This window comes from Micromonospora chokoriensis (genome assembly GCF_000718555.1).
Taxonomy (GTDB): domain Bacteria; phylum Actinomycetota; class Actinomycetes; order Mycobacteriales; family Micromonosporaceae; genus Micromonospora; species Micromonospora chokoriensis_B.
This window is the reverse complement of record NZ_JOAN01000007.1, coordinates 115,344-226,196: the sequence shown is the minus strand read 5'-3', so window position 1 is coordinate 226,196 and position 110,853 is coordinate 115,344. Positions and strand designations below refer to the sequence as shown.

The following is a 110,853-nucleotide window of genomic DNA, read 5'->3' as shown; positions in this document are numbered from 1 at the left end:
AACCACACACCGACCCAAAGCCCCACCACAGTGGAACCCCAACCCGGGGCATTTCCCGCTCCGCGACCAGCGCTTTCAGCGCCAGGCACTTTTACTACGTTACCCGCTCGTTTCCGCCGTGTCAAACCGGTGTTTCCCGGTTCGTCGTGCTTCACCCGATAATGCAGGCACCATGTCGTAACCGGCTTACGCCGCTCTCGTCATGGATTCGGCAGGCCGGCCGTCGCGATTTCCCGCGACCCGCCCGGTGCCCTGCCGGCTCGTAACCATACCCGGTCGGTTTCGCCGCACCAAATCCGCCTCGCGGCGTTTCTGGTGGCACCTCCCGGTTGGAGCTCCGATGGGCATGCCCACCCGACCCCCAGGCCGTTGGCCTGCGCTCCGGCCGTTTCGGCTTTCGCCTGTTTCGTCCGTTCCGCGCTGACAGAGAGAAAGTTACGCGTCCGGCGCGATGATCGTCAAATCTGCCGGACGCGTCCCCCGTCACATCGTCGACAGACGGCTATTCTGCCAGCTCAACGCCCGCGAACGAACGTTTTCCGCGGCGCAGCACCAGGTACCGCCCATGCAGCAGGTCGGCCGGTGACACCCCGGCGTCCACCTCGGTCACCCGGTTGTTGTTGACGTAGGCGCCGCCCTCGGCGATCACTCGCCGGGCCTCCTTGAGGCCGCTCACGAGCCCGGAGTCCCGCAGCAGACCCGCCACATCCGGCAATTCGCCGGCGAGGCGCACCAGACCCGCCTCGGTCAGGGCCGCACGCAGCGTCTCCGGTGCCAGGTCGTCCAACGAGCCACGGCCGAAGAGCGCCTGACTGGCGGCGACCGCCTGCCGGGTCTCGTCGGCACCGTGCACCAGGGTGGTCAACTCCTCGGCGAGCGCCCGCTGCGCCAAGCGGGCCGCCGGCCGCTCGGCGGTCGCCTTCGCCAGCTCTTCCAACTCGTCGCGGGTACGGAAGCTGAAGTACCGCAGGTAACGGTCGACCTCGCGGTCATCCACGTTGAGCCAGAACTGGTAGAAGGCGTACGGGCTGGTCATCGTGGGGTCGAGCCAGACGGCGCCGCCCTCGGTCTTGCCGAACTTCGTGCCGTCGGACTTGGTGACGAGCGGCGTGGTGAACGCCTGCACCGGCCCTGCGCCCCGCCGACGTACGTAGTCGACCCCGGCGGTGATGTTGCCCCACTGGTCGGACCCGCCGAACTGGAGCTGACAGCCGTGCCGGCGGTGCAGCTCGAAGAAGTCGTTGGCCTGCAACAGCTGGTAGCTGAACTCGGTGAAGCTGATGCCGGTCTCGAGCCGGGCCCGCACCACCTCCCGCGCCAGCATCTTGTTCACCGGGAAGTGCTTGCCCACGTCGCGGAGGAACTCGACCACCGACATCTCGCCGGTCCAGTCCAGGTTGTTGACCAGTTGCGCCGCGTTCTCGCCGGTGTACGACACGAAGGGGGCGAGCTGCTCGCGGATCCGCTCGACCCACCCGGCGATCACCTCGGGCGGGTTGAGGGTCCGTTCGGCGCTCTCCTTCGGGTCACCGATCTGCCCGGTCGCCCCGCCGACCAGCAGCAACGGGCGGTGGCCGGCGAGTTGCAGGCGACGAGCGGTGGTGACCTGCATGAGCGAGCCGACGTGCAGGCTCTGCGCGGTGGGGTCGAAGCCCACGTAATAGGTGGCGGCCGTCCCGCCGTCGAGCAGCTCACGCAGCTCGTCGAGGCCGGTCGAGTCCTGTATGAGGCCACGCCAGAGCAGGTCGTCGGTCAGGGAGTCCCGCCCGGACGGCGGGAGGCTGCTGTCGGTCACGGTCACCGATTCTCCCCCATCGCCGGCACCGACCCGTACCGGGTTTGGCGCAACCCGCCCCGGTTAGGCTTGCGCCCCGTTGATCGAGGAGGGCTTTGCGATGGAGATTCCGGATCTGACGGGCGGTTTCGTTGCCCTGCTCGGCCTCAAGTTCGAGGAGGCGAGCGGCGACCGGGTGGTGATCAGCTGGCAGGTCCGACCGGAGCTGCACCAGCCGTTCGGCATCCTGCACGGCGGGGTGTACTGCGCGGTCGTGGAGTCCGCGGCCAGCGTGGGTGGTGCCCTCTGGCTGGCCGACCGGGGCACGGTGGTCGGGGTGTCGAACCAGACCGACTTCCTGCGGGCCGTCCGGGACGGCGAGCTGACCGCGGTCGGCACCCCGGTGCACCGGGGTCGCAGCCAGCAGCTCTGGCAGGTGGAGATCAGCGATGCCGACGAGCGGCTGGTCGCCCGTGGTCAGGTCCGGCTGCAGAACCTCTCGCGCGACTGAGTCACGGCATCCGCCGCGCAGGTCAACTGCGGGCTTCGTCCAACACCGGCTCCGCGGCCTGGTCGGGGTCGGCATCGGTGTCGGCGTCATCGGGTACGCGGCTGAGCCGCACCTCGGTGATCGCCCGGTGGTCGATGCCGGCCACGACCAGCACCCAGCCGTCCTGCGTGACGTCCTCCCCGGCGACGGTGGGGATGTGCCCGAGCCGGGCCAACACCAGCCCGGCGACGGTGGTGTAGTCGCCGGCCGGACGCGACGGCAGCTCCACGCCGATGTCCGGCAGGTCGTGCACCGGGAAGGTGCCGGGCAGCAGCAGCGCGCCGTCAGGGTCGCGGCGTACCGAGCGCACATCCCGGTCGGTCTCGTCGTAGATCTCGCCGACGATCTCCTCCAGGATGTCCTCCAGCGTCACGATGCCGTCGACGGCGCCGCGCTCGTCCACGACGAGCGCGATGTGCTGACGCTCGGCCTTGAACTGACGCAGCGCGTCCACGACGGGCAGCGAGTCGGGCAGCAGCATCGGCGGCCGGGCGATCTCGTCGACCGGCCGGTCATCGGGCACGCCCACCAGGTCACGCAGGTGGATCACCCCGACCGTGTCGTCCAGGCCGCCGTGGCGCACGACCGGAGCACGGGAGTGACCGGTGGCGGCCAGCACGAGCCGCGCGGCCTCCGCGGTGGTCCCGCTGTCGAGCGTGAAGACCCGCAACCGGGGTACGAGGACAGCCCGCAACCGCCGGTCGGCGATCTCCACCGCCCCCGCGATGATTGTGCGCTGCTCCTTGGTGAAGCCGTGGTTGCCGGCGACGATGTCGCGCAGCTCGTCCGGGCCGATCTCCTCCGGCTGGTGTTTCGGGTTGAGCCCGACCAGGCGGACGACCACGTCGCTGGTGGCACCGAGCGCCCAGACGGCCGGCCGGGTGAGGCTGGCGAGCAGATCGAGTGGGCGGGCCACCAGCAGCGCCCACCGCTCGGCCGACTGCATGGCGATCCGCTTGGGTGCCAGCTCGCCGAAGACCAGGGTGACGAAGGTCAGCGCGAGGGTGACCACGACGATCGCCACCGTCTCGGCGGCGCCGCCGAACGCCCCGAGCAGAGGCACGAGGGGTTTGGCCAGCGAGACCGCCGCGGCGGCGGAAGCCAGGAAGCCGGCGAGGGTGATGCCGATCTGGATGGTGGCCAGGAAGCGGTTCGGGTCCTTGGCGAGCCGGGCCAGCACTCGCCCGGCCCGACTGGTGCGCTCCAGCCGCTGGATCTGGCTGTCTCGCAATGACACAAGCGCCATCTCGCTGCCGGCGAAGAGCGCGTTGATCACGACGAGGATCCCGACCAGGGCCAGTTGGCTCCCGTAGCTCTGCACGCCCGGTTCGCTCCCTCTCCGGTGGTGGCACCGGCCAGTACGCGCGGCGCCCGCCGGTCAGCGAGCCCGCCCGGCGTAGGCCTGTCTTTGCCCCGTCCGGCGCCGGCCGAATCCTGCTCCGGCGACGCTACGCCGAATCGGGCGTCGGTGACGCTAGGGCGAATCGGTGCTCACCGGCACGGGCAGGTCGAGCACGTACGAGTCGCCCTCTGGGCGGAAGCCGAGCCGGTGGTAGTAGGGGGCGACCATCCGGGGCGGGCTGACCACCCGGTGGAAACCTCGTTCGGTGAACAGGTGGCTGCGCCGGTAGACGAACTCGCCCGGGGTGAAGTCACGGAACTTCGGGGTCACGTAGTCCAGGTCGATCTGGGCGACGCCGGGCGCCTCGGCGTGCGACAGCACCACCCCGACCACCTCGTCGGCCGTGACCACCAGGAACGCGGAGCGCCCCGACGCACGCGGATCCCAGTGGAAGTCGGGGTTGAACCGGGCGATGTCGGTGGCGTGCACACGCAGCGTGTGCGCGAGGAACTGGTCGCCGACGCCGACCTCGACGACCTGGTAGGTCTTCTCGTCGTGCCGGGTGGCGAGCATCCCGCGCAGGTACCAGATGTTGATCACCGCGAGCACGACGTTGAGCCCGACCCCGGGCCAAACCTCGATCGCAGCGTTGTAGCCGATCAGCACGAAGCAGCCGATGAGGTTGAGCGCACGCAGCCGCAGGATGCGTGACTGCAGCAGCGACCAGACCAGCACCGCGGAGCCGGCCCAGCCGACGAGATCTAACCAGTTCACTCCGCGAGACTAGTGCCCGCCCAGGTCAGCGGCGTCGGCGGGCAGCTCCAGCAGCCACTCCTCGACGTCTTCGCCGCGGCCGTTGGCGTACCCCGAGTCTTCACCGACCACCACGAACCCGCACTTGCGCAGCACCGCGAGGGACGCGGCGTTGTCCTTGGCGGCGCGGGCGTGCACCGGTCGGGGCAGCTCGCGCAGCAGGGCGGCCAGCGCCGCCGTGGCATGACCCCGACCCCAGCGGGCCGGGTCGATCCAGTAGCTGACCTCGGTCTGGTCGTCGACCGGGAAGGCGCTGACGTAGCCGACCACTTCGCCGTCGACCTCGACGGTGCGGACCAGGTTCGCCGGGTTGGTGAGCACCCGGGCCCAGTGCTGGGCGAACTCGCGGTGGTCGGTCGGGTCCTTCGGGCCGAACGCGGCCATCCGGTTGGCCTCTGGGTCCTGCTGGTGCAGGAAGAACTCGACGAGGTCGTCCTCGAGGACCGGGCGCAGCAGCAGATCGGAGGTCATCCGCCGAGGGTACGCACGGGCTGTGACAGTGCGGGACCTCTGGCCCTCCGACCGTACCGTCCGGCCCTGCCGACAGCCCTCCCCACATTGGTACGAACAGATGGAGAGGTCCGTGCGGTGAACGGAAGTGGAGGCCGGAGCCATGCCCAAGTACGTCTACGACTTCATCGAGGGTGACCGGGGCAGGGCCGACCTGCTGGGCGGCAAGGGCGCGAACCTGAGCGAGATGACGAGGCTGGGGTTGCCGGTGCCGCCGGGGTTCACCATCAGCACCGACGCCTGCCGGGCGTACCTGGTGACCGGCGCACCGCCGGACGGGCTTTTCGCCGAGGTCAACGCGCATTTGCGGGATGTGGAGGCGCGACTGGACCGCCGGCTCGGCGACCCGCGCGACCCGCTGCTGCTGGCGGTCCGTTCCGGTGGGCGGTACTCGATGCCGGGGATGATGGACACGGTCCTGGACATCGGGCTCAACGACACCACGGTCGGCGGGCTCGCGGCGCACAGCGGTGACGCCCGGTTCGCCTGGGACTCGTACCGACGGTTGATCCAGATGTTCGGCCGAACGGTGCACGGGCTGCCAGCGGAGGAGTTCGAACGGGAGCTTGAGGCCCTGCGCGCGACGGCCGGGCCGGCCGGGCCCAACGCCGAGCAGTTGCGCGACCTGGTGGAGACGTACAAGAAGATCTTCGCCGCGTGGGTGGGGCACGACTTTCCGCAGGCCCCGCACGAGCAGCTCTACCTGGCCATCCGGTCGGTGTTCGAGTCGTGGAACTCCCAGCGGGCACGGTTGTACCGCCACCAGGAGCACATCCCGGACGACCTGGGCACGGCGGTCAACGTGATGGCAATGGTCTTCGGCAACCTCGGCCCGGACTCCGGCACCGGTGTGGCGTTCACCCGCGACCCGGCCACTGGCACGCCCGGCGTGTACGGCGACTACCTCGCCAACGCCCAGGGTGAGGACGTGGTGGCCGGCATCCGCAACACGGTCGGCCTACCCGAGCTGGCGCGCATCGACCCGGCGAGTTACCGCCGACTGCTCGAGATCATGGCGACGTTGGAGCGGCACTACCGGGACCTGTGCGATATCGAGTTCACCATCGAGCGGGGGCGGCTCTGGATGTTGCAGACCCGGGTGGGCAAGCGGACGGCAGCGGCGGCGTTCGTGATCGCCGCGCAGCTGGTCGACGAAGGGCTGATCACGCTGGACGAGGCGCTGCACCGGGTCACCGGCGCCCAGTTGGCCCAGCTGATGTTCCCCGCGTTCGACCTGGCCGGCGCGGCACGACCGTTGGCCGTCGGCCTCGGCGCCTCCCCCGGCGCCGCGGTGGGCCGCGTCGTCTTCGACTCGGCAGCCGCCGAGGCGGCGGACGGACCGGTGATCCTGGTCCGCCGGGAGACCAACCCGGACGACCTGCCCGGCATGATCGCCGCGGCGGGGGTGCTCACCTCGCGCGGCGGCAAGACCTCGCACGCCGCTGTGGTGGCCCGGGGCATGGGGCGTACCTGCGTCTGCGGCGCGGACGAGCTGCGCATCGACGCCGAGCGCGGCGAGTTCACCGTCGGCGACCGGGTCGTCCGGGCCGGCGAGGTGATCTCCATCGACGGGACCACCGGAAAGGTCTACCTCGGCGAGTTGCCGGTGCAGCCCTCCCCGGTCGCCCGCTACCTGGCCGGTGAACTGCAGCCGCAGGCCGACCCGCTGGTCGCGGCGGTGCACCGGCTGCTCGGGCACGCCGACGCGGTGCGCCGACTGGGCGTACGGGCCAACGCGGACACCGGGGCGGACGCCCGGCGGGCACGACGCCTCGGTGCCACCGGCGTCGGGCTGTGCCGCACCGAGCACATGTTCCTCGGCGAGCGTCGGGAGCTGATCGAACGGCTGATCCTGGCCGACGGGCCGGACGAGGTGAGCGCCGCGTTGGACGCGTTGTTGCCGTTGCAGCGGGCCGACTTCGTGGAGATCCTGACCGCGATGGACGGGCTACCGGTGACGATCCGCCTGATCGACCCCCCGCTGCACGAGTTTCTCCCCCCGTTGCACGAGCTGACCGCACGGGTGGCCCGCGCCGAGGCACTCGGCGAGGACCTGGGCCGGGACGGCCGGCTGCTGACGGCCGTACGCCGAATGCACGAGGCCAACCCGATGCTCGGGCTGCGCGGGGTGCGGCTCGGGCTGGTGATCCCGGGACTGTTCGCGATGCAGGTCAGGGCGATCGCCGAGGCCGCGGCGCAGCGGTTGGGCGACGGCGGCGACCCGCGTCCGGAGATCATGGTGCCGTTGGTCGGCGACGTGCGGGAACTCCGGGCGGTGCGCGCCGAGATCGAACCGGTCCTCGCCGGGGTGCCCGACGCGCCGGAGATCCCCCTCGGCACGATGATCGAGGTGCCGAGGGCGGCGCTGACCGCCGGGGAGATCGCCGGCGCGGCGCACTTCTTCTCCTTCGGCACCAATGACCTGACCCAGACCGCGTGGGCGTTCTCCCGCGACGACGTGGAGGGCTCGTTCTTCGACGCCTACCTGGAGCGGGGGATCTTCGAGCTGTCTCCGTTCGAGCGCATCGACCCCGTCGGCGTGGGCCGCCTGGTGCGGCTGGCCGTCGCCGAGGGTCGGGCGGCCCAACCGGAACTCACCATCGGGGTCTGCGGCGAGCACGGCGGCGACCCCGACTCGATCGCGTTCTTCGCCGACGCCGGCGTGGACTACGTCTCCTGCTCGCCGTACCGGGTGCCGATCGCCCGGTTGGCCGCCGGACAGGCCGCCGTGTACGCCACCACTGCTACGTCCGACTCCCGCTAGGAGGCAGCACCATGACCGCCATCCTCAACCCGACCAGCGCCGTACCGCTGAGCCCACCCACGCCCCGACGGGTGCCCGAACCGCCGACCGCGCCGATCACCGAGGGGCCGGTGGGCCCGGTGCTGGAACTGCCGGGAACACCGGCGGCCGCGCTGGTGCCGGTGGTCCGTGACGGCCGGGCGATAGGGGCTTACGTCCTCTCCGGCGGGCGGGTCCGCTACCGGCCGGTGACCGACCCGGACCGGTTGCTCGCCGCGGCGACCGGCGCGTTCGCGGTCGCGGTGCTCACCGCGGCCGTCGCCGTGGTCGGCCGCCGCAGGCCGCCGGCTATCGGCGCGGTGACGATGGGGCCGGGCGGCTGGGTCAGCCTGCGAGGCGTCCGCGCGCCAGCGCTACGCCCGGCGACACCGCGCCCGTGGTGGGCGCGGGCGCTGCGGGCCCGCCGACTGGTCGTCGAACGCTGAGCACGGGCCGCCGGGTTCGGCCAGCGACCCCGGCGGACCGTGCCTGGCTCAGTCGTTGACGGCCGACCGCCAGCGCGGCGGCGGGCGGTGCCGCGCAGGGAGAGGCCGCCAAATGAAGGTGAAGGCCACCGCCCCTTCCTGGTTGTCGCGCGCGGGTCGGGACCGACGGGTGTGGCTCAGCGGCCGCCGCGGTGAGGATGGCCAGCTCATATCCGTGACTTTGGTCCCGACCGATCGCGGTCTCGTGCCCCTGCCCCGGTCCGGCACCGCAGCCCAGGCTGGTCCTGGAAGCGAAGAAACGACACAGGAGGCCCCCGATGCGCGCAACAGTCGTCACTGCGTTCGACCGTCCACTGGAGCTGCTCGACCTGCCCGTGCCAGAACCCGGCCCCGGCGAGATGCTGGTCCGGATCGAGGCGAGTGGGCTGTGCCACACCGACATCCACGCCGCCCGCGGCGACTGGCCGGTCCGGCCGAACCCGCCGTTCGTGCCCGGCCACGAGGGCGTCGGCATCGTGGATCGGGTCGGCCCCGGCGTCACCGAACACGCCGTCGGCGACCGGGTGGCCCTGCCCTGGCTCGGCTGGGCCTGCGGCACCTGCTCCTACTGCGTGACCGGCTGGGAGACCCTCTGCGAGTCGCAGCGCAACACCGGCTACAGCATCGACGGCGCGCACGCGGAGTACGCCGTCACCGCCGCCCGTTACGCGGTACGCGTACCCGAGGGTGTCGATCCGTTCGAGGCAGCACCGTTGACCTGCGCCGGGGTCACCACGTACAAGGCCGTGAAGGTGGCCGGGGTACGCCCCGGCCACCGGGTGGCGATCTTCGGCATCGGCGGTCTCGGCCACCTCGCGCAGCAGTACGCGCAACTCTTCGGCGGCGAGACCATCGCCGTCGACGTCACCGCCGAGAAGCTCGCCCTGGCCACCGCGCTCGGCGCCACGCACACCGTGAACGCCGCCCAGGTCGACCCGGTCGAGGCGATCACCCGCCTCGGTGGCGCGGACGTGGCGATCGTCCTCGCCGCGAACCCCACCGTGATCGAGCAGGCGTACCGGTGCCTGCGTCGCGGCGGGCGCCTCGTGCTGGTATCGCTGCCCAAGGAGAACACGATCAACCTGCCGGTCTTCGAGACGGTGCTGAAGGGGATCACGGTGGTCGGCTCGATCGTCGGCACCCGCGCCGACCTCGCCGAGGTGTTCCGGCTGCACGCCGCCGGCCGCACCCGGGTCGCCTACGAGATCCGCAAGCTCGACGAGATCAACACGGCGGTCGAGGACGTCCTCGCCGGCCGGGTCACCGCCCGTCTGGTTCTCCAGCCATGACCGCCGTCCGACCATCACCCCCGAGCGCTCGCACCGGAGCAGCCATGTTAGACACCGCACCCCGCGCACCCTGGCGTGGTTTCACCCACGCGACGTGGCAGGACACCATCGACGTCGCCGACTTCATCCAGGCCAACCACGAGCCGTACACCGGCGACGGCGGCTTCCTCACCGGGCCGACCTGCCGCACCCTGGAGGTCTGGGGCAGGCTGGCGAAGCTCTTCGTCGAGGAGCGTCGACGCGGGGTCCTCGACGTCGACACCGCCACCCCGTCGACGATCACCGCGCACGCCCCCGGCTGGATCGACCGGGAGAAGGAGCTCATCGTCGGCCTGCAGACCGACGCGCCACTGCGCCGGGCCATCGTGCCGAACGGCGGCCTGCGGATGGTGGAGACCGCACTGCGGGCGTACGGGTACCAACCCGACCCGGGTGTGCACCAGATCTTCACCGAATACCGCAAGACACACAACGACGCGGTGTTCGACGCGTACCCGGCCGACGTGCTCGCCGCGCGGCGCTCGCACGTCATCACCGGTCTGCCCGACTCGTACGGCCGGGGTCGGATCATCGGCGACTACCGCCGGGTCTCGCTCTACGGCGTGGACCGGCTGGTCACCGAACGACGGGCGATCAAGGAGGCACTCGACGATCGTCCGTCGACCGACCACGTGATCCGCGACCGGGAGGAACTGGCCGAGCAGATCCGGGCCCTGGGCGAGCTGAAGCGGATGGCCGCGAGCTACGGCCACGACATCTCCGGACCGGCCACGACCGGCCGGGAGGCGATCCAGTGGTTGTACTTCGCGTACCTCGCCGCCACCAAGGAACAGAACGGCGCGGCGATGTCGCTCGGGCGCACCGCCACGTTCCTCGACGTCTACCTGCGGCGGGACCTCTCCGAGGGGCGGCTGACCGAGATGGAGGCCCAGGAGCTGATCGACGACTTCGTGATCAAGCTGCGGATCATCCGGTTCCTGCGCACCCCGGAGTACGACGAACTCTTCTCCGGCGACCCCACCTGGGTCACCGAGGCGCTCGGCGGGATGGGCGCGGACGGGCGTCCGCTGGTCACCCGCACCAGCTTCCGCTACCTACAGACCCTCTACAACCTGGGTCCGGCCCCGGAGCCCAACCTGACCGTGCTCTGGTCGCCGCGGCTGCCCGCCGGCTTCAAGCGGTTCTGCGCGCAGGTGTCGCTGGACACCAGCGCCATCCAGTACGAGAACGACGAGCTGATCCGCCCGGCGTACGACGACGACACGGCCATCGCCTGCTGCGTGTCGGCCCTGCGGGTCGGCCGGGACATGCAGTTCTTCGGAGCACGGGCGAACCTGGCGAAGGCGCTGCTCTACGCGATCAACGGCGGTCGCGACGAGCTGACCGGCGAACAGATCGCCCCGGCCACACCACCAGTGGACGGCGAGGTCCTCGACTACGACACCGTGCTGGCCGCGTACGACCGGACGCTGGACTGGCTCGCCGAGACGTACGTCGACGCCCTGAACGTGATCCACCACCAGCACGACCGGTACGCGTACGAACGGCTGGAGATGGCGCTGCACGACCACCCGGTGCGCCGGTTCATGGCCACCGGCATCGCCGGCCTGTCGGTGGCGGTGGACAGCCTCGCCGCGATCCGCCACGGCCGGGTCACGGTGCTGCGCGACGCCACCGGCCTCGCGGTCGACTACGTCCTGGAGGGTGCGCCCCCCACGTACGGCAACAACGACGACCGGGCCGACGCCATCGCCGTGTGGCTGACCGAAGCGTTTGCGGCGAAGTTGCGCCGGCAGCGCACCTACCGCGACGCCGAGCTGACCATGTCGGTGCTCACCATCACCTCGAACGTGGTGTACGGCAAGCACACCGGCAACACCCCGGACGGCCGGCGCGCTGGCGAGCCCTTCGCCCCCGGGGCGAACCCGATGAACGGGCGAGACACCCACGGCCTGGTCGCGGCGGCGCTGTCGGTGGCGAAGCTGCCCTACGACGCCGCCCGGGACGGAATCTCGCTGACCGGCACGGTCACCCCCGACGGGTTGGGACGTACCCGCCAGGAGCGCATCGACAACCTAGCCGGGGTGCTCGACGGGTACACCGACGCGGGCGGCTTCCACCTCAACGTCAACGTCCTGGACCGGGCCACCCTCGTCGACGCGATGGCGCACCCGGAGCGCTACCCGCAGCTGACCGTGCGGGTCTCCGGATACGCGGTGAACTTCGTCCGGCTCACGCCCGAGCAACAACGCGACGTGGTGTCGCGTACCTTCCACGGTTCGCTGTGACCATGCGGCCGGCGCCGCCGCCCGGGCACCGGCCCGGGCGGACCGACGCGCCAACCGTCGGGAGCGTGCACTCGTGGGACATCTCCGTGGGGGTGGACGGGCCGGGGGTCCGCTTCGTGGCGTTCCTCGCCGGCTGCCCACTGCGCTGCCGCTACTGCCACAGCCCGGACACCTGGTATCGGCGCAGTGGTCGAACCCGCACCGTGGACGAACTGATGGCGGACATCGAGCGGTACCAACGGTTCATCACCGTCGCCGGTGGCGGGGTGACCCTCAGCGGCGGCGAGCCGCTGCAGCAACCCCACTTCACCCGCGAGGTGCTGCGTCGCTGCCACGACCTCGGTCTGCACACCGCGCTGGACACGTCCGGCTTCCTCGGGGTGCGCGCCGACGACGACATGCTCGACGCCACCGACCTGGTGCTGCTGGACGTGAAGTCGTGGGACCCGGCAACGTACCGGCAGATCACCCGGACGGGGTCGGTCAGCCCGACCCTGCGCTTCGGCCGCCGGCTGGCGCAGCGGGGCACGCCGATCTGGATTCGGTTCGTGCTGGTGCCCGGCCTGACCGACGCGGTGCAGAACGTGGCGGGCGTCGCCGACTTCGCCGCCGGGCTGGCCACCGTGCAGCGGGTCGAGGTGCTGCCGTTCCACCGGCTCGGCGCACACAAGTACGCCGAACTGGGCCTCACCTTCCCACTGGCCAACACCGAGCCGCCCAACCCCGAGCTGCTGGCCCGGGTCCGCGGGCAGTTCGCCGAACGAGGGCTGGCCGTCTACTGACGCGGCAGCCGTACCGGTCGAGCAGCCGGCACCGCGATGTCTGGGAGACGGCCACGGCCATGAGCCGAAGCGTGCGCTGCCGCCCGGGTACCCGGCGCGAGGGCCGTTGGTCCCGGGCCGCACGGGCGCAACGCCTCTGCCCGACGCGATCGCACAGCCCGATGGTGGGAGGGGACGGCGTGCCGGCGACACGCCGCACAAGACGGGGAGGTCACGGGTGACGACGACCGGAGGACGAGGCGGGATCCTGGAGGACCCCGTCGACCTGGCCGTGCCGGTCGGGCTCGACGCGGCAGAGGCCGCCGCCCGGCTGCGCGCCACCGGCCCCAACACGGTCGCCCCGCCACCCCGCCACCACCTGGCCGTACGGGTCCTGCACCAGTTCACCGACCCGCTGGTGGCACTTCTACTTGCCGCGGCGGCCGTCACCACGGTGCTCGGCGACTACCCGGACACCGCGGTGATCGTCCTGGTCGTGCTGGTGAACACCGTCATCGGGGTGGTGCAGGAGGTACGCGCCGACCGCGCGATCGCCGCTCTGGACCGGCTCGCCGCGCCCGCCGCCCGGGTGGTGCGCGACGGCCAGGAACTGGCGGTGCCCGCCGCCGACCTCGTCCCCGGCGATTTGGTCCGCGTCGAGGCAGGCGACATCGTGCCGGCCGACCTGCTGCTGATCGAAGCGAGCCGGCTGCACCTGGACGAGTCCGCGCTGACCGGTGAGTCGGTGACGGTGGGGCGTATCCCCGGCGAGGAGGCGCTGGCCGGGACGGTCGTCACCACCGGACGGGCAGCCGGCACCGTGCTCCGCACGGGAGCAGGGAGCGCCCTGGGCCGGATCAGCGCACTGGTGGCGGGCACCCGTCCCACCACCACACCACTGCAGCGCCGGCTCTCTGCCCTGGGCCGGGTGCTCGGGTTGGTCGCGGTGGCCCTGTCCGGGCTGGTGTTCGCCATCGGCGTGGTCGGTGGCCGGCCGGTGGTGGACATGGCGATCACCGCGGTGAGCCTGGTGGTCGCGGCGGTGCCCGAGTCGCTGCCGGCCGTGGTGACCCTGGCCCTCGCGCTCGGCGCGCGCCGGATGGCCGCCGCGCACGCCATCCCGCGCCAACTGCACGCGGTCGAAACACTCGGCTCGGTGACGGTGATCGCCTCCGACAAGACCGGCACCCTCACCGAAGGCCGGATGGCGGTGCAGCAGGTGGTCACGTCCGACGGTGCCCGATATGGGATCACCGGCACCGGGTACGCCCCGTACGGCAGGGTGCACCGGGACGGCACGGCGGTGGCCGTACCGGAAGGGCTACGCCGACTGGCGCGCGCCGGGCTGCTCTGCAACGACGCCGCCCTGTCACCGCCGGACGACGAGCGATCCGACTGGGCTGCGGTCGGTGACCCCCTGGAAGCGGCCCTGGTCGCCTTCGCGGCCCGGTGCGGCCTCGACCCGCAGCCCACCCGCGCCGCTTGGCCCCGGGTCGCTGAGCACCCCTTCGACCAGGCACAACGCCGGATGATCACGGTGCACCGCTCCTGCGACAAGCGTTACCTGGTGGTCTGCAAGGGCGCACCCGAGAGCATCCTCGGCGCGCCGCTGGTCGACGCGACCGCCGAGGAGATCGACGAACTGACCACCACCGCGCGGCGGCTGGCGGCCGACGGGTTGCGGGTGCTCGCCGTCGCGGCCGCCCTGGTGGACCGGATGCCCAACCTCGCCGCACCCACCGGGCTGCGTCCGGTGGGGCTGGTCGCCGTCGGTGACCCCCTGCGCGTCGGCGCCCCGGAGATCGCCGACAGCTTCGACACCGCCGGCGTACGGCTGCTGCTGATCACCGGCGACCACCCGGCCACGGCCGCGGCGATCGGTGGTCAGCTCGGCCTCTGGCGGGTTGGCGACCCCCTCGCCAGCGGCGACGACGACCAGACGGCGCACCCGGACACCCGGGTCTTCGCCCGGACCCAGCCGGAACAGAAGCTCGACATCATCGCCGGCCTGCAGGCCCGTGGCGAGGTGGTGGCGATGACCGGTGACGGGGTGAACGACGCCCCGGCGCTTCGGCGCGCCGACATCGGGGTGGCGATGGGTAGTGGCACCGAGGTCGCCCGGCAGGCCGCTGACCTGGTGCTGGTCGACGACGAGCTGTCCACCGTGGCCACCGCGATCGGCGAGGGCCGCCGGATCTACGACAACATCCGCCGGTTCCTGCGGTACGCCCTCGCCGGTGGGGTGGCGGAGATCATGGTGATGCTGACCGGCCCGCTGTTCGGGTTGGCCGTACCGCTGCTGCCCGCCCAGATCCTCTGGGTCAACCTGCTGACCCACGGGGTGCCCGGCGTGGCGCTCGGTGCCGAGCCGGCCGAGCCCGGCACCCTGCGCCGCCCGCCGCGCTCGCCCCAGGAGTCGGTGCTCGGCGCTGGGCTGGGTCGGGACGTCCTGGTCACCGGCGCGCTGATCGCCGCCGTGGTACTCGGCGCCGGCGTGTTCGCCGCACATCGGGGCCTGCCGTGGCAGTCGGTGGTCTTCGTGGTGCTCGGGCTCGCCCAGCTCGGTGTGGCGCTGGCGGTCCGAGCGCCCCGGCTGCCCGGGGCCCGACACCGCAACCCCGGCCTCCTCGTCGCGGTGGCGGCGTCGGCGCTGCTCCAGGTCGGTGGGGTGCTGTTCGCTCCGCTGCGGGAGTTGCTCGGCACCGACCCGCTGGGGCCGAGTGTGCTGCTGGCCTGCGCGGCGGTCAGCGTCGTGCCCGGGCTGATGCTGCGGCTGGCCCGTCGCCGGCCGTCGCTGGCATCGCCCCGCCGGGACGCTGACGCGGCGTGACGAGGGACAGGACCAACGGCCCCCCGGTCCGTTGCCATATGCCCCTGACCGCCCGACCCACCTCGCACGAGGATGAAGACGGATGAAGGAGGACATGATGACCATCAGATCCGGTGCTCCCGTTGTGGTGGCGGTGGACGGCTCGACCTCGGCGCTGGAGGCGGTGCGGGTCGCCGCCCAGGAAGCGACGGTGCGGCAGCGCCCCCTGCGGGTGGTGCACGCGTTCATCTGGCCCCTCTACGACGTACCGCTGATTCCGGCGCCCGGCGCTCCCGTCGACGCCGGGCTTCGCCACCAGGCTGAGCTGACCGTCGCCGAGGCGGTGACCGAGGCCGGCAAGACCGCGCCGGAGCTCGTCGTCACCGGCGCGGTGATCGACGGCGCCGCCACGCCGGTGCTGCTGGGCGAATCCCGCGACGCGGCGCTGCTGGTGCTCGGCAGCCGGGGCCTGGGAGGTTTCGCCGAGTTGCTGATCGGCTCGGTGGCCGTGCAGGTCTCCGCCCGCGCCGAGTGCCCGGTGCTGGTGGTCAAGGGTGAGGCGCGCGCCGACGGCCCGGTGCTCGTCGGCGTCGACGGCTCGGCCCTGTCCACCGAGGCTCTGGCTTTCGCCTTCGAGGAGGCCGCGCTGCGCGGCACCGACCTGGTGGCCGTGCACGCCTGGCTCACCCCCACGCCGAGCGGCCCCGGCGACATCCTGCCGCTGGTGTACGACGTCGACGCGCTGGCCGCCGACGAGAAGCGGGTGCTCGCCGAATCCCTGGCCGGTTGGTCGCAGCGCTACCCCGAGGTGCCGGTACGCCAGTGTGTGGCGTACGGCGCGGCGGCGCGGGTGCTGGTGCAGCAGTCCGCCACCGCCCAGCTCACCGTGGTCGGAGCACACGGCCGGGGCGCCCTCGCCGGTGCTCTGCTCGGCTCGGTGAGCCACGCGGTGCTGCACCACTCGCACAGCCCGCTGGCGATCGTCCGGCACCGCCGAGACGCCTGAACGCCCGTCCGCGCCGGCCGCTCTCCTGGCCGGCGCGGACGGGGTGCGGCGCGTTCGGCGGCGCGGCGCGGGTGCGCGGTCGACAATGACCTGACCAACCCAGGGAGCCCCGATGAACCGACCTGTCGTGGTAGGTGTGGACGGATCGCCGTCCAGCCTCGTCGCCGCCGAGCACGCGGCCCGCGCCGCGCTGCTCCGGTCCCGGCCGCTGCACCTGGTGCACGGCTTCCTGCACCCGCTCGGCTACGGCGTGCCGCTCAACCCGTACGACCTCGGGGTGCCGGCTCCCTCCGAGGAGGCGCAGAAAATGTTGGAGCGTACGGCGGCCGAGCTGGCCGACCGGTGGCCCGGCCTGGTCGTCGAGGTCCGCCAGGTCGCCGGCGGTCCCGGCATCACCATGGTCGAGGAGTCCCGCCGGGCCGACCTCGTCGTGGTGGGCAGTCGAGGGCTGGGCGGGTTCGCCGGGCTGCTACTCGGCTCGGTCGGCGCGCAGGTGGCCGCGCACGCGCACTGCCCGGTGCTGGTGGTCCGCCCGGACGAGCAGCCGATCCCGGTGGACGGCCCGGTGCTCGTCGGCGTCGACGGGTCCGAGTCGTCCCGGCTCGCCGCAGGCTACGCCGCCGACGAGGCGGCGCTGCGGGATGTGCCGTTGGTGCTGGTGCACGTCGGCCCGCCGGACGGGGGCCGGACGGTGCCGGAGGAGATCGAGGAGTCGCAGGCCGCGTACCAGGCCGAGGCGGTGCGGCTACTGGCCGACGCCTCCGCCGTGGTGCGCGCGGAGCACCCGGACCTGGTGGTGCGAGAGCATCCGGTTTGGGCGGCCGGCGCGGCCCAAGGGCTCGTCGAGGCCAGCGGCACTGCGTCGTTGCTGGTCGTGGGCACCCGGGGCCGGGCCGGGTTCACCGGGATGCTGCTCGGGTCGGTCAGTCAGGCGGCGATCCAGCACGCGCACTGCCCGGTGCTGGTCGCCCACCCGGTCAGCTGACCGGCGCGTCGTTACCTCGGCCGAGCATCTGCAGGAAGTCGGTGGTGAGGGCGAACGGGTCGGCCGGCCCGGTGGCCGGTGGCCGGCGCTCGATCTGGTCAGCCAGCTCCCCGGCGGCGCGCCGGATCCGACCGCGAAGCGCGCCGTCGGCGCTGCCATCGGACCAGTCCTCCGGTGCGGCGAAGACCGCGGTCGGGACCACCACCGACCGCAGGTACGCGAACATCGGGCGGACCGCGTGCTCCAGCGCGAGGGAGTGCCGGGCGGTGCCGCCGGTGGCCCCGATCAGCACCGGCCGGTCGACAAGCGACTCCTTGTCCAACACGTCGAAGAAGGACTTGAAGAGCCCGTTGTACGAGGCGCTGAAGATCGGGGTGACGGCGATGAGCCCGTCCGCCCCGGTCACCATGTCGATGACCTGGCGCAGCGCCGCTGGCGCAAACCCGGTGAGCAGGTTGTTCACCACGTCGTGGGCGTACTCCCGCAGGTCGACGACGTGCAGCTCCACCTCGGAGCCGCGCCGGACCAACTCGTCGCGGGTTGCCGCGGCGAGCTGGTCGGCGAGCAGCCGGGTCGACGAGGGCTGGCTCAGCCCCGCCGAGACCACGGCCAGGGTGCGGTGGGTCATCGGGTCGCCCCCTCCGGTGCCTTGCCCGTCACGTCGTCGACGGCGTGCACGGTGCTGTCCTTGGCGCCGCCGGCGGCGGCGACCAGCGAGGCGTGCGTGGGCGCCTCCGGCACGTGCGCCGGACGCAGCGCGGCGAACTCCTTGCGCAGCACCGGCACGACCTCCTCGCCGAGCAGGTCGAGCTGCTCCAGCACCGTCTTCAGCGGCAAGCCCGCGTGGTCCATCAGGAACAGCTGCCGCTGGTAGTCACCGACGTACTCCCGGAAGCCCAGGGTGCGGTCGATGACCTGCTGCGGGCTGCCCACGGTCAGCGGGGTCTCCCGGGTGAACTCCTCCAGCGACGGCCCGTGCCCGTAGACCGGGGCGTTGTCGAAGTAGGGACGGAACTCCCGGACGGCGTCCTGCGAGTTGCGTCGCATGAACACCTGCCCGCCCAGACCGACGATGGCCTGGTCGGCGGTGCCGTGGCCGTAGTGGGCGTACCGCTGGCGGTAGAGCGCGACCATCCGCTGGGTGTGCTCCTTGGGCCAGAAGATGTGGTTGGCGAAGAAGCCGTCGCCGTAGTACGCGGCCTGCTCGGCGATCTCCGGGCTGCGGATCGAGCCGTGCCAGACGAACGGGGGCACCCCGTCGAGCGGACGCGGCGTCGAGGTGAACGACTGCAACGGAGTGCGGTACTTGCCCTTCCAGTCGACCACGTCCTCGCGCCACAGCCGGTGCAGCAGGTCGTAGTTCTCGATGGCGAGGGGGATGCCGGCCCGGATGTCCTTGCCGAACCACGGGTAGACCGGACCGGTGTTGCCGCGGCCCATCATGAGGTCTACCCGACCGTCGGACAGGTGCTGGAGCATCGCGTAGTCCTCGGCGATCTTCACCGGGTCGTTGGTGGTGATCAGCGTGGTGGCGGTGGAGAGCAGCAGACGCTCGGTACGCGCCGCGATGTGGCCCATCATGGTGGTCGGTGACGACGGCACGAAGGGCGGGTTGTGGTGCTCGCCGGTGGCGAAGACGTCCAGACCGACCTCTTCGGCCTTCAACGCGATCGCCACCATCGCCTTGATCCGCTCATGCTCGGTCGGCTCCCGGCCGGTGGTCGGGTCGACCGTGACGTCGCCGACGGTGAAGACTCCGAACTGCATGACCAGCTCCTCGCGTGTCAACCGGATGCCGCCGTGGTACCCGGACGCAGCTCACAACTTATTTGACGCGTCAACTATTCCGTCGGCGGGACGCCTCGAAGTGGCGCCGGTCACTGCTCAGCACGGCATTCGGTCGGACAAACCACCGACGCCCGGTGGCTCAACCGCCCGCCACCGAGGGCAACACCTGCACCTCGGCACCGTCGCTGACCGGGGTGGCCAGACCGCCGGAGTGCCGGCAGTCTTCCCCGTCGACGAAGACGTTGACGTAGCGGCGCAACTCGCCACGCTCGTCGCGGATGCGCCGGGCCAGCCGGGGGTGCGCGACGGCCATCTCGTCGAGGACCGCCCGGAGCGTGCCGATGGCGGCGACGCTCAGTCGACTGGCACCGCCGGCCTCGCCCCGCAGCGGACCGGGCAGCAGCACGGTGACCACGTCACACCGTCGCAGCGCGGACGCAGAGCACGTCGGGCAGGTGTGCCGCGACCGACGACCAGGAATCACCCTCGTCGCGGCTGGCGAAGACCGAGCCGGAGCGGGTGCCGAAGTAGACCCCACCCGGGGTGGAGTCGTCGGCGCACATCGCGTCCCGCAGCACCGCCGGGTAGAACGGGCCCTCGGGCAGCCCCACCGACAGCGGCTCCCACTTGCCGCCCGCGTCGTCGGAACGGAACACCCGGCAGCGGTGGTCGGTGGGGAACCGCTCGCTGTCGGCCACCAACGGGAAGGTCCACACCATGCCGCCGCGGCCGGGATGGGCCACCATCGGGAAGCCGAAGTCGCTGGGCAGCCCGTCGGCGATCGAGGACCAGGTGCGGCCATCGTCGTCGGAGCGGTAGACGCCGTGGTGATTCTGCGCGTAGAGCCGCTCGGGGTTGCCGGCGTCCCGGGCGACCTTGTGCACGCACTGGCCGAACTCCGGCCACTCGTCGGGCATGAAGTAGGCGCGGATGCCGGTGTTGCCCGGCGCCCAGGTGGCCCCCGCATCCTCCGAGCGGTAGACGCCGCCGGTGGACATGGCGACCAGCAGTCGGGCCGGGTCACGCGGGTGCGGCAGCACGGTGTGCACGGCCTGACCACCGAAGCCGGCCTCCCACTGCGGACGGTGCGGGTGGTCCCAGAGGGAACGGACCAGCTCGAAGCTGCGGCCACCGTCGGTGGACTTGAACAGCGCCGAGGGCTCGGTGCCGGCCCAGATGACGTCCGGCTCGTCGGGACCGGCCGGCATCAACTGCCAGACCCGCCCCAGGGAGACACCCGTGTCCGCCGGGAACGCGACCGGCGCCTGGTCGGGCTCGTCCCAGGACGCGCCGAGATCGTCGCTGGTCGCGACGCTGGGGCCAAAGTGTGAGCTGGTCATGCCGGCGAGCAGCCGGGGGGTGGGGCGACGGGTGTCGACCGCGACCGCGTAGACACCGGTCATCGGGAAGTGCGGACCGGTGATCTCCCAACTGCGCCGGTCGTCGGTGCTGGTGGCGAGAAACAATCCCTTTGCTGTGCCGATCGCGAGCAGCGTTGCCATGACGTCCTCCGAACCGTCGGTGAGCAGGTGCGGTGATTATGGCCACACCCTCCGACAGATTCGGCGAGGCACACGCCGCCCCCTGCGCGGACATCGCCCTCGCGCGTTCTCAGTGCTCGACGAGGCCGCCGACCGGGACGGGGCCGACGTGGCCCGTCGGTGGAAGCGTCCGCGCCAGGGCGAGGCCGATGTCGACCACCGCCGATCGGCGCAGGCCCACCACGTCCGGCAGCGGAGTCCAGACCGACTCGGCGGTCTCGCCGTTCGGCTCGGGCCGGAGCGTGCCGCCGACGACGCGGACCCGGTAGAAGATGCCGACATTCTGGTGCTCGACACCCCGCAGCGCCTCGGCAGCGGGAATCACCCGCGAATCCACGCCCAGCAGGCGCTCGACGACCGCCTCGTAACCGGTCTCCTCGGCGACCTCCCGGATCACCGCGTCGAACGGATCCTCCGCGTGCTCGACCTTGCCACCCGGCAGGGTCCAGTGCCTCTCGCCGGTCGGCCGCACGCAGTGGGCGAGCAGCACCCGCTCGTCCTTCATACACACGGCGTACGCCGCCAGCCGGAAACTCACCCCGCACCTCCCGGCGGACCCTATCCCGACAATGGTGGAGACGGGGTCCTCGACCGGGTTAGCCCCCGGAGGCCCTCGCGGCCCGCCGGCGGGGAGTGTGCCGCCGGTAGCTGCTCACGGTGGCGTCGCCGGTGATCCAGAAGCGCCACGGAACGTCGTGCGCGGCGGCAACTCCGACTCGCGGCCCGGCGGAGATGGCCGATCTCTCAACCGGGCGGGTCGGCGGCGTCAACAACAGCGGCCCCGCGCCGTCGAGCAGGGACGTGCCGTTGGCCGACGCGGTGATCCCCAGCGCGACCACCAGCCGCGCGGGCCCGCGGGCGAGATCACGATCGGGCACCTGCTCCCCCCGACGCCTCCGGGCGATGTCCAGGCCGTCAACGACCTCGCCGGCGCGCAGCAGGACGGCGGACGCCTCCCCCTCGGGTCCGCACACGATGTTCAGACACCAGTGCACGCCGAACACGAAGTAGGTGTAGGCGTGCCCGGCCGGGCCGAACATCACCTGGGTACGGGGCGTGGGGCCCCGATGAGCATGCGAGGCCGGATCCTCCCCCGTGCCCGCGTACGCCTCGACCTCGGTCAGCCTGATCCGCACCCCACCGGCCGTGATCTCCCAGCCCAGCAGCCGCTGCGCCGTCTCGGCCACCTGACCGGCGGGCGCGTTCAGCCACGAGTAATCCACCGGTCCAGGAAACGTCAGGGAACGGGAATCGACAAGCTGTTTTATCAACGATCTGTTGACAACAACTCGTTGATGGTGTGTGCTCGGGGTATGACGACGGACGAGCCGTTCACCGCGCCGCACCCGGCCCAGGCCCGCGCACACCGCACCCACGAGGCGCTCCAGCGCATCAGCGAGCGGCACGCCGGCACCGGGCGCCAGCGGGGCCGCTGGGCCCACCCGTACGTGCTGGACCCGTGGGAGGCGGTGGCCCTGGTCACCGCGCTCGCCGCTGGCGGGGCCGAGCGCGAGCCCACGGAGGAGCCGATCGACGCCGCCGACCTCACCGCCGCGCTGACCCTGCTGCCACACGTCCGCGCCGAGCTGGACGCCCTGGAGGCCGGGCTGTTGACGCTGGCCCGCGACCGAGGGCTGACCTGGCAGGCGATCGCGTACGGGCTGGGGCTGGGCAGCGCGCAGGCGGCTCGGCAGCGCTACGAGCGGGTCGCCGCCCGCTCGTCCGAGCAGACCCACTGACGACCGCGCTCGTACCGGAAAGATCATGCGCGAACGTGGAAGTAGTGGCCTCAGCTCTGACGGAGGCCACTAGATCGTGGATCGAGCACGATCTTGCGGGGGCGAGGCAGGACGGGGCGATCCGGCGCGCGCCGGATCGGGCACGCCGCGCGTACGACGGCGGCTGGGCGGGCACACTGTGCGCACGACGAGGAGGTGCCCATGAAGCGCGCGGAGATGCTGGCGTACTGCCTGGCCAAGCCGGGAGCGTGGCTGGACCGGCCATGGGAGGGCGACGATGTGGTGAAGGTCGGCAGCCGGATCTTCGCATTCCTTGGAAGCGACGAGGGCAAGCCGACGGTCGGCATCAAGTGCGGGCAGACCCGGGAGGTGGCCGACGAGTGGCTGCACCGGTACCCCGCCGACGCCAGCGTGATGGCCTACATCGGCCGGTCCGGGTGGAACACGCTGCGCCTGAACGGCGGGATCGACGACGAGGAGCTGACCGAGGCGGTCGACTCGTCGTACGACATGGTGGTGGCCAAGCTCCCGAAGCGGGAGCGCCCGACGGCCTGAACCGCCGCGGCGCCGGCGGCGAGCGCCGACGCCACGGCGCACCTCAGCGCGGAACGACCCGTTCGGTGGCCCACTCCCGCCAGCCGGCCAGCCGGTCCGCGGCGGCGGCGAGCTGGTCTGCGACGGGGCCGGGGCCGGTGGAACCGGGGGTGGTCCGGGCCGCGAGAGCCGAACGGACCGAGAGCACATCGCGCACCGACGGGTCGAGGTGCTCGCTGACCATGGCCAGGTCCTCGTCGGAGACGTCCTCCAGCTCGCACTCCCGAGCGGCGCAGAGCGCCACCAGCCGGCCGGTGATCTCGTGCGCGTCGCGGAACGGCACGTGACGTCGGACCAGCCAGTCGGCGACCTCGGTGGCGAGGGAGAAGCCGACCGGGGCGGCGGCGACGAGGCGATCCACCCGGACCGTCATCGTGGAGATCATTCCCGCCAGGGCCGGGAGTAACAGCTCCAGGGTGTCGACCGCGTCGAAGGCCGGCTCCTTGTCCTCCTGCATGTCCCGGTCGTAGGTCATCGGCAGGCCCTTGAGCATGGTGAGCACGGTCATCAGGCCGCCGACCAGACGCCCGGACTTGCCCCGGGCCAGCTCGGCGATGTCCGCGTTCTTCTTCTGCGGCATGATCGACGAGCCGGTGGCGAACGAGTCGTCCAGCTCCACCCAGCCGAACTCGTGCGAGGTCCAGAGCACCACCTCCTCGCCGAGCCGGGACAGGTGCACCCCGATCAGGGCGGTGGTGAAGAGGAACTCGGCCACGAAGTCCCGGTCGGCGACGGCGTCCATCGAGTTGGCGAACGACGTACGGAAGCCCAACTCCTTGGCCACCGCCACCGGGTCCAGCGGGAGCCCGGAACCGGCCAGTGCGCCTGCGCCGAGCGGGCTGATCGCCGCCCGGTAATCCCAGTCGCGCAGCCGCTCCAGGTCGCGCAGCAGCGGCTGCACGTGAGCCAGCAGCCAGTGCCCGAAGGTGACCGGCTGGGCGTGCTGGAGGTGGGTCATGCCGGGCGCGGCGGTGTCGATGTGCCGTTCGGCCTGCTCGACCAGCGCCTCCGCCAGCTCAACCAGGCGGCTGGCCACGCCCCGGGCGTGGTCGCGCAGGTAGAGCCGCAGGTCGGTGGCGACCTGGTCGTTGCGGGACCGGCCGGCGCGCAGCTTGCCACCGAGGGTGCCGAGGCGCTCCAGCAGGCCACGCTCCAGCGCGGTGTGCACGTCCTCGTCGTCGATGGTGGGGCGGAACGCCCCGGAGGCGCAGGCGGCCTCCAGGTCGTCCAGCGCGGCCAGCATCCGACCCAGTTCCTCGGGATCGAGCAGGCCGGCACCGGCGAGGACCCGGGCGTGCGCCCGGGAACCGGCGAGGTCGTACGGGGCCAGGCGCCAGTCGAACTGCACACTCACCGACAGTCGGGCGAGCGCCTCGGCGGGGCCGCCCGCGAACCGACCACCCCAGAGGCTCGTCCGGTTGGTGGCGGCGCTGTTCTCGGTCAGGCTCTTGTCGTCCACGTCGCCCATCATTGCTCTGCTTGCCTTTCGCTCGCGACTGCGGGGTGCCCGTCGACGGTGTCTTCCCGGCGGGCCCAGCCGGCGAGCTTGTCTCCGAGGGCGGCCCCGCCGACGGCCTCACGGGCCACGACGAGGATGGTGTCGTCGCCGGCGATGGTGCCGACGATCTCGGGCAGTCCCGCTCGGTCCAACGCGCTGGCCAGGTACTGGGCTGCGCCCGGCGGTGTCCGCAGCACCGCGATGTTGCCGCTGGAGTCGACCCCGTTGAGCAGTTCGCGCAGCAGTCGCACCAGCCGGGCCGGCGCGGCCTCGGCGTCGCGCAACGGTCGCTGGCCGTCCTCGGGGATCAGGTAGACGGCCGGGCCGTCACCGCCGCGCACCTTGACCGCGCCCAACTCTTCCAGGTCCCGGGAGAGGGTGGCCTGGGTGACGGCGACACTGTCGGCGGCGAGCAGATCGGCCAGCTCGGTCTGCGACCGGATCGCCTTGTCGCGGATCAGCTCCACGATCCGGGCGTGCCGGGCCGCACGAGTCAACGGCGCGGTCATTGCAGCTCCCCGGTGGTGGCGTCAAGCAGGAACATCAACAGCGCCTTCTGTACGTGCAGTCGGTTCTCCGCCTGGTCGAAGACCGCGCTCTGCGGGCCGTCGAGCACCTCGTCGGTGATCTCCTCGCCGCGGTGTGCGGGCAGGCAGTGCAGCACGATGGCGTCCGGTGCGGCCTGGCCGAGCAACTCCTTGTTGACCTGGTACGGCAGGAACGGGGTGATCCGGTCCAACCCGTCGGACTCCTGCCCCATCGACGTCCAGGTGTCGGTCGCCACCACGTCGGCGTCGCGTACCGCCTGGGCCGGGTCGGTCAGCACCCGCACCGACCCGCCGGTCTCCGCGGCGATCTGGGCCGCCCGGGCCACCACGGCCTCGTCAGGCGCGAAACCCGCCGGGCCGGCGATCCGGACGTGCATCCCGGCCGTCGCCCCGGCCAGCAGGTACGACTGCGCCATGTTGTTCGCGCCGTCCCCCACGTACGCCAGGGTGCGGCCGGCCGTGCCGCCACACCGCTCCCGGATGGTGAGCAGGTCGGCCAGCAGCTGGCACGGGTGGAAGCCGTCGGTGAGCGCATTGATCACGGGCACACTGGCGCCCGCCGCCACCTCGGCGATCCGCTCGTCGCCGTGGGTTCGCAGCACGATGGCCGCGACGTAGCGGGACAGCACGCGCCCCGCGTCCGCCAGGGACTCACCCCGGCCGAAGTGGGTGACCTGCGTGTCCACGACGAGGGGGTGCCCGCCCAACTCGGCGATCCCGGCGTCGAACGAGATCCTGGTGCGCAGGCTCTGCTTGTCGAAGAGGACCGCCACCGAGCGGGGGCCGACCAGCGGCCGGTGGCCGAACCGGTCCGCCTTCATCCGGGCGGCCAGGTCGAGGACCGCCGACTGTTCGGCGGGCGAAAGGTCGTCGTCGCGCAGGAAGTGCCGAGTCATCGAGTCGTCCCCGTCGTGGTGGTCAGGGTGGTTGGGGCGATCCCCGCGCCGGCGGCGGCCGGGGCGGTCGCGTCCAGTGCGGCGGGCAGCGCCGCGAGGAAGGTGTCCGCCTGGGCGGCGGTGAGGATCAGCGGCGGAGCCAGCCGGACCACCCCCGGCTGCACCGGGTTGACCAGGAAGCCGGCTTCCCGCAGCGCGTCGGCCAGCACCGACGCCACCGGCGCGGTGAGCGCCACGCCGAGCAGCAGACCGGCACCGCGTACGCCGGCGATCAGCGGGTGACCCAACGCCTCGATGCCGTGACGCAGCCGCTCACCGACCCGCTTGACGTTGTCGAGCAGGCCCTCGTTGGCGATGGTCGCCACCACGGCGAGCGCCGCCGCGCAGCTGATCGGGTTGCCGCCGAAGGTGGTGCCGTGCGAGCCGGGGGTGAGCAGGTCAGCGGCGGGGCCGAAGGCCAGCGTGGCGCCGATGGGCAGCCCGCCACCGAGGCCCTTGGCGAGGGTGACCACGTCCGGCTCCACGCCCTCGGCCTGGTGCGCGAACCAGTGCCCGGTGCGCCCGATGCCGGTCTGCACCTCGTCGAGGACCAGCAGCGCGCCGTGCCGGGCGGTGATCCGCCGGGCCGCGGCGAGATAGCCGGCCGGCGGGACGAGCACGCCGTTCTCACCCTGGATGGGTTCCAGGATCACCATGGCGGTGGCGTCGGAGACCGCCGCTTCCAGGGCGGCCAGGTCGCCGTAGTCGACGTGGGTCACCTCGCCGGGCAGCGGCCGGAACGGATCGGCCTTGGCCGGTTGGCCGGTCAGCGCGAGGGCGCCCATGGTGCGGCCGTGGAAGCCGCCCCGGGTGGCCACCACGTGGGTGCGGCCGGTACGCCGGGAGAGCTTGAACGCGGCCTCGTTCGCCTCCGCGCCGGAGTTGGCGAAGAACACCCGACCGGGTCGACCGGCGAGCGCCAACAGCAGCTCGGCCAGGGCGACCGGCGGCTCGGCCACATAGAGGTTGGAGACGTGCCCGAGGGTCGCGACCTGCTTCGACACCGCCGCCACCACGGCCGGGTGGGCGTGACCGAGGGCGTTGACAGCGATGCCACCCACCAGGTCGAGGTATTCCCGGCCGGCGTCGTCGACCACGACGGCACCGGCGCCGGAGACCAACGCCAGCGGCGGCGTGCCGTAGTTGTCCATCATGGACTGCTGCCAACGCTGCGCCAACGTGCTCATGTCGCGACCGTCCCGTCTCCCGGCACCACCATCGTTCCGAACCCTTCCGAGGTGAACACCTCGAGCAACGTGGAGTGCGCCACCCGACCGTCGACGACGTGCGCGGCGGGTACTCCCCCACGCACCGCCCGCAGGCAGGCCTCCATCTTCGGCACCATCCCCGACTCGAGGCCGGGCAGCAGCTTGGCCAGGTCGTCCGCGGTGATCTCGGAGACCAGGCTTGTGGTGTCCGGCCAGTCCGCGTACAGGCCGGCCACGTCGGTGAGCACGACCAGCTTGCGCGCCTGCAACGCGATGGCCAGCGCCGCGGCGGCGGTGTCCGCGTTGAGGTTGTGCAGCACCCCCTCCGCGTCCGGGGCCACCGTGGAGATCACCGGAATCCGACCGGCCTCGATCAGGTCGGTCACCGCGGACACGTCGACCGACTCGACGTCCCCGACCTGACCGACGTCGACCGGCAGCCCGTCCACGTACGCCGGGCGGCGCACCGCGGTGAACAGCCGGGCGTCCTCGCCGGAGAGGCCCACGGCGTACGGACCATGCGAGTTGATCAGCCCGACCAGCTCCCGGCCCACCTGCCCGACCAGCACCATCCGGACCACGTCCATCGCCTCGGCGGTGGTCACCCGCAGGCCACCCCGGAACTCGCTGGCGATGCCGAGGCGACCCAGCATGGCGGAGATCTGCGGACCACCGCCATGCACCACCACGGGCTTCAGGCCGGCGTAGCGCAGGAAGACCATGTCGGCCGCGAACGCCCGCTGCAACTCGGGGTCGGTCATGGCGTTGCCGCCGTACTTGACCACGACCGTCGAACCGGAGAAACGAGCCAGCCAGGGCAGCGCCTCGATCAGCGTCTCCGCCTTGACCTGGGCACGCGAAAGATCGGAGCTGAGACTCATGACGAGTAGGCCGAGTTCTCGTGGACGTACGCGTGCGACAGATCGTTGGTCCAGATCGTCGCGGCCGACGTGCCCGCGTGCAGGTCGATCCGGATGGTCACGTCCCGCCCGGTCAGGTCGACCTTCGAGCGGTCCTCGGCGGCGGCACCGCCCCGGCACACCCACACCCCGTTGACCGCCACGTCCACCTCGTCCGGGTCGAACGCCGCGGCCGTCGTGCCGACGGCGGCGAGGATCCGACCCCAGTTGGGGTCGTTGCCGAACAGCGCCGTCTTGACCAGGTTGTTGCGGGCCACCGTACGGCCCACCTCGACCGCCTCGTCCTCGTCCGCCGCGCCGACCACGTCGATGGCGATCTGCTTCGTGGCGCCCTCGGCGTCGGCCACCAACTGCTGGGCCAGGTCGTGACAGGCCGCGGTAACGGCGGCGGCCAACTCGGCCGGCGTCGGCTCGATGCCGCTCGCGCCGCTGGCCAGCAACAGCACGGTGTCGTTTGTGGACATGCAGCCGTCGGAGTCGACTCGGTCGAAGCTGACCCGGGTCGCCGCCCGCAACGCCTCGTCAAGCATCTCCGGCCCGGCCACCGCGTCGGTGGTCAACACGCAGAGCATGGTCGCCATCCCCGGCGCGAGCATTCCGGCGCCCTTGGCCATGCCGCCGACCGTCCAACCGCTGCCCCGGGCCACCGTGGTCTTCGGCCGGGTGTCCGTGGTCATGATCGCCTCGGCGGCGGCCAGACCGCCGTCGCGGGACAGCCCTTTGATCGCCGAGCGGACGCCGGGCAGCAGCTTCGGCATCGGCAGCCGCTCACCGATCAGCCCGGTGGAGCAGACCGCGACCTCACCGGCACCGAGGATCAGCCGTGGGCTGACCGAGGTCAGCGTGGCGGCGGTGTGCTCGGCGGTGGCGTGGGTGTCCTGGAAGCCAGCCGGGCCGGTGCAGGCGTTGGCGCCACCGGAGTTGAGCACCACGGCACGGACCACACCGCCCTGCACGACCTGCTGGGTCCAGAGCACCGGCGCGGCCTTGACCCGGTTGGTGGTGAAGACACCGGCCACACCGGCGTCGGGGCCGTCGTTGACCACCAGGGCGACGTCCGCGTTGCCGCTGGCCTTGAGGCCGGCGGCCACTCCGGCCGCCCGGAACCCCCGGGGGGTGGTGACGCTCACGACGCCTGCCTTTCGTTCGCGACTGCGGGGCTCCGCTGCGCTGCACTCCTCGCGCTCACGGGGTGACTCCCCAGGTCGACAGGCCCGTCGTCTCCGGCAGGCCGAGCATCAGGTTGGCGTTCTGCACGGCCTGACCGGCAGCGCCCTTGCCCAGGTTGTCCAACGCGCTGAGCACGATCAGACGACCCGAGTCGACGTCGACGGTGGCCTGCAGGTGACACGAGTTGGAGCCCAGCGTGGCGGCGGTGTGCGGCCAGCGGCCCTCCGGCAGCACGTGCACGAACGGCGCGTCCGCGTACGCCCGCGCAAGCACTTCCTGCGGGTCGACGCCGCGCGCCGGCACCGCGGTGACCGTGGCCAGGATGCCGCGCGGCATCGGCGCCAGCACCGGCGTGAACGACAGGCCGGTCGCGCCGGTGGCCTGCTTGATCTCCGGTACGTGCTGGTGGGTGCCCACCCGATACGGCGACAGGTCGCCCAGCACCTCGCTGGCCAGCAGGTGCGGCTTGGCCGCCCGGCCGGCGCCGGAGGTGCCGGAGGCGGCGACCACCACCACGTCAGCGGGGTTGGCCGCGCCGGCGGCGATCAGCGGCGCGAGCGCCAGGGTGATCGCGGCGGCGTAGCAGCCGGTGTTCGCCACCCGGGTGGAGCCGGCGATCAACTCCCGCTGGCCGGGCAGCTCGGGCAGACCGTAGGTCCACGACCCGGCGTGCGTGCCGCCGTAGTACTGCGCCCAGGCGTACGGGTCGGTAAGCCGGTGGTCGGCGCCCAGGTCGACGATGCGCACCTCGGCCGGGAGCTGCGCCGCGAGGGCCGCCGACTCACCGTGCGGCAGGGCCAGGAAGACCAGGTCCGCGTCGGCCAGGGCCGTCGGGTTGGTCTCGCCGAGCACCAGGTCGAGCCCGGTGAGCTGCGGGTGCACCACGTCGACGCGATGCCCGGCCTGGCTGTGCGCGGTGGCGGCGACCAGGTCGAGCTCCGGGTGCCCGGCGATCAGGCGCAGCAGCTCACCCCCGGCGTACCCACTCGCTCCGGCGACCGCGACTCGGATCCCCATACCCACCTCCGCATGACTATGCAGCGAAGATTAACAAGGACGACTCACGAGTGCAAGTTCATGCAGCGCAGTGCATGGTAATTAATAGATCGACTGCGTGGTGTTGTGTCCCCAATCCCGACGGTTTGACCTTCGGCAGGAGAGGAAGAGGGGGTCGGTGCTGCTGGCGTTGTCGGTCACCACAGCACCGCCGGAGCGGGAAGGGCCAGTGCGAGGCGTCCCGGCGCCGACCCTGCCGTGCTCGCATTGGCCGATGTCATCCGGACCCTGGTCGCTGAACGAACCCGTCCGACCGGCCGCAGCATTATCGGACGCGGAGCCCAGCATCCCTGGCTCTTCCCAGAAGGGCATGCGGGGTGCCACATCAGTGCCGCCCGCACGGGCATCCGACTGACCGATCTCGGCTTCTTCACCCACGCTGGCCGCGCCACGCAGCGACATCTAGACGACGCAGCAAATGACCACGACACTTCGAGTTCGCCAGCGGCAACCTCACCGAACACCGAGCCGATAGGCTCCCCGCCGTGCCGCTTGCCCCGCACGACATCCTGACCGAGCAGGCCGCGATACGCCTCGCCGGCGACGACACCGTCGTCTGCGAGACAGACGGCGCGTCCATCTTTCTCGGCAACGACGCCATGGTGATCATCGCCGAGCGGGGAAACGGTCTGGATGTCAGCGGCGTATGGAACAGTCGACGGTTCCATCTGCACGGGCCACTCGTCGAGGCAGTCGGAGTCCGGCTGTTCGGACACCCGCCAACCTCGCCGCAATGGAGCTGGGCGGGACGACGCGACGTCCGGCCAATCCACCTGCTGACCCGCCTTCCCGCGGGCTGCCTCTACCTCGGGCTCGGCAAGCACGAACAGAGCCACCACAGCAACGGGGTCATGATCAGTGCCGAGCTGACAATCACCCCAGAATTGACCGGCGACCTCTTGGACCGCGTCCGGCCGCCGACCGAACCCGACACTTTGCCTGACCAGACCTGGCTCGCCAACATCCAGGCCAGCCCGACCACTGCACTCAAGCAATTCGTCGAAGGCTGGGTCCCCGAAACCGACGAGGACCTCGGCGAGTTCTCCTCGAGTGGCTGGACTCTGCCCGAACCACTGACCGCCTTCTACCGGCTGGCCCGGCGTCGGCCAGCCCTCCTCGGCCAGCAAAACTTCCTGAGACGCCCGGAGAAGTGGGAGCTGGCACACGATGGCCTCATCGAATTCGGACACGAAAACCAGGGAGGCTTCATCTGGCTCTTCGACCCTTCGGACGCCGACCCCGTGGTGTGGATCGACCAAGACGACTACGGGCTGCGACCTGAGCACGAGCGGATGAGCGGCTTCCTTCTCAAGTTCGCCGTATACGAGACGATGATGAACGCCCATTACAAGGCCCTGAGCAACGAGCTCGAAGCCGAGCACGTTGAGACAGTCACCGCAAGATTGACACCGCTGCCGTGGAAGCCATGGCGCTGGCCGAATGACTCGACGCGCTTCTTCGTTGCGCCCGGCATGATCGCCGAAGTGACCGACTCCGGGAACGGGAAGATCTCGATGTGGATCGGCGCGTCGCACCGTAGCGTGCTACGCCCACTGCGTGATCTCGAGATCCCGTGGACGGGGTTCGACGGCTGAGCCAGCATCACGATGGCCGCCAATTGACCCTGGCATTCCGCACGTTCTGATTTCCGAACCCGCCAGTATCCGGGCTGCCAGTGGGTTCGGCGAGCACGATGCCTCCTCGGCTTCAGTCGGTGCGTACGGTGAGCTTGAGGGCGGCCACGGTCAGCTGAGTGAGGTCAGGAAGCTGGTCCTCGCCGAGGGTCACGCCGCGCAGGTTGTCCAGCGGCGTCTTGATTCCCTGGAGCCGGCTGCCGCGCAGGTCGGTGCCGTCGAGGTGGCAGGAGTCCAATTCCAGTCCGGCGAGGTCACATGACCGCAGCGCGATGCGAGGTAGTCGACAGGAGGACCACGCGCCGTTGGTGAAGGTGCAGTCGGTGAAGGCGACCGAGCCGGCGGCGGTAACGCGTTGGAAGGTGGCGTAGTCGAAGCGGCAGCCGTCGAACAGGACGTCCTTGAGGCGTACGTCGTTGAGTCTGGTGCCGGTGAACCGGGAGCCGGTGATGGCGCAGCGTTCGATGGTCATGCCGGTCAGGGTCGCGCCGGAGAAGTCGGTGCGGGTGATCTCGCAGCCGTAGAGGCTGCCGGCCTCCCAGGTGCTCTCGCTCAGGTCCACGCCGGTGATCAGACTGCTGCGGATGCGGTGATCCTCCAGCGGCACACCGCGCCACGACACGCCCTCGACGAAAGCCTCCGTGAGGCCATCAGCCAGGTCGGTCACGCGGTCGAGGCCCGCCGGGTCGAGGTCCGGTAGCAGGATCTTCACATCGCCGACTGTCGTGGTACGCACGTGTCCTCAACCTCTCATGGAGGGAAAGGGCTCGCCACCGCGCGTCGGTACAAGGGGGTGCGACGTCGCCGCTCCCGCCGGCAATGTCGAGCGGGAAGCCTCTCACGCTTCTGACTCCTCGGGCCGCGGAGAGTCGATCTCTGTGATCCGGTAGGAGCGGGTGTGTCGGGCGGGCCAGCCAAGGAACCGATCGAACATGTCACTGGCGCAACCCGTGGTGGTGGGGTTGAGCTTGTGCAGGTCGTCGATGGCGTCATGGAGCAGACTGGCCAGGTAGAGGAACAGGCTGACCGGGTTGCCGTCGTACTCGGTGACGAGCGCGAGCTTCGCCCGCCCACAGGGCCAGGGTTGGCCGCAGGCACGGCAGAGCCAGATCGGGCGCAGCGGGGTGTGTTCTCTGGGTTTGGAGTCGAGGCGCTGGGCTTGCGTAAGGCGCGCGGTCTCTCCGTGGGTCTGGGCGGCAGAAGACGCTCCGGTGGCATCAAGCCGGTCCCGCTCCTGATCGCTCACTTCTTTCCCCACTCACCCGTTTCGGCCATGCGTCTACACAAGCCCCGGCGGTCGCTGGTGCCCAGCGCGGCAACGACGCAGAACTGATGCATCCCCATTGCGCGACAGGGTGTGAGCTGGATGAATGGACAGTGACGGATGGCGGCGATGGGAGTCGGTACGTGGCGGATAGGCGTCGGCACCGGCTCGCCCAACGCCGCAAGACGATCGGCCTGAGCCAGGAACGCCTCGCCGAAGCCCTCGGCGTCGATCGCTCCACCATCGTGCGGTGGGAACGGGCGGAGACTGACCCGCAGCCCTGGCACCGGCCGCGTCCCGCTGCGGCCCTCAAGCTATCGATCGAGGAACTGGCCGACCTCCTGGCCGACGTCGGCCAGGCACCGTCGCCGCCCGACCAGCGTCTCGGCTACGTGCTGCGCAACCCCGGCCGCGTCGACCTGATCGCCGTGGCGCACCTGAGGGAGCGCGTACGGCGCCTCGACGAGCGCTACGACCAGACGCCCTCGACGCTCCTAATCGCCGAGGCCGGACAACTTCACGGTCAGGCAGTCTTCCTTCGCCAGCACGCCAGCAACGGGCCGGTCCAGCGCGAACTGGCGGCAGCAGTCGCCGAGTCCGCGACGTTGATGGGTCAGCTCGTCTGGGACGCCTCGCAGCGACGCGACCATGTCGCCAGCGCCGCCTACTTCGACCAAGCGATCAGCGCAGCCCAGGAAACGCGAGACCCAGTCACCGAGGCCAACGCTTTGCTCCGCAAGAGCTACCTCGCCCTCTACGGCACCAAGCAACCCAACGCCGGTCTTGTCCTGACGACCCGCGCCGCCGCCGTCAGCCACAGCGACAGTCACGTCATCGCCGGCCTCGCCCAGCTGCATCGGGCCGAGGCACATGCGATGCTCGGCCAGGCCGGGGACTGCTCCAACGCTCTCGGTATCGCTGAAGCTCACTTCGCCGCCGTCGACGCCAGAGACCCCGCCACCGACATCTTCTGCCCCAGCCACTACACGAGGCTCGCGGGCTCCTGCTGGCTCTCGCTCAACAAGCCAGACCAAGCCGTGCCAGCGTTAGAGAATGCCCGACAACTGATCGCCGCACGCCGCAAATCCACCACTGTCATCCTCGGCAATCTCGCCCTCGCCAGCATCCTGCAACGCGACGTCGACGCCGCAACGTCCTACCTGCATCAGGCCATCGACGTCATCGAGCGGACACGTGCCGGCGGCGGACTCAACCTCGCCTTCGCCGCCGCCCGGCAGCTACGCCCCTGGCGCAACGAGCCCTCGGTTCAAGACGTGAACGACCGACTCCTCACCCTCATGAGCCCGTAGGAGCACCCACGTGACCAACATCGACCGCGCCAAACACGCCGTTCGGCAACACGTATGGGACCTCCTCGAACGTCAAGGTGCCGTCCCACCCGGCGTACAGGGTCACATCCCTGACTTCGTCGGCAAGGAAGAAGCCGCAGCCCACCTCGCGGTGCTGGACGTCTGGAAGAACGCCCGAGTGATCAAGTGCAACCCGGACCGGGCACAGCTTCCCGTCCGGGTACGAGCCCTGCAGGAAGGCAAGCTGCTCTACATGGCGGTACCGAGACTCGCTACCCCCAAGCCCTTCTATCTGCTTGACCCCGCCAGCCTCACCGCACCAATCGAGACCGCAGTTACAAGTAGCGGTGCGCCGCAGGTCGCTCCCACGGTGGGGCCCGCCGAGATGCGTCCGGTGGACCTCATCGTCTGTGGCAGCGTCGCTGTCAGCCGCGCAAGCGGCGTAAGGGTCGGCAAGGGCGCCGGCTACTCCGACCTGGAGATCGCCCTCCTCACCGAGGCCGGCCTCGTCACCACCGAGACCACCATCGCCACCACGATCCACCAGACCCAACTCCTCGATGAGGTACTGCCCGACGCCGACCATGATTTCAGCGTCGACTTCGCGATCACGCCGAACGAGGTGGTTGCTTGCCGACCCGAGCGGGGACGCCCGTCCGGCATCATCGGATCAAACCTCCGCCAAGATCAGCTCGACAGTATCCCCATACTGCGCGCCTGAAGGACGGCAGGGCACCTGGCTCGGGCGGCTAAAGCTCCTCAGTCACGGTTCAACCACCGGTGCCATGAAACTGGGAACGGGCGTCGATGCGGCGTCACTTGTCCAGGGTCACCCGAACACATTCCAACCAGTCCGTCCATGCGGCTGGATCAGTAGGGTTCCCATCCGCCTCGAGGGAGATATCGCCCAACAGCGTAAGGAGATCATCCCCCGCTCGATTTGCGAATTGCCAGATGAACCTTGACATCGCCTCAAATGCCTCACGCTCATCCATTGAGTAGCTACCCACGATAAATCGCCCTCCAATCCACCGTTATTAAGGCTCTGGCCAGGTGAGAAATCACCTGGCCAGAGCCTTAATCGCAGGTGCGCCGCGAGCGACTCCATCCCCGAACCCGCGGATTGAAGAAGTCGCAAGCCGGGGACGGGCCGGTTATGCGCCGCGCAGGGTGGCGCCGAGACGCTCGGCCGCTACCGCGACCGCCGCATCCCGGGCCGCGACCGCCTCCTCTACGGTCAGCGTCCGGTCCGGCGCCCGGAAGGTGAGCTTGTACGCCAGCGACCGACGGCCCTCGCCGAGCTGCGCGCCCGCGTACACGTCGAAGAGCCGCACATCCTCCAGCAGCTCACCGGCGCCCGCCTCCAGCGCCCGGCGCACCTGCTCCGCCGGCACCGAGTCGTCCACCACCAGCGCCACGTCGATCAGCGCCGGCGGGAAGCCGGAGACCGTCGGCGCGGGCGTCACCGGGGTCGGCGGCAGCGCGTCGAGGTCCAACTCCATCGCGCTGGTGCGGCGGGGCAGCTCCAACGCCGCGGCCACCACCGGGTGCAGCTCGCCGGCGTGACCGACGACCGAGCCGTCGACCCGCAGCTCGGCGCAGCGGCCCGGGTGCCACGGGGCGTACTCGGCGGCGCGCACCTCGACCCGCTCGTCGGGGATCCCGGCGGCGGCCAGCACGTCACGGGCCGCCTCGATCGCGTCCGCCCAGCCGGCCGGTCGACCCGCACCCCACCAGCCGGCCGGGTCCAGGTCGCCGGAGAGCACCACCGCGACGTGCACGGGCTGCGCCGGCACCACCGCGTCGGCGGCCGCGAACTCCGCGTCGGTGGGGCGCCGGTCCACGCCCATCGCCGGCGGGCTGCCGGCGCCGAGACGCGGGTGGAAGACCGCACCGATCTCGTAGAGGGCGAGGTCGCGGTGACCCCGGCCGAGGTTGCGCTTGAGGATCCCGAGCAGCGGGCCGAGCAGCGTGGTGCGCAGCAGCGGCTCCTCCTCGGACAGCGGGTTGGCCACCCGCACCGCGGGTCGGCGCGGGTCGTCGGCCGGCAGGCCGAGCTGGTCGGCCAACTCCGGTGACACGAACGGGTGCGCGAGCACCTCCACGTACCCCCGCTCGGCCAGCGACCCGGCGACCGCCCGGCGGCGACGCTGGCGCGGGGTCAGACCGCGGCCCGCAGGCGCGGTCGGCAACACCGACGGCACCCGGTCGTACCCGTCGAGGCGGACCACCTCCTCGACCAGGTCGGCCGGGTCGGTCAGGTCGGGCCGCCAGGTCGGCGGGGTGACACTCAGCACCGCCCCGACGCCGCTGGCCACGCCGACCGTGCCCGGGTCCTCGGACAACCGGTCCGTGCCCTGCGCGACAGTGCAGCCGACCCGCTCCAGCAGGGCGACCACCCGCGCCGGCGGGTACTCGACGCCGACCCGCCGGGTCGGCAGGTCCGCCGGAAGGCTGATCGGGGTACGCGGCCGGACGTGGTCGATGTCCAGGATCTCCGCGCTCGGGGTGCCGCCGCCGTGCTCGGTGAGCAGTCGCACGGCGCGCTCCAGCGCGACAAGCGCCACGGCCGGGTCGACGCCCCGCTCCCAGCGCTTCGCGGCCTCGCTGAACAGCTTGTGCCGGCGGGCCGTGCGCCCGACCATCGCCGGGTCCCAGTGCGCCGCCTCGAAGAGCACGGTGGTGGTGCCGGCGACGACCTCGCTGGTCTCGCCGCCCATCACCGCGGCGAGCGAGATCGGACCAGTGTCGTCACAGATCACCATGTCGTCGGCGGTGAGCACCCGGCTGACCCCGTCGAGCGTGGTCAGCTTCTCCCCCGCCTCGGCGCGACGGACCACCAGCGGCCCGGCGATCCGGTCGGCGTCGAAGGCGTGCATCGGCTGGCCCAGCTCCAACATCACGTAGTTGGTGATGTCGACGGGCAGCGAGATGCTGCGGATGCCGGCGGTGACGAGCCGCTGGGCCATCCAGGACGGCGTGGGCGCGGTCGGGTCGACGCCCCGCACCAGGCGGGCCGTGAACCGGTCACAGCCGACCGTGTCGCGGACCTCCACCGGGTACGCCGGCGTCTCGGTGCCGCCCGGAGCCGGCATCAGGGCCGGGTCGCGCAGCGGCACGTCGAACGCGTGCGACAGCTCCCGGGCCAGGCCGCGCAGGCTCAGCGCGTACCCCCGGTCGGGGGTGATCTCCAGATCGAACACGACGTCGTCGAGGCCGACCAGCGGGCGGGCGTCGTCGCCCGGCTTCGCCGTCACGTCCGGCCCCAGCACGATGATGCCGGAGTGGTCGTCGCCCAGGCCCAGCTCCTTGGCCGAGCAGATCATGCCCGCGGAGTTGTGCCCGTACGTCTTGCGGGCGCCGATGGCGAAGCCGCCGGGCAGCACGCCACCGGGCAGGATCACCACGACCCGGTCGCCCGGGGCGAAGTTACGGGCCCCGCAGACGATCTCCTGCGGCTCACCGGTGCCGTTGGCGGCACCGACGTCGACCCGGCAGAACCGGATCGGCTTCTTGAAGCCGGTGAGCTCCTCGATCTCGCGCACCTCACCGACGACGAGCTGACCGGTGACGGTCGCGGCCAGGTCCACCACGGACTCGACCTCGATGCCGAGGTCGACCAGGGCCTGCTCCAGGTCACCGGTGGGCAGGTCGGCGGGGAGGTCGACGTACTCCCGCAGCCAACTGACAGAAACTCGCATGACTTCAGACCACCGTTCCCGTGTCTCGTACCCGCATCGCCTACGCCCCGGTCCCGAGCGCGCGGCTGAACCGCACGTCGCCCTCGAAGAGATGGCGGATGTCGCTGACCCCGTGCCGGATCATCAGGGTCCGGTCGATGCCCATGCCGAAGGCGAATCCGGAGTAGACCTCCGGGTCGACGCCGCAGGCGCGCAGCACCCGCGGGTTGACCATGCCGCAGCCACCCCACTCGACCCACTGCGGGCCGTCGCGGTGCTCCGGGAACCACACGTCGAACTCCGCCGACGGCTCGGTGAACGGGAAGTAGTGCGGCCGCCACCGCGTCTTCGCCTCGGGGCCGAACATCGCCCGGGCGAAGTGGTCGAGGGTGCCCCGCAGGTGCGCCATCGTGATGCCCTTGTCGACCACCAGACCCTCGGCCTGGTGGAACACCGGGCTGTGGGTGGCGTCGATCTCGTCGGTGCGGTAGACGCGACCCGGCACGATCACGTAGATCGGCGGCTTGCGACTGAGCATCGTCCGGGTCTGCACCGTCGAGGTGTGCGTGCGTAGAACAAGGCCCGAGCCCGCGGAGCCATCGGAGGATGCGATGTGGAAGGTGTCCATCAACCCGCGCGCCGGATGGTCGGCGGGGATGTTCAACGCGTCGAAGTTGACCCACTCCAGGTCGACCTCGGGCCCCTCGGCCACCTCGTAGCCCATCCCGACGAAGAGGTCGCTGATCGACTCCATCAGGGTGCTCAACGGGTGCCGGGCACCGCGTGGACGCCGGTCGTAGGGCAGGGTGACGTCCACCCGCTCCTCGACCAGCACCCGCTCGGCCTGCTCGCGCTCCACCACCTCGGCACGCTCGGCGTACGCGGACTCGATCGCCCGGCGGGCTTCGTTAACCCGCTTGCCGGCGTCGGACTTCGCAGCCGGCGGCAACGCGCCGATCTCCCGGCGGGCCAGCGAGATCGGTGACCGGTCACCCAGGTGCACCGAGCGCAGCGCGGTCAGCGCGTCCGGGTCGGCGGCAGCCTCGAACGCCTTCGTGGCGTCCGCGACGGCCTCGGCCAGGGCAGCGGGGTCGAGCAGGGCGACCTGCTTCGGGTCATACGGATCGTTGCGATAGCTCATGGCGTACGGGCACTCCCTCACGGCGGCGCCAGCCCTCACCGGGGCGGCTAGGCGAGTCTACGGACGCGCGGCTGTGCCGCAGCCCGCCGGTAGGAGTTGCGCAGGGAGCAGGTCAGGCCCGCCGCCCGCCGACACCGGCGGGCTGGCTAAACGAACGCCGTGTCGCGTTCATGGGCGGATGCTCTCCCCTGCTGTCAGTCGCGCTTTCAGACGCGCCGGAGGCGGTCACCCCTCAGCGCTGCGCTCTCGCTGAAGCGTACAGGCAGACCGCGGCGGCCGCAGCCAGGTTGAGGCTCTCCGCGCGCCCGTACAGCGGCACCCGCACCGTGGTGTCGGCGGCGGCGGTCAACTCCTCGGGCAGCCCGTGCGCCTCGGAGCCGAACAGCCAGGCGGTGGGCCCGACGAGCCGGCCGTAGTCGGTCAGGTCGTCCAGGTCGTTGTCGCCGTACCCGGTGGTGGCGAAGATCGACAGCCCGGCGGCGCGCAGCGCGTCGACCACCGCGACCGGGTCGGGAGCGCGCACCACGTCGACATGGAAGAGGCTGCCGGCCGAGGCCCGCACACACTTACCGTTGTACGGGTCGACGGCGTCGCCGGCGAAGATCACCGCACCCGCACCGGCCGCGTCGGCGGTGCGCAGCACGGTGCCGGCGTTGCCCGGGTCACGGATCTCGGCGAGCACCGCCACCAGCCGGGGCGCACCCGCGAGGGCCTGCTCCAGTGAGACGTCCAGGTGCCGGCAGACGGCGACCAACCCCTGTGGGGCGACGGTCTCGGTCAGCGCCGCGAGGGCATCGTCGGTCACCTCGGAGACCGGCACGTCGGCGCGGGCCGCCGTGGCGGCCAACTCCGGATACCGGTCGAGCGCGGTGGGCGTACCGAACAACTCGGTGACCACCTCCGGCCGCGCGAGGGCCTCGCGGACCGCCTGCGGGCCCTCGGCCAGGAATTGGGCAGTGGCGTCGCGGTCCCGGCGGCGTTGCAGGCGGCGGGCGGCGACAACCCTGGGTGTACGCGGGGTGAAGGCCATGATGTGCGTTCCTCCGACACGATTGAGGCGCCCCCCGGACGGCGGTGCCGACACGGGAGACGCCTCGCTCTGGTGCGTGGGGATCAGGCGGCCTGAGCCGCCGCGCCGCCGGTGCCCTCGGCCGTGACCGCGGCCCGGGCCAGCTCGACGATCGCCGCGAACGAGGCGGCGTCGTTGACAGCCATGTCGGCCAGGATCTTGCGGTCGACCTCGATGCCGGCCAGACGCAGGCCCTGGATCAGACGGTTGTAGGTCATCCCGTTGGCCCGGGCGCCCGCGTTGATCCGCTGAATCCACAGCTGCCGGAAGTCGCCCTTGCGGTCGCGACGGTCCCGGTAGGCGTACTGCATCGAGTGCAGCACCTGCTCCTTGGCCTTGCGGTACAGGCGGGAGCGCTGACCGCGGTAACCACTCGCGGACTCCAGCAGGGTACGACGCTTCTTCTGGGCGTTTACAGCCCGCTTGACGCGTGCCATCTCAACTCCTAATTACGTAAAGGTGGCGCGCGTCAGCGGCCGAGCAGCTTCTTGATGCGCTTGACGTCGGCCTTGGCCAGCACGACCGTGCCGGTCAGCCGGCGGGTCTGGGTGGAGGGCTTCTTCTCCAGGTTGTGGCGCAGGCCGGCCTGCTGGGCAACGATCTTGCCCTTGCCGGTCACCCTGACCCGCTTACCCATACCCGTGTGGCTCTTCATCTTCGGCATGTGGAACGTCTTCTCCCCTGTTACTCGCTGCTGGTGTCGGCGGCGAGGCCGGTGTCACCGGCTGCTGCGGTCTCGCTGACCGCCGCGGTCTCATCGGCTTCCGGAGCGGCGGACTCGTCCGCTGCCCGGTCCCGAGGTCCGCCGCGAGACGCCGTGGCGGCGACCGCGGAGGCCTTGACGGCCCGATGCGGGGCGAGAACCATGATCATGTTCCGGCCGTCCTGCTTCGGAGCGGCCTCGACGTATCCCAGTTCCGTGATCTCGGACTCGAGCCGGCGCAGGAGCCGGTAACCCAGCTCCGGACGACTCTGCTCGCGACCGCGGAACATGATCGTCACCTTGACCTTGTCGCCCGCCTTGAGGAACCGCACCACGTGACCCTTTTTGGTCTCGTAGTCGTGCGGGTCGATCTTCGGCCGAAGCTTCATTTCCTTGATGACGGTCTGCTGCTGATTACGCCGCGCTTCGCGCGCCTTCAGTGCGCTCTCATACTTGAACTTGCCGAAGTCCATGAGCTTGCACACCGGCGGGCGCGCCATCGGCGCAACCTCGACCAGGTCCAGATCGACGTCCGCGGCCAGCTGAAGAGCGCGCTCCAGCGGGACGATGCCCACCTGCTCACCCTCTGGGCCGACCAGTCGGACCTCACGTGCCCGGATCTGCTCGTTCACGCGTGGTTCGACGCTGATGGGGCCTCCTCGAGTCGTTTCTGCTCTGTCGCCGACCCCTGCGGCTCCCAGGAGGGAACCGACCCGAAAAGCAGAAGGCCCCGGCATATGCCAGGGCCCGCTCGACCGGTCAGCACGATCACAGGATCGCGCATCCAGCACCGGGACATGCCCGGAACCGGTGACCGGACCCGGACACCGTAGCGGTGACTCGGGTGGGAGCAGGCGCCCCACTTTCAAGGCTGTCTGCTCGCACGCGGAGACAGCCTGGTCGACTTGATTACACTACACCGACGCCCCGGCCACTCCCAAACCGGGCACGACCTGGTGTTCAGAGACGCCGAGGTCGGCGGGGTCTGCGGGTCAGCCGCAGGTCAGCGGGTCAGCGGCGCTGGGTCAGCGGCCGACGGCGCGCTCGGCGAGGCGGGCCTGGTGGGCTTCATGCAGCCGGCGCAGCGCGCGGACCCCGTCGACGGCCAACTCCTTGTCGGCGGCCTGCAAGGCGACCATCGGCAGCAGGTCGTCATCGTGCAGCTCCAGGCTGGCCCACGGGGCACCCCGGTCGAAGCGGACACCCCGGACAACCTCCCAGGGCAGCTCGTAAGAGCTGATCACGTTACGCACCCGAATGCTGCGCGCGTCCGCCTCCACCCGCGGGCGGGTGAACAGCAGGAAACCCAGCGCGCCGAAGATGCCCAGGCCGATCATGGCGATCTGGTCGCCGCGCTGGAAGCTGCCGTAACCGTCGCCGGTCGGCCCGCTCAGCGACGTGGCGACCAGAGCGAAGACCACCACCAGGGCAGCCGCCGCCGACCAGCAGACCACGCGAATGCGGCGGGGCTTCAGGCGGACCAGCTCGGTTTCACTCACCCCACCAGTCTGCCACTCGCACTCGCCCATCAGTCGCACCACCCGCCGACCCACCACCCCGAGCCCACCCCGCCACCCGGCGCCCCACCGCCGGCCACCGGCCACGGCGGCAAGATCGTGCTCGATCCATGATCTAGTGGCCTCGGTCGAGCCCGAGGCCACTACTTCAATGATCGAGCGCGATCTTGCCGGTTCTAGCCCGCCTCAGAGGCGGCAGGCGTGGATGTTGGTGACGAGGATGGCGCGAGCGCCCAGCTCGTACAGCTCGTCCATGATGCGGTGGACGTCGTCGCGGAGCACCATCGCCTGCACCGCCACCCAGCCCTCGCGGTGCAGCGGTGACACGGTGGGCGATTCGATGCCCGGGGTGAGGCCGCTGGCCCGGTCCAGCAGACCGGCCGGCACGTCGTAGGCGAGCATCACGTAGCGGCGGGCCACCAGCACGCCGTGCAGGCGGCGCAGCAACTGCTCGGCCTGCGGTTGTGCGGGCGCGCCGGCCCGACGGACCAGCACCGCCGACGAGCGCAGCAGCGGCTCGCCGAAGACCACCAGGCCCGCCTGGCGCAGGGTCGCTCCGGTCTCCACCACGTCCGCGATCACGTCGGCGACACCGAGGCGTACGGCGTTCTCCACCGCGCCGTCGAGGCGGATCACGTCGGCCTTGACCCCCACCTCGCCGAGGTGCCGCTCGACCAGCCCCGGGTACGCGGTGGCGATCCGGTGACCGCCCAACTCCTGCACGGAGGCGATGTCGTCGGGGCGGGCGGCGAAGCGGAAGGTGGCCCGACCGAAGGCGAGGTCGACGACCTCCTCGGCCGGCGCCGCCGAGTCGATCAGCAGGTCTCGACCGGTGATCCCGAGGTCGAGGTCACCGGAGCCGACGTAGGTGGCGATGTCCTTCGGGCGCAGGTAGAAGAATTCGACGTCGTTGGCCTCGTCTCGGCAGACGAGGTCCTTGGGGTCGGTGCGCTGGCGGTAGCCCGCCTCGCGCAGCATCTGGGCGGCCGGTTCGGCCAGGGTGCCCTTGTTGGGAATGGCGACACGCAGCATGACGGAGTGCTCCTTCGATCCGGATCCGGATGGCGATCAACGGGGTGGGGCACTCACAGATGTCGGTAGACGTCCTTGAGTTCGAGACCACTGGCGAGCATCAGCACCTGGACCTGGTAGAGAAGCTGGGAGATCTCCTCGGCGGTGCGCTCCGGCCCTTCGTGCTCGGCGGCCATCCACGACTCGGCCGCCTCCTCGACGACCTTCTTGCCGATGAAGTGCACGCCCTTGTCCAGAGCGGCGACGGTGCCCGAGCCCGGGGTGCCGGCGGCGGCCTTGGCCTGCAGCTCGGCGAACAACTCCTCGAACGTCTTCACGAGCAACGATTCTTCCAGCCACCCGTCCGACGCCCCGCGTCCGGGTCCGCCGGAATCCAGCAAGCGGACAATTCCCTATCAACATGGTGGGACAATTGCCGATCGATCCCCATCAAGCTCTACGCTGTCCGCCATGGCCAGCAGCTCACGTCTCCTCGCGCTCACCCTCGCCGGTGCCGCCGTCGTAGCCACCGCCGGATGCGCGCCACAAAAGGAGCTACCGACCCCCGTCGTCACCTCGGCGCTGTCGTGCGCCAAGGACAGCCTGCCCACCCGTACGCCGGGCAAGCTGACCATCGCGACCGACCAGCCCGCGTACGAGCCGTGGTTCTCCGACGACAAGCCGGACAACGGCGAGGGCTTCGAGTCCGCCGTCGCGTACGCGGTGGCCGAGAAGCTCGGGTACGCCCGCACCGATGTCACCTGGACCCGGGTCAAGTTCGACACCGCGATCGCCCCGGGGCCCAAGGAGTTCGACTTCGACATCAACCAGTTCTCCATCACCGAGGAACGCAAGCAGGCGGTCGACTTCTCCGCGCCGTACTACCTGGTGCGGCAGACCGTCATCGCGTTGAAGTCCTCGAAGATCGCTGGCAAGAAGTCGCTGGCCGACCTGCGCGACGCGCGGCTGGGCGCCCAGGTCGGCACCACCAGCTACCAGGCGATCACCGAAGTGCTCAAGCCGACCGTCGAGCCGCAGGTCTACAACAGCAACGACGACGCCAAGAAGGCCCTGCAGAACGGGCAGCTCGACGGTCTCGTGGTGGACCTGCCGACCGCCTTCTACATCACCGGGGCGGAGATCACCGACGCGACGATCGTCGGGCAGGTGCCGCAGGTCGGTACGCCCGAGGCGTTCGGGTTGCTGCTGGACAAGAACTCCCCGCTGACCAAATGCGTGACCGGCGCGGTCGGTCAGCTCACCACGGCGGGCACGCTGAAGCAACTGGAGCAGAAGTGGCTCGCGCAGGTGGCGGGGGCGGCCGAGCTGCGGTGACACTTCTGGATCATGTTCCGTCCGAGGCGCAGCTGCGGCGCTCGGCGTACCGGCGGCGGCAGACCGTCTACAGCGTGTTCGTCGCGGCGTCCTCCACGGCGGCGCTCGGCACGTTGCTGGTGATCGCGGTTACCGGTGCGCCGGGCTGGGATCGGGTGCGGCAGTCGTTCCTGGATCCGGAGATCGCCCGGGACGCGTTGCCGGCGGTGCTGACCGGGCTCTGGCTCAACGTACGACTGCTGGTGTGCTGTGCCGTCGGCGCGCTGCTGCTCGGGCTGGTGATCGCCGTGCTGCGGACGCTGCGCGGCCCGGTCTTCTTCCCGGTTCGCGCGCTGGCCGCCGGCTACACCTACACCTTCCGCGGCCTACCGCTGATCATCGTGCTCTACCTGCTCACCCTCGGCGTGCCGGGGCTGCGACTGCAGGGCATGCCGCCGGTGCTGGTGCTCGGTGGGATCGCGTTGGTCCTCACCTACGGCGGCTATCTCGCCGAGGTGTTCCGGGCCGGCATCGAGTCGGTGCATCCCAGCCAGCTCGCCGCGGCCCGCTCGTTGGGCCTGACCTATCGGCAGACGATGCGGCACGTGGTCCTGCCGCAGGCCGTCCGCCGGGTGGCGCCACCCCTGCTCAACGATGTGGTGGCGTTGCAGAAGGACGTGGGGCTGGTCTCGCTCGCCGGGCCGATCGACGCGGTCCGCGCCGCCCAGATCGCCACCGCCCAGTCGTTCAACTACACGCCGTACATCGTGGCGGGGGTGCTCTTCGTGCTCCTCGCGATCCCGCTGATCGCGGTCACCGACTGGGTGACGCTGCGCGCGGCCCGCCGACAGTCGGGAGGCTGACCATGGCACTGCTGCGCTGTCGGGGTCTGCGCAAGGAGTTCGGCGGGCACGCCGTGCTCGACCAACTTGACCTGACCGTCACCGAGCACCGGGTGGTGGCCCTGATCGGCGCGTCCGGCTCCGGCAAGTCGACCCTGCTGCGGTGTGTGAACCTGCTGGAGGAGATCGACGACGGCACCATCGAGTTGGACGGGGAGGACATCTCCGATCCCCGGGTGGACCCGGACCGGGTCCGGCGGCGGATCGGCATGGTGTTCCAGGCGTACAACCTCTTCCCGCACCTGAGCGTGTTGGACAACATCACTCTCGCGCCGCGCCGCGTACACCGGCGGGGTCGGGCGGAGGCCGAGGCGCAGGCCCGGGACCTGCTCGACCGGGTGGGGCTCGGCGCCAAGGCCGACGCCTACCCGGACCGTCTCTCCGGCGGGCAGCAGCAGCGGGTGGCGATCGTCCGGGCGCTGGCGAACTCACCTCGACTGATGCTGCTCGACGAGGTCACCTCCGCGCTGGACCCGGAGCTCGTCGGTGAGGTGCTGGCGATGATCCGCGACCTGAAGGCCGACGGCATGACAATGGTGCTGGCCACCCACGAGATGGGCTTCGCCCGGGAGGTCGCCGACGAGGTCTGCTTCCTCGACGCCGGGCGGGTCGTCGAGAGCGGCCCACCCGAGCAGGTGCTCGGCGAGCCGACGCAGCCCCGGACCCGGCAGTTCCTGCACCGGATCATCGAGGCCGGCCGGCTCTGAGGGCGGGCCTTCAGAGCCGGCCGAGGCGTCAGAGGCGTCAGAGGCGTCAGCCGCCGAAGCCGACCCGCTGGGCGTTGCCCGCCGCCACGGTCCGTACGGCCAGCGCCGCGTCGAGCGCCGCGACGGTGGCGGCCCAGCCCTTGTCCTCCGCCGAGCCGGGCAGACCGGCGCGGTCCCGGGCCTGCTCGATGGTCTCCACGGTCAACACCCCGTGCGCCACCGGCTTGCCCTCGTCCAGCGCCACCCGGGTCAGCCCGTCGGTGACCGAGCGGCAGACGTAGTCGAAGTGGGCGGTGGAGCCGCGGACGACCACGCCGATGGCGACCACCACGTCGCAGCGGCGGGCGAGGGCCTGCGCGACCACCGGCAGCTCGACCGACCCGGCGACCCGGGCGACCACGGAGCGAGCCCCGCACGCCTCGGCGGCGGCCACCGCACGCTCCACCATGTGATCGGTCAGCTCGCCGTGCCAACGGGCGGCAACGACCCCGACGGTCAGCCCTGCGGCGTCCACCGCCTCGACTCCCGGCTCACCGAAACCCGCCATCGTCATGCTCCGATCTCGTCGTTGGCGACCGGACGCCCCAGCGGCGCCTCGGACACCTCGTCCAACTCGTCCAGCAGGTGACCCATCCGGTCCCGCTTGGTGCGCAGGTAGCGCAGGTTCTCCGGGTGCGCGCTGATCGGGAGCCCCTCGCGGCCGGTGATGGTCAACCCGTACCCCTCCAGCCCGGCCCGCTTGGCCGGGTTGTTGGTGAGCAGCCGCATCGAGCGCACGCCCAGGTCGTAGAGGATCTGCGCGCCGGTGCCGTAGTCGCGGGCGTCGGCCGGCAGGCCCAGGTCGAGGTTGGCGTCGACGGTGTCGCGGCCCAGGTCCTGCAACTGGTACGCCTGCAGCTTGTGCAACAGCCCGATGCCGCGACCCTCGTGTCCGCGGACGTAGAGCACCACGCCCCGGCCCTCCCGCGCGACCCGGGCCAGTGCGGCGTCCAGCTGCGGCCCGCAGTCGCAGCGCAGCGAGCCGAACACGTCCCCGGTCAGGCACTCGGAGTGCACCCGGACCAGCACGTCCTGGCCGTCGCCGAGGTCACCCAGCACCATGGCGACGTGTTCGGCCGGGTCGTGCTCGGCGCGGTAGCCGAGCGCCCGGAACACCCCGTGCCGCGTCGGCATCCGGGCGTCGGCGACCAGCTCGACCTGCTTCTCGGTGCGCCGCCGGTAGGCGATCAGGTCGGCGATGGTGATCAGCGTGAGGCCGTGCTCGGCGCAGAACTTCTCCAGGTCCGGCACCCGCATCATGGTGCCGTCGTCGTTGACCAGCTCGCATAGCCCACCGGCCGGCCGCAGCCCCGCCAGTCGGGTCAGGTCGACGGCCGCCTCGGTGTGCCCCGGACGGCGCAACACACCGCCCTCCTTGGCGCGCAGCGGCAGGACGTGGCCCGGGCGGACCAGGTCGGCCGGACCGGCGGCGGGGTCGCCCAGCAGTCGGGTGGTGTGCGCGCGGTCGGCGGCCGAGATGCCGGTGGTGACGCCCTCCCGGGCGTCCACGGTGACGGTGTACGCGGTGCCGGTCCAGTCCTGGTTCTGGTGCACCATCTGCGGCAGCGCGAGCCGATCACAGTCAGCGCCGGTCAGCGCGACGCAGAGGTAGCCCGACGTGTATCTGATCGTGAACGCCAGCAGCTCCGGCGTGGCCAACTCGGCCGCGAAGATCAGGTCGCCCTCGTTCTCCCGGTCCGCGTCGTCGACCACGACGACCGGCCGGCCGGCGGCGATGTCCGCGATCGCCTGCTCGATGCTTCCGAAGCTGCTCACGCCACGGCCTCCCGGTAGTTGGGCGTAGGGGCGGCCGCCGTGGCGCGCGAGGTGCGCCACCAGGCGGCGAAGCCCCAGGCGCAGAGTGCGCCGTAGATCAGGTACATGACCGCCGACGGGTAGAAGCCGCCGCGCAGCAGCAACGGCACGCCGACCGCGTCCACCGCGATCCAGAGCAGCCAGAACTCCACCCAGCCGCGGGCCATGCCGTAGGTGGCCAGCAGGCTGCCGGTGAGGATCCAGGCGTCGGGCAGCGGGCCCCACGAGCCCAGCGCCTTGAGCACCGGGTACGCCGCGGCGGTGCCGATCACGGCGGCCACCAGCAGCATCAGTCGCTCCCGTCCGGTGGCCCAGCGCGGGGTAACCGCAGCCTGCCCGGCGTCGGCGCGACGGTTGCGCTGCCAACGCCACCAGCCGTAGACGCTTACCGCGAAGAAGAACACCTGACGACCGGCCTGCCCGTACAGGTCGTGCTCCTGCGGGGTGGCGAACACCCCACCGAGGAAGACGGTGAGCAGCAGCGCGTTACCGATCATGCCGACCGGCCACGCCCAGACCAGCCGACGCAGCCCGAGCAGCGCCGAGACCAGCCCGAACACGTTGCCGACGATCTCCCGGGCCAGCACCGGCGAGCCGGCGACCTGCACCTGGGCGTCGAGCAGCCAGCTGAGCGGGCCCATCAGGCCACCCCGCGAGTGTCGGCGTTGTTGAGCCGGTCGCCGAGCAGCCGCTCGACGTACTTGGCCAGCACGTCGACCTCCAGGTTGACCGGGTCGCCGACGCCCTTCGCGCCGAGCGTGGTCAGCTTGAGCGTGGTCGGGATCAGCCCGACGGCGAACTCGTCCGCGCCGACGGTGGCCACGGTCAACGAGACGCCGTCGATGGTGATCGAGCCCTTCTCCACCACGTACCGGGAGAGGCCGGCGGGCAGTCGGAACCGGACCGTCTCCCACTGCTCGGCCGGCTCCCGGGAGATCAGTTCACCGACCCCGTCGACGTGGCCCTGCACGAGGTGCCCGCCGAGCCGGCTGCCGAGCGCGGCGGCCCGCTCCAGGTTGACCGGGTCGCCGGGGCGCAGCGCACCCAGCGCGGAGCGGCGCAGCGTCTCCCCCATCACGTCGGCGGTGAAGACCCCGTCGGCCACCTCCACGACGGTCAGGCAGACACCGTTGACGGCGATGGAGTCGCCGTGGCGGGCGTCGGAGGTGACCAGCGGACCGCGTACGCCGAGCAGCGCCGAATCGCTCGCCGTTGGCGCGACCCGGACGATCTCGCCCAATTCCTCGATGATGCCGGTGAACATGTCAGACCTCCCGTTTACGGGGCAAAGCGGTGATCCGAAGATCCGGACCGATCTGCGTAACGTCGACCAACTCCAGATCGATGGCCTCAGCGATGGTGGTCACTCCCGCGTCGACCAGGGCGGTCGGGCCAGCGCCGAGCAACCGCGGCGCGACGTACCCGACGATCTTGTCGACCAGGCCGGCCTTCAGGAACGCGCCGGCCAGCCGGGGGCCACCCTCCAGCAGCACCGCGCGGACCCCGCGCTGGTGCAGCGCCGCGAGCAGCGCCGCCAGGTCGACCCGGCCGTCCGGGTCGGCGCCGACCTCGTCGGCGGTCGCGATCCACGTCCGCGCGGCGCCGTCGCGGACCCGGGCGTCAGCCGGGGTACGCCCCGAGCTGTCCACCACCACCCGCAGCGGCTGCCGAATGGCCAGGCTGCCGTCGCGCAGGTTGCGGGCGGTCAACCGGGGGTCGTCGGCGAGCACGGTGCCCACCCCGGCGATGACCGCGTCGACAGTGCCGCGCAGCGCGTGCACGTCGATCCGGGCCGCCTCCGAGGTGATCCACATGCTGGTGCCGTCCGCCGCGGCGGAGCGCCCGTCGAGCGTGGCGGCGTACTTCCAGATCACGTACGGCCAGCCCCGGCGCATCGAGGTCAGCCACGCGACGTTGCCGGCCTCGGCCTCCTCACCGCGTACCCCCAGATCGACCCGGACCCCGGCGGCGCGCAAGGTGGCGGCGCCACCGGAAGCGACCGGGTTGGGATCGGGTACGGCGATGACCACCCGCCCCACGCCCGCCTGGACGAGCGCGGAGCTACAGGGGCCGGTGCGGCCGGTGTGATCGCAGGGTTCCAGAGTGACGATCGCGGTGCCGCCCTTGGCCCGCCGTCCGGCCTGCGCCAGGGCGACGATCTCGGCGTGCGGCCCCCCGGCGTACGCGTGGAAGCCCTCCCCCACGACCTGGCCGTCCTCGTCGAGCAGCACGCACCCGACCACCGGGTTGGGGCTTGTGGTGCCGAGCCCGCGGGCGGCTAACTCGATCGCACGCCGCATCGCCTCGTCAACGGAGACGCTGGCCATCGCCCTGACCTGCCCTCTCACTCGCCGGTCCGCGCGCGGGCGGTCAGGGAGGCGGTGGCCATGGGGCCACGGGCAGGCGGTGGCGGATTCCGGGAACGGCACAGCCGCCCCCGGAGGGTCGAAACGGCACGCTGAAGCCAGCGGCCGGCTCGGACCCGTCCGTCCCGCGCGCTGTCTCCCATCCGGACTGTCTGGGAGCGGACGAACCGCCCCCAACCGTCGGCCCCGGATTTTCACCAGGTCCACCGGACGGCAGAGCCGTCCGGGTCGCGGGCTGACCACGGTTGGACCGTGGATCACCGCCGGTTCGGAATTTCACCGAGTCCCGCCAGCGCGTGGTGGGTACACCGGAAGTCTTACACGCCGATCCGGCTCTGCCGCCACCTAGGCGAGCTACTTCACAGCCGTATCACGCTCAGGTGACGCCGCGACGCCGGTCCACCGCCACGTAGGAGCCCGGTTGGCTCTTGGCGACCGTCTTCATCTCCGAGGCCATCGCGATCGCTTCGAGAGGGTCGGAGAACCGCTTGCCGGCATCGGAGAGGGACACCCCGATGGAGAGCGTGACCAGGGCCGCGCGCCGGATGTTGCCCCGTCGGTCCTTCAACTCGACGAAGCCGCGCTCACGGTCGGTCGGGTCGTAGAGCGTGTCGGCGGCGTTTTCGAAGTCGACCACCGCCTGGGACGTCAGCGGGCGCACCTGGTCCGGGGCGCAGACGATGACGAAGTCGTCGCCGCCGACGTGGCCGAGGAAGGCCGGCGGCAGCCCGACGCCCACCACCGCCCGGTGCAGGCTGCGGGCCAGCGCGGAGATGAAGTCATCGCCACGAACGAAGCCGTACCGGTCGTTGACGCTCTTGAACCGGTCGATGTCGACGTAGCCGACCGCGTAGTCCACGCCCTGCCGGACCCGGTCGCTGATCTCCCGACGGATCCGGCTGTTGCCGGGCAGCCCGGTCAGCGGGGAGACCTCCCGGAACTCCTTGTTGCGGCGCAGCGTGGACGAGACCCGGGCCACCAACTCGGCGGTGTCGAACGGCTTGACCAGGTAGTCGTCCGCGCCGGCGCTGAGCCCGTGCACCTTGTCGACGGTCATCCCCTTGGCCGTCAGCATGATCACCGGAAGGGCGGAGGTCATCGGGTCGGCGCGCAGCCGCCGGGTCAGCTCCAACCCGTCGATCCGGGGCATCATGAGGTCGACCACCGCCAGGTCCGGTCGCTGGCGCTCGATGACCTCCAGGGCCTCCTGGCCGTCGCTGGCGTGGATCACCTCGAAGCCGTGCAGCCGCAGGTTGAACTCGACGAAACGAGCGATGTCCGCGTCGTCGTCCACGACGAGGATGATGTCCTTGCGGTCGGCCTCGGGCTCCACCTCAAGCCCCGGGAGCCGCGCGTTCCGCCAGTGCCCGAAGGTGCCGTACCGCCTCCGCCGGGTCGGCCGCGCCGTACACGGCGGTGCCGGCCACGAACGCGTCCGCGCCGGCGGCGGCCGCCTGTTCGATGGTGTCGGCGGCGATCCCGCCGTCCACCTCGATACGCAGCTCCAGGTGCCCCGCCGACACGTGCCGCCGGGCGGTGCGCACCTTCTCCAGCAGCTGCGGAAGAAAGCGCTGCCCACCGAAGCCCGCCTTGATCGTCATGATCAGCAGGGTGTCGAAGCTGGGCAGCAGGTCCAGGTACGGCTCGATCGGGGTGTCCCGGTCGATGGCCAGACCCGCCTTCGCGCCAGCCGAGCGCAGGTCCTTGGCGAGCGCCACCGGGTCGTCGGCCGCCTCCGCGTGGAAGGTGACGTTGTACGCCCCGGCGTCGGCGTACCCGGGAGCCCACCGGCGCGGGTCCTCGATCATCAGGTGCACGTCGAAGGGCATCGCCGTGACAGCCCGCAGGCTCTGCACCACGGGCAGCCCAATTGTCAGGTTCGGCACGAAGTGGTTGTCCATCACATCGACGTGCAACCAGTCCGCGGCGTCCTCGACGGCACGGACCTCTTCGGCGAGACGGGCGAAATCGGCGGCCAGGATGCTCGGCGCGACGATCGGCGGCGGTACGGTCACGGGGCCAGTGTACGAACGTGGCCGCCCGCGACCCGCATCGCGCCACCATCGGGGACGCGCTGTGACCCAGTAGTGACCAGTGGTGCAGAATTAGTCGCTCCGGACCCCCGAATCCGGACGAACAGACATGAGTGGCTGGCCGATCGACGGAAACGCGACGACACTCCAACCGGGACGGTGCCGTAGGCTGCACGCCCGCCGGGGTCTCGCCGCGGGGCGCGGCGACCGGCCGCCAGCTCCCGAAAGGGCGGACGATGCGACGGTGGTTTCCAGCGCTGGTGCTGGCCGGCGTCACGACGATGCTGCTGGCCGGCTGTGCGCCGGCGCGCGGCGCGGACGGTGATCTCACCGACGACTGGCCGGCGCTGCGGGTGCCGAAACCGTTCACCCCCGCCACCGACACCTGCCTGCCACGGATCGCCACGGTCGTGCAGGCCAGCACGTACGAGACGGTGGACTGCGCGCGTAACCACCTGGCCGAGACCATCCACGTCGGCACCTTCGTCGGGCCCGACGCGTTGACCGAGGCCCGACCTGAACCCGGCTCGTCGGCGCTGCGCACGGCCCGCGCCGAGTGCGATCAGCGGGCCCGGCAGGTGCTCGGCGGCGACTGGCACACGGCCCGACTCGCGCTGTCCCTCGCGCTGCCCTCCGCGCCGGCCTGGGCCGGCGGCGCACGCTGGTTCCGCTGCGATCTCAGCGAGACCGGCAGCATCGACAACACCCGCCCGGTGAACCGCACCGGCAGCCTGCGCGGCGCGTTGATCGGCGACACACCCCTGACGCACCGCTGCTTCGACCCCAAGCTGATCGGCGACAACCTCAACTACATGGCGCCGGTGCTCTGCACCGAGCCGCACCGCGCCGAGTTCGTGGGCGTCTACGAGGAACAGGACATGAGCTGGGCGGAGTTCACCAAGTCCGCCGAGCGGGCGCACAAGCGCTGCATGGCGCTGATCGCCGAGTACGCGGCGGTGCCGAACAACAGCGATCTGCCGTACCGGGCCGGGTCCATCTACTACCCACCGTCGCAGCGGGAGTGGGAGGAGGGTGACCGTGGAGTGCGCTGTTTCCTGTGGAGCGACGACCGCAAACTCACCCGCTCGATGCGCGGCGCCGGCCCCGAGGGACTGCCCGCGATCTGAGTATCGGTGCCGTATGCTGCTGCGCCGTGGGGCTACCGACCGGCGGGGTTCGGCGGAGGCCACCAGCGGCGGGAGGTCGGGATGCGACGGTGGTTGGCGGCGTTCGCCGGGGGTGGGGCGTTGGCCCTGGCGCTGGCCGGGTGCGGCGCACCCGCCGGAGTCGACCGTGACCTCATCGACGACTGGCCGGCGCCCGTCGCGGCGCAGCAGTTCGTCCCCGCCGCCGACGTCTGCCACCACAGCTCCCAGCAGGTCGGTTTCCTGACCGGCTACAACCCGATGGCGTGCACCGAGGGGCACCGGGTGGAGACCATGCACGTCGGCACCTTCACCGGCCCGGACGCTCAGGGCGGCACGCCGCCGCAGCCCGGCTCGAAGGGCATGCGAGCCGCGCACGCCGCGTGCGACACGGTGGTCAACAAGGCGTTGGGCGCCGACTGGCGTTCCGGGCGGCTCGGCCTGACCGTCGTGCTGCCGTCGGTGCCGGCCTGGTCGGGCGGGGCCCGTTGGTACCGCTGCGACGTCACCGAGATCGCCAGCATCGACAGCACCGCGGTCGACCTGCGTACCGGCAGCCTCCGGGGTGCGCTCTCCGGCGCGGCGCCGCTGGCGTACCGCTGCTTCAACCCGAAGCTGCTCAAGGACGAGATCGAAGAGATGGTGCCGGTCTCCTGCACCGCCAAGCACCACGCCGAGTTCGTCGGGGTCTGGCAGGCCCCGGATACCAGCTACGCCGATTTCACCCGCGGCGTCAAGCGGACCCACCAGGCCTGCCAGACGATGATCGCCAAGTTCGCCAAGGTCCCGGACAACTCCCAGCTCGACTTCCGCGCCGGAACGATCTACTACCAGCCGTACGAGGAGGAGTGGCGCAACGGTAACCGTGGCGTGCAGTGCTTCCTCTGGATCTCCGACCGGGACCTGACCCGCTCGATGAAGAACGCCGGCACGAAGGGCCTTCCGGTCACCTGAGCACGCCACGTCCGGCCGACCGGGTGACCGATCGGCCGGACGCGGGGTCGGGTCAGCCTCGGCGCAGGACGGCGAGGAACATCGCGTCGGTGCCGTGGCGGTGTGGCCAGAGCTGCACGGTCGGCCCGTCGCCGAGACCGGGCATGCCGGCCGGCAGCAGCGGCCGGGCGTCCACGAAGTCCACTGCAACCCCGCTGCGGCGGGCCGCCTCGGTCACCGTCACGTGCGTCTCGACCGTGTGCGGCGAGCAGGTGACGTAGGCGACCAGGCCACCCGGGCGGACCGCCCGCAACGCCGCGCCGAGCAACTCGCGTTGCAGCCGGGTCAGCGGCGGCAGGTCCGACGGCTGGCGTCGCCAGCGCGACTCCGGCCGGCGACGAAGCGAGCCCAGCCCCGTGCACGGTGCGTCCACCAGCACCCGGTCGAAGTGCTGCTCCGGCAGCTTCGGGTCAGCGCCGACCTCACGGCCGTCCATGGTCAGCACGGCCACCGGCAGGTCCCGGGTCGCCAACGAGACCAGTCGGGCCCGGTGCTCGGCAACCTCCACCGCGGTCACCCGGGCACCCCGCTGCGCGGCCAGAGCGCCGAGCAGCCCGGCCTTGCCACCCGGCCCGGCGCACAGATCCAGCCAACGACCGTCCGGGCCGTCCAACGGCGCGTCGGCAAGCGCGGTGGCCACCAGTTGGGAGCCCTCGTCCTGGACGTGGGCACGGCCGTCGACCACCGCCGGGATTTCGCCCGGCGCACCGCCGGGCAGATAGACGGCGTACGGCGAGAAGGCACCGGGCGCACCGCCGACCTGGTCGGCCAGCTCGACCGGGTCGATCAACCCGGGCCGGGCGCACAGGTGCACCGGCGGACGCTCGTTGTCCTCGATCAGGAGGCGCTCCGTCTCGCCCAGATCGCCGCCGAGCGCCTCGGAGAAGGCCCGCACGATCCACTGCGGATGGCTGTACGCCAAGGAGAGGTGCCCGACCGGGTCGGTCTCCATCGGCGGGGCCAGCTTCGTCACCCAGGCGTCCGCGTCCCGGCTGGACACCTCGCGCAACACCGCGTTGGCGAAGCCGGTGGCGCCCGGCGCGACCGAGCGGACCAGGTCCACCGTCGAGGAGACCGCGGCGTGCGCCGGCACCCGGGTGTGCAACAGCTGGTACGCCCCGAGGCGCAGCGCGTCGCGCACCGGCGGGTCGATCCGAGCCACGTCCCGGCCGGCCGCGGCGGTCAGGATCGCGTCCAACGTGCCCAGGTGACGCAGGGTGCCGTAGGTCAGCTCGGTGGCGAAGGCCGCGTCCCGACCGAACAGCCCCTCCTCCCGCAGGATGATGGGCAGCACCAGGTTGGCGAACGCGTCGTCGCGGTGCACCGCCGCCACCGCCTCGTACGCGGCGCGGCGCGGCCGGTCCAGTGGTGGCCGGACCGGACGGCGATCCCCGCCACGGCCGGTCGACGGGCCGGAGCGCGTCGGTCGGGTTCCCTCCGGTGCCGTCACGCGAATTCCTCTCCAGTGCCGACCCGGACGCCGCGCGCCCAGTCGGTAGCGCCCATGGCCCGCTTGCCCGCGGCGCGGACCTCACCGAGACGCACCGGCACGGTCGCCGTGCCAGTCAGCACCCGGGACTTCTCCACCAACAACTCCCCCGGCTTCAGCGCAGGGCCGTCGGGCACCGGAACGACCGGCCCCAGCTTCACCCGCTCGTCGCGGAACGTCGTCCAGCCGCCCGGCGCGGGCGTGCAGGCCCGGATCCGCCGGTCCACGGCGAAGGCCGGGTCGCTCCAACGCACCCGGGCGTCGTCCACGGTCAGCTTCGGCGCCAGCGACACCCCGTCGGCCGGCTGCGGCTCGGCCCGGGCGGTGCCGTCGGCGATCGCGTCGAGGACCGCCACCAGCAGCCCGGCACCGGAATCGGCGAGCCGCTCCAGCAGATCACCCGAGGTGTCGGCGGGGCGGATCTCGTCGGTCAGGGTGCCGTAGACCGGGCCGGTGTCCAGGCCCTCCTCCAGTTGGAAGACGCTGGCACCGGTCAGCTCGTCGCCGTGCAGCACGGCGTGCTGCACGGGCGCGGCGCCACGCCACGCGGGCAGCAGCGAGAAGTGCAGGTTGATCCAGCCGTACCGGGGGATCTCCAGCGCCGCCGGCGGCACCAGCGCGCCGTAGGCGACCACCGGCACGCAGTCCGGCGCCAACTCGCGCAACCGGTCGAGGAACTCCGGGTCGCGGGGACGGGCCGGCGTGAGCACCTCGACGCCGTGCTCGTCGGCCCACGCACCGACCGGAGAGCGGGACAGGCCCCGCCCACGCCCAGCGGGCGCGTCGGGCCGGGTGACCACGGCGACCAGCTCGTGGCGGGAGGCGGCGACGGCGGCCAGGGCGGGAAGAGCGACAGCCGGCGTACCGGCGAAGATCACGCGCATCCGGGTCAGCGCCCCAGACCGAAGGGGTCGCTGATGTGTGGGCTGAGCTTGACCGTGGGCGGGGCCGCCGCGTCGTACCACTCGGCCTGACGGATTGCCTTCATGGCTTCCTTGCGCCCCTCCTGGTCCAGTCGGTCCAGGAAGAGCACCCCATCGAGGTGGTCGGTCTCGTGCTGCACGCAACGCGCCATCAGACCGGTGCCGACGATCTGCATCGGGTCGCCGAACGAGCTGAAGCCCTTGGCGATGACGTTCTGCCGACGCTTGGTGTCGAAGTAGAGCCCGGGGATCGACAGGCAGCCCTCCGGGCCGTCCTGCTCCTCCTCGTCGGGAAACTCCAACACCGGGTTGATCAGGTGCCCGAGGACGTCGTCGACGTCGAAGGTGAAAACCCGCAGGCTCACACCGAGCTGCGGCGCGGCCAGGCCGGCGCCGTTCTGCTCACGCATCGTGTCGGTGAGGTCGGCGACGAGCCGACGTAGCTCGGCGTCGAAGTTGACCACCGGATCGGCCGGCGTGCGCAGCACCGGATCCCCAAACAGACGGATGGGCTGGACGGTCACGCGGGACGGCTCCTTCTTTCGGGTGGGACGAGCGGTGCCGTACCAGTCTACGGAGTGCCCGGCCGCGCGCCGGCCGGCGTACCTCGATCGACTGCCGCCGGTGTGCCCAGCGCCACCGGGAGGCTTCGGCGCACGTCGGTGGCCGGGTCCGGCGCACGTACCCCGCGCGTCGGCCCCGCCCTTCGCCTGGGTTCAGACGCTGGCGCTCTGGTCCCCCGCGAGCACGGCGTCGCCACGGAGCAGCGCGGGCTCGGGCAGCGGCAGTTGGATCTTGTGAGCCGCCTCCCAGTCGTAGATCAGGCCGGGGCGCACCTGGGCGGCGAAGTAGTCGACGGCGGTCATCTGACCCACGACCGGCTCGTCGACCTCGGCGACCAACTGGGCGGGGACCAGCGAGAACCCGTTCTGCAGGGCTGCGCTGAGGCGACGGTGACCGTCGACGACGAAGAAGTACTCGCCGGTGAACCCGATCTTCAGCGGCTCTAGCGCCTCGTCGCCGGCCTCGGCGACGCCACCGACGAAGTCGGTGTCCCACAGACCCCGCAGGGTGGCGATGTCCTCGGTCGGGTAGACCCGGGCCGGGTCCAGCAGCAGCAGCGGCGGCGCGTCGCGCAGCACCTCGGCGCCGAGCTTGCCCTCGTACGCGGCCACGATGTGCTCGATCACCTCGGCGGCCGAGGCCCGGGTGGTGTCGCAGATCAGGTCGTAGTTGCGCAGCCGGGCCTTGTCCACCCCGTAGCGGATGATGAACCGGCTGCGCTCGCTCGCGCTGCGCTCACGGAGCTTGCTCTTGGCCTCCTCCAGGGAGGCGTAACTCTCCGCCGGCCCGGACGGTCGGGCCAGCACCCGGCGGGCCGCCTCGCCCGGCTCGGTGATCATGTGCACCTTGAGCGCATCGGTGAAGAAGTGCCAGGCCAGCCGGGAGTCCATGATCAGGCGCTCACCGGAGGCGGCGATGTCCCGCTGGAGTTGATCGACGTAGCCGTCGACGGCCTGGTCGAGCTCGGCGTGCAGGTTGAGCTGCAGGGCGGTCATCTGCCGCTGCTGCGCCATCTCCCGGTAGAGGTCCCCCACGCTGACCCGACGCATGCCGAGCCGCTTGGCGATCTCGACCGACACGGTGCTCTTGCCGCTGCCGAGGTCGCCGTTGAAGACGATCGATTGTCCAACGGTCACGACTGGTCCACCCCTGATCACCGGCTCACCTGGAGCCCGTCGTACGCCATGGCATGACGGGCGATGCTACCACTCGGACGCCACTGCCCTGCCGGACGCGGTGTGCGAGGACCACCACAGCGTGCGAGATCCATCACCCTCCGCACCTGCGGAAACACTCAGAACAGGCTCAGCGGATCGACCTGGAGACGAACCGGATCGACGGCCTTGCGGGCGGTCCGAACGCCGGCGGCCGAGTGCAGCGCCTCGGCGAGCGCGGCAGCCCGAGCCCGGGGCACCCGGACCAACATCCGCTCCCGCCCCTCCTCGGCCGGCACCGGCCCGAGCACCTCGGCGTCGTCCGGCAGCCGGGTCGCGGCGAGCAGGTCCGCCACCGCCTCGGCCGAGCCGGTGACGCTCGCCATCCGTACGGCCGGCGGGAAGCCCAGCTCCCGGCGCTCGGCCAGCTCCCGGCCGGCGAACCAGCCGGCGTCCCACCGCAGCAGCGCCTGCACCGGGGCGAGCGCGCCGTCGGCGACCACCACCACCCGGCCGGCCGGCGCCGGGCGGGCCAGGGCCGCCGCCGCCAGCCAGCGGCGCAGCGCCTCCTCGCCGGCGCGCAGGTCGGCCCGGGTCAGCAGGGCCCACGAGTCGAGCAGCAGCACCGCGCCGTAGCCGCCCTCAGCGACCGGCTCGGCCCCCGGAGTGGCCACCACCAGCGCCGCGCCGCCGGGCACGTCGGTCAGCACCTCCTCCCGGCCCGAGGTGCGCACCGAGACGCCGGGGAACGCCCGGCCCAACTCCTCGGCGGTCCGTCGAGCGCCGGTCACCGCGGCCCGCAGCCGCCGCCCACCGCACTGCGGGCAGGCGTACGCGGCCGCCACCCGGGCGCACCACCGGCAGGCCGGGATGCCGCCGGCCGACGGCAGCGCGAGCGGGCCGGCGCAGTGCTCGCAACGGGCCGGGGTGCGGCACTCGGCGCAGGAGATCGACGGCAGGTAGCCGCGGCGGGGCACCTGCACCAGCACCGGCAGGTCCTGCCGGATGGCGTCGCGGGCAGCCGTCCAGGCCAGGCTGGGCAGCCGGGCGGTGGCGGCCCCGGGGTCGCGGGCCAGTTGGGGGTCGTCGCCGGTCGGCGCGATGGCCGGGATCCGCGCCCGCACGGTGGTGCGATCGGCGACCACCTCCCGAGCCCAGCCGGTCTCCACCAGCAGCTGCGCCTCGGCGGTGCGGGCGTACCCGCCGACCAGCGCCCCGGCCTCGGCGAGGTGGACGCGGGTGAGCAGCACGTCGCGGGCGTGTGGGTACGGCGCCCGGGGCTCGGAGTGCAGGTCGTCGCCGTCGTCCCAGACGGCGACGAGGCCGAGCCGCTGCACCGGGGCGAACATCGCCGCCCGGGTGCCGATCACCACCGACACCTGTCCGCGGCGGGCGGCGAGGAACGCCCGGTAACGCCGCGCCGGCCCGAGCGCGGCGGAGAGGCTGACGTGCCGCCCCGGGCCGAGCACAGCGGTGAGTGCGGCGTCGAGGCGGTCGAGGTCGCGGGCGTCGGGCACCACGACCACCGCGCCACGCCCGCCGGCGACGGTGGCCGCCACCGCGTCGGCGTAGCGGGCCGCCCAGTCCTCGCCGGGCAGCGCCGACCAGACCGCGCGGGGCGCCCGGCCGTCGGTGAGCGCGCGCAGCAGGGCCGGGCCGGTCGGGTAGTCCCGCCACCCACGCGGGTCGACCGCCTCGCTGTGGGCCGCCGGGCGGGGCTGGTCCTCGCGGGGCTCCTTCTCCACCCGGGCGTGCCGGGGTGGCACGGCGAGCCGGAGCACGTCGGCGAGGCTGCCCGCGTACCGGTCGGCGACCGCCCGGGCCAGCCGAGCGATCTCGGGGGCCAGCACCGGCTCCGGCGAAACCACCTTCTCCAGGTACGCGAGGCGGCCGGTGTGCCCGGATTCGTCGGCACGCGACAGCAGCCACCCGTCGACGAGCTGCCCGGCGAAGCGCACCTTCACCCGCGTGCCGGGCACCGCCACCTCGTCCAGCTCCGCCGGCACCAGGTAGTCGAACGGCCGGTCCAGGTGCGCCAGGCCGACATCCACGCAGACGCGTGCGACCGGCGACCCATCTGCGGGTCGCCGGTCGCTGCGCGTGGTGGCGGTCAGGCTCCCGCGGCCGACTTGAGGTCGGCGGCCCGGTCGGTGCTCTCCCAGGTCAGGTCCGGCAGCTCCCGGCCGAAGTGGCCGTACGCGGCGGTCTGCTGGTAGATCGGACGGAGCAGGTTGAGGTCCCGGATGATCGCGGCCGGGCGCAGGTCGAACACCTCGGCGACGGCCTTCTCGATCGAGGACACGGGCACGGTCTCGGTGCCGAACGTCTCGATGAACAGGCTCACCGGGTGCGCCTTGCCGATGGCGTAGGCGACCTGCGCCTCGCACCGCTCGGCCAGGCCGGCGGCGACCACGTTCTTGGCCACCCAGCGCATCGCGTACGCGGCCGAGCGGTCCACCTTGGACGGGTCCTTGCCGGAGAACGCGCCGCCGCCGTGGCGGGCGTACCCGCCGTACGTGTCAACGATGATCTTGCGGCCGGTCAGCCCGGCGTCACCCATCGGGCCGCCGATCTCGAACCGCCCGGTCGGGTTGACCAGCAGCCGGTAGCCCTCGGTGTCCAGACCGAGGCCCTCCAGCTCCGGGGCGATCACGTGGTCACGCACGTCCGGGGTGAGCAGCGAGTCCAGCGAGATGTCGGCGGCGTGCTGGCTGGACACGACCACAGTGTTCAGCCGGACCGGGCGCAGCCCCTCGTACTCGATGGTGACCTGGGTCTTGCCGTCCGGCCGCAGGTACGGGATCGTGCCGTCCTTGCGCACCGCCGAGAGGCGGCGGGCCAGCCGGTGGGCGAGCGCGATCGGCAGCGGCATCAGCTCTGGCGTCTCGGAGCAGGCGAAGCCGAACATCATGCCCTGATCGCCGGCGCCCTGCGCGTCCAGCGCGCTCTCCGACGCCCCGGTCCGCAGCTCGAAGGCGTTGTCCACACCCTGCGCGATGTCCTCGGACTGCGCGCCGATGGAGACGCTGACCCCGCAGGAGGCCCCGTCGAAGCCCTTCTTCGACGAGTCGTAGCCGATATCGAGGATGGTCCGCCGGACGATCGTCGGGATATCGGCGTACGCCTTGGTGGTCACCTCACCGGCGATGTGCACCTGACCGGTGGTGATCATGGTCTCCACCGCCACACGGCTGTGCGGATCCTCGGTCAGCAACGCGTCGAGGATGCCATCACTGATCTGGTCGGCGATCTTGTCCGGGTGGCCTTCCGTGACCGATTCGGACGTAAAGAGGCGGCGTGTCACGGCACTCCTAAGCGTTAGAGGTCGTTCCGCGGCAGTGTAATCACCATTGCGGTCGGTGTCGGGATCGGTCACGACCTTTACCACCCGTCAGGAGTGCTCGGGCAGCCGCGCCACGACCAGATCCCATACGGTGTCGGCCACTGCCTCCTTGGCCTGCTCGGGCAGCCGGCTGACCGAGCCGTCCGCGCCGATGACCGTCACTGTGTTGGTGTCGGCGCCGAAGACCTTGTTCGGACCAACCTCGTTGACGACGATCAGATCGGCCCGCTTCCGGGCGAGTTTCGCTCGACCGTTGGCCTCGGCATCGCCGGTCTCGGCGGCGAACACCACAAGCACCTGCCCTGGTCGTTTGCGCTGGCCAAGCTCCGCCGCGATGTCCGGGTTGGTGACGAGCTCGATGGTGGGCGCCACCCCGTCGTCCGCCTTCTTGATTTTGCCAGGGGCGTAGGTCGCGGGCCGGAAATCGGCCGGAGCCGCCGCCATCACCACCGCGTCGGCCTCGACGGAGGCCTTAAGCGTCGCCTCCCGCAGCTCGGCAGTGGTGCCCACCCGGATCAGGTCGACGCCGGCCGGGTCGGCGAGGTCGACGTTGGCCGCGATCAGGGTGACCCGGGCACCCCGGGCGACCGCCGCGCGGGCGAACGCGTAACCCTGCTTGCCCGACGAGCGGTTGCCCAGGAAGCGGACCGGGTCCAGAGGCTCGCGGGTGCCGCCCGCGGTGACGACCACCCGGCGGCCGACCAGATCGGCGGAGTCGGAGCCCCGGGCCAGGAGCCGACGAGCGACGGCGAAGATCTCCGCCGGGTCGGGTAGCCGACCTTTGCCGGTGTCGGCGCCGGTGAGCCGGCCGACGGCCGGGTCGAGGACCCGCACACCCCGGGAGCGCAGCGTGGCGACGTTGGCCACGGTGGCGGGGTGCTCCCACATCTCGGTGTGCATGGCCGGGGCCAGCAGGACCGGGCAGCGGGCGGTCAGCAGGGTGTTGGTCAGCAGGTCGTCGGCGAGGCCGTGCGCGGCCTTGGCGAGCAGGTCGGTGGTGGTCGGCGCGACCACCACCAGGTCGGCCTGCTTGCCGAGCCGGACATGCGGCACCTCGTGGACGTCGGTCCAGACGTCGTCGGCGACCGGCTGGCCGGAGAGCGCGGCCCAGGTCGGCGCCCCCACGAAGCGGAGCGCCGACGCGGTCGGCACGACCCGAACCCGGTGACCCGATTCGGTGAAGAGTCGCAGCAGCTCACACGCCTTGTAGGCGGCGATGCCGCCGCCGACCCCGAGGACGATCGAGGCGGACATCGGCCAGCGAGGGCTTACGGCTGGTCGGTCGGCTCGGCGGTGAGCAGGCCCGAGTTGATCTCACGCATGGCGATCGAGAGGGGCTTCTCCTGCGGAGTGGTCTCGACGAGCGGGCCGACGTACTCCAGCAGACCCTCACCGAGCTGGCTGTAGTAGGCGTTGACCTGGCGCGCGCGCTTGGCGGCGAAGATGACCAGCGCGTACTTCGACGTCGTCTTCTCGAGGAGCTCGTCGATCGGCGGGTTGGTGATGCCTTCGGGGTTGGCGATTGATCCCACGAATTAACCTCTGCGTCTTTCGAGCCGCGCGGACGCGGTGCTGAGTCTCAACGGCGGCCGACCGTCAGCCACGCACGCGTGACCAGGCCGGATCCGGATAAGAAGAACCGAGTAAGCCTACCAGCTCGTTGACCACCCGTTCGGTGCGGTCGTGGGTCAGCGTGTGCGCGAAGGTGGCGGCCACCTCGGCGTCAGGCGCGTACCCGGGTGGGCTCAGCAGCACCAGCCGGGAAGCGGGCAGGCGCGCGCGGACCAGCAAGGCGCCGGGCAGGTCGAGCGAGAGCAGCACCGGCTGCCCGGCGTCGAGCCGGGCACGCAGCGGCGGGTACGGGGTGCCCCGGCGGTACAGACCGATTCGGGACCACTCCACCAGTTCGCCGTCGACGATCAGGCGATCGAACTCGGCGGGGGCGAGGAAGACGCGGTCCACCCCGTCGACCTCGGCCTCCCGGCGCGGCCTAGTGGTCGCCGCGACCGGGATCCACACGGACGGAGAACGCGCCCGGACGAGCTCGACGACACTCTCCCTGCCGGAACCCGAAGGTCCAGCCAGGACAGTGAGCCGAGCCGCCGGGCGCGTCTCGTCATCCGTGCTCACTGCTTGTTTCTACACGCTGCCAGGTTCAGTTGGCGGCGAACTCTCCAAGCAGTGCCTTGCGCTGCTGCTCGCCGAGGCCACGCAGGCGACGGCTGTCGGCGATCTTGAGCTTCTCCATGATCTGGGTAGCCCGGATCTTGCCGATGCCCGGCATCGCCTGCAGGACGGCAGACACCTTGAGCTTGCCTACGACGTCGTCGCTCTCGGCCCGCTCGAGGACAGCACCGAGGGTGGTCTTGCCCTGCTTGAGCTGCTCCTTCAGCTGAGCACGGGCCTTGCGGATCTCCGCGGCCTTCTCGAGCGCGGCAGCGCGTTGTTCGGGGGTCAGTGACGGGAGCGGCACCAGTTCTCCTCAGGTCCCTATCGCGGCGGGCGGGGCGCACCGCCGCATCTGTGAAACGTGGTGTCGCTGTGAACCAAGGGGTCCGTGGTTCCCAGCGCGGGGAAAACTAGCGGCCAACGGAGCTTTCGGCAACGTGGGGGCCGCATGATCACCGTAGAGTGACCGACCCGTCAGTCAGTCACCGGGCAGGCAGAACGGCCCGGCAGTCGACCAACACGCGGTCCGCGGCGGCCCGCAGGGCAGCGACATCAGGACCTGCCGAGAGCACCTCCCGGGAGTACGACGGGAGCACCGAGGCGAGGCTCGAACCGAAGACGGTACGCAGATCGGCCGCACCGGCACCCTGCGCGCCGAGCCCCGGAGCGAGCAACGGGCCCCCCACGCCGGAGAGGTCGTGACCGGTGTCGCCGATGGTCGCGCCGACCACCAGGCCGAAGCTCCCGAGCGGGGACGCACCCCTGTTGAGCTGGGAAATCTCGTCAATCACGGTCTGCGCCACGGTGCGACCATCAGCCGTGACGGCGCGCTGCACGGCCGCGCCCTCGGGGTTGGAGGTGAGGGCCAGCACGAACACCCCGCCGCCGTGCTCGGCTGCCAGCTCGAACATCGGCGCCAGCGAACCTACTCCCAGGTAGGGACTCGCGGTGACCGCGTCGACATACATCGGGCTGGATGGATCGAGGTACGCCGAGGCGTACGCGCTCACCGTCGAGCCGATGTCGCCGCGCTTGACGTCGAGCAGAACGAGCGAACCAGCATCCCGTAACTGTCGGATAGTTGACTCAAGAATCGCCACACCTCGGGATCCGAATCGCTCGAAAAAGGCCGACTGAGGCTTGACTACCGCAACCCGGTCACCGAGCGCTTCCACGACGGTTCGGCTGAACCGGTCGAGCCCCTGAACGTCGTTCGGGAGGCCCCACTGGGCCAGCAGACCGGGATGCGGGTCGATGCCCACACAGAGTGGGCCCCGCTCGGCGATTGCCCGGTGCAGCCGGGTACCGAAGCTCTCCATCGGAGTGTTCCCCTCTTCTCGTCCGGGCGGCTGCCCCGCCCGGGTAATCGTCGACCCGGCGACCGGGCCGACTCAGCCAGCCGCCACCGCCGCCGCCACCCCGGCCGCGATCCGGGCCAGGTCGACGTCGTCGGTGACGTACGGCGGCATCGTGTAGATCAGGTCGCGGAACGGGCGCAACCACACCCCCTGGTCGACCGCGGCCACGGTGGCCGCACCGAGGTCGACCTCGTGATCGAGTTGGACCACGCCGATCGCGCCGAGCACCCGTACGTCGGCCACGCCCGGCGTGCCACGCAGGGGCTCCAGACCGGCGCGCAGGCCGGCACCGACCCTGGCCACCTGCGCCGACCAGTCGCCAGCCCGCAGCAGCCCGATGGAGGCGTTCGCCACCGCGCAGGCCAGGGGGTTGCCCATGAACGTGGGCCCGTGCGCCAGCACGCCGGTCGCCGAGATGCCCCGGGCGACCTCCGGAGTGCACAGGGTCGCCGCGAGGGTCAGGTACCCGCCGGTGAGCGCCTTGCCCACGCACAGCACGTCTGGCGTCACCCCGGCGTGCTCGGCGGCGAACATCTCGCCGGTACGGCCGAACCCGGTGGCGATCTCATCGAAGATCAGCAGAATCCCGTGCGCGCGGGTCACCTCGCGCAGCACCCGTAGGTAACCCGGGTGGTGGAAGCGCATGCCGCCGGCGCCCTGGACGACGGGCTCGACGATCACGGCGGCCAGTTCGTCGGCGTACCGCTCGACCGTGTCCACCAACGCCGCCACGTACGCGTCGTCGGGCGGGTCCGTGAAGCCGCCCGGCGGGACCGGGGCGAACACCTGCCGGGGCAGCACGTCGCCCCACAGGTGGTGCATCCCGCCCTCCGGGTCGCAGACGCTCATCGGGTGGAACGTGTCGCCGTGGTAGCCGCCCCGCCAGGTCGCCAGCCGGCGCCGCTGGGGCCGCCCGATGGCCCGCTGGTATTGCAGGCACATCTTCACCGCGACCTCGACGCTGACCGAGCCGGAGTCGGCCAGGAACACGTGCTCCAAGCCATCCGGGGTCAGCTCGACAAGCGTCCGGGCGAGCTGCACGGCCGGCTCGTGGGTGAGCCCGCCGAACATCACGTGGCTCATCCGGCCGAGCTGGTCGGTCACCGCCGCGTCCAGGACGGGGTGTCGGTAGCCGTGGATCGCCGCCCACCAGGACGACATCCCGTCCACCAGCTCCCGCCCGTCGGCCAGGGTCAGCCGTACCCCCTCGGCGCTGCGCACGACGTACGGCGGGGTCGCCGGCGGCAGCGCGGCGTACGGATGCCAGACGTGCGCCCGGTCGGCGGCCAGGATCTCTTCGGGTGTCACGGGTGCTCCTTCCAGACACGGACGGGCCGCGCAGCGGATGTCCTGCGGCCGGATCGAACTCCTCCTTCTCCGCCTTTGCTCTGCACCCGCGGATGCGCCACCCGGTGGCAAACGCCGGTGGCGGACTCAGGTGCGACAGCCGGTGGCGAACGCCAAGTGGCGGACTCAGGTACACCACCCGGTGGCGAACGCCGGGTGGTGCACCCGCGGGTGCAGAGCAAAGGGGGCGGAAGTGGAGTTGGGCTCCTCGGCGCGGAGCGGGCTCGGCGTCCGGTTGGGCCGGGCCAGCACCGGGCCGGGGGCGGTCACCGGCCGGTGACCGCGTCCGGTGCCGCCGTTCTGGCCGCCGCCCGAGCGGCGGCGCGGACCAGGGCCGGGCCACGGTAGATGAAGCCGGTGTAGAGCTGCACCAGGGCCGCGCCGGCATCGAACATCCGGGCCGCGTCGTCCGGGTCCAGCACACCACCGACGCCGATGATCGGCAGCCGGCCGCCGGTCTCCCGGTGTACGAAGTCGACCACTTCCCGGGCCCGCCCGGTCAGCGGCCGACCGGACAGACCACCGGCCTGGGCGCCGCGCTCGGCGTCCACCGTGGCCAGCCCGGTACGGGCCAGCGTGGTGTTGGTGGCGATCACCCCGGCGGCGCCCCGGGCCAGGCAGACCTCCAGCAGTTCGGCGATCGCCGCCTCGGTCAGATCCGGTGCGATCTTGACCAGCACCGGCTTCTCCCCCACCAGCGCGCCGAGCAGCGCGTCCAGGTGGCCGCGGTCCTGCAACGACCGCAGGCCCGGGGTGTTCGGTGACGACACGTTCACCGCGAAGTAGTCGCCGTGCCCCCGCAACGCCCGGTACGAGGCGAGGTAGTCCTCGACCGCCTCGTCGAGCGGGGTCACCTTGGACTTGCCCAGCGAGATGCCCAGCGGCACCCCGAGCGGTCGCGGCAACGCCGTCAGCCGGGCGGCGAGCGCGGCGGCCCCGGCGTTGTTGAAGCCCATCCGGTTGACCACCGCCTCGCTGGCCGGCAGCCGGAACAGCCGGGGCCGGGGATTACCCGGCTGGGCGTGCGCGGTGACCGTGCCGACCTCCACGAAGCCGAAGCCGAGCGCCGGCCAGGCCGGCAGCGCCGCGCCGTCCTTGTCCATGCCCGCGGCCAACCCGACCGGATTGGGGAACCGCACACCGAACACCGTGCGCGGCGCGTCGACCGCGTACCGGGCCCGCAGCGCGGCGAGCGCGGCCGGCTGCCGCGACAGGGCCGTCAACCGCCGCAGCGTCCACTCGTGCGCCGCCTCGGCATCCCCGCCACCAAGCCGGAACAACCACGGCCGTACCGCCTGCTCGAACAGGGTCACTGGGCCGCCCGCAGGGTGGCGTGCAGGTCCTGCAGGGGGCGGACCTGCATGTCACCGCGGATTCGCGCCTCGATGCCCATGACCGCCGCCGCCGCGCCGGGGACCGTGGTGATGCAGGGGATGTCCGCGGTGACGGCCGCGCTGCGGATCTCGTAGCCGTCGGAGCGGGCGCTGGCACCCGAACCCTGCGGCGTGTTGATCACCAGCGCCACGTGGCCGCCACCGATCAGCGACACCGCGTCGTCGCCCTCACCAGCCTGGTAGTGCTTCCGGATCTGCTCGCAGGCGATGCCGTGCCGGCGCAACACCTCGGCCGTGCCGGCGGTGGCGACGATCTCGAAGCCCAGATCGGCCAGCCGCTTGATCGGGAAGATCATGCCGCGCTTGTCCCGGTTGGCCACCGAGACGAAGATCTTTCCGGCGGTCGGCAGCGACCCGTACGCGGCCGACTGGCTCTTGGCGAAGGCGTGCCCGAAGTTGGTGTCGATGCCCATCACCTCACCTGTCGACTTCATCTCCGGCCCGAGCAGCGAGTCGATCCCCTTGCCCGCACGGGTCCGGAAGCGCTTGAACGGCAGCACCGCTTCCTTGACCGCGACCGGCGCGTCGGCGGGCATCGTGCCCCCGTCCCCCGTCGCCGGCAGCAGGCCCTCGGCGCGCAGCTCGGCGATGCTCGCCCCGAGCGCGATCCGGGCCGCCGCCTTCGCCAGCGGCACCGCCGTCGCCTTGGAGACGAACGGAACGGTCCGCGACGCACGCGGGTTGGCCTCCAGCACGTAGAGCACGTCGTCCTTGAGGGCGTACTGCACGTTGAGCAGGCCGCGGACGCCGACGCCACGGGCGATGGCCTCGGTGTAGCGGCGGACCTCGACCAGGTGCGAGCCGGCGAGGGTGATCGGCGGGAGCGCGCAGGACGAGTCGCCGGAGTGGATGCCCGCCTCCTCGATGTGCTCCATCACGCCGCCGATGTAGACCTCGCCGTCGGCGTCGCACAGCGCGTCCACGTCGATCTCGATGGCGTCGTCGAGGAACCGGTCCACCAGCACCGGATGGTCCGGGGAGATGTCGGTGGCCCGGCCGATGTAGTCGCGCAGCGTCGGGTCGTCGTAGACGATCTCCATGCCCCGCCCACCGAGCACGTACGACGGACGGACCAGCACCGGGTAGCCGATCTCGTCGGCGATCGTCTTGGCCTCGTCGTACGAGGTGGCCATGCCGTGCGCTGGCGCGCGCAGCCCGGCCCGGGCCAGCACCGCGCCGAACGCGCCGCGCTCCTCGGCCAGGTGGATCGACTCCGGGGAGGTGCCGACGATCGGAACGCCCGCGTTCTTGAGCCGCTGCGCCAGCCCCAGCGGGGTCTGACCGCCGAGCTGCACGACCACCCCGACCACGCCCGGCCCGCCGGCCGCCCGGCCGGACGAGTCCTCGGCGTGCCAGACCTCCAGGACGTCCTCGAAGGTCAACGGCTCGAAGTAGAGCCGGTCGGCGGTGTCGTAGTCGGTCGACACCGTCTCCGGGTTGCAGTTGACCATGACGGTCTCGTAACCGGCCGACCGCAACGCCTGCACCGCGTGCACGCAGGAGTAGTCGAACTCGATGCCCTGACCGATCCGGTTCGGGCCGGAGCCCAGGATCAGCACCTTCGGCCGGTTCGACGGCACGACCTCGGTCTCCAGGTCGTACGTCGAGTAGTGGTACGGCGTGGTCGCCTCGAACTCGGCCGCGCAGGTGTCCACGGTCTTGTAGACCGGACGCACGTCGAGACGGTGCCGCAGGGTCCGTACGCCGTCCTCGGCGGCCAGCTCCGGGCGCAACGCGGCGAGCTGCCGGTCGGACAGCCCCGCCCGCTTCGCCACCCGCAACAGGTCGGCGTCGAGCACCGGCGCGTCCACGATCTCCGTACGCAGCTCGATCAGCGCGGCGATCTGGTCGAGGAACCACGGGTCGATCCCGCCGGAGGCCTCGGCGACCTCGGCGATCGACGCGCCGAGGCGCAGCGCTCGCTCGACGGTGTACAGCCGGCCGTCGTGCGGGATCCGCAGCGCGGCGAGAGTGTCCGCGAGCGTGACGCCGGCCGGGTCCGGCACGGTCCAGAAACCGGCCGCCTTGGTTTCCATCGAGCGCATCGCCTTGTTCAGCGCCTCGGTGAAGTTGCGCCCGAGGCTCATCGCCTCGCCCACCGACTTCATCGTGGTGGTCAGCTCCGGGTCCGCGCCGGGGAACTTCTCGAACGCGAACCGGGGGATCTTCACCACCACGTAGTCCAGGGACGGCTCGAACGCCGCCGGGGTCTTCAACGTGATGTCGTTGGGGATCTCGTCGAGGGTGTAACCGATGGCCAGCTTCGCGGCGATCTTCGCGATCGGGAAGCCGGTCGCTTTGGAGGCCAGCGCCGAGGACCGCGACACCCGGGGGTTCATCTCGATCACGACGATCCGGCCGTCGACCGGGTTGACCGCGAACTGGATGTTGCAGCCGCCGGTGTCCACCCCGACCTCGCGCAGCACGGCGATGCCCAGGTCACGCAGGTGCTGGTACTCCCGGTCGGTGAGCGTCATGGCCGGGGCCACGGTGACGCTGTCGCCGGTGTGCACACCCATCGGGTCGATGTTCTCGATCGAGCAGACCACCACCACGTTGTCGTGCCGGTCGCGCATCAGCTCGAGCTCGTACTCCTTCCAGCCGAGCACGCTCTCCTCGATGAGGACCTCGTGCACAGGGCTGGCGGACAGGCCGTCACCGGCGATGCGGGCCAGGTCCTCCGGCGTGTGCGCCATGCCGGAGCCCAGGCCGCCCATGGTGAACGACGGCCGGATCACCACCGGCAGGCCCAGCTCGGCGACGGTCGCCTCGACCTCGTCCATCGAGTGGCACACCCGCGAACGGGGCACCAGGGCGGTCGGGTCGTCGACGCCGAGGCGTACGCCGGCCTTCGCCACGATCTCCTTGAACAGCTGCCGGTCCTCGCCGCGGTTGATGGCGTCGATGTTCGCGCCGATCAGCTCCACGCCGTACTTCTCCAGGACGCCGCCCTCGTGCAGCGCGACGGCCGTGTTCAGCGCGGTCTGCCCGCCGAGGGTCGCGAGGATCGCATCCGGGCGCTCCTTGGCGATGACCAGCTCGACGAACTCCGGGGTGATCGGCTCGACGTAGGTCGCGTCGGCGAACTCCGGGTCCGTCATGATCGTCGCCGGGTTGGAGTTGACCAGGCTGACCCGGATCCCCTCGCTGCGCAGCACCCGGCACGCCTGGGTGCCGGAGTAGTCGAACTCGCAGGCCTGCCCAATGACGATCGGCCCTGAGCCGATCACGAGGATGTGCTTGAGATCGGTCCGCTTAGGCATTGCTGCGCCCCTTGCTGTGGTTCCGGCCCTCACTGGGCCGCTGGTCGAGGGCACGGCCCTCGATCAGCTCGGCGAATCGGTCGAAGAGGTAGTCCGCGTCGTGCGGACCGGCCGCCGCCTCCGGGTGGTACTGGACGGTGAAGGCGGGCACGTCCACGGCCCGCAGCCCCTCGACCACGTTGTCATTGAGGCAGACGTGCGACACCTGCACACGACCGAATTCGGTGTCGATCACCTGGTCGGGGACGACCGCGCCGCCAACCACGCCCGGCACCTGGACGGCGAAGCCGTGGTTGTGGCTGGTCACCTCGACCTTGCCGGTGACCCGGTCGAGCACCGGCTGGTTGATCCCCCGGTGGCCGTAGCCCAGCTTGTAGGTGCCGAAGCCGAGCGCGCGGCCGAGGATCTGGCTGCCGAAGCAGATGCCGAACAGCGGCACCTCCCGCCGCAGCGCCTCCCGCGCCAGCGCCACCGGGGCGTCGGCGGTGGCCGGGTCGCCGGGGCCAGGCGACAGGAAGATCGCGTCGGCGCCGGTGGCGAGCAGCTGGTCGATGCTCGACGAGGCCGGCAGCACGTGGGTGGTCACCCCGCGGGTGGCCAGCCGGCGCGGCACGTTGCGCTTGATGCCCAGGTCCAGGGCGGCCACCGTGAACCGGTGCTCACCCACGGCCTCGACGACGTACGGCTCGGCGGTGCTCACCTCGGCGGACAGGTCTGCGCCGACCATCTGCGGCGACTGGCGGACCCGGGTCAGCAGGCTCTGCGGATCGTTGTCGATGCTGGAGATGCCCACCCGCATGGCGCCCCGGTCGCGCAGGTGCCGGGTCAGCGCCCGGGTGTCCACCCCGCTGATGCCCACCACCCCCTCGGTGGCGAGACGGTCCTCAAGCCCACCGGTGGCGCGCCAGTTCGAGCCGAGCCGGGCCGGGTCGCGGACGACGTAGCCCGCCACCCAGATCCGACCGGACTCGTCGTCCTCGCCGTTGACGCCGGTGTTGCCGATGTGCGGCGCCGTCTGCACCACCACCTGACGGTGGTACGACGGGTCGGTGAGCGTCTCCTGGTAACCGGTCATGCCGGTGTTGAAGACCGCCTCGCCGAAGGTCTCCCCGACGCTGCCGTACGCCTCACCGGGGAACGTGCGCCCATCCTCGAGTACGAGGATCGCGGGCCTGCGCTTGACCATTACTTGACAGCCTTTCCGTCCAGGACCGTCGGCTCGCCACGCAGGAAGGTCGCCACGATGCGACCCGGCAGCGTCATGCGGGCGTACGGGGTGTTGCGACTGCGACTGGCCAGCTCCGCCGGCTCGATGGTGCGGCGGGCGGCCGGGTCGATCAGGGTCAGGTTGGCCGGCGCTCCCGGCGCCGGGTCGACGCCGTGCCCGGTGAGGCCGGCGATCCGTGCGGGCGTGCGCGACATCCGCTCGGCGATCAGATCCCACTCGGGGCCGAGCACGTCCAGCGCGATGGAGAGGGCCGTCTCCAGACCGAGCATCCCCGGCCGGGCGTACGCCCACTCGCACTCCTTGTCTTCCACGGCGTGCGGGGCGTGGTCGGTGGCGATCACGTCGATCACCCCGTCGGCGAGCGCGGAGCGCAGCGCGGCGACGTCCGTGGCGGTGCGCAGCGGCGGGTTCACCTTGAAGACCGGGTCGTAGCTCTCCGCACGCTCGTCGGTGAGCAGCAGGTGGTGCGGGGTCACCTCGGCGGTCACGCGTACCCCGCGGGCCTTCGCCTGGCGCAGCACCTCGACGCTGCCGGCGGTGGAGACGTGGCAGACGTGCAGTCGGCTGCCCACGTGCTCGGCGAGCAGCACGTCCCGGGCGATGATCGCCTCCTCGGCGACCGCCGGCCAGCCGATCAGGCCGAGCCGGGTGGAGACCTCACCCTCGTGCATCTGGGCGCCCTCGGTGAGCCGGGGCTCCTCGGCGTGCTGGGCGATGATCCCGTCGAACGCCTTGACGTACTCCAGGGCCCGGCGCATCAGCAACGGGTCGGCGACGCAGTGTCCGTCGTCGGAGAAGATTCGCACCCGGGCCGCCGAGTCGGCCATCGCGCCCAGCTCGGCGAGGCGCTCGCCGGCCAGCCCGATGGTGACCGCGCCGATCGGCTGCACGTCGACCAGGCTGGCCTCCCGGCCGAGCCGCCAGACCTGCTCGACCACGCCGGCGGTGTCCGCCACCGGAGAGGTGTTGGCCATCGCGCAGACCGCCGTGTAACCGCCCATCGCCGCCGCCCGGGAACCGGACTCGACGGTCTCGGCGTCCTCCCGACCGGGCTCGCGCAGGTGGGTGTGCAGGTCGACGAGGCCGGGCAGGGCGACCAGGCCGGTGCCGTCGATGACGGTGGCGTCCGGCGCCGACAGGCCGGTGCCGACCTCAGCCACCACGCCGTCGCGGATCAGCAGGTCGGTCGGCGCGGCGCCGACGACACTCACGCTGGTGATCAGGTACGCGGTCACCGGTTGTTCCCTCCGAGCAGCAGGTAAAGAACAGCCATCCGTACGGAGACCCCGTTGGTGACCTGTTCGACGATTGTGGAGCGGGGTGAGTCGGCGACCTCGGGGGTGATCTCCATCCCCCGGTTCATCGGCCCGGGGTGCATGACGATCGCGTGCTCGGGCAGCCGGCGCATCCGAGGGCCGTCCAGCCCGTAGCGGCGGGCGTACTCGCGCGCGGAGGGGAAGTAGGAGTCGTTCATCCGCTCCCGCTGCACGCGCAGCATCATCACCACGTCCACGTTGGGCAGGACGGAGTCGAGGTCGTAGGAGACGTCGGTGCCGGGGGCGAGGGCGCCCGCGATGTCGACCGGGATGAGGGTCGGCGGGCCGACCAGGGTGACCTTGGCGCCGAGGGTGGAGAGCAGCAGCACGTTGGAGCGGGCGACCCGGGAGTGCAGCACGTCCCCGACCACCGCGACCGACAGACCGGCGAGCCGACCCAGCCGGGCCCGCATGGTGTACGCGTCCAGCAGCGCCTGGGTTGGGTGCTCGTGGGTGCCGTCACCGGCGTTGACGACCGAGCCGTCCACCCAGTTGGCCAGGCGGTGCGGCGCACCGGAGGCGGGGTGTCGAACGACCACGGCGTCGGCGCCCATGGCCTGCAGGGTCAGCGCGGTGTCCTTCAGGCTCTCGCCCTTGGTGACGCTGGACCCCTTGGCGGAAAAGTTGATCACGTCGGCGCTGAGCCGCTTCGCCGCCGCCTCGAACGAGATCCGGGTACGCGTGGAGTCCTCGTAGAAGAGGTTCACCACGGTCCGGCCGCGCAGCGCAGGCAGCTTCTTGATCTCCCGGCCGGCGACGGTGGCCATCTCGGCGGCGGTGTCCAGGATCTCGGTGGCGGTGTCGGCGTCCAGGTCCCCGCCGGAGAGCAGATGCTTGATCATGAGAGGGCTCCCCCGTACAGCTTGACCTCGTCCGTCCCGTCGGTCTCGGCGAGCGTCACCTTGACGCTCTCGGTGAGCGCGGTCGGGATGTTCTTGCCGACGTAGTCGGCGCGGATCGGCAGCTCCCGGTGGCCCCGGTCGACCAGGACGGCGAGCTGCACCGACGCCGGACGGCCCACGTCGTTGAGCGCGTCGAGCGCGGCCCGGACGGTGCGGCCGGAGAAGAGCACGTCGTCGACGAGGATGACCCGCTTGCCGTCGATCCCGCCGGACGGCAGCTCGGTCGGACCCACCGCGCGGGTGGCGTGCCGACGGAGGTCGTCACGGTACAGCGTGATGTCGAGCACACCGACCGGAACGACGACGTCCTCGAAGGTGCTGATCCGGTCGGCGAGTCGCCGAGCCAGGGGGGTTCCCCGGGTCGGAATTCCCAGCAGCACCGTGTTGGCGGCACCCTGGGTCTTCTCCAGGATCTGGTGAGCGATGCGGTCGACCACGCGTTGCACGTCGGCGCTGGCGAGGATCACCTTCACCGAGGGTTGTCGCGGTGGTGACGGGCGGGCAGCCGGTGGGTATGCCACGGCGGACCTCCTTCCCCGCCTCACGGGACGGGTCGTTAAAGGATGTCGGGCACCTCCGGCCGGACCGCTCAAGCGGACCTGGTGCCGGGGCTTCCGCCACGTTACCAGTGGTCACCGGGCCGATGGACGGCGGCCGCTGACCACCGGATCAGGCGCCCGAAAAGGGGATAACTTCCCGGACGCTCCTCAACGGTAGTGTCGCGACCACTTGACCACGTGTCGCATTCCCCGTACCGTCACGCTCCGTAGCGATCGACGGGAGAACCCCGAGCAGCACTGGGAGTGTCCGAATGCCCTCTGAATACGCCAAGTCTCTGGGCGCCCGCCTGCGCTCCATCCGCCAGCAGCAGGGTCTCTCCCTGCAGGGTGTGGAGGAGAAGTCGAACGGGCGGTGGAAGGCCGTGGTGGTCGGCTCGTACGAGCGTGGCGACCGGGCCGTGACGGTGTCCCGTCTGGCCGAGTTGGCCGAGTTCTACCGTGTCCCCGTCTCGGAGCTGCTGCCTGACGGCAGTGGCGTCCGTCACGAGCCCACCAGCAAGATTGTCCTGGACCTGGAGCGGCTCTACGACGAGGCCTCCGAGGACCTGGCCTACGTTGCCCGCTACGCCCGCGCCATCCAGCAGCAGCGCGGCGACTACAACGGCCGGGTGCTCTCCATCCGCGCCGACGACCTGCGGGCGCTCGCGATCGTGTACGACGCCTCACCGTCGGGCCTGATCGAGCGGCTCACCGAGCACGGTGTGCTGGTGGCCGACCCCCGGGCGTTCTTCGCCTCCTGATCTACCGCTGCACCGAAGGGGCCCGTGCCGGATGGCACGGGCCCCTTCGTGTTGCGGCGTTCGGTGGCGCGGACGCTCAGCGGGTGGCGTACTCGGCGATCCGGCCGAGCACCCCGTTGAGGAAGCGCGGCGAATCGTCGGTCGACATCTGTCGGGCCAGCTCCACGGCCTCGCTGATCGCCACCGCGTCGTCGATCTCGTCGACGTAGAGCAACTCGTAGACGGCGATCCGGGCCAGATTACGGTCGACGACCGGCATCCGCTCCAGCGTCCAGCCCTCGGCGTAGCTGGCGATCAACTCGTCGATCCGGTTGAGGTGCTCGGCGACACCCTCGACCAGGCCCACCGCGTAGCCCAGGTGCTCCGGTCGGGGCTGCTCGATCCGCTGCACGTAGCCGGCGAGCACCTCCACCGGAGGCTTGTCCCGCAGGTCGGCCTCGTAAAGGACATCCAGCGCCCGCTTACGCGCCTTGCGGCGCGCCGGCATCTGCTGCTTGGAACCCTCAGCCATCAGGCGCGGCCGAGGTAACGGCCGTCGCGGGTGTCGACCTTGATCTTCTCGCCGGTGGTGATGAACAGCGGCACCGGCACGGTGGCGCCGGTCTCCACGGTCGCCGGCTTGGTGCCGCCGGTCGAGCGGTCGCCCTGCAGGCCCGGCTCGGTGTAGGTGACCTCCAGCACGACGCTGGTGGGCAGCTCGATGTAGAGCGGCACACCCTCGTGCTGGGCGACGGTCGCCTCCGCCTCGGGCAGCAGGTAGTTAGCTGCCTCACCGACGGTGCCGCCGGGCACGGTGATCTGGTCGAAGGTCTCCAGATCCATGAAGACGAAGTCCTCGCCGTCGGCGTACAGGTACTGCATCGTGCGCTTGTCAACGGTCGCGGTTTCGACCTTGGTGCCCGCGTTGAAGGTCTTGTCGACCACCTTCCCGGACAGCACGTTCTTCAGCGTGGTGCGCACGAAGGCACCACCCTTACCGGGCTTGACGTGCTGGAACTCGACGACAGCCCAGAGCTCGCCGTCCAGGTTGAGTACCAGGCCGTTTTTGAGGTCGTTGGTGGAGGCCATTTCCTGCCTTGATCATCAATTGGCGGACAGACCCTACGAGTCTACTAGCTGCGTCGAATCGCCCGGCCCCCGCTCGGGACAGCCCCTCAGCGGGCGGCCAGATGGTGCAGCGCGAGGCGATAGCCGTCGATGCCGAGACCGCAGATCACCCCGGTCGCCACCGCCGACACCACCGAATGGTGCCGGAACTCCTCGCGGGTGTGGATGTTGGAGATGTGCACCTCCACCAGCGGCCCCCGCAGCATGGCACAGGCGTCCCGCACCGCGTACGAGTAGTGCGACCAGGCGGCCGGATTGAGCACCACGGCGGCGCCCTCGTCGGCCGCGGTGTGTAGCCAGCCGAGCAGCTCGTGCTCCGCGTCGGTCTGCCGGACCGTCACCTCCAGCCCCAGCTCCCGACCGGTGGCCTCGCAGAGCGCCACCAGGTCGGCGTAGGTGGTAGCGCCGTACACGTCGGGCTCGCGGGTGCCCAGCCGACCCAGATTCGGCCCGTTCAAGACGTAGACCTTCACCGGCTGCTCACCTCGCGGTAGGCGGCCTCCAGCAGCGCGTCGTCCGGGCCTTCCAGCATGGCCGGGCGGGCCAGCCCGTCGAGCACCACGAAGCGCAACCGAGCGCCCCGGGCCTTCTTGTCCACCCGCATCGCGGCCAGCAGCTGCGGCCAGGCGTCGGCCGGGTAGCTCACCGGCAGGCCCAGCGCGCGCAACGTGACCCGGTGCCGATCGGCGGTCGGCGCGTCCAACCGCCCGGCGAGCCGAGCCAGCGTGGCCGCGTACACCAGACCGACGGCGACGGCGTGACCGTGCCGCCAGCGGTAGCCCTCGTTCTGCTCGATGGCGTGGGCCAGGGTGTGCCCGTAGTTGAGCACTTCCCGCACGCCGGACTCGCGCAGGTCGCCGGAGACCACGTCGGCCTTGACCCGGATGGCCCGCTCGATCAGCTCCCGACTTACGGGCCCACGAGGGTCGGTGGCCGCCGCCGGGTCACCCTCGACGAGGTCCAGGATCGTCGGGTCGGCGATGAACCCGCACTTGACCACCTCGGCCAGCCCGGCGGCCAGGTCGACCGCGGGCAGGCTGTCCAGCGTGGCCAGGTCGGCCAGCACCCCGACCGGCGGGTGGAAGGCGCCAACCAGGTTCTTGCCAGCGGCCGTGTTGATACCCGTCTTGCCACCCACCGCGGCGTCCACCATGCCCAGCAGCGAGGTCGCCACCGGCACCCAGCGCACCCCGCGCAGCCAGCAGGCCGCGACGAAGCCGGCCAGGTCGGTCACCGCGCCGCCGCCCACCCCGACCACCGCGTCGGTGCGGGTGAAGCCCGCCGCGCCGAGCCGATCCCAGCAGGCTGCGGCGACGTCGATGTGCTTGCCCGACTCAGCGTCGGGCACCTCGATCGGCAGTGGCTCGACGCCGGCAGCGCGCAGGCGCTCGCCGAGCGCGTCCGCGAGCGCCTTGAGCGGAGGCGCGTGCAGCACCGCCGCCCGGGTCGCGCCGGGCAGCAGGCCCGGCAGCGCACCCAGCAGGTCGCGTCCCACCAACACGTCGTACGGCCGCTCGCCGCCGACCGGAATCCGGGTCACCTCATCCATCGCCGGCAGCCTAGTCCAGCGAGCGGCGCGGCGAGGGCGGCTGTCCACCTGCTGGCCGGGCGAAGTCAGCGGGGTAGCAGGGCGGCGATCTCGGCGACGATCGTCGCCGGGGCTCGGCCGTCGGTGATCACCGTCTCGGTGGCCACCTCGATGTAGAGCGGCCGGCGCTGGTCCAACAGGTGCTTGAGGGTGGCCCGTGGGTTGATCGCCAGCAGCGGCCGGCCGGCACCGAGCCCGACCCGCCGCACCGCGTCCGGCAGCTCGACCGAGAGGTACACCACCCGGTGCCCGATCAGGGCGGCCCGGGTCTCCTCGGCCAGCACCGCGCCGCCGCCGAGGGCGAGCACGCCCGTGCCGGCGGCCAGCGCCGCGGCCACGGCGGCCCGTTCCAAGGTACGGAAGTGCGCCTCACCCTCGTCGATGAAGATCTCCGGGATCGGCTTGCCGGCCATCTGCTCGATGTCGGTGTCGGTGTCGCGGAACTCCACCCCGAGGGTGGCGGCGAGCGCCCGCCCGACGGTGGTCTTGCCGCAGCCGGGGGCACCGACCAGCACGACGACCGGCGCCATCAGCGGATGACCAGCGCGTCGAGGTAGCCGGCCAGGTTGCGGCGGATCTCGGCGATCGAGTCGCCGCCGAACTTCTCGGTGGCCGCCTCGGCGAGCACCAACGCCACCATCGCCTCGGCGACGACCGCCGCGGCGGGCACCGCGCAGACGTCGGAGCGCTGGTTGATCGCGGTGGCCGGCTCACCGGTGGTGACGTCCACGGTGGCCAGCGCCCGGTTCAGCGAGGAGATCGGCTTCATCGCGGCGCGGACGCGCAGCGGCTCACCGGTGGTGATGCCGCCCTCCAGCCCACCGGCCCGGTCGGTGACCCGGCGGACGCCGGTGGCCGACGGGATGATCTCGTCGTGCGCCTCCGAGCCACGGGATCGGGCCTGCTGCCAACCGTCGCCGATCTCCACGCCCTTGATCGCCTGAATGGACATCAGCGCGGTGGCCAGACGGGCGTCGAGCTTGCGGTCCCACTGCACGTGGCTGCCCAGCCCCGGCGGCACCCCGTACGCCAGCACCTCGACCACGCCACCGAGGGTGTCGGCGGCCTTCTTCGCGGCGTCGACCTCGGCGACCATCAGGGCGCTGGCCTCCGGGTCGAGGCAGCGCAGCGGGTCGGCATCGATCCGGGCGGCGTCGGACGGGGTGGGACGCAGACCGGGCTTCGCGGCCACCGGGCCCAGCTCAATGACGTGCGAGACGATCTCGACGCCGAGCGCCTGCCGGATCAGCGCCTTGGCAACTGTGCCGACGGCGACCCGGGCGGCGGTCTCCCGGGCGCTGGCGCGCTCCAGGATCGGCCGGGCGTCGGTGTGGCCGTACTTCTGCATGCCGGCCAGGTCGGCGTGGCCCGGCCGGGGCCGGGTCAGCGGGGCGTTGCGGGCCTGCCGGGCCAGCTCGTCGGGGTCGACCGGGTCGGCCGCCATCACGGTCTGCCACTTCGGCCACTCGGAGTTGCCGACCCGGATGGCTACCGGGCTGCCCAACGTCACCCCATGCCGCAGGCCGCCGAGCAACTCGACCTCGTCCCGCTCGAACGCCATCCGGGCGCCACGGCCGTAGCCCAGCCGCCGACGGGCCAGCTCGTCGGCGATCTCGGTGGTGGTCACCTCGATGCCGGCCGGCACCCCCTCCAACATCGCGACGAGGGCGGGACCGTGCGATTCACCTGCAGTCAGCCAACGCAACACAGCGGTCAGTCTGTCACGGCGGGCCACCGACGCGGCGCGCTCCCCGTGGCGTCCCGCCCTGCGGACGCCGCCACCCGCTGACCCGGGCGTCCTTCTGCTCTGCACCCGCCGACGCGACACCCGCCAGCGGCGGCTCAGATCCCCCGACCGCGCTTGTGCAGGGTGCGCAGCACCGCGTCGGCCCGGACCACCCGGCCGGCGACGGCGAGGGCCAGGTAGGCGCGCGGCTCACGGGGATTGCTCCGCAGGGTGCGGCGGGCCCAGCGCAGCGCGCCCCGGCGGTCGCCGGAGGCGGCCTGGGCGAACGCGATCTGCCCGGCCACCCGGGCCGCGCCGGCCGGCTGGCGGGCGAACTCCGGGTAGCGCCGCAGCAACCACTGCAACGCCTCGGAGATGGTGTCCCAGCGCTGCGCGAAGTACGAGCGCTTGTGCCAGCGCACCAGCACCGACGGCGTACGCAGGTTGAGCAGCGGCGCGCTGCGCGCGGCGCGGAGCAGGAACTCGTAGTCCTCCGCGTAGCTGCCCGGGATCTCCTCGTCGACCAGCCCGAACCCGTCACGCAACGCGCTCGCGCGAATCAGGAAGGTCGACGGGTGCAGCTCCGTCATCCGATCGCGCAGCAGGTCGTCCAGGGTGATCCGGTCCTTGTCGAGCACCCGGTCGACGGTGTGCCCGTCGTAGGTGACCCGGATGCCGCAGCAGACGAACTCGGCCGCCGGGTCACCGGCCAGCGCGTCGACCTGCGCGGCAAGTTTGCCGGGCAACCACTCGTCGTCGTCGTCGCAGAACGCGACAAGCTCACCCTCGGCCGCGAGGGTGCCGCTGTTGCGCGCACCGGCCAACCCGGGGGTACGGGCGTTGTGGATCACCCGTACCGCGCGGTGCGGGCCGCTTCTCAGCTCGGTCAGCGACTCGTCCGGCGCGGACTGGTCGAACACCACGACGGCCTCGATCGGGCCCGGGTAGTCCTGTGCCAGGATCGCGCGCACCGCGGCCCGCAGCAGCTCGGGGCGGTCCCGAGTGGGCACCACGACGCTGACGCTCGGCTGCTGGGTCATCGAATCTCCTCCGTACCCGGGCGCGGCCGGGACCAGACCCGCCACCGGGGTGGGCGCGGGGTCGAGCGGGCCACCAGGTCGTCGACGATCTGCCCGACCCGGGCCACCGCCGCCCGTCGCGCCTCGTGCGCACCCGGGTCGGCGGCCACCGCGTACCGGGATGGGTCGACCAACCCGGCCGCCAGCGCGTCGTGCAGCGCCTCCCGGGTCTCGCAGAGCGCCACCAGCCCGGCGGCGCCGAGCCGGCGAGCGAAGAGAAGCTGGTGGTTGTCGACGTGCTCGCCGCGGCTCGGGTCGCGGGGCACCACGATGGGCAGGTGGCCGTGCCGGCGGGCCTCCAGGATGGTCGCCGGCCCACCGTGGCAGACCACCAGGTCCGCATCCATCATCGCCTGCTGCAACGCGTCGTGGCCGAGGAACGGCACCGCGCCGGCCAGCTGCGGCGCGCTCGTGTGCCCGTGCTGCACGGTCAACCCGATCGGGCCGGTGGCCTGCGCGTGCCACTGCGCCAGCCAGTCGACGAGCCGGTCGAAGGGGTGCTTGTCGGTGCCGACCGCGACCAGCAGTCGGAGCTGGGCGACCGCCGAGCTGTCGCGCTGGCGAGGCAGGCGGGCCGCCTCGGCGTTCGGCACGGGTTGGGCACGCCGGGCGGTGCCCGTATCGCCCGTCACAGCAGTGTCCCGACGACGGTCGCCTCGGGGTACTGCCGGCGCTGCTCGTCCCACTGCACGAGCATCGCGGACAGGAACGGCCGGCAGAGCCGGGCGGTCAACGTCGGGGTGTCGATCCGGTCGTACACCTCGATGTAGACAGTCGGGATGCGCCGCAGCCGGGCCAGCACCACGAACGGCACGGCCACCCCGGCACCTGTGGTGACCACGGCCGCGATCCGCCGCGACCGCAGCACCCGCCAGGCCAGCAGCGCGTTGCGCAGCAGGTTCGGCACGTTGCGGGTGGTCGGGTGGTGCGCCGGCACCAGGTCCTCACCGGTCAGCAGCGACACCGCCTCCGGGGTGTCGAAGGTGACCCAGCAGCGCCGCCACTGTTCGTACCAGGGCCGCAGGGCCAGTAGTTGGGCCAGGTGGCCGCCGCTGGAGCCGACCAGCAGCAACACCGGCACCGCACTCTCGTCGTTCTTCGTGTCCACGCGACTCCCCACAAGTTCGCTTGGAATTTCAGTTCACGCCACGCAGAAGCAGATCACACGTTCCCCGGTCGTTGAATAGCGCGACCGGCCGAGACGACGATCTCCCCAGCAGGCGCTTCGGCACACCGAACGTCCGAGGTCCATCGATCGTCATCACCACCTGCGATTTCGTCGTTACTCTGCGACGTGCCCTCGCCGCCGCGATTCCGCCGGATCAGGCGCTATGTCTTTTCTCGATGACATCCAAGAGAGCGGGATGCAGCGCGGTGTTCCAGCCCGCCCCCGCGTCGGCCAGCCGCCAGGTCCGCAACCACATCTCCACCAGGTACGCGTCGGCGACGAGCCGGCGCTGCGCCGCGTCGAGGCCGAGCCGCTCGCCGTGCCGGCCCAGATAGTCGTCGACGGCCGACGCGGCGACGGCTGCTGGCTCCCCCCGCAGCACCAGAGCCCGCTGGAACGCGTCGTGCGCCAGGTCGAAGCCGACCGGCACGTCCGGCCCGCTGTGCTCCCAGTCCCAGGCGACCAACCGGCCGGCGTGCCAGCCCAGGTTCCACGGCACCCAGTCACCATGCCAGTGACCGAACTCGACGCTGGTCTCGCCATGCCGGCGGGCCAGCGCCGAAACCGCGGCGATCGCTCGCGCACCGGACGGCTCGGCAGTGGCGGCCCGGCTGGCCTGGTCAGCCAGCCGACGCAGGAAGGCCGAGTCGATCAGCGGTCGAGGCGTACCCGCTGGGCCGCCACGCCGGGCGACCGCGAGCTGCGCCGCGATGCGTGGTGGGTCGTCCACCGGCACACCGCGTACCGCCGGTGGCAACGGCTCGATCACCGCGACCACCTGGCCCGCCCACGACACCTCGGTGAGCAGCCTCGGCGGCGTCGGGTGGTCGGCGACCCCGACGACCGCGCGCAACGCCCGCAGCGCCGCCGCCTCCGCGCTGACCAGCGCGCGCGTCGCGTCGTTCCAGCCGATCTTCGCGTAACCGCGCGCACGCCCGTCGGCGCTGAAGAGTTGCAGGGTGGGCTTGCCGTTCGGGTCGGGTGGGCGGACCCCGAACGCGGCCAGCAGCGGCGTGTCACCCAACTCGGTGGCGAGCCGATCGCTCAGCAGCAGCTCCGCCGCCGGCACCCCGACCGGCACCGAGACGGTCAACGTCGGAAACGGCGCGAGCCCAACTCGCCCGAACCGGGCCAGCCCGCCGAGCACCGCCCGCAGCGCGCGCACCTTCGGTGGCCGCAGGGCGTTGTACGCCAGCAGCGACGCCGCCCCGGCCCGGGGCGCTCCCAACGGCACCAGGAACCGGGCTCGGGCGACCGACGGCACCACCGCGTACCGGGCCACCGCCTGGTGACCGGCCGGCGGGGCGCCACCCACGGTCAGGCCCACCCGGTCGTCTGGGAAGACCGCACGGCTCACCCAGCCCAGGCCGTCCACCCGAGAGCGCGGGTCGGTCGCCGGGCGCACCTCCGTCGTCACGCCGCCCGGTCCGCCCAGTCGAAGTCCAGCCCGAGCCGCTGGCGCAACGCGTCGTTGTACGGCCGGTAGTAGTCGGTCAGCTCAGCGCGCACCGCCGGCTCCAGCGGCGCCGAACGGCGATCGTTGTAGACCTTGAAGTCGGGCAGGTCGTACGCCGGCAGACCAAGGAAGTCGAGCGTGCGCCGGTAGGTCGCCCGCGAGTCGCGGTACAGATCCTCGCTGGGCAGGAAGAGGATCTGCTCGGAGTCGAAGCGCTCCAGCCACGGCTCCAGGTGCTCCAGATAGCGCCCCCGGGCCCGGTACGTGTACCAGTCGTACGGCTCGCTGAACGACTCCGGCTCGGCGATCAACCGCTCCCGCTCCCCCACCGTGCGCTCCGGCTCGGCGGCCAGCGCGGCGGCGAAGTCCAGTGGTTCGATGCCGTGGGTGCGGCGTTCCTTCCAGTGCGAGTACGCCCGCTCCACCGGGTCGCGCAGCAGCACGATCAACTTCACCGTCGGCATCAGCGCTGCGACCCGCTGTGCGGCGAGCGGGTGGAACATGTACAGCGGGGCGGCCTCACCGACCCGGACCGGCCCGCCGTGCCGCTTGGCCAGGGCCTCACGGTGCCGCTCGGTCGGGAAATGCGAGCGGTACCAGGATTCGCCGCGACCCCAGTGCTCCTCGAAGTAGTGCGCCGACTTGGTGTTCCACGCGGGAAAGAGCCGGGGCACCAACGGGTGCTGGATGAGGTAGTTCCACAGGGAGGTGGTGCCACCCCGTTTGGTGCCGATGATGAGGAAGTCCGGAAGCGGGCGGCGGTCACTGGTGCGAACGCCATAGTCGACAAGCGACTCCTTCACCCGGGTGGTCACCTGGGTCGGGACCAACTGCTTGACCCGGTCACGGATGGACGCCACGACGGACCTCACCTGCCTCTCGTCGATGCCGAGGTGGGCTCGGCGGCCGCGGCCGCGTCGTCCCCTCCACGGATCTGCCTCATGGTCCCCCGGATGCCGGCGCGCACCCGGGGCAACGTCAACATGCCGACGCAGCCGGCCAGCAGCACCGCCAGCGTCACCGCGAGGCCGGGCAGGCCCCGACCGCCCACCAGCACACCGGCGCCGGCGGCCAGGCCCACACCGGCGACCGTGGCCGCCGCGGCACGCGCCATCGCGGCGTCGAACAACGGCTCCCGGACCACCGACCGGGCGAACACGGCGGCGGTGAGGTTCTCGGTGGCGATGCCGGCAGCCCAGGCCACCGCCGCGCCCGTCGCGCCGTAACGGGGGATCAGCCAGAGACCCAGCGAGACGGTCACCGTCAACCCGGCGACTGTCGCCACCAGATGCAGCCCGCTGCGCCCACCCATCAGGAGCAGGCTCTGCACGTTGCCCACCCCGGTGTTGACAAGCATCGCCAGCGCGAGCACCGTCATCGCCGGCACACCTTCGGTGAACTCCGGCCCGAACAGTTGGAGGAAGGCCAGCGCGAAGACCGCCAGCAGGAGGTACACCGGCCAGGACAGCACCAGCCCCCAGGTGGTCAACTGCCGGTGCACGGCCGCCGCCGCGGCCCGCTCGCCCCGCCCGAGCAGCCGGGACAGCTGCGGCGACACCGCCACCCGCAGCCCCTGCATGGCCAACTGGCCGGCCAGCACGTACCGGCCGACAGCGCCGAACACGCCAGCGTCCGCCGGCCCGGCCAGCACCGAGGTGAGCAGCACCCCCACCCACATGCTGCCGGCGTCGATGGCCGCCGAGGCGGCCCGGGGCAGCGCGAAGCGCCAGAACGTCGACCAGTCGGCGCGGTGCGGACGCAGCGTCGCTCCCCGGCCCAGCCCGAGCGGACCGGCGACGAGGGTGAGGCAGGCCAGCAACGCCAGAGCCGCCGGCACCAACCAGCCGGTCATGCCGGCGAGCAGGCCACCACCGGCCAGCGCGGCGGCGCCGACCAGCACCGGGCGGGCGACCGGCAACAGCAGGAACTGCACCCCGACGTACGCCCGGATGGGCCGCACGCAGCGCAGCGCGGCCAGCAGCAGGGTCATCGCGACCACCACCGGGACCGCGGCGAACGTGACGGTCAGCAACGCGTCGCCGCTCGCGCCGGAACCGCGCAGCAGCCGAGGCGCGAGCGCGTCGGCGGCCAGCACACCCGCCCCGGCGACCAGGAGCCCGGTCAGCAGCGGCGGGATCAGCGCCACCGGGAGCACCCGGGCCGCGTCACCACGCACGCCGACAGTGCGGCGGGGCAGCGCCCACATCAGACCGGTCTCCGCGCCGAGCGTGCAGATCGCGGTCGCCACGGTGACGACCCCGATCGCGGCGAAGAACGCACCCGCGCCGGCCGGGCCGTACCCCCGGGTGATGACGACGGCCAGCACGAACCCGAACAGCCCGCTGGTGGCCGCGCCGAGCAGCCCGGCCACGCCGCTGCGCGCGCTGCGTCGGGTCTCGGCCGAGCCGGCGTCCCCGGTCGGCGACGGCGTTGCCGGGCCGTCCGCGGCGGCGGGCGTCGGACCGCCTGGGTCCGCGCCGGCCGGCGGTCGGGTCGCGGCGGTCATGCGGGCACCGGCGTGTTCCGCGCGGCCGGCGGCTGCGAGCCAGCCAACCGGGTCAGCCGTTCGCGTTCGCTCAGCGCCATCGCGAAGGCGACCGCGAAGAACGCGACCGCCAGGTTCTGGTTGGCCATGCCGTAGAACGGGATCTGCACGAGGCACACCACCGGCACCACCGCCAGCCACTGCCCGGCCGCCGAGGTCGCCCGCGCGCAGATCACCGCGGCGGCGACGAACCACGCCAGGAAACAGATGAGCGCGGGTACGCCATGGCTGAACAGCACCATCCACAGCTGACCCTGGGTGCCGATCGGCGCGGCCGCCGACACGGTGTCGACGTTCACCGGAGCGCCGTAGCCCAACCACGGGGACTCCTGCACCCGGCGGATCACCTCGGTGTAGAGCGAGAGCCGATCGGTGTTGGTGTCGCTGGAGTCGACCCGTCTGCTGATCAGCTCGGTGATCGGAATGAACAGCGTGGCCAGCCCGCCGATCACCACCACCCCGACGATGGACGCGGCCACCCGGATGTTGCCGCGCAGGCTGGCCCGCACCCCGAGCACCGCCAGCCCGGCGCCGAGGCTGAGGAACATCGCCCGGTTGAGGGTGAGGAACGCCGGCGCCAGCGACAGCGGCAGCGACGCCAGCAGCGCCCAGCGCAGCAGCCCCTGCCGGCGCAGCATCGCGAAGGCCACCACGCAGGGCAGGGTCATGGCGTACGCGCTGCCGTAGTTGTTGGTGTACGCGAACGGCGCGGCCGGTCGATAGATCGGGTTGAGCGATCGGGCGCTGTATTCGGCGGTGGTGAGGTGCACCATGTCCTGGATGAACGGGGTGCCCGCCACCCCGCCGGGCAGCAGCACCTCCATCGGGGTCGTCATGGCCAGCCGGGGCGCCAGCACCCCCAGCCAGCCCAGCGCCACCAACCCGAACCAGAACGCGCAGAGCGGGGTGAGCACCGCCACCAGGCTGGCGCGTTCCCGGGCGGCGGCGTAGACGTAGACCCCGACCACCAGCGCGGTCAGGTAGAAGGCCAGACGCAGCGCGAACGTGAGCAGCGAGGCGGGCGACGACAGCCGGGTGGCACTGACCACCACGATGGCGAGGAACAGCAGCCAGATGCCAGCCGCCGGCGGCAGCGGCACCCGCCCTCGGGTGAGCAGCAGCGCGAGCAGCAACGCACCCAGCAGCGGCCAGCCGAGGTAGAACGCACCGAGCGCCCACCACAGCGGCACCAAACCGAACATCATCGACAACGGCCAGAGCGGCAGCAGCGGCGGCGCGGGCGGCGGCACCGGCGCGACCGCCTCCGGAACCGCCCCGGGCGGCGGTTCGGTCGCCGGGGCCCGGGTGACCGACACGCTCAGGCCCGGCCGTTGCGCGTGAGCACGAAGCCCAGCGGGGTGACCCCGGCGGCGCGCAGCCGCTCCACCAGGCGTCGCAGGTCGCTCTGCCGGGTGCGGTCCCGCTCGACGACCACCACCGCACTGCCCTGCCGGGCCACCGCGACGCCGCGCTCGTCGGACTCCGCCGGTGGGGCGTTGAACAGCACCAGGCCGTGGTCCGCGCCCTGCCGCCAGGTGCCGAAGCGGACGGTGCCCACGCCCACGGCCACCTCGTCCGGGGCGACGACCCGGCCGTTCTCCGGGCGGGCGGAGGCCACCCGGGGCAGCGTCAGCGTGGCGTCCGGGTCGGTGGACGGGCGGGCGCCCGGCGGGTGCGGGGAGGGTCGGCGGGCGGGCGTGCTCTCCGTGGCGGCACCGGCTACCGGTGTGCTGCCGGCCGGGCGGGGCTTGGGCACCAGCGGCCGGGACGGGTCGATGGGCAGCCGGCCCCGGTCGGCGAGCACGGTGGCGCGCAGCCGCTCGATCCGTCCGCTGTCGTCGGCGACGAAGACCTCCCGGCCGTCGACGGCGAGTGCCACAGCGAGCCCGGCGGTGAGCGCGGTGGCATCCTCCCGGGCGGTGACCAGCGCCACCCGGGCCGGCTGACGGACCCGCTCGGCGACCGCCATCGCCACGTACCGGATGTCGGCGTCGACCGCCCGGGGGCTACCGCGCAACGCCGGCCGGCGCACCGTGCCGAGCAGCGCAAGGCCGGAGGCGTCCCGGCCGTCGGCGACCGAGCGGACCCGCCGGTCGGTCGACTCCCAGAGGTACGCCAGCACGATGCCGATCAGCGCGCCGCCGAGCAGGCCGGCGACCAGGTAGAGCGGCCGGTGCCCGGCGGAGGTGACAAGCGCCTTCTCGGCGCTCTGGGTGACCCAGCCGGGGTTGACGTCGACCGCCGCGATCTCGGTACGCGCGGCGTTGAGCTGGGTGAGCTGGTTGTTGATCCCAGCCAGCTCCGCCACCAGCGCGTCGCCGGCAGCGGTGTCCTGGGCGGTGTTCGCCCGTTTCTGCAAGGCGGTCTGCTGACCGACGACTTTGGTGATGCTGGCGTCGTAGGAGCGCAGCATCTCGGCGCGCTGCTGCTCGTACATGGTCCGTCGTACGCTCAGGTAGGCCTCGGCGGCCAGGTTGGCGCTCTGCACGGCCCGGTGCGCGTCGCGCGCCTGGTAGGTGAAACGCAGGATCTGCCCACCGGTGGGCACCTCGACCTCGAGCGCGTCGCGGATGTCCCGCGGGTCACCGCCGGCCGAGTCGGCGAGCCGCTGCACCACCTCGGTGCCGGTGGCGATGCCGCTCTCCACGTTCATGTTGACCGCGCGGTCGGCGCCCGCGCCGCTGGGGGTGAAGGCGTCGGTCACCACCGGCCGGACCGCGACCACGGCGCTCGCGGTCATCGCCGCCGGCACCAGCAGCACGTAGCTGAGCGCGGCGAGCAGACCGACCATGGCCACCGCCGCCACCAACCGCAGCCGGTGCAGCGGCACCCGCAGCAGATCGGTCAATGTCACCGCACGGGGGGTGCCGGAGGACGGACCGTCCGTGGGCCAGGGGCCGGGCGCTGCATCAGTCATGGAACTTCTTCACCGTCTGTTGAGGATTGCCGACGACCACGACGCCGGGTGGTACGTCCGTGCGGACCACCGTCGCCGCGCCGACGACGCTGTCCCGGCCGACCCGCACGCCCTTCAGAACCAGGGCGTGCGCACCGACCCAGACGTTGTCCTCAAGGACGATCGGGGCACGGGTGAGCGGGCCGGGCGGCGCGTGCCGCTGCTCCGGGGGCAGGTTGTGGAAGTCGTTGTCGAGCAGCTCGCAGTCCGACAGGAGGCACCGGTCCCCCACTGTCACCGACGTCCAGGTGCCGATCCAGGTGGCATTGAGCAGACAGTCGGCACCGACGCGTACCTCGCCGGGGCCCGCGAAGCGGACGAGCTTGTTCAACCTGGTGCGGTCACCGATGGTCACCCGTACGCCCCGCCGCAGCCGGATCCGGCCACGGATCTCCACGTCCTGACCGAGGGTCAACCCTCGGTAGCGGAGCTTGTACCAGCCGCGTTTGACCGCGAAGACCAGACGCACCGCGCGTCTCGTTCGGATACCAGCGGCGCCGAGCAACGACCCTCCCCCACGTCGCGGGGCCGGCGGCGGTGGTGCCCGCCACCGGCCCAACGTGAACAATCTACCGATGCTCCGTTACGAACGGTTGACCCTTACTGTACGGAGAAGAATATCGATGGCGTGGACCAGGACAACTCGGGCGTCGCGGTGCTGATGACGGTCGCCGTGGTGCCATTGACCACCGCGCTCGGCGCGGACGTCGGGTCGAACGGCACGCTGCGCAGCGCCCCGTCGGTGGAACCGTAGACGATCCGACCGCCCACCCAGGCCATGCCGCGCACCGCGGACCACGTCACGCCTGTGGTCGGCAGGGCGAACTCGGTGGCGCCGAGGTAGTTGCCATCGATCTCGAAGTAGCGGTAGTAGAGGCTGTTGGCCCCGGTACGGGTGTAGTAGAGCCGGCCGTCGAGATAGAAGGCGCCGGTCAACGCCGCCGGGTTGTACCAGTCGTTGTAGCCGGAAGCCTCCCACGGCGAGCCGATCGCGCCTCCGTTGAAGAGCGAGACGTCGATCCGGCTGCCGGTGGGCGTGCCGGCCACCGTGTGCGACCAGTAAATCCGGTCGTCCACCCGCCAGGTCGCGCCGGCCGCCGTGTAGGCGGGCTGGCTGACCGTGGCCGGGGTGCCCAGCGCGGCGCCGTCGAACGGCACCTTCGCCACCGTGCCCGACGCGGTGCCCACGTAGAGGTTTCCGGTGGTGGCCGACGGCGGGTTCTTCGCGGTGAAGGTGCGTCCGCCGGCGAGCGGGAACATGCCGAGCCGGCCGTGGTACTCCTCGCCCATGCCGTCGGAGTTGTGCCCGAAGTAGAGGCCGTCCGAGCCGCGCCACAGCACCGGCACCGCCGAACCCCAGTTGCTGGTGCCCGAGGGCATCGAGGCGCTGCCGCTGCGGCGCGGGTTCCAGTTCACCGGCATGCCGGTCGCCGGGGTGACGGCGGCGATGCCGAGCCGGTCGATCGCGCCCGGGCCGGCGTTGTCGCTGGCGTTGGGGTTGTTCAGCCAGCGGAAGTGCCCGCCCAGGTAGATCACGTTGTCCGCCACCTCGAGCGAGGTGATGGTGTCGTTGCCGGTGAAGTCGACCCAGGTGGCGAGCTGGCCGCTGCCCCGCGCGGCGGTCTCGAAGCGGACCAGGGCGTCGCAGTACGCGGTGGGCCAACCGGCGCCACCGTTGGTGCCGACCACGAACCAACTGCCGTCGCCACCGAACTTCACGTCCTGCACGTAGTGCACGAAGGTCGTCGGCGCCGCGCACGGCGGAACGAACTTCTCGGTGCTCCAGTCGAGCACCGTGGGGGTCGCGGAGACATCCACCAACGCCATCTGGTTGCGCGGCAGGTCGTTGACGAGCGTGAAGTTGCCGCCGACGACAAGCGTGTTGCCGTCCGGCGCGACGTCGATGGCCCAGACGTACGACGTGGTGCTGTGCCGCCCCACGGTGGCATCGACGCTGAAGGTCGGGTCGATCGCGCCGGTGGTCGCGTTGAGCCGGCCGAGACCGGTGTGCGCGGTGCCGTTGAGCCAGTTGAACGCCCCGGCCACGTACAGCCAGTTGCCGTGCAGCGCGAGGTCACGGACCGTGCCGCCGTCGGAGCGCCCGACCCAGCTGTCGATGATCGCGCCGGTCGACGGGTTCAGCGCCACCAGGTTCTTCCGGGAGACGCCGTTGACGTTCTTGAAGGCGCCGCCGACGATCAGCGTGCCGCCCGGGCCGGCGAGGAGCGTGTTGACCGCGCCGTCGAGCACCGGCAGGAAGGTGGTGGACATGGTGCCGGTGGTCCGGTCGTACGCGAAGAGGTAGCGCTGCGTGATCCACGCGGAACTGGCGGTCTGCCGGAGCTGGGTGAAGCTGCCGCCGACGAAGACCGTGTTGCCCACCTGCGCGAAGGCACGGGTCTCACCGTCTCGCGCGTGTGGGGTCACGTCGGCGGGGTTCGCCGACACCAGGGTCGCCGTTTCCGGGACCGGCACCACCGCAGCCGAGCTGGTCGTGGGCACGCCCAGAACCGCGGCGACGATCGCGAGTGCGACCATCCCCGCCCGAGTACGACGTCGTCCCGTGGAACGCCACAAGTGCGAGAGTTTGGGCACGCTTCGCCTCCAAGATGGATGAGAACCCGAGGTAGCGTGCCTCGTCCAGCCTGGTATGCAAAATCCGCCGATTGGGCGGTGCATGAATCCGCAAGCCGACAGAACGCCGGAGGATCGGATTCCCGACCCCCGGCGAACGCCGTGCTGTCAGCTCCTTTGCGACGTCAGCGGCTGCCTCCGGTGGGTTGCCGCAGGTAGGGGTCCTGTCCGGCCTTCGCGAAGCCAGCCACCGCCGAGGCGTCGTGATTCATCGTCATGTCGCAGGTAGACGTACGGCTGGTCATGCCGGCCGAGTTGAAGTAGATGGCCGCCTTGATCTTCGGGTGCGCCTTCAGCGCCGCCGGGAACTCCTGGAACCAGCGCTGCTTGGCGCCCAGGTCGGCGGAGTTGAAGTTGGTACCGAACTCGGCGAGCATCCGAGGCTTGCCGGCGCCGATGCCGTTGTCGTCCAGCCATCGGTAGAAGCCGCCAACTGTCGTGCTCGGGCTCTTCCACACCGTGCTGCCGTTGCAGACGTGGAAGTTGTACGGGTCGTACGCCACCCAGTCGACGTACCGGTCACCGGGGTACAGGCCGGCATACCGGGAGTAGTGCCCGGACCAGCCCATCATCGTCCAGACCCAGACCGCGTTGGTCGCGCCGGCGCTTGCGAACCGCTCATGGACGTAGCGCCAGGCACGGACGAAGTCGGCGTCGCTGCCCTTGGCCGGCTCGTCCTCCGGCTCGTGGTCGAAGCCGATGAAGACCGGCACGCCGGCGGCGCGGATCCGGCCCGCGACCGCGTCGATGGTGTCGTCCTGCTTGCCGCCGTAGACGTCCGACCACTTGAGGGTGGTGCCGGCGGAGAAGTCCCGGGACTCCCAGGCGAAGAACATCAACCGGCCTTCGCGCATCTGCTGCGACTCGTACACGTCGGGGAAGGCCCCGTTGCTGCCGGCGTTGGAGAAGTCGTGGTAGCGGTGCACGATGTCGAACTTGCGCCCGACCTGCGCCTCCACGTCGGTGACGGCCTTGCCGTGGTCCCAGCCGCCGGCCGCCCCGGCGGGCGAGTACATGCCCCACCAGGCGCCGCAGGACGGGACGAGCTTGTCCGACACGGACCCACACTTGCCGGCCGGAAGGGTGCCGCTGGCACTCGGGGTCGCCGTCCGGCTCGGGGCGACGGTCGGCGACGGCCTCGGCGTGGCGGTGGTCGGCGACGCGCTCGGTGACGGCGGCGGCGCCGGCCGGGTGGTGGTCACCGGCGATGGCTTGGCCCCGAGGTCGTAGCTGATCAGCAGGCTGGGCCGCAGATCGGGGTTGCGGTTCTCGATCGACGCCCAGTAGATCCGGCTCTCCAAGCCGCTCTGCGCCAGCGAGACCGTCCAGGTGCCGTTGCCGGTGACCAGCTTGGAGACGTCCCACTCGTTGACGCCCTTGGACACACTTGTCACGCTGTCCAGCGCGGCACCGCCCGGCGTCAGCGGTGGCCGCGACTCGCGGGCGCTCAGCGGCGAGGCGTGCGCCGTCACCGTGGCGGCGAACTGCTGCCAGGCGTGCACCCGCAACGTCGCTCGAATGTTGACCGCCGCGGCCGGCACCGTGGTCACCGCGAACTCGATGACCGCCTCACGGCCACCGCGCGGGTTGCCGTCGCAGCGCGCCGCGCAGGTGGCCAGCGTCGTCTTGGCCGCGTTGTCACCGTCCTGCGACACCGCCGTCGCGGTGGTGTCCGCCGCCGCCCGGATCGACAGGTCGTCGCTGGCCAGCAGCGGCATCATGGTCGCCACGATGCCGGCCACCACCGAACCACCGACCACGCCGATGGCAATCGCCTTACGCCGGGGTCCGGAGCGGAACCGGGTGATGCGGTGCAGTCCGTGCCTGGTCAAGGAAACTCCCTGTGTCTGCGTCCGTAACGGTCAGCAGCGTATCGATGACCAGGACACGTCGCCGGAAGGACAGTTTTCCGTAAGCGCGTCTTAACCGTCAGCTAAGGAACGGGTGGTTCGAGTGATCGACTCGTGTTCCGTGAGATCGGACCGTCACTGAGCTCGCGCTGCGGCCAGCGCGGCGGCCATCGCCGCCCTCGGCGCGGCCACGCCGGTGAACTGCTCGAACTGCCCGACCGCCTGGGCCAGCAGGAGATCCAGACCGGAGACGATCCGGCAGCCGGCCCCGTCGGCGGCCGTTGCCAGCGGTGTCGGCCACGGGTCGTAGAGCGCGTCGAAGAGCACCGTGCCCGACCGCCACGCCACCGCGCCGGCCAGCGGGTCGGCAACCCCCTTCGGCACGGTGGAGACGACCAGGTCGGCGGTGCGCAGGTGCCGGGGCGCCGCTGCCCATTCGGCGGGCGTCAGCGTGACACCCAGGGTGTCGGCCACCGGCCGGAGCTCGTCGACCGCCGCCGGTCGGCGGGCCACCACCGTCACCGACGAGCAGGCGAGCTGCGCGGCGGCAGCCAGCGCGGCACGGGCCGTCCCACCGGCACCGAGCACCGTCACGGCGGCACCGTCGCTCACCCCGGCGTCGGTGAGCACGTCCACCATGCCGGCGACGTCGGTGTTGTCCGCGTACCAGGTGCCGTCTGGACGGCGTACCAACGTGTTGGCCGCGCCGACGGCGGCGGCGACCGGCGAGGCGGCACCGGCCACGGCGAGCGCCGCCTCCTTGCCCGGCATGGTCACCGACAACCCGGCCCACTCCGGACCCAGGCCGGCGACCAGATCCGGCAGCTCCGCCGCCGCGCACTCGATCCGGGTGTACGACCACCCGGTCAGCCCGGCGGCGACGTACCCGGCGGTGTGGATCACCGGAGAGAGTGAGTGCGCGATCGGCTTACCCAGCACCGCCGCCCGCCGTCGGAGTGCCATCAGATGATCCCGGCCTCCCGGGCCTTGGCCTCGTTGCGCTGGTGCTGCTCGTACGTCTCGGCGAACTCCGAGTGGCCCTGCTTGTCGATCGCCACGAAGTAGAGCCACTTGCCGGGCGGTGTGTCCATCGCCCCTTCCAGGGCCTGCTTGCCTGGGTTGTTGATCGGGGTGGGGATCATGCCGCGCAGCTTGCGGTTGTACGGGTTCTTCGGGTCGTCCAGCTCGGCCGCCGTCATGTCCCTGGACGACTTGGTCGGCTTGCCGATCGACTCCAGGTAGTAGTTGACCGTGACATCCATCTCGAGGCAGTTGCACGGGAACTCGCCGTACGCCCGGTTGTACGCCACCCGGGCCACCTTGCCGAGGTCGTCCTTGTTGCCCGCCTCGGCCTGGGCCAGCGACGCCACGATGAGCGCCTCGTACGGGCTGACCTTGCGATTCTCCTGCACCCGGTCCGCGAACTTCATCTCCACGGTCACCGCGACAAAACGGCCCACCATCAGCTTGAGGATGCTCTGCGCCGTGGACTTCGGCGGGATCTCGTAGGTGTCCGGGAAGAGGAATCCCTCGACGGACTTGACGACCTTCTTGCCGTCGTCGCGCTTGAACCACCAGGACGGGACGCCGAGCGCCTCCGGGTTCTTCGCCGCGGCCTCGAAGTCCTTGACCGGGATCTTGGTCTTCTCCGAGAGCAGCTTGTAGATGTTCTTGGCGGTGCGGCCCTCGGGGATGGTCAACCCGTTGACGATCTTGTTCTTCAGGTCGAGCATCGCCTCGACGGCGCTCGCGCCGCTCATCTGCTTGCGCAGCTTGTACGTGCCCGGCTGGATGTTCTTGCTGCGCGAGTTGGCCTCGGCCGCCTCGACGAACGCCTTCTGGCTCTTCACCACGTCGGCCGCGACGAGGGCATCGGCCATGTCAGCGAGGAACGCGCCGCTCTTGATCTCGACGGTGATCTCACCGCTGCCGGCGCCGTCGTAGTCAGGGGTGACGAAGTAGCCCTGGATGCGGTCGAAGCCGTAGAACGCGCCGCCACCGATGGTGCCCAGCAGGAGCAGGGCCATCAGCAGGGCCAGGAACGTCTTGCCCCGGCCGCCACCGGACTTCCCGCCGTTGCGCTTGCGGAAGCCACGCCGGTGCCGACCCTTCTCCCCCCGCTCCGGCTCGTCGAACCCAAGGTCCAGATCGTCGATCATTACGTCCGCCTCCGCTGCGCGTCCAGCCAGCTCTGCAGGATCTCCACTGCGGCCGCCTGATCGACAACCGCACGTTGACGTTTACCTCGGACGCCACGCTCGGCAAGCCTACGAGAGGCGACCACGGTCGACATCCTCTCGTCAGTGAGCGTTACCGGGATAGGCGCTATCACATCGACCAGTCGGTCAGCGTACGCCTTCACATGGACGGCCGCCGGGCCATGCTTGCCAGCGAGATTGACCGGAAGGCCGACGACAACCCCGACAGCCTCGTGCTCGGCCACCAACGCGGCCAGCTCGGCGAGGTCGCTCGGCACCGCGTCTGGCGCCGCCGTGAGGTCACGGGCAAGGGTAACCAGCGGCGTCGCCAAGATCCCGTCCGGATCCGAGCGGGAGATACCCACCCGCACCTGACCGACATCCACACCGATTCGCACACCACGCGTCAGCTCAGCCACCGACGGTCACCACCGGCCGGGCACAAACCAGGGCGGACCAAACGGCCCGCCCTGGCTGACAGTGATCGTTCATCACGCCTCAGTGATCGCCTTCTCGACGGTGAGCAGCAGGTTCGGCGCCTCGGCTGCGGGCAGACCGCCGCCCTGGGCCAGGTCGGGGCTACCCCCGCCACGACCGGAGAACGCCGCCTTCACCAGATCCGATGCGGCCAGCCCTCGGCTGCGCGCCGCCGCGTTGACCGCCACCACCAGGGACGCCTTGCCGTTCGACCGAGCCGCCACCGCGACCACCGCCGGACGCGCCGGGTCGATCTTGCCGCGGATCTCCTGCGCCAGGGTGCGCACGTCGTTGCCGGCCGCACCCTCCGGCGCCTCGGTGCCCACGTACGCGACCCCGCGCACGTCCTTGGCCTGCGCCGCGAGCGCCGACGCCCCGCCCAGCACCAGCTGGGCACGCAGCTTCTCCAGCTCCTTCTCGGCGTCCCGCAGCTGGGTGACGGTCTGCTCCACCCGGTCAGCGACCTGATCGTTGGGCACCCGGTACAGCTCGGCCAGCCGGGAGACCAGCAGGTGCTCCTTGGCCAGGAAGCCGAAGGCGTCCATGCCCACCAGCGCCTCGACCCGGCGCACGCCGGATCCGATCGACGACTCGGAGAGGATCTTCACGAGACCGAGCTGGGCCGACCGGGCCACGTGCGTGCCGCCGCACAGCTCCCGGGCGTAGTCACCCACCTCGACGACCCGCACCTCCTCGCCGTACTTCTCGCCGAAGAGCGCCATCGCGCCGATCCGCCGCGCCTCGTCCAGCGAGGTGATGAAGGCGTGCACCTCCAGGTCGGCCAGGAGCACCTCGTTGACCTGCTGCTCCACGTCGCGCAGGACGCTCGGCGACACCCCGGTCGGGGTGTTGAAGTCGAACCGGAGCCGACCGGGGGCGTTCAGCGACCCGGCCTGCGTGGCCGACTCGCCGAGGAAGTTGCGCATGGTCTGGTGCACCAGGTGCGTGGCGGTGTGCGACCGGGAGATCGCCCGACGCCGGGTCGTGTCGATCTCGGCGAAGCCGGCCTCACCGGCACGTACCTCGCCCCGGATCACCCGAGCGCGGTGCACGATCAGGCCGGGCACCGGCTGCTGCACGTCGAGCACCTCGACCTGCCCGCCACCAACGGTGATCATGCCCAGGTCGGGCTGCTGGCCACCGCCCTCGGCGTAGAACGGGGTCGTGTCCAGCACCAACTCGATGGTGTCGCCCTCGGTCGCCGCCTGGCGCGGGCCGTCGGCGCCGATCAGCGCCCGCACCGTCGACTCCCGCGACACCTCGCTGTAGCCGGTGAACGTCACCGGGCCACCCGAGTCGAGCACCGACCGGTACGCCGACAGGTCGACGTGCCCGGTCTTACGCGCCTGCGCGTCCGCCTTCGCCCGGGTCCGCTGGTCGGCCATCAGCCGCCGGAAACCCTCGTCGTCGACCGTGAGGCCCTGCTCCGCGGCGATCTCCAGGGTCAGGTCGATCGGGAAGCCGTACGTGTCGTGCAGCTGGAACGCCTTCGCCCCGGACAGCGCCGAGCCACCCGCCGTACGGGTCTCGGCGATCGCGGTGTCCAGGATCGTCGTGCCGGCACGCAGGGTCGACAGGAACGCCTCCTCCTCCGCGTACGCGTAGTCCGCGATCCGGTCGAAGTCGGTCGCCAGCTCCGGGTACGACGGCGCCATGCAGTCCCGCGCCACCGGCAGCAGCTCGGGCAACGCCCGGTCCTGCCAACCCAGCAGCCGGATCGACCGGATCGCCCGGCGCATGATTCGCCGCAGCACGTACCCGCGACCCTCGTTGCTCGGGGTCACGCCGTCGCCGATCAGCATCAACGCGGTCCGCACGTGATCCGCGATCACCCGCAGCCGCACGTCGTCCGGGTGCGACTCGCTCGCCACATGCCCGGAGTGCGCGCCGTACCGCTTACCGGTCAGCTCGGCCGCCCGGGCCAGGATCGGCCGGACCTCGTCGATCTCGTACAGGTTGTCCACGCCCTGCAGGATCGAGGCCATCCGCTCCAGGCCCATGCCGGTGTCGATGTTCTTCGCCGGCAGGTCACCCAGGATCGGGTAGTCGTCCTTCGTCGTGCCCGGACCCCGCTCGAACTGCATGAAGACGAGGTTCCAGAACTCCATGTAACGGTCCTCGTCGACCGCCGGGCCACCCTCACGGCCGTACTCCGGGCCCCGGTCGTAGAACAGCTCAGAGCACGGGCCGCATGGCCCGGGAATGCCCATCGACCAGAAGTTGTCGGCCTTGCCCCGGCGCACGATCCGCTCGGCGGGCACACCCACCGACCGCCAGATCTCGTACGCCTCGTCGTCGTCGAGGTACACCGTCGGCCAGACGCGCTCCGCGTCCAGCCCGAACCCGCCGTCGGCCTGCGACTTGGTGACCAGATCCCAGGCGAGCGGGATCGCCCCGGCCTTGAAGTAGTCACCGAAGGAGAAGTTGCCGTTCATCTGGAAGAACGTGCCGTGCCGGCTGGTCTTGCCGACCTCGTCGATGTCCGGGGTACGGATGCACTTCTGCACGCTGACCGCCCGCTGGAACGCGGGCGTCTGCTGCCCCAGGAAGTACGGCACGAACTGCACCATGCCGGCGTTGACGAACAGCAGGTTCGGGTCGCTGATGGCGGGCAGCGGAGCGGACGGCACCACGGTGTGGCCATTCGCCTCGAAGTGCGCGAGGTACCGCCGCTTGATCTCCGCCGTCTTCATCGCTGGTGTTCCTCCGGAAAGATGTCTCGATCGCCGATTCGCGGGTCTTCCCGCAGTTCGGCGAACTGATCGTCGAACGCCTCGCCCTGGGCGAAGGCCTGATGGATCTCCTGCTCGCGCTCGGCCATCCCGACCCGAACGTCCTCCACGAAACTACGCAGCGACTCGACGAGCCCGCCAGCGGATTCCGTTAGCGAGCTGGCGATACCCGCCGGCGTGTACGCCTGCGCGGTCCGGGTCGCCTTGCGGACCACGATCACACCGACGGCCACCCCGATACCGAGCCAGAACAAACGCCTCATGTCTCGCTACCTCCTGATGCGCCGGCCGGTCAGCTGTTGCCGCGCCGCGCGGCCCGGCGCTGCTGCTTGATGGTGTCGCGCACCTCACGCTCGGTCTCGGCGTGCCGGCGGCCGGCAGCGGCCTTGCGCACGCTGTAGCCGAATGCGGCCACCTTGACCAGCGGGTTTGCGGCGGCGGCGGAGACGACGGTGGCCAGGTTGGCGATGTTGGCGGTGACGTTCTGCGCGTGGCTGGTCATGGTGTCGACCTTCGCCAGTTGGAGGTTCACACCGTCGAGCGAGGTCTGCACCTGCTCCAGCGCGGTGTTGACGTTCTTCACCGTGGCGTTCACGTCGCTGAGCAGCGGCGCGGTCCGCTCGTTCAGGTCGTTGATCATGCGGGTGGTGGCGTCAACCGTGTGCCGCAGCCGCAGGATGGGCAGCGTCAGGATGAGCACCAGCACCGCGAACGCGCACGCCGCGATCAGGGCCGCGATCGCTCCAATGTCGCCCACGCCTGTCCTCCTCAAGCAGAATTCCGCAGGACCCGACGTCCCCGGAACGCACAACCATGGCACCCGTACCGGCCGCCGAGCCGCCGGCGGTCACCGGTAGCGGGTGAGCCCGCCAGCCCCAGACCCTACCGTCCGTGATGGAGACCGGCTCACGACGGTGAGGGTGTCAGCTCACCCAGCGGATCCGCGCTGACCGTTGGGAACGGATCCTCACCGGTCAGTGACGGGTCGGTGGTCGGCTGCGGCCTGGTCCGCTCGTCGTCGATCGCATTGCGTACCTTCACCGACACCAACGAGCCGGTGCACTCGGTCGCAGCGGCCGACGGGTCCACGGACGGCACGACTGCCGGCTCGCCGTCCACCGGCGGCGGCACACAGGTCGGCTCGCGTACCCACAGGTCGAGGGTCAGCTCGTCGCGACGCCAGCAGGTGTAGCTGCCCTTCGTCTGCTGCTCCGGGCAGCGGCTCACCTTCCACGGCTGCCACCCGTCCTGCCGCAGCGCGTCCTCATAGACCTGCGCCGTCTCCTTGGGCGCCTTCTCCGACGTCACGGTGCGCTCACGCAGCCGGCAGTCGAGCAGGCACCACCGGCTGCCGCTGACGTCGTCGACCGTCTTCGCGGCCGCCCAGCCGGGCACGTTGAGCTGGTCCAGGTTGTCGAAGACCGGGTCACGGCTCAGCGTCCGGATACCGAAGAAGAGCGGCACCGCGCCGAGCAGCACGACGCTGACCAGCACCAACACGGCCGCCCGCAGGCGACGTCGTTCACGGGTCTGCCGGCGCTCCTCGGAACGGGCACCCGGTGCGCCGTCGTCGTCCGGCACGTCCTGGCCGGCCGAGCGCAGCGCCGGCCCCTCGGAGGGCTCCGGTGCCGGCCGGTCCACCGGGCCGGACGCGGAGGGCACCACGACGGCGGCGCGAGCCACGCCGACGGGCTCGCCGGCGCGTCCGGGTGGCGGCACGGGCGTGACACCGCTCGGCTCGGCACGACCGGGCTCCCGAGGCGGAGGCAGAGCCCGTCCGGCAGCGCGGTCGGCCGGCGCGGGCCGGCCGACCGGAGCACCACCACGGGCCAGCCCGGCCGGCCCCGGCTCACCGGACGGTCGGTCGTCGGTGGGCGGCTGCACTCCGGGTGGACGGACGGCGGCGCGAGCCGGACCGTCCGGACGCGACCCCGGCGGCACCGCCGTACGAGCCGGACCGTCCGGACGCGACCCCGGCGGCACCGCCGCACGAGCCGGACCTTCTGGACGTGAACGCGGCGGACCGTCCGCACCCGGCGGCACAGCGGCCCGAGCCGGGCCATCGGGGCGGGTGTTGTCCCGGGGCGCCGCCTCGGCATCCGGGCCGGGGCGCTGTGGGCCGTCGACGCCACGACGCCCGGGGCCCGGGGTCGGCGCGTCGCCCGGGATGGGCCGGGCCCGGCCGGGCGGGGTGGAACGGGCGGCGCCCCGAGCCGGCGCGGCGGGACCGGCACCGGGCGTGGGGCGCCCACCGGCGTAAGGGTCGTCGGGGCGGTCACTCGCGGGCCCGGGTCGACCGGGGCCCCCCGTACCGTCGGGGCCAGGCTCGGCCGGTGGACGACGTCGTCGGCCGGACGGATCCGGGGTGGGCGTCGGGTCCGGACCGGACCCGACCACGGCACGGCCGCGCCGGCCGGTGGGGTCCGGAGTGGGTGCCGCGGCACCCCGCCCACGGGCGGGCCGCTCACCCGGCGCCGGCGGATAGGGCAGCGCCTGCTCTCCGGTGGATCCCGACCCGTCGGGCCGGGATGGTCGACGACCGATCGGTGCCTCCGCGCCCGGGTCAGCCGGCGGGCCGGCGGGCCGGCGGGCGGCGGTGGGCTCCGCGGCCGGGTCCGGCACGGCGAGCCGACCGGACGCCGGGTCGGCAAGGTCCGACGCCGCCGGACGGCGACCCGCGGCCGGCGGGTTGCCACCTCGGCGGTTGACCACCGGCAGGCCAGGGTCGGTGTGCGGCAGCCGCCCGGCCTGGCGTAGCCAGTCCGCGGGCCGCTCGGGCCGGTCCAGCCGTGGTTCGCCCCCGGCAGGCGTTCGCCGTTCCGGTTCGTCGGAGACGACCCGACGACGACCGGTGCCGTCGGTGGGGCCGACGGCGGGCATGGCACCGCTGTGACCACCGGCCACCTCGGGCACGGATGGCGCGTTGCCCGAGCGGGGCACCACCGGCTCCTCGGGCTCTGCGGCGCGGCGGCGGCCGCCGGCTGCCGGGCGGGGAGGCTCGGCGGCCCGCCGGCCGGTGGGCTCCGGTGCACCGGGATCGGTCGGGCCCGGGCGACGCCGGGCGGTACGCGGGTCGCGGGCGATGGCGGGGTCGGGCCGCAGGCCGTCCGCGTTCGGCGGCACGACGCCGGTCGGCGCACCCTCGAAGCGGGCCGGGCCGGGGGCGGCGGGTGCTCCGGCGGCCCGCGCCGGATCGGGTGCCGGGCCGGTGGCGCGTCGACCGGCGGGCGTGCCGTCGGCCGGCGGCAGGGCACGGCCGGGCTCGGTGGGCTCCGGGCCGGGACGACGTCCCGGCGGGCCAGCGTCCGGACGGCGCAGCGGCGGCATCGCGTCCGGATGCCCGCCAGCTGCGGCGGCGTCCAGGCGACGGCCCGGCGCAACGGCGGCGTCCGGACGACGGCCGGACTGGACGCCTGAGGTCGGTGGGCCGGGAGGAACTGCCGCGCCGCGCGGACGGGCTGGGCCGCCGGGCGCGTCGGCCGCCGGGCGAGGCCCCTGCGGGCCGGTCTGGTCGCCCCCACCCGGGCGACCGGTGGGTGGCGGCGGTGGTACGGCAGCGCGAGCCCCGGGCGCCGCCTGCACGCCGCGTCGCGGCGGCTGCCCCGGGGCGCCGGGGCCAGCGGCGGGTGGCCGGTCCTCCGGGCGGCGGCCCGGCGGTGGGTTCTCGCCCGGCCAGGGGCCGTCGACCGGTCGACGGCCGGCGGCACCGCCCGAGTCACTCTGCCGCGGGGCCGGCGGCGCCGAGGGCTCCGGCGGGCCTCCGCGCGCACCGGCCGGCTTGGCCGGCGTACGCGGGGTGGGTGGTGCGGGTGGCCCGACGGGGTCTGCCGGCGGCATGCCCCCGCGGGGTCGGCTCGGCTCTGCCGCTACGCCGTCCGGGCCCAGCTCGGTGCGTTGCTGCTTGGCCGAGCGCAGGTCGTCGATCCAGCCGAACTCCTCGCCGGCGACCGGCTCCTCCGGCTCGGCCTCCGCTGCCCGACCGCGACCCCAACGGCGGGTCTTGGCGCGGGGATCGCGCCCCTCGTCCGGGCCCTCGTCCGGGCGGTCCCCACCACGCGATTTCACTGTTGACCCTCTCCTGCGGCGTCGGTGCCGCTGTCCTGCATCGTGCCGGGGGCGCCCGTGCCGGCTGTCGGTCGGCCGACCTCGCCGTTTAGCGCCGACGCGGTCTGCGCCGTTACGGGCGGCTCGGATGTCGAAGTCTCCGGGCGGGCGGCCGGGGCCGGCAGACCACGCACGATCCGGCGCAGCACCGGCAGCCGGCTGGCCACCGACCGCTCCGCGCCGTGCGGGCTGGGCTGGTAGTAGTCGGTGCCCACCAGGTCGTCCGGGACGTACTGCTGGGTGAGCACGCCGCGCTGGTCGTCGTGCGGATAGCGGTAGCCGGTCCCGTGGCCCAACCCTCGGGCGCCGGCGTAGTGCGCGTCGCGCAGCCCTCGCGGCACCGGGCCCCCGCGGCCGGCGCGGACGTCGGCGATCGCGGCGCCGATGGCGGTGGTGGCCGAGTTCGACTTGGGTGCCGTGGCCAGGTGGATCACCGCTTGGGCGAGGTTGAGCTGCGCCTCGGGCAGCCCGACGTACTCGACCGCGTGGGCGGCGGCGGTCGCGACGCTCAACGCCCCCGGGTCGGCCATGCCCACGTCCTCGCTGGCGAAGATGACCAGACGGCGGGCGATGAACCGGGCGTCCTCACCAGCGACCAGCATGCGGGCCAGCCAGTGCACCGCCGCGTCCACGTCCGAGCCGCGCATGCTCTTGATGAAGGCGCTGACCACGTCGTAGTGGGCGTCGCCGTCGCGGTCGTAGCGCACCGCCGCCACGTCGACCGCCTGCTCCGCGGTGGCGAGATCGATGCGCCCGCCGCCGAGCGCCGTGGCGGAGGCCGCCGCCGCCTCCAGCGCGGTAAGCGCCTTACGGACGTCACCAGCGGCCAACCGGACCAGGTGGTCCTCGGCCTCGGCGGTCAAGGTGAGTGCGCCGTCCAGGCCGCGCTTGTCGGTGACCGCGCGGCGCAGCAGGCCCCGTACGGCCTCGTCGTCCAACGGTTGCAGGGTGAGCAGCACGCACCGCGACAGCAGCGGCGAGATGACCGAGAAGTACGGGTTCTCGGTGGTCGCCGCCAGCAGGGTGACCGTACGGTCCTCGACGGCGGCGAGCAGGGAATCCTGTTGGGTCTTGCTGAACCGGTGCACCTCGTCGATGAAGAGCACGGTCTGGGGGCCGCCCGAACGACGCTGACGGCGGGCCGCCTCGATCACCGCCCGCACGTCCTTCACACCGGCGGAGAGCGCCGACATGGCGACGAAGCGCCGATCGGTGGCCCCGGCCACCAGGTGCGCGATGGTGGTCTTGCCGCTGCCCGGCGGGCCCCAGAGGATCACCGACAACGGAGCCCCGCCGGAGACCAACTGCCGCAGGGGTGCGCCGGGGGCGAGCAGGTGCTCCTGCCCGACCAACTCGTCGAGGGTCACCGGGCGCATCCGGACGGGCAGGGGCGAATCGTCGGCAACCGCGGTGAAGCCGTCGACACCGGCGGGGCCATCGGGCGCGCTGCGCGACCCGGCGGGTTCACCGAGGGAGAAGAGGGCGTCGGACTCCATCACGAAGACAGTACCGGGCCGGGCCCGCGGCACCGGAATCGCGCCGCGGGCCTACCACCGGTGATCGGTTCCGGTCAGCCACGCCCGGGGCGACGGCCCCGGTACCAGCGGCCGCCGCCACCGCCGCGCGGGCCGCTGCCCACGCCACCCAGGTAGAGCGAGAGAAGGAGTAGCCCGATGAGCACGAGAGTGTTCCAGTTGAACAGGTCGGGCGCTCCGAAGTCGGTGTTGAGCAGGTCGAGCAGCAGGGCAAAGCCAAAGACGATGGCCGCGAGAATGGCGAGCATGTCGGTCCTCCGGTGGGGGTTCCCAGTAGGTCGGCGCGAGATGTACCCAATCGGTCGGCTCGCCAATCTCCACGGTGGATCCGGCCACCTCACGCCGGACCGGCGCGAGCGTTCCACCTTCCGGCTCCTAAGGTGGGCCCATGATCACCGACGACCAGGTGCTCCAGGACCGGAGCGCCGTCCTGGCCGCCGTCGGCCACCACCCGTTCGCCCGACACGCGCTGGGCGGCCACCCGGCGGTGCGTGGCTATCGGCGCGATGGTGCCGTGCTGTGGCTGGTGCCGCCCGCGCACGGGCCGGCCGGCTGCGCGATCGGCCCGGCCGAGCCGGCGCTGGAGATCTGTGTCGCGCTCGCCGCCGACGGGATGCTGCACCCGGGTCACCGGCTGCACCTGCCCCGGCACGACCGTGGTCTGCTGGTCGACCGGCTGGCGGTGGCCGAGCACAGCGACTGGGACTTCCACTGGGCCGACACGTCACCGCCGGCGCAGCCGGACGAGCAGCCCGTCGTACGCCTCACCGACGCCGACCATCCGGCGCTGGAGGCACTTATCGACGAGGCGTTTCCCAGCACCACCTCCCGCCCGAGCGACCCACGGGTGGTGGCCTGGTACGGCATCCGGGCCGGCGACCGCCTGGTGGCCTGCGGCGCGGACCGCAGCCAGGGTGACATCGGCTTCATCGCCGGTCTGACCGTCGCCCCCGACCAACGGGGTCGCGGGCTGGGCGCGTCCCTGACCGCGGGGATGACCCGGGCGCTGCTGTCGCGCCACGACACCGTCGGGCTCGGTGTCTACACGCACAACGTCGGTGCGGCGCGGCTCTACCGTCGGCTCGGCTTCACCAACACTCTCCCGCTCAGCTCGATCCGTCTCGCCTGACTGGCCGGCTGCCAGTCAGGCGAGGGGCCTTCCCCTCAACGGTCGGCGGCGGGCACCGGGACCGCGGTCGGCTCGACAGCCGGGGCGGCCCGGCGGCCGGCCAGCCAGGCGGGCAGATACAGCGGGGCGGCGACGGCCAACACCACCGCGCCGACCACCATCGCGGTGCTGACGCTTGTGGCGGCGGCGAGCGCCGTGAGCACCACCCCACCGAGCGCGGCGGCCGGCTGCGCCATCATCGAGTTCAGCGAGAGCACGCTGGTCCGGTACGGTCCGTCGACCTGCCGGTGCAGCAGCCCACTGTGCAGCGGGTTGGACGCCCCGTGCACGGCGTAGCAGGCCAGGTACGCCACCAGCACCCCGACCGGCCCGGCGAACAGCCCCATCCCGGCCACCGTCACGCCTTGGAGGATGCGCAGCAGAGCCGCACCCGGAGCGGCGCCGAACCAGCGCAGCAGCAGTGGAGTCAGTGCCGCGCCGGCGGCCGAGGCGAGCCAGGCGGCCGAGTTCGCCGGCCCGAGCAGCGCCGCGGCGCGTTCCGGGTTACCGATCACCTCGGCGAGCCGGACCGGCAGCAGCGACTCGAAGGTGATCATGCCGAATCCCCAGAACAGCTCGACTGCCACCAACGCCAGCAGCACCCGGGAGCGACGCAGCAGCCCGACGGCCTGGCCGATCATCCGAGGCGCCTGGACCACCGAGGCCCGCAACGCCGCGACCCCGGTGGCCGGCCGCTCTTCGACAAGCAACACGACCAGCGCGACGAGCGCCGCCGCCTGCGCGACGATGGCGAGCAGCACGGGCACCGTGAGCGCGGTGACCGGCCCGATCGGGCCGAGCGCGATGAGACCACCGCTGAGCAGCGCGCCAGCGCCGATGGCCCCGCCGACGACGGTGCCGGCGTACCCGAGGCCCCGCTCGTACTCGGCCTCCGGGTCGGCGGCCAGGGTGGCGTCGACGTACCAGGACTCCAACGGGCCACTGTCCAACGCCCGGTAGATGCCTTGCAGCGCCCAGACCAGGAAGAACAGCCAGAACGAGTCGGCCACCGCGAACAGCGCCAGCGAGGCGAGGTTGAGCACCCCGGCGGCGAGCAGCACGGGTCGACGACCGAGGGCGTCGGCGAGCCCGCCGGTGGGCAGCTCCAGCGCCAACACCAACAGCCCCTGCGCCGTGCCGACCAGGCCGATCTGCGGCAACGACAGGCCGCGCTCCTGCATCAGCAGAATCATCACTGGGATCATCAGACCCGTCGGCAACCAGCGCAGGCCGTACAGCATGAGGTACCGGAACCGAACCTGACGTACGGTCAGCGCGCTCACGACGCCACCTCCGTTCGCGACTGCGGGGCTCGCAAACCCAGCTCACTCCTCGCGCTCACCGAGCCACCTTTCGTTCGCGACTGCGGGGCTCGCAAACCCAGCTCACTCCTCGCGCTCACCGGAGACCCTCGCGCAACGGGTAGGCGGCCAGGAACACCTGCACCGGCCGGGCACCCGGGTCGGTGGCGGCATCGGACTCGGCCTCGCGGTGATACCGCTCCAGCACCTGCCACACCTCCGCCTTGAGCTCCTCCAGCCGGGCCGGCGGGATGGTCATGAAGATGTCGCCCATGCCGAACCCGTCCCGCCAGGCGGCCGACCACTCGTGCTGGGTGGCGAACCAGCGGTCGGCGGTCTCGGCGAGGAGACGCACCTGGTCGCCCTGGATCCACTCGATCGCGGCCCGGGCGTCGGGGTCGTCGTCGAAGTCGGACGGCTCCCAGTTGGTGACGTCGTGGGCGGCCTGCCACCAGCGCTGCCGCCCGCTGCCCCGGTCGGGATCCTCGATGACCAGCCCGACCTCGGCGAGCTGTCGCAGGTGGTAGCTGGTCGCACCGGTGTTGGTGCCGAGCAGTTCGGCGAGGGTGGTCGCGGTAGCGGGCCCCTTCACGCGTAGCGCCCCGACCAGCCTCATTCGCAGCGGGTGCGCCAGCACCCGGACCTGCCGTTTGTCGATCCGCACTTCACGCAGCGCAGGCTGCGAGACGCCTTCGTCGTTCCCCATGACTGCACACTATCTCTGCACACTTCCTATGCACAAGAGTTGTGCATAGGAAGTGTGCAGAGGTCGTGCTCAGCGGGCGAGGAGTTCGCGTACTCCGCGCAGCCGGGTGCGCAGCAGGCCGGCAGCGCGGGTGGAGTCCAGGCGTACGTCCAGTGGGCGGACCAGGCCGGCTGCCGCGCTGGTGGTGGTCTTCAACCCCGCCGGGTCCAGGCCGTACCGCTCGGCGACCAGCAGGCCCAGCTCCACCCGGCTCACCGCGTCGGGGCCGGCCACGTTGAGCAGACCGGCGTACGGGGAGGCGACCAGCTCCAGCACGGCGTCGGCCAGGTCGGTGACGTCGATCGGGCAGCGCAGCTCATCGCTGAACAGGGTGGCCCGGCCAGCGAGCGCGTCCCGGCAGAGCTGGATCTGCTTGCTGCCCTCCCCCACGATCAGCGAGGTACGCACCAGCGCCGCGCCGGGGTCGACCGCCCGCACGGCCGTCTCGGCTGCGGCCTTCGCCGCTCCGTACGCGTGCACCGGCGTGGGCGCTTCGTCATCGGCGTAGGGCAGCGGGCGGCCAGCGTGCAGCGCGTCACTGGACACGTGCACCAGCCGGGCACCCACCTCGGCGGCGGCGACCGCCACGTGCGCGGCCCCGTCGGCGGTGACCGCCCAGTCGTCGTACCGATAGGGGGTCCCGACCACGGCGTCCGGCCGTACGTGGGCGACCAGCGCGCGCACCGCGGCCCGGTCGGTCACGTCCAACCGTCGCGCGTCGACACCCGGCACCGCGATCTCACCGGAGTGGAAGGTCCCCACCACCGACAAACCGCGGCGAACCCCGCGCCGACAAACCGCGAGCCCGAGCAGCCCACTACCCCCAACGACAAGCACCCGCATCCCAGCCCACTCCCCCGCCAACGATCAAGAGGTTTGCGTCATCTCGCGGGGCGATGATGACGCAAACCTCTTGATCAACCAAGCAAGGGCCGGGCGTGGGGTGGGTCAGACCGGGTCGGCTACCGGGGCTGCGGGGCCGGCCGTTCCGATGTGGGTGGTGGCGGTGGGCTTGGGCTTGGCGTCGATGCCGGCCTCGGTGCGCTGCTGGGCGGTGATCGGCGTCGGGGCACTGGTCAGCGGGTCGAAGCCACCCCGGGTCTTCGGGAAGGCGATGACCTCACGGATGGAGTCAGCGCCGGCGAGCAGCATGCAGACCCGGTCCCAGCCGAAGGCGATGCCGCCGTGCGGCGGGGCGCCGTACTTGAACGCCTCCAGCAGGAAGCCGAACTTGTCCTGCGCCTCCTCGGGGGTGATGCCGAGCAGGTCGAAGACCCGCGCCTGCACGTCACCCCGGTGGATACGGATCGACCCGCCGCCGATCTCGTTGCCGTTGCAGACGATGTCGTACGCGTACGCCAGGGCCCGGTCCGGAGCCTCCTCGAACCGGTCGACCCACTCCGAGTTCGGCGAGGTGAACGGGTGGTGCACGGCCGTCCAACCGCCCTCGTCCGTGCGCTCGAACATCGGCGCGTCGACCACCCAGCAGAACGCCCAGGCGCTCTCGTCGATCAGGCCGGACCGCTTGGCGATCTCGACGCGAGCCGCACCGAGCAGCTCCTGCGCCTCCCGGGTGGTGGCGCTCGCGGCGAAGAAGACCGCGTCGCCCGGCTTGGCGCCGACCGCGTCGGCGAGCCCGCCCAGGTGCTCGGCGGAGAGGTTCTTGGCCACCGGGCCGCGCGCCTCACCGGTCTCGGCGT

General features: G+C 71.8%; 104 protein-coding genes and 1 riboswitch (1 of these 105 cut by a window edge). Of the genes, 21 read left to right on the top strand and 83 right to left on the bottom strand.

Features of this window, described 5'->3' with window-relative positions; all coding sequences use genetic code 11:
* Window positions 1-502 precede the first annotated feature (502 nt).
* The gene (gene tyrS / locus IF46_RS0112380; protein WP_030488465.1) at window positions 503-1,795 is read right to left on the bottom strand and encodes a tyrosine--tRNA ligase; all 1,293 of its coding nucleotides are present in this window, start codon (window positions 1,793-1,795) and stop codon (window positions 503-505) included.
* Window positions 1,796-1,895: 100 nt separating this feature from the next.
* Here tyrS and IF46_RS0112375 point away from each other — a divergent pair, with 100 nt between their 5' ends.
* Window positions 1,896-2,285, top strand: coding sequence for a PaaI family thioesterase (locus IF46_RS0112375; protein WP_030488464.1), 390 nt, complete (start codon window positions 1,896-1,898; stop codon window positions 2,283-2,285).
* Window positions 2,286-2,307: 22 nt separating this feature from the next.
* On the opposite strand, the gene IF46_RS0112370 is transcribed toward IF46_RS0112375, so the two are convergent.
* From IF46_RS0112370 to IF46_RS0112360, 3 genes are all read right to left on the bottom strand, one after another.
* Window positions 2,308-3,645: a hemolysin family protein gene (locus tag IF46_RS0112370; protein WP_030488463.1), complete on the bottom strand. Its 1,338-nt coding sequence runs from the start codon at window positions 3,643-3,645 to the stop codon at window positions 2,308-2,310.
* 153 nt (window positions 3,646-3,798) lie between these two features.
* Window positions 3,799-4,440 carry a hypothetical protein gene (locus tag IF46_RS0112365; RefSeq protein ID WP_030488462.1) on the bottom strand — a complete coding sequence of 214 codons (642 nt, stop codon included), beginning with the start codon at window positions 4,438-4,440 and terminating at the stop codon, window positions 3,799-3,801.
* Window positions 4,441-4,449: 9 nt separating this feature from the next.
* Window positions 4,450-4,950: a GNAT family N-acetyltransferase gene (locus tag IF46_RS0112360; RefSeq protein ID WP_030488461.1), complete on the bottom strand. Its 501-nt coding sequence runs from the start codon at window positions 4,948-4,950 to the stop codon at window positions 4,450-4,452.
* Between the two features lie 142 nt (window positions 4,951-5,092).
* Here IF46_RS0112360 and ppdK point away from each other — a divergent pair, with 142 nt between their 5' ends.
* The 8 genes from ppdK (at window position 5,093) to IF46_RS0112320 (ending at window position 17,394) form a co-directional block, all read left to right on the top strand.
* On the top strand, window positions 5,093-7,753 hold the full coding sequence (gene ppdK, locus IF46_RS0112355) for a pyruvate, phosphate dikinase (RefSeq protein WP_030488460.1): 2,661 nt from the start codon (window positions 5,093-5,095) through the stop codon (window positions 7,751-7,753).
* A gap of 11 nt (window positions 7,754-7,764) precedes the next feature.
* Window positions 7,765-8,217, top strand: a complete 453-nt coding sequence (locus IF46_RS0112350) for a hypothetical protein (protein ID WP_030488459.1) — start codon at window positions 7,765-7,767, stop codon at window positions 8,215-8,217.
* A 317-nt stretch (window positions 8,218-8,534) separates the two neighbouring features.
* The gene (locus tag IF46_RS0112345) at window positions 8,535-9,545 is read left to right on the top strand and encodes a zinc-dependent alcohol dehydrogenase (RefSeq protein WP_030488458.1); all 1,011 of its coding nucleotides are present in this window, start codon (window positions 8,535-8,537) and stop codon (window positions 9,543-9,545) included.
* A gap of 44 nt (window positions 9,546-9,589) precedes the next feature.
* A complete protein-coding gene (pflB, locus tag IF46_RS0112340) occupies window positions 9,590-11,833 on the top strand; it encodes a formate C-acetyltransferase (protein ID WP_030488457.1) in 2,244 nt (747 codons plus the stop codon).
* Window positions 11,834-11,898: 65 nt separating this feature from the next.
* Window positions 11,899-12,615: a pyruvate formate-lyase-activating protein gene (gene pflA, locus IF46_RS0112335; RefSeq protein WP_030488456.1), complete on the top strand. Its 717-nt coding sequence runs from the start codon at window positions 11,899-11,901 to the stop codon at window positions 12,613-12,615.
* Between the two features lie 271 nt (window positions 12,616-12,886).
* Window positions 12,887-15,424 carry a cation-translocating P-type ATPase gene (locus IF46_RS0112330; RefSeq protein ID WP_420063561.1) on the top strand — a complete coding sequence of 846 codons (2,538 nt, stop codon included), beginning with the start codon at window positions 12,887-12,889 and terminating at the stop codon, window positions 15,422-15,424.
* A gap of 97 nt (window positions 15,425-15,521) precedes the next feature.
* Window positions 15,522-16,409 carry a universal stress protein gene (locus IF46_RS0112325; RefSeq protein WP_030488454.1) on the top strand — a complete coding sequence of 296 codons (888 nt, stop codon included), beginning with the start codon at window positions 15,522-15,524 and terminating at the stop codon, window positions 16,407-16,409.
* A gap of 112 nt (window positions 16,410-16,521) precedes the next feature.
* Window positions 16,522-17,394 carry a universal stress protein gene (locus IF46_RS0112320; RefSeq protein WP_030488453.1) on the top strand — a complete coding sequence of 291 codons (873 nt, stop codon included), beginning with the start codon at window positions 16,522-16,524 and terminating at the stop codon, window positions 17,392-17,394.
* Here the strand turns inward: IF46_RS0112320 and IF46_RS0112315 are convergent.
* From IF46_RS0112315 to IF46_RS0112290, 6 genes are all read right to left on the bottom strand, one after another.
* Window positions 17,387-18,022, bottom strand: coding sequence for an FMN reductase (locus IF46_RS0112315; protein ID WP_030488452.1), 636 nt, complete (start codon window positions 18,020-18,022; stop codon window positions 17,387-17,389). The genes IF46_RS0112320 and IF46_RS0112315 overlap by 8 nt on opposite strands.
* Window positions 18,019-19,161, bottom strand: a complete 1,143-nt coding sequence (locus IF46_RS0112310) for an LLM class flavin-dependent oxidoreductase (RefSeq protein ID WP_030488451.1) — start codon at window positions 19,159-19,161, stop codon at window positions 18,019-18,021. Before IF46_RS0112310 ends, IF46_RS0112315 begins: the two co-directional genes overlap by 4 nt.
* A 160-nt stretch (window positions 19,162-19,321) precedes the next feature.
* Window positions 19,322-19,597, bottom strand: coding sequence for a ubiquitin-like small modifier protein 1 (locus IF46_RS0112305; protein WP_030488450.1), 276 nt, complete (start codon window positions 19,595-19,597; stop codon window positions 19,322-19,324).
* A 1-nt stretch (window position 19,598) separates the two neighbouring features.
* Entirely contained in the window at window positions 19,599-20,684 is a 1,086-nt protein-coding gene (locus IF46_RS0112300) for a WD40/YVTN/BNR-like repeat-containing protein (RefSeq protein ID WP_030488449.1), read from the bottom strand.
* 109 nt (window positions 20,685-20,793) lie between these two features.
* Complete coding sequence (locus IF46_RS0112295) at window positions 20,794-21,261, bottom strand: NUDIX hydrolase (RefSeq protein ID WP_030488448.1); 468 nt, start codon at window positions 21,259-21,261, stop codon at window positions 20,794-20,796.
* Window positions 21,262-21,319: 58 nt separating this feature from the next.
* Window positions 21,320-21,946 (bottom strand): DNA-3-methyladenine glycosylase, encoded by a 627-nt coding sequence (locus tag IF46_RS0112290; RefSeq protein ID WP_030488447.1) that lies wholly within the window; start codon window positions 21,944-21,946, stop codon window positions 21,320-21,322.
* A gap of 90 nt (window positions 21,947-22,036) precedes the next feature.
* Between IF46_RS0112290 and IF46_RS0112285 the strand changes: the two genes are divergently transcribed.
* Both IF46_RS0112285 and IF46_RS0112280 read left to right on the top strand, forming a co-directional pair.
* On the top strand, window positions 22,037-22,462 hold the full coding sequence (locus IF46_RS0112285) for a hypothetical protein (protein ID WP_036391869.1): 426 nt from the start codon (window positions 22,037-22,039) through the stop codon (window positions 22,460-22,462).
* 201 nt (window positions 22,463-22,663) lie between these two features.
* A complete protein-coding gene (locus tag IF46_RS0112280; protein ID WP_030488445.1) occupies window positions 22,664-23,017 on the top strand; it encodes an MmcQ/YjbR family DNA-binding protein in 354 nt (117 codons plus the stop codon).
* A 43-nt stretch (window positions 23,018-23,060) separates the two neighbouring features.
* Here the strand turns inward: IF46_RS0112280 and argH are convergent, their stop codons facing one another.
* The 7 genes from argH to argC are packed head-to-tail and all read right to left on the bottom strand — an operon-like array spanning window position 23,061 to window position 30,352.
* Window positions 23,061-24,524 (bottom strand): argininosuccinate lyase, encoded by a 1,464-nt coding sequence (gene argH / locus IF46_RS0112275; RefSeq protein ID WP_030488444.1) that lies wholly within the window; start codon window positions 24,522-24,524, stop codon window positions 23,061-23,063.
* Entirely contained in the window at window positions 24,524-25,063 is a 540-nt protein-coding gene (locus IF46_RS0112270) for an arginine repressor (RefSeq protein WP_030488443.1), read from the bottom strand. The genes argH and IF46_RS0112270 overlap by 1 nt, the downstream gene beginning before the upstream one ends.
* Window positions 25,060-25,998 carry an ornithine carbamoyltransferase gene (gene argF, locus IF46_RS0112265; protein WP_030488442.1) on the bottom strand — a complete coding sequence of 313 codons (939 nt, stop codon included), beginning with the start codon at window positions 25,996-25,998 and terminating at the stop codon, window positions 25,060-25,062. Before argF ends, IF46_RS0112270 begins: the two co-directional genes overlap by 4 nt.
* Window positions 25,995-27,224 (bottom strand): acetylornithine transaminase, encoded by a 1,230-nt coding sequence (locus IF46_RS0112260; protein ID WP_030488441.1) that lies wholly within the window; start codon window positions 27,222-27,224, stop codon window positions 25,995-25,997. Before IF46_RS0112260 ends, argF begins: the two co-directional genes overlap by 4 nt.
* Window positions 27,221-28,126, bottom strand: coding sequence for an acetylglutamate kinase (argB, locus tag IF46_RS0112255; protein WP_030488440.1), 906 nt, complete (start codon window positions 28,124-28,126; stop codon window positions 27,221-27,223). The genes IF46_RS0112260 and argB overlap by 4 nt, the downstream gene beginning before the upstream one ends.
* A complete protein-coding gene (gene argJ / locus IF46_RS0112250) occupies window positions 28,123-29,295 on the bottom strand; it encodes a bifunctional glutamate N-acetyltransferase/amino-acid acetyltransferase ArgJ (protein WP_030488439.1) in 1,173 nt (390 codons plus the stop codon). Before argJ ends, argB begins: the two co-directional genes overlap by 4 nt.
* 55 nt (window positions 29,296-29,350) lie before the next feature.
* Window positions 29,351-30,352: an N-acetyl-gamma-glutamyl-phosphate reductase gene (gene argC / locus IF46_RS0112245; RefSeq protein WP_030488438.1), complete on the bottom strand. Its 1,002-nt coding sequence runs from the start codon at window positions 30,350-30,352 to the stop codon at window positions 29,351-29,353.
* Between the two features lie 524 nt (window positions 30,353-30,876).
* On the opposite strand from argC, the gene IF46_RS0112240 reads away from it, so the two are divergent.
* Window positions 30,877-31,986: a hypothetical protein gene (locus IF46_RS0112240; protein WP_030488437.1), complete on the top strand. Its 1,110-nt coding sequence runs from the start codon at window positions 30,877-30,879 to the stop codon at window positions 31,984-31,986.
* 112 nt (window positions 31,987-32,098) lie between these two features.
* Here IF46_RS0112240 and IF46_RS0112235 read toward each other — a convergent pair whose 3' ends face one another.
* Both IF46_RS0112235 and IF46_RS0112230 read right to left on the bottom strand, forming a co-directional pair.
* On the bottom strand, window positions 32,099-32,761 hold the full coding sequence (locus IF46_RS0112235; RefSeq protein WP_030488436.1) for a pentapeptide repeat-containing protein: 663 nt from the start codon (window positions 32,759-32,761) through the stop codon (window positions 32,099-32,101).
* Between the two features lie 102 nt (window positions 32,762-32,863).
* Window positions 32,864-33,145: a hypothetical protein gene (locus tag IF46_RS0112230; protein ID WP_030488435.1), complete on the bottom strand. Its 282-nt coding sequence runs from the start codon at window positions 33,143-33,145 to the stop codon at window positions 32,864-32,866.
* 212 nt (window positions 33,146-33,357) lie between these two features.
* Here IF46_RS0112230 and IF46_RS0112225 point away from each other — a divergent pair, with 212 nt between their 5' ends.
* Together IF46_RS0112225 and IF46_RS0112220 are read left to right on the top strand one after the other, a co-directional pair.
* The gene (locus IF46_RS0112225) at window positions 33,358-34,599 is read left to right on the top strand and encodes a helix-turn-helix transcriptional regulator (protein ID WP_198041424.1); all 1,242 of its coding nucleotides are present in this window, start codon (window positions 33,358-33,360) and stop codon (window positions 34,597-34,599) included.
* 10 nt (window positions 34,600-34,609) lie between these two features.
* Window positions 34,610-35,320 (top strand): 5-formyltetrahydrofolate cyclo-ligase, encoded by a 711-nt coding sequence (locus IF46_RS0112220; protein ID WP_030488433.1) that lies wholly within the window; start codon window positions 34,610-34,612, stop codon window positions 35,318-35,320.
* Window positions 35,321-35,753: 433 nt separating this feature from the next.
* On the opposite strand, the gene pheT is transcribed toward IF46_RS0112220, so the two are convergent.
* The 9 genes from pheT to IF46_RS0112175 form a co-directional block, all read right to left on the bottom strand.
* Window positions 35,754-38,300 carry a phenylalanine--tRNA ligase subunit beta gene (gene pheT, locus IF46_RS0112215; RefSeq protein ID WP_030488432.1) on the bottom strand — a complete coding sequence of 849 codons (2,547 nt, stop codon included), beginning with the start codon at window positions 38,298-38,300 and terminating at the stop codon, window positions 35,754-35,756.
* 40 nt (window positions 38,301-38,340) lie between these two features.
* A complete protein-coding gene (pheS, locus tag IF46_RS0112210; protein ID WP_030488431.1) occupies window positions 38,341-39,420 on the bottom strand; it encodes a phenylalanine--tRNA ligase subunit alpha in 1,080 nt (359 codons plus the stop codon).
* A 232-nt stretch (window positions 39,421-39,652) separates the two neighbouring features.
* Window positions 39,653-40,450, bottom strand: coding sequence for a TrmH family RNA methyltransferase (locus IF46_RS0112205; protein ID WP_051723854.1), 798 nt, complete (start codon window positions 40,448-40,450; stop codon window positions 39,653-39,655).
* An 83-nt stretch (window positions 40,451-40,533) separates the two neighbouring features.
* Entirely contained in the window at window positions 40,534-40,926 is a 393-nt protein-coding gene (gene rplT / locus IF46_RS0112200; RefSeq protein WP_030488429.1) for a 50S ribosomal protein L20, read from the bottom strand.
* A 32-nt stretch (window positions 40,927-40,958) separates the two neighbouring features.
* Entirely contained in the window at window positions 40,959-41,153 is a 195-nt protein-coding gene (gene rpmI / locus IF46_RS0112195) for a 50S ribosomal protein L35 (RefSeq protein ID WP_030488428.1), read from the bottom strand.
* Window positions 41,154-41,173: 20 nt separating this feature from the next.
* The gene (infC, locus tag IF46_RS0112190) at window positions 41,174-41,824 is read right to left on the bottom strand and encodes a translation initiation factor IF-3 (RefSeq protein ID WP_030488427.1); all 651 of its coding nucleotides are present in this window, start codon (window positions 41,822-41,824) and stop codon (window positions 41,174-41,176) included.
* 393 nt (window positions 41,825-42,217) lie between these two features.
* A complete protein-coding gene (locus tag IF46_RS0112185; protein ID WP_030488426.1) occupies window positions 42,218-42,691 on the bottom strand; it encodes a PH domain-containing protein in 474 nt (157 codons plus the stop codon).
* A 204-nt stretch (window positions 42,692-42,895) separates the two neighbouring features.
* On the bottom strand, window positions 42,896-43,741 hold the full coding sequence (gene hisG, locus IF46_RS0112180; protein ID WP_030488425.1) for an ATP phosphoribosyltransferase: 846 nt from the start codon (window positions 43,739-43,741) through the stop codon (window positions 42,896-42,898).
* Window positions 43,742-43,794: 53 nt separating this feature from the next.
* The gene (locus IF46_RS0112175; RefSeq protein WP_232234014.1) at window positions 43,795-44,064 is read right to left on the bottom strand and encodes a phosphoribosyl-ATP diphosphatase; all 270 of its coding nucleotides are present in this window, start codon (window positions 44,062-44,064) and stop codon (window positions 43,795-43,797) included.
* Window positions 44,065-44,191: 127 nt separating this feature from the next.
* Here IF46_RS0112175 and IF46_RS0112170 point away from each other — a divergent pair, with 127 nt between their 5' ends.
* The 3 genes from IF46_RS0112170 to IF46_RS0112160 are packed head-to-tail and all read left to right on the top strand — an operon-like array spanning window position 44,192 to window position 46,643.
* Window positions 44,192-45,055, top strand: a complete 864-nt coding sequence (locus IF46_RS0112170; protein ID WP_030488424.1) for an ABC transporter substrate-binding protein — start codon at window positions 44,192-44,194, stop codon at window positions 45,053-45,055.
* On the top strand, window positions 45,052-45,897 hold the full coding sequence (locus IF46_RS0112165; RefSeq protein WP_030488423.1) for an amino acid ABC transporter permease: 846 nt from the start codon (window positions 45,052-45,054) through the stop codon (window positions 45,895-45,897). The genes IF46_RS0112170 and IF46_RS0112165 overlap by 4 nt, the downstream gene beginning before the upstream one ends.
* A gap of 2 nt (window positions 45,898-45,899) precedes the next feature.
* Window positions 45,900-46,643 carry an amino acid ABC transporter ATP-binding protein gene (locus IF46_RS0112160; RefSeq protein ID WP_030488422.1) on the top strand — a complete coding sequence of 248 codons (744 nt, stop codon included), beginning with the start codon at window positions 45,900-45,902 and terminating at the stop codon, window positions 46,641-46,643.
* A gap of 46 nt (window positions 46,644-46,689) precedes the next feature.
* Here the strand turns inward: IF46_RS0112160 and ribH are convergent, their stop codons facing one another.
* The 7 genes from ribH to rpe form a co-directional block, all read right to left on the bottom strand.
* The gene (ribH, locus tag IF46_RS0112155; RefSeq protein WP_030488421.1) at window positions 46,690-47,190 is read right to left on the bottom strand and encodes a 6,7-dimethyl-8-ribityllumazine synthase; all 501 of its coding nucleotides are present in this window, start codon (window positions 47,188-47,190) and stop codon (window positions 46,690-46,692) included.
* Window positions 47,191-47,192: 2 nt separating this feature from the next.
* Window positions 47,193-48,458: a bifunctional 3,4-dihydroxy-2-butanone-4-phosphate synthase/GTP cyclohydrolase II gene (locus IF46_RS0112150; RefSeq protein WP_030488420.1), complete on the bottom strand. Its 1,266-nt coding sequence runs from the start codon at window positions 48,456-48,458 to the stop codon at window positions 47,193-47,195.
* Entirely contained in the window at window positions 48,455-49,138 is a 684-nt protein-coding gene (gene pnuC / locus IF46_RS0112145) for a nicotinamide riboside transporter PnuC (protein WP_030488419.1), read from the bottom strand. The genes IF46_RS0112150 and pnuC overlap by 4 nt, the downstream gene beginning before the upstream one ends.
* Window positions 49,138-49,761 carry a riboflavin synthase gene (locus IF46_RS0112140; RefSeq protein WP_030488418.1) on the bottom strand — a complete coding sequence of 208 codons (624 nt, stop codon included), beginning with the start codon at window positions 49,759-49,761 and terminating at the stop codon, window positions 49,138-49,140. The genes pnuC and IF46_RS0112140 overlap by 1 nt, the downstream gene beginning before the upstream one ends.
* 1 nt (window position 49,762) lies before the next feature.
* Window positions 49,763-50,824, bottom strand: a complete 1,062-nt coding sequence (gene ribD / locus IF46_RS0112135) for a bifunctional diaminohydroxyphosphoribosylaminopyrimidine deaminase/5-amino-6-(5-phosphoribosylamino)uracil reductase RibD (protein WP_030488417.1) — start codon at window positions 50,822-50,824, stop codon at window positions 49,763-49,765.
* A 166-nt stretch (window positions 50,825-50,990) separates the two neighbouring features.
* A riboswitch (FMN riboswitch) is annotated at window positions 50,991-51,161 on the bottom strand.
* Between the two features lie 78 nt (window positions 51,162-51,239).
* Window positions 51,240-52,196 (bottom strand): response regulator, encoded by a 957-nt coding sequence (locus IF46_RS0112130; protein ID WP_030488416.1) that lies wholly within the window; start codon window positions 52,194-52,196, stop codon window positions 51,240-51,242.
* A 1-nt stretch (window position 52,197) separates the two neighbouring features.
* A complete protein-coding gene (gene rpe, locus IF46_RS0112125; RefSeq protein WP_030488415.1) occupies window positions 52,198-52,878 on the bottom strand; it encodes a ribulose-phosphate 3-epimerase in 681 nt (226 codons plus the stop codon).
* 254 nt (window positions 52,879-53,132) lie between these two features.
* Here rpe and IF46_RS0112120 point away from each other — a divergent pair, with 254 nt between their 5' ends.
* Window positions 53,133-54,023, top strand: coding sequence for a septum formation family protein (locus IF46_RS0112120; protein WP_030488414.1), 891 nt, complete (start codon window positions 53,133-53,135; stop codon window positions 54,021-54,023).
* An 81-nt stretch (window positions 54,024-54,104) separates the two neighbouring features.
* The gene (locus IF46_RS0112115; protein ID WP_036391863.1) at window positions 54,105-54,995 is read left to right on the top strand and encodes a septum formation family protein; all 891 of its coding nucleotides are present in this window, start codon (window positions 54,105-54,107) and stop codon (window positions 54,993-54,995) included.
* A 52-nt stretch (window positions 54,996-55,047) separates the two neighbouring features.
* Here IF46_RS0112115 and IF46_RS0112110 read toward each other — a convergent pair whose 3' ends face one another.
* The 18 genes from IF46_RS0112110 to pyrR form a co-directional block, all read right to left on the bottom strand.
* Complete coding sequence (locus IF46_RS0112110) at window positions 55,048-56,526, bottom strand: RsmB/NOP family class I SAM-dependent RNA methyltransferase (RefSeq protein ID WP_420063560.1); 1,479 nt, start codon at window positions 56,524-56,526, stop codon at window positions 55,048-55,050.
* Complete coding sequence (fmt, locus tag IF46_RS0112105) at window positions 56,481-57,407, bottom strand: methionyl-tRNA formyltransferase (RefSeq protein WP_030488411.1); 927 nt, start codon at window positions 57,405-57,407, stop codon at window positions 56,481-56,483. Before fmt ends, IF46_RS0112110 begins: the two co-directional genes overlap by 46 nt.
* A gap of 5 nt (window positions 57,408-57,412) precedes the next feature.
* Entirely contained in the window at window positions 57,413-57,970 is a 558-nt protein-coding gene (gene def / locus IF46_RS0112100; RefSeq protein ID WP_030488410.1) for a peptide deformylase, read from the bottom strand.
* A 192-nt stretch (window positions 57,971-58,162) separates the two neighbouring features.
* Window positions 58,163-59,146 carry an AAA family ATPase gene (locus IF46_RS0112095; RefSeq protein ID WP_030488409.1) on the bottom strand — a complete coding sequence of 328 codons (984 nt, stop codon included), beginning with the start codon at window positions 59,144-59,146 and terminating at the stop codon, window positions 58,163-58,165.
* A gap of 158 nt (window positions 59,147-59,304) precedes the next feature.
* Window positions 59,305-61,215 (bottom strand): primosomal protein N', encoded by a 1,911-nt coding sequence (locus IF46_RS0112090; protein WP_030488408.1) that lies wholly within the window; start codon window positions 61,213-61,215, stop codon window positions 59,305-59,307.
* Window positions 61,216-61,274: 59 nt separating this feature from the next.
* A complete protein-coding gene (gene metK, locus IF46_RS0112085; protein ID WP_030488407.1) occupies window positions 61,275-62,468 on the bottom strand; it encodes a methionine adenosyltransferase in 1,194 nt (397 codons plus the stop codon).
* An 87-nt stretch (window positions 62,469-62,555) separates the two neighbouring features.
* Entirely contained in the window at window positions 62,556-63,761 is a 1,206-nt protein-coding gene (gene coaBC / locus IF46_RS0112080; RefSeq protein ID WP_030488406.1) for a bifunctional phosphopantothenoylcysteine decarboxylase/phosphopantothenate--cysteine ligase CoaBC, read from the bottom strand.
* Between the two features lie 14 nt (window positions 63,762-63,775).
* A complete protein-coding gene (rpoZ, locus tag IF46_RS0112075) occupies window positions 63,776-64,039 on the bottom strand; it encodes a DNA-directed RNA polymerase subunit omega (RefSeq protein ID WP_030335666.1) in 264 nt (87 codons plus the stop codon).
* 64 nt (window positions 64,040-64,103) lie between these two features.
* Window positions 64,104-64,637, bottom strand: coding sequence for a guanylate kinase (locus tag IF46_RS0112070; protein WP_030488405.1), 534 nt, complete (start codon window positions 64,635-64,637; stop codon window positions 64,104-64,106).
* Between the two features lie 25 nt (window positions 64,638-64,662).
* Entirely contained in the window at window positions 64,663-64,980 is a 318-nt protein-coding gene (gene mihF, locus IF46_RS0112065; RefSeq protein ID WP_030335662.1) for an integration host factor, actinobacterial type, read from the bottom strand.
* Between the two features lie 178 nt (window positions 64,981-65,158).
* Window positions 65,159-65,995 carry an orotidine-5'-phosphate decarboxylase gene (gene pyrF, locus IF46_RS0112060; protein ID WP_030488404.1) on the bottom strand — a complete coding sequence of 279 codons (837 nt, stop codon included), beginning with the start codon at window positions 65,993-65,995 and terminating at the stop codon, window positions 65,159-65,161.
* 72 nt (window positions 65,996-66,067) lie between these two features.
* Complete coding sequence (locus IF46_RS0112055; protein WP_030488403.1) at window positions 66,068-67,342, bottom strand: adenosylmethionine--8-amino-7-oxononanoate transaminase; 1,275 nt, start codon at window positions 67,340-67,342, stop codon at window positions 66,068-66,070.
* A 305-nt stretch (window positions 67,343-67,647) separates the two neighbouring features.
* Window positions 67,648-68,694 (bottom strand): quinone-dependent dihydroorotate dehydrogenase, encoded by a 1,047-nt coding sequence (locus IF46_RS0112050; RefSeq protein ID WP_030488402.1) that lies wholly within the window; start codon window positions 68,692-68,694, stop codon window positions 67,648-67,650.
* Window positions 68,691-72,038, bottom strand: coding sequence for a carbamoyl-phosphate synthase large subunit (gene carB / locus IF46_RS0112045; RefSeq protein ID WP_030488401.1), 3,348 nt, complete (start codon window positions 72,036-72,038; stop codon window positions 68,691-68,693). Before carB ends, IF46_RS0112050 begins: the two co-directional genes overlap by 4 nt.
* On the bottom strand, window positions 72,031-73,224 hold the full coding sequence (gene carA, locus IF46_RS0112040) for a glutamine-hydrolyzing carbamoyl-phosphate synthase small subunit (RefSeq protein WP_030488400.1): 1,194 nt from the start codon (window positions 73,222-73,224) through the stop codon (window positions 72,031-72,033). The genes carB and carA overlap by 8 nt, the downstream gene beginning before the upstream one ends.
* On the bottom strand, window positions 73,224-74,501 hold the full coding sequence (locus IF46_RS0112035) for a dihydroorotase (protein WP_030488399.1): 1,278 nt from the start codon (window positions 74,499-74,501) through the stop codon (window positions 73,224-73,226). Before IF46_RS0112035 ends, carA begins: the two co-directional genes overlap by 1 nt.
* Window positions 74,498-75,424 carry an aspartate carbamoyltransferase catalytic subunit gene (locus tag IF46_RS0112030; protein WP_030335650.1) on the bottom strand — a complete coding sequence of 309 codons (927 nt, stop codon included), beginning with the start codon at window positions 75,422-75,424 and terminating at the stop codon, window positions 74,498-74,500. Before IF46_RS0112030 ends, IF46_RS0112035 begins: the two co-directional genes overlap by 4 nt.
* Entirely contained in the window at window positions 75,421-76,005 is a 585-nt protein-coding gene (gene pyrR / locus IF46_RS0112025) for a bifunctional pyr operon transcriptional regulator/uracil phosphoribosyltransferase PyrR (RefSeq protein WP_030488398.1), read from the bottom strand. The genes IF46_RS0112030 and pyrR overlap by 4 nt, the downstream gene beginning before the upstream one ends.
* Window positions 76,006-76,295: 290 nt before the next feature.
* On the opposite strand from pyrR, the gene IF46_RS0112020 reads away from it, so the two are divergent.
* Entirely contained in the window at window positions 76,296-76,784 is a 489-nt protein-coding gene (locus IF46_RS0112020; protein WP_007458348.1) for a transcriptional regulator, read from the top strand.
* 76 nt (window positions 76,785-76,860) lie between these two features.
* Here IF46_RS0112020 and nusB read toward each other — a convergent pair whose 3' ends face one another.
* The 26 genes from nusB to IF46_RS0111885 all read right to left on the bottom strand — a co-directional run bounded on the left by nusB (window position 76,861) and on the right by IF46_RS0111885 (window position 106,187).
* Window positions 76,861-77,271 (bottom strand): transcription antitermination factor NusB, encoded by a 411-nt coding sequence (gene nusB, locus IF46_RS0112015; protein WP_184188983.1) that lies wholly within the window; start codon window positions 77,269-77,271, stop codon window positions 76,861-76,863.
* A 23-nt stretch (window positions 77,272-77,294) separates the two neighbouring features.
* The gene (efp, locus tag IF46_RS0112010; protein ID WP_007458344.1) at window positions 77,295-77,852 is read right to left on the bottom strand and encodes an elongation factor P; all 558 of its coding nucleotides are present in this window, start codon (window positions 77,850-77,852) and stop codon (window positions 77,295-77,297) included.
* A gap of 86 nt (window positions 77,853-77,938) precedes the next feature.
* The gene (gene aroQ / locus IF46_RS0112005; RefSeq protein ID WP_030488396.1) at window positions 77,939-78,364 is read right to left on the bottom strand and encodes a type II 3-dehydroquinate dehydratase; all 426 of its coding nucleotides are present in this window, start codon (window positions 78,362-78,364) and stop codon (window positions 77,939-77,941) included.
* The gene (gene aroB / locus IF46_RS0112000) at window positions 78,361-79,440 is read right to left on the bottom strand and encodes a 3-dehydroquinate synthase (protein ID WP_030488395.1); all 1,080 of its coding nucleotides are present in this window, start codon (window positions 79,438-79,440) and stop codon (window positions 78,361-78,363) included. Before aroB ends, aroQ begins: the two co-directional genes overlap by 4 nt.
* A 65-nt stretch (window positions 79,441-79,505) precedes the next feature.
* On the bottom strand, window positions 79,506-80,009 hold the full coding sequence (locus IF46_RS0111995; protein ID WP_030488394.1) for a shikimate kinase: 504 nt from the start codon (window positions 80,007-80,009) through the stop codon (window positions 79,506-79,508).
* Window positions 80,009-81,187: a chorismate synthase gene (gene aroC / locus IF46_RS0111990; RefSeq protein ID WP_030488393.1), complete on the bottom strand. Its 1,179-nt coding sequence runs from the start codon at window positions 81,185-81,187 to the stop codon at window positions 80,009-80,011. Before aroC ends, IF46_RS0111995 begins: the two co-directional genes overlap by 1 nt.
* Window positions 81,188-81,321: 134 nt before the next feature.
* Window positions 81,322-82,245, bottom strand: coding sequence for a glycosyltransferase family 2 protein (locus IF46_RS0111985; protein WP_030488392.1), 924 nt, complete (start codon window positions 82,243-82,245; stop codon window positions 81,322-81,324).
* Window positions 82,242-82,916, bottom strand: a complete 675-nt coding sequence (locus IF46_RS0111980) for a glycosyltransferase (RefSeq protein ID WP_084597878.1) — start codon at window positions 82,914-82,916, stop codon at window positions 82,242-82,244. Before IF46_RS0111980 ends, IF46_RS0111985 begins: the two co-directional genes overlap by 4 nt.
* Window positions 82,913-83,392 carry a polysaccharide biosynthesis protein gene (locus tag IF46_RS0111975; RefSeq protein WP_036391852.1) on the bottom strand — a complete coding sequence of 160 codons (480 nt, stop codon included), beginning with the start codon at window positions 83,390-83,392 and terminating at the stop codon, window positions 82,913-82,915. Before IF46_RS0111975 ends, IF46_RS0111980 begins: the two co-directional genes overlap by 4 nt.
* A 214-nt stretch (window positions 83,393-83,606) precedes the next feature.
* Window positions 83,607-84,869 (bottom strand): hypothetical protein, encoded by a 1,263-nt coding sequence (locus IF46_RS0111970; protein WP_030488389.1) that lies wholly within the window; start codon window positions 84,867-84,869, stop codon window positions 83,607-83,609.
* Window positions 84,866-85,768 carry a sulfotransferase domain-containing protein gene (locus tag IF46_RS0111965; RefSeq protein ID WP_030488388.1) on the bottom strand — a complete coding sequence of 301 codons (903 nt, stop codon included), beginning with the start codon at window positions 85,766-85,768 and terminating at the stop codon, window positions 84,866-84,868. The genes IF46_RS0111970 and IF46_RS0111965 overlap by 4 nt, the downstream gene beginning before the upstream one ends.
* Before the next feature lie 8 nt (window positions 85,769-85,776).
* The gene (locus tag IF46_RS0111960) at window positions 85,777-87,414 is read right to left on the bottom strand and encodes a lipopolysaccharide biosynthesis protein (RefSeq protein ID WP_030488387.1); all 1,638 of its coding nucleotides are present in this window, start codon (window positions 87,412-87,414) and stop codon (window positions 85,777-85,779) included.
* A complete protein-coding gene (locus tag IF46_RS0111955; protein ID WP_232234016.1) occupies window positions 87,411-88,703 on the bottom strand; it encodes an O-antigen ligase family protein in 1,293 nt (430 codons plus the stop codon). The genes IF46_RS0111960 and IF46_RS0111955 overlap by 4 nt, the downstream gene beginning before the upstream one ends.
* 68 nt (window positions 88,704-88,771) lie before the next feature.
* Entirely contained in the window at window positions 88,772-90,370 is a 1,599-nt protein-coding gene (locus tag IF46_RS0111950) for an LPS biosynthesis protein (protein ID WP_030488385.1), read from the bottom strand.
* Window positions 90,363-90,878 (bottom strand): acyltransferase, encoded by a 516-nt coding sequence (locus IF46_RS0111945; protein ID WP_232234013.1) that lies wholly within the window; start codon window positions 90,876-90,878, stop codon window positions 90,363-90,365. The genes IF46_RS0111950 and IF46_RS0111945 overlap by 8 nt, the downstream gene beginning before the upstream one ends.
* 131 nt (window positions 90,879-91,009) lie before the next feature.
* Window positions 91,010-92,947 carry a hypothetical protein gene (locus IF46_RS0111940; RefSeq protein WP_030488383.1) on the bottom strand — a complete coding sequence of 646 codons (1,938 nt, stop codon included), beginning with the start codon at window positions 92,945-92,947 and terminating at the stop codon, window positions 91,010-91,012.
* A gap of 221 nt (window positions 92,948-93,168) precedes the next feature.
* Window positions 93,169-94,875 (bottom strand): glycoside hydrolase, encoded by a 1,707-nt coding sequence (locus IF46_RS0111935; protein WP_030488382.1) that lies wholly within the window; start codon window positions 94,873-94,875, stop codon window positions 93,169-93,171.
* Window positions 94,876-95,028: 153 nt separating this feature from the next.
* Window positions 95,029-95,856, bottom strand: a complete 828-nt coding sequence (locus IF46_RS0111930) for a shikimate dehydrogenase (protein WP_030488381.1) — start codon at window positions 95,854-95,856, stop codon at window positions 95,029-95,031.
* The gene (gene mltG, locus IF46_RS0111925) at window positions 95,856-97,052 is read right to left on the bottom strand and encodes an endolytic transglycosylase MltG (protein ID WP_030488380.1); all 1,197 of its coding nucleotides are present in this window, start codon (window positions 97,050-97,052) and stop codon (window positions 95,856-95,858) included. Before mltG ends, IF46_RS0111930 begins: the two co-directional genes overlap by 1 nt.
* A complete protein-coding gene (gene ruvX, locus IF46_RS0111920) occupies window positions 97,052-97,510 on the bottom strand; it encodes a Holliday junction resolvase RuvX (RefSeq protein ID WP_030488379.1) in 459 nt (152 codons plus the stop codon). The genes mltG and ruvX overlap by 1 nt, the downstream gene beginning before the upstream one ends.
* Before the next feature lie 72 nt (window positions 97,511-97,582).
* Window positions 97,583-100,261 (bottom strand): alanine--tRNA ligase, encoded by a 2,679-nt coding sequence (gene alaS / locus IF46_RS0111915; protein WP_030488378.1) that lies wholly within the window; start codon window positions 100,259-100,261, stop codon window positions 97,583-97,585.
* The gene (locus tag IF46_RS0111910) at window positions 100,258-100,563 is read right to left on the bottom strand and encodes a hypothetical protein (RefSeq protein ID WP_030488377.1); all 306 of its coding nucleotides are present in this window, start codon (window positions 100,561-100,563) and stop codon (window positions 100,258-100,260) included. Before IF46_RS0111910 ends, alaS begins: the two co-directional genes overlap by 4 nt.
* 29 nt (window positions 100,564-100,592) lie before the next feature.
* Window positions 100,593-101,057, bottom strand: coding sequence for a DUF948 domain-containing protein (locus IF46_RS0111905; protein ID WP_030488376.1), 465 nt, complete (start codon window positions 101,055-101,057; stop codon window positions 100,593-100,595).
* A 149-nt stretch (window positions 101,058-101,206) separates the two neighbouring features.
* On the bottom strand, window positions 101,207-101,881 hold the full coding sequence (locus IF46_RS0111900) for a hypothetical protein (RefSeq protein WP_030488375.1): 675 nt from the start codon (window positions 101,879-101,881) through the stop codon (window positions 101,207-101,209).
* 2,480 nt (window positions 101,882-104,361) lie between these two features.
* Window positions 104,362-105,900, bottom strand: coding sequence for a replication-associated recombination protein A (locus IF46_RS0111890; protein WP_036391896.1), 1,539 nt, complete (start codon window positions 105,898-105,900; stop codon window positions 104,362-104,364).
* A gap of 74 nt (window positions 105,901-105,974) precedes the next feature.
* On the bottom strand, window positions 105,975-106,187 hold the full coding sequence (locus IF46_RS0111885) for a hypothetical protein (protein WP_030488373.1): 213 nt from the start codon (window positions 106,185-106,187) through the stop codon (window positions 105,975-105,977).
* A 140-nt stretch (window positions 106,188-106,327) separates the two neighbouring features.
* On the opposite strand from IF46_RS0111885, the gene IF46_RS0111880 reads away from it, so the two are divergent.
* The gene (locus tag IF46_RS0111880; protein ID WP_030488372.1) at window positions 106,328-107,068 is read left to right on the top strand and encodes a GNAT family N-acetyltransferase; all 741 of its coding nucleotides are present in this window, start codon (window positions 106,328-106,330) and stop codon (window positions 107,066-107,068) included.
* Between the two features lie 35 nt (window positions 107,069-107,103).
* On the opposite strand, the gene IF46_RS0111875 is transcribed toward IF46_RS0111880, so the two are convergent.
* From IF46_RS0111875 to aspS, 4 genes are all read right to left on the bottom strand, one after another.
* Window positions 107,104-108,348, bottom strand: a complete 1,245-nt coding sequence (locus IF46_RS0111875; RefSeq protein WP_232234015.1) for an MFS transporter — start codon at window positions 108,346-108,348, stop codon at window positions 107,104-107,106.
* 157 nt (window positions 108,349-108,505) lie between these two features.
* The gene (locus IF46_RS0111870; RefSeq protein WP_030488370.1) at window positions 108,506-109,114 is read right to left on the bottom strand and encodes an ArsR/SmtB family transcription factor; all 609 of its coding nucleotides are present in this window, start codon (window positions 109,112-109,114) and stop codon (window positions 108,506-108,508) included.
* 69 nt (window positions 109,115-109,183) lie between these two features.
* On the bottom strand, window positions 109,184-109,996 hold the full coding sequence (locus tag IF46_RS0111865; protein WP_030488369.1) for a sugar nucleotide-binding protein: 813 nt from the start codon (window positions 109,994-109,996) through the stop codon (window positions 109,184-109,186).
* Window positions 109,997-110,101: 105 nt separating this feature from the next.
* Window positions 110,102-110,853 carry the final stretch of an aspartate--tRNA ligase gene (gene aspS / locus IF46_RS0111860; RefSeq protein ID WP_030488368.1) on the bottom strand. Its footprint extends 1,054 nt past the window's final position, so the window shows 752 of its 1,806 coding nt (coding positions 1,055-1,806); the start codon falls outside the window, past its right edge — the gene reads right to left on this strand; the stop codon is at window positions 110,102-110,104.

Coding starts and splice junctions, on each gene's coding strand:
- IF46_RS0112375 (WP_030488464.1), top strand. CDS start 1,896: ATGGAGATTCCGGATCTGACGGGCGGTTTCGTTGCCCTGCTCGGCCTC.
- IF46_RS0112360 (WP_030488461.1), bottom strand. CDS start 4,950: ATGACCTCCGATCTGCTGCTGCGCCCGGTCCTCGAGGACGACCTCGTC.
- ppdK (WP_030488460.1), top strand. CDS start 5,093: ATGCCCAAGTACGTCTACGACTTCATCGAGGGTGACCGGGGCAGGGCC.
- IF46_RS0112350 (WP_030488459.1), top strand. CDS start 7,765: ATGACCGCCATCCTCAACCCGACCAGCGCCGTACCGCTGAGCCCACCC.
- IF46_RS0112345 (WP_030488458.1), top strand. CDS start 8,535: ATGCGCGCAACAGTCGTCACTGCGTTCGACCGTCCACTGGAGCTGCTC.
- pflB (WP_030488457.1), top strand. CDS start 9,590: ATGTTAGACACCGCACCCCGCGCACCCTGGCGTGGTTTCACCCACGCG.
- IF46_RS0112325 (WP_030488454.1), top strand. CDS start 15,522: ATGACCATCAGATCCGGTGCTCCCGTTGTGGTGGCGGTGGACGGCTCG.
- IF46_RS0112320 (WP_030488453.1), top strand. CDS start 16,522: ATGAACCGACCTGTCGTGGTAGGTGTGGACGGATCGCCGTCCAGCCTC.
- IF46_RS0112315 (WP_030488452.1), bottom strand. CDS start 18,022: ATGACCCACCGCACCCTGGCCGTGGTCTCGGCGGGGCTGAGCCAGCCC.
- IF46_RS0112310 (WP_030488451.1), bottom strand. CDS start 19,161: ATGCAGTTCGGAGTCTTCACCGTCGGCGACGTCACGGTCGACCCGACC.
- IF46_RS0112300 (WP_030488449.1), bottom strand. CDS start 20,684: ATGGCAACGCTGCTCGCGATCGGCACAGCAAAGGGATTGTTTCTCGCC.
- IF46_RS0112285 (WP_036391869.1), top strand. CDS start 22,037: ATGACGACGGACGAGCCGTTCACCGCGCCGCACCCGGCCCAGGCCCGC.
- IF46_RS0112280 (WP_030488445.1), top strand. CDS start 22,664: ATGAAGCGCGCGGAGATGCTGGCGTACTGCCTGGCCAAGCCGGGAGCG.
- argH (WP_030488444.1), bottom strand. CDS start 24,524: ATGGGCGACGTGGACGACAAGAGCCTGACCGAGAACAGCGCCGCCACC.
- IF46_RS0112270 (WP_030488443.1), bottom strand. CDS start 25,063: ATGACCGCGCCGTTGACTCGTGCGGCCCGGCACGCCCGGATCGTGGAG.
- argF (WP_030488442.1), bottom strand. CDS start 25,998: ATGACTCGGCACTTCCTGCGCGACGACGACCTTTCGCCCGCCGAACAG.
- IF46_RS0112260 (WP_030488441.1), bottom strand. CDS start 27,224: ATGAGCACGTTGGCGCAGCGTTGGCAGCAGTCCATGATGGACAACTAC.
- argB (WP_030488440.1), bottom strand. CDS start 28,126: ATGAGTCTCAGCTCCGATCTTTCGCGTGCCCAGGTCAAGGCGGAGACG.
- argC (WP_030488438.1), bottom strand. CDS start 30,352: ATGGGGATCCGAGTCGCGGTCGCCGGAGCGAGTGGGTACGCCGGGGGT.
- IF46_RS0112225 (WP_198041424.1), top strand. CDS start 33,358: ATGCATCCCCATTGCGCGACAGGGTGTGAGCTGGATGAATGGACAGTG.
- pheT (WP_030488432.1), bottom strand. CDS start 38,300: ATGCGAGTTTCTGTCAGTTGGCTGCGGGAGTACGTCGACCTCCCCGCC.
- pheS (WP_030488431.1), bottom strand. CDS start 39,420: ATGAGCTATCGCAACGATCCGTATGACCCGAAGCAGGTCGCCCTGCTC.
- IF46_RS0112205 (WP_051723854.1), bottom strand. CDS start 40,450: ATGGCCTTCACCCCGCGTACACCCAGGGTTGTCGCCGCCCGCCGCCTG.
- rplT (WP_030488429.1), bottom strand. CDS start 40,926: ATGGCACGCGTCAAGCGGGCTGTAAACGCCCAGAAGAAGCGTCGTACC.
- rpmI (WP_030488428.1), bottom strand. CDS start 41,153: ATGCCGAAGATGAAGAGCCACACGGGTATGGGTAAGCGGGTCAGGGTG.
- hisG (WP_030488425.1), bottom strand. CDS start 43,741: ATGCTGCGTGTCGCCATTCCCAACAAGGGCACCCTGGCCGAACCGGCC.
- IF46_RS0112170 (WP_030488424.1), top strand. CDS start 44,192: ATGGCCAGCAGCTCACGTCTCCTCGCGCTCACCCTCGCCGGTGCCGCC.
- IF46_RS0112160 (WP_030488422.1), top strand. CDS start 45,900: ATGGCACTGCTGCGCTGTCGGGGTCTGCGCAAGGAGTTCGGCGGGCAC.
- ribH (WP_030488421.1), bottom strand. CDS start 47,190: ATGGCGGGTTTCGGTGAGCCGGGAGTCGAGGCGGTGGACGCCGCAGGG.
- pnuC (WP_030488419.1), bottom strand. CDS start 49,138: ATGGGCCCGCTCAGCTGGCTGCTCGACGCCCAGGTGCAGGTCGCCGGC.
- IF46_RS0112140 (WP_030488418.1), bottom strand. CDS start 49,761: ATGTTCACCGGCATCATCGAGGAATTGGGCGAGATCGTCCGGGTCGCG.
- ribD (WP_030488417.1), bottom strand. CDS start 50,824: ATGGCCAGCGTCTCCGTTGACGAGGCGATGCGGCGTGCGATCGAGTTA.
- IF46_RS0112120 (WP_030488414.1), top strand. CDS start 53,133: ATGCGACGGTGGTTTCCAGCGCTGGTGCTGGCCGGCGTCACGACGATG.
- IF46_RS0112115 (WP_036391863.1), top strand. CDS start 54,105: ATGCGACGGTGGTTGGCGGCGTTCGCCGGGGGTGGGGCGTTGGCCCTG.
- fmt (WP_030488411.1), bottom strand. CDS start 57,407: ATGCGCGTGATCTTCGCCGGTACGCCGGCTGTCGCTCTTCCCGCCCTG.
- coaBC (WP_030488406.1), bottom strand. CDS start 63,761: ATGTCCGCCTCGATCGTCCTCGGGGTCGGCGGCGGCATCGCCGCCTAC.
- pyrF (WP_030488404.1), bottom strand. CDS start 65,995: ATGGAGAGCTTCGGTACCCGGCTGCACCGGGCAATCGCCGAGCGGGGC.
- carB (WP_030488401.1), bottom strand. CDS start 72,038: ATGCCTAAGCGGACCGATCTCAAGCACATCCTCGTGATCGGCTCAGGG.
- carA (WP_030488400.1), bottom strand. CDS start 73,224: ATGGTCAAGCGCAGGCCCGCGATCCTCGTACTCGAGGATGGGCGCACG.
- IF46_RS0112030 (WP_030335650.1), bottom strand. CDS start 75,424: ATGATCAAGCATCTGCTCTCCGGCGGGGACCTGGACGCCGACACCGCC.
- IF46_RS0112020 (WP_007458348.1), top strand. CDS start 76,296: ATGCCCTCTGAATACGCCAAGTCTCTGGGCGCCCGCCTGCGCTCCATC.
- nusB (WP_184188983.1), bottom strand. CDS start 77,271: ATGCCGGCGCGCCGCAAGGCGCGTAAGCGGGCGCTGGATGTCCTTTAC.
- efp (WP_007458344.1), bottom strand. CDS start 77,852: ATGGCCTCCACCAACGACCTCAAAAACGGCCTGGTACTCAACCTGGAC.
- aroB (WP_030488395.1), bottom strand. CDS start 79,440: ATGGATGAGGTGACCCGGATTCCGGTCGGCGGCGAGCGGCCGTACGAC.
- IF46_RS0111995 (WP_030488394.1), bottom strand. CDS start 80,009: ATGGCGCCGGTCGTCGTGCTGGTCGGTGCCCCCGGCTGCGGCAAGACC.
- IF46_RS0111985 (WP_030488392.1), bottom strand. CDS start 82,245: ATGACCCAGCAGCCGAGCGTCAGCGTCGTGGTGCCCACTCGGGACCGC.
- IF46_RS0111960 (WP_030488387.1), bottom strand. CDS start 87,414: ATGACCGCCGCGACCCGACCGCCGGCCGGCGCGGACCCAGGCGGTCCG.
- IF46_RS0111950 (WP_030488385.1), bottom strand. CDS start 90,370: ATGACTGATGCAGCGCCCGGCCCCTGGCCCACGGACGGTCCGTCCTCC.
- IF46_RS0111940 (WP_030488383.1), bottom strand. CDS start 92,947: ATGGTCGCACTCGCGATCGTCGCCGCGGTTCTGGGCGTGCCCACGACC.
- IF46_RS0111930 (WP_030488381.1), bottom strand. CDS start 95,856: ATGGCACTCCGACGGCGGGCGGCGGTGCTGGGTAAGCCGATCGCGCAC.
- mltG (WP_030488380.1), bottom strand. CDS start 97,052: ATGATCGACGATCTGGACCTTGGGTTCGACGAGCCGGAGCGGGGGGAG.
- alaS (WP_030488378.1), bottom strand. CDS start 100,261: ATGAAGACGGCGGAGATCAAGCGGCGGTACCTCGCGCACTTCGAGGCG.
- IF46_RS0111910 (WP_030488377.1), bottom strand. CDS start 100,563: ATGAGGCGTTTGTTCTGGCTCGGTATCGGGGTGGCCGTCGGTGTGATC.
- IF46_RS0111890 (WP_036391896.1), bottom strand. CDS start 105,900: ATGGAGTCCGACGCCCTCTTCTCCCTCGGTGAACCCGCCGGGTCGCGC.
- IF46_RS0111885 (WP_030488373.1), bottom strand. CDS start 106,187: ATGCTCGCCATTCTCGCGGCCATCGTCTTTGGCTTTGCCCTGCTGCTC.
- IF46_RS0111880 (WP_030488372.1), top strand. CDS start 106,328: ATGATCACCGACGACCAGGTGCTCCAGGACCGGAGCGCCGTCCTGGCC.
- IF46_RS0111875 (WP_232234015.1), bottom strand. CDS start 108,348: ATGCTGTACGGCCTGCGCTGGTTGCCGACGGGTCTGATGATCCCAGTG.
- IF46_RS0111870 (WP_030488370.1), bottom strand. CDS start 109,114: ATGGGGAACGACGAAGGCGTCTCGCAGCCTGCGCTGCGTGAAGTGCGG.
- IF46_RS0111865 (WP_030488369.1), bottom strand. CDS start 109,996: ATGCGGGTGCTTGTCGTTGGGGGTAGTGGGCTGCTCGGGCTCGCGGTT.